This window comes from SAR86 cluster bacterium (assembly GCA_023703615.1).
Lineage (GTDB): Bacteria > Pseudomonadota > Gammaproteobacteria > Magnimaribacterales > D2472 > MED-G85.
Window position 1 is genome coordinate 346,029 of record CP097971.1, and the last position, 115,343, is coordinate 461,371.

The window sequence follows — 115,343 nt, forward strand, 5'->3', positions numbered from 1 at the left end:
TCAAACGAGCTATCGAAAAAGGTTCTGGTACAGGTGATACTGGTTCATTAGAAGAAATTATATTTGAAGGCTATGGACCTGGCGGTATCGCTATTCTTGTAGAAACAATGACAGATAATCGCAATAGAACTGTTTCAGATGTGCGACACGCATTTTCAAAATTTGGAGGGAACCTTGGAACAGATGGCTCTGTTTCATATTTATTTAAAAAACTTGGGCTGATACATATATCAAAAGAATATACAGATGAAAAAATAATGGAACTAGTAATTGAGTCTGGTGCAGTTGACTATACAGAAGAGGATGAATTTTTTGAAGTAATAACAGATGCAAATGATTTTAATAATGTTCTTGAAACTTTTAAGCAAAAAAGTGTCGGATACATAAATGCTCAGTTAACTTTAAGAGCTGAAACATACATAAATATTGATCAAGAAATGTCAGAAAAAGTTATAAATATTATGGAATTTATGGATAATCTTGATGATGTTCAGGAAGTTCATACTAATGCAGAATTTACAGAAAATTTTGAAACAAAAGGATAGATATTGTCAATCAACTCCAGAAATAAAGGCGCAGCTTTTGAAAGACAAATAGCCAATGCTTTAATTGACGATTTGAATCTTAAAAATCCTGTCAAAAGAATTTTAGAGCAAACTAGAACTAAAGAATTACCAGATTTGATGCTAGGAAAATGGTGTATTGAATGCAAAGCATATGGTTCTGGTGCTGAACCTAGACCAGATTGGTGGGAACAGGTTCTTGCATCCTCTAGAGCAAATGGTTTCAAACCTGCACTTGTTTATAAGTTTAACAATAGACCAATCAAGGTAAGAATTCTGGCATGTTCATTAAATAAACATATAAGCAATAATATGGTTACTGTAGATCTTTTGTGGCCAGATTTTATTCAAGTATTATTAGAGTTATTTCAAGAGGATATTCAGTTGCATGAGCAAAATTATCAAGTGTAATGATTTAAACATCAAAATTTATGTTGAAGATACTGATTTTCAAGGAGTGGTATATCACTCAAATTATTTAAAGTTTTTTGAAAGATCAAGATCAGAATTTTTAGAAAAAAATAATATTTCTCAAAAAAAACTTATAACTTCCGGTAATGCCTTTGTAGTCAAAAGTATTGAAGTTCAATATTTAGCTTCAGCAAAATTAGGCGATGAGGTTATTGTTGAGTCAAATGTCGAAAAAATTTCAAATGCTAGATTGCTTTTTCACCAAAAAGTTTTTGAAGCCGAGAAAAACAGTGATTTAGTAAATGGTAAGGTTGAAGTTTGTTTTGTAGATCTTTCTACAAAAAAACCACAAAAGTTCTCAGATGATTTATTATTAATTTTTAAATAGGTAATAATTATGGACGATATTTCTGTACTAAATCTTTTTATAGAAGCTGGATTGGTTGTTAAGTTAGTAATGATTATTTTATTAATAGCTTCTCTTTTAACCTGGATTGTAATCTTTGAAAGATATAATTTTTTTAGAGATTTAAAAAAAACTAATTCTGATTTTTTAAAAACTTTTTGGAGTGGTGGCGATTTAAATAAATTATATGCAAAAACAGAGAATTCCAAAAATGTAGAATTTGGAGTAACAAATGTTTTTAAAAATGCTTTTAAAGAATTTAATCAATTAAAATTAGATAGATCTATTAATGAATTTGATTTAGAAAGCATCAATAGAGCGATGAGAGTTTCTATAACAGCAGATGAAGAGGTTATGAGTAAACATTTATCATTTCTTGCAAATGTAGGGTCGGTGAGTCCCTATATTGGTCTACTTGGAACTGTTTGGGGAATAATGACTTCATTTCAGGGCCTTTCTGATGCAACTCAGGCTACAATTAATGCAGTTGCTCCTGGAATTTCAGAGGCTCTTGTTGCAACGGCTCTTGGATTATTTGCAGCTATTCCTGCTGTTCTTGCATTCAATAAATTTACTTCAGAGCTTGAAAATATAAGTCAATCAACAGTTATTTTTTCTGAAGAGCTCGCAAGCATTTTTTATAAAGAGACCCTTAGGAAAAAATGATTTATAGATTAGGTAAAAAAAGAAAGCTTCACGCAGAAATAAATGTAGTTCCCTACATTGATGTTATGTTGGTCTTGCTCATTATATTTATGATACTTTCACCTCTTTTAATACAAGGTATAGATGTAAATTTACCAAAAACTGATACGACTAAAATGACTGTTCAAAACGAACCTCTAGTTATTTCAATAAATAATGCTGGAGAATACTTCTTAAATATTGGAGAAGAAACATTACCCATTGATCTTGAGGAATTAAAAAGAAAATCATCTGTTATTTTTAAGGCAAATCCAAAAATAGAAGTTATTTTTCAAAGTGATAAAAACGTTAAATTTGATTATGTTGCTAAAGCAATGGCCTCTGTTCAAAGTACTGGAATTACAAAAATAGGAATAGTGACAACTGGATATGCAGATTAGAGAGGATTATTTTTTAGCATCTTTTTATTCATTTCTTCTTCATGGAATGATCATTTTGTATCTAATGAATTTTTTTTATTTTGAAAAAAATGAAAATAAGATATTGAGCTCGCCAGTAAATGTAAATCTTGTTTTTCAAGAGCAAGTAACAAAAAACCAAAAAACTCAACCAAATGAAATTCCGAAGATAGAGATTAAACAAGAAAATATAAACAAAATTGAGCTTTCGCAAACTTTAACAAATCAAATAACACCAATAATTCAGAGAACTGATATTAATAAATTATTAAAAGAGGATGAAGTAGCTTTAAAAAAATCTCAAGCAGAACAAATAAATATTTTTAGTAATTTAATTATTCAAACTATTCAATCTGCATGGATAAAACCTAAAAATATTCAAGATGGACTTGTTTGCGAACTGAGAATCTTTGTTAATCAAAATGGAAGAGTATTAAAAGCTGATTTGATTAAAAGCAGTGGAAACATAAGATTTGATAATTCAGCATTAATGGCAATAGACAGGTTAGAAACTTTTAATTTTTATAATCAAATACCGAACAATTTATTTAATAAAGAATTTAAAAATATTCTTATTACTTTTAATCCAAAATGAAGATAAAGATTTTACCGTTTTTTTTTATTTCTCTTTTTTGTTTTTCTGAACTAAATCTGGAGATCACCAAAGGTGCAAATAATCCATTCTCAATAGCAATAATCGGTTTTAATGAAAATCAAAGAATGGGCAAAGAAGTTCTAAAAGTTATAAAAAATGATTTATTAAGAACAGGTGAGTTTAATATATTTAATGAAAAGGATTTATTATCTTTTCCAAAAAAAGAAGAAGACATAAATTTTAAAGATTTTAAATTATTGAATATGGATTATTTAATTATTGGATCAATTCAAATTGAAGATCAATATAATATAGTAGCGACCTATGACGTATATAATGTAAAAAGATCTATTAAAATTAGAAACTCAAAAGTATTCGGTATCCCAAAGAGAATTAGACAATTATCACACTATATAAGTGATGGAATATATGAGGAAATTACAGGAATTAAAGGTGTTTCTTCAACTAAACTTTTATATGTAAGTCAAACAATCGGTAGAAAAAATGAAGAAGTTTATAAACTATTAGTTTCCGATGCTGATGGAGCTAATGAACAAATTCTCTTAAATAGCAATGAGCCAATAATATCTCCAACATGGTCGCCAGATTCTTCCAAAGTGGCTTATGTTTCGTTTGAAACTGGAGTTGCAAAAGTTTATATCCAAGAGTTAAGAACTGGAAAACGAGAGCTTGCATTAGAAAGCAAATACCAAATCAGCTCTCCATCTTGGTCACCAGATGGAAAATATCTTTCCTTGACTTTGTATCAAGATAAAAATGCTGAGATATATATTTTAAATCTAAAGAATAAAAATCTAACTAGACTTACAAATCATTATTCAATAGATACTGAATCGTCATGGTCATCGAAAGGCAGTAAAATTTTATTTACTTCAGGAAGATCTGGTTCACCTCAATTATACGAAATCAACCTTAGAAAATTTAATTCAAAGCCAAAACGGATTACCTTTGAAGGAAACTATAATGCTAAAGGATCTTACTTGCCAAATAATGAGGGCATAGTTTTTGTTCATAGATCTAACGGAAATTTCATAATAGCTTTAAAATACTTTGACGAAAACTTTATTAGACCTCTGACTGAGTCAAAATTAGATGAATCCCCTAGTATTTCTCCAAATGGTAATGTGATAATCTATGCAATAACAGAAGATAAAAAAAGTCTTTTAGCTGGATTGTCATTAAGCGGAACAAGGTTTAGGCTTCCTTTAAAAGATGGTGAAGTAAGAGAACCCTCATGGTCAGGATTCATAAGATAAAACTTAAGGAGATAATATGAACTTTTTAAACAAACAATATCTATACAATTTAAATTTATATATTGTACTAATTTTTATTTTAAGCTCATGTGCGAGCATGAATGTAACTCAAGAAAGCGTCTCTGATTCAGAAGTACAAACTGTAAAGGTTTCAAAATCAATAAGTGTTGAAGAACTTGATTATGAAACAAAAGCAATTTTTGCAAATGCAACAGTTTATTTTGAATTTGATAGATCAAATTTAACAAGTAAATCTATCCAAATTTTAAAAAGTGTTATTGACGCTATGAAAGAGAATTCTGCAGTTAAAATCACTATCTCAGGGCATGCTGATGAAAGAGGCACTAGAGAATATAATTTAGCATTAGGACAAAGAAGAGCTGCATCAGTTAAAGATTATTTTGTACTTAATGGAATAAATGCATCTAGAATTTCTGTAAAAAGCTTTGGTGAAGAAAAACTTTTATCAGATGGTATTGATGAAGCAAGTCACTCTAAAAACAGAAGAGCTGAGATAAACTAATTTAATGTTTCACTTAGCGTTAGCGCGAATAAATTTTTTTTGTTTTTTTATTTTTACTTTTTCTGCATCTTTAATTTTTTCACAGGATGCTGAATTAGATTCAACTCTATCTCAGGAATCATTTCAAGTTGATATTTTATTTCTAAAAATTCAAGAGCTCGAATCTCAAATAGAAAGATTGACAGACAAAGTTGAAGCTCAAGATTTTTTAATTGATAAGTTGATACAAGAATCATCACCTGATTTAGATAATAATGAATTAGATATAAATACTAATTCTTCTATTAGATTTAAGGGCCTAAATGATGCAAGAAGTCTTGAAGAGGTTTTTGATTCAGCAATTAACTCACTTGAAAATCAAGATTTCGTTTCTGCCAAGGATCTATTTAAATATTTTATTGATACATTTGAGGATGAAGAAAAATTACCTTTATCCTATTTTTGGATTGGGGAGATAGGGTTTATCAATGAGAATTATGAAGAATCAAAAAATTATTTTACACAAATGATTACTTTGTATCCAAATCACTATAGAATTCCTCTTGCGCACAAAAAAATAGGCGATATTTTTTTAAAGAACAACGAATTTGATAAAGCAAAAGAAAAATATAATTTTGTTGTTAGAGAATTTCCTGATAATACAGCTTCATCTTTAGCCTTGCAGTTATTGAAAAATATGGAATAATCTCTTTTTTTTATGCATAAAAATGGGTCGCTAGCTCAGCTGGTAGAGCAGTTGGCTTTTAACCAATTGGTCACAGGTTCGAATCCTGTGCGACCCACCATTAAACAGGCATAATATCTATATGAAATTTAAGGATATTTTTCTTTCAAGTTTTCTTTTTTTTCTTGTGCTATCGTCCTGGTATGTAATCAGATCGGTAAGAAATGAAATAGCAGTTGAAAATTATAGTGAAGATTTTTTATTAATTTTACTGTCTTCAACGGCAATCGTAATGATATTTGCAAATTCTGTTTATTCTTGGGTAGTTTCTAAATCAAATTTTATAAAAATAATCTCTTATTCATATTCTTTTTTAATATCTAATTTAATTCTATTTCTTATATATTCTAAGTTCCTAACAGAGTCTGATTCTATACAACTAATTTGGCTTGGAAGAATTTTTTATGTTTGGGCAAATGTATATTCTTTTTTTGTAGTAGCAATTTTTTGGGTGCTAATTATAAACATTTATAGAGATGTAAAATCCAGAAAATTTTATGGTTTTATTATGGCAGGAGGCTCATTGGGAGCAATTTTTGGATCAGAAATTTCAGTCAGGTTATCGGAAACATTTATAAGCACTAGAATTGAACTTTTTGTTTTATCATCTTCAATTTTATTATTTTTAGCAATGCTTTTGGCAATCTACATAGCAAAATCTAAGAAATCTTTTAATGTATCTGAGGTAGTTGGTGGTAAATGGTCTGATTCTTTTAATAATGTTGTATCATCAAATCAAATTAGATCAATAGCAATCTATTCTTGGCTTTTTACAGGCCTAATGACAATTCAATGGATAAGCGCAATACCTATTATTGAATCATATTCAGAATTATCTTCCGAAAGAATAGTTTTATTTGGAAGAATAGAACAATTAGTATCTCCAATCACTTTAATAACACAAATATTTTTTACATATATAGTAATTTCAATAATTGGAATAAAGCTAATCTTAATTTTTTATGGAATTTTATTTGCGCTTGTTTTTTTTACATATGGATTCTATCCATCTTTAGGGGCAGTAATCTTTGCACAACTTTTCTTAAGGGTCTTTGAATATGGATTTAATAAACCAAGCAGAGAAATTGTTTACAGTGAATTAGATAAAAATAATAGATATAAATCTTCAGTTTTTATTGATACTTTTGTATCTAGATTTGGAGATTTATCAGGAAGCATTTTTATGGGAATTGGTAAATTTTCTGGTATTGCTATAAGTTTTATGCCATTGATAGCACTTCCTGTTACATTTATTTTATCTTTGGTTGGTATGAAAATATCAAAAAATAAAAACTTTAAAAACCTCTAGAATTTTCAATAGATTCTTTAATTGTTACGATCTTATTCATGATACTCTCTGATGCTTGAAAGTTATTTTTAGTTAATTTTAATGCAAATTCTAATTGATTTAGCGCTTCTTCGTTTTGTCCAAGCAATATATAGTATTCTGCTCTGCTTTGATGATATCCAATAATATTTTTGCTTGACCTTTGTATTTCTGATAAAAACATCCACAGATCAGGATTATCATTTCTTCTAAGAAGTTGATCTCTTATTATTTCTTCAGATTCAAAATATTTTTTCATTGCTAATAAAATTTTGGATTTAATAAATGATAATGGATAGTTTTTTGGCGAAATTTCTAAATATTTATTTACATATAAAAGGGCATCTTGAAACCTTTCAGCTTGTAAAAGCACTTCAACATATGTAGTACTAAGCATTAAGTTTTTCGGATACTTTTGTATTAAATTCTCAATTATTTCTATACTTTTTGAAAAGTTTCCATTTCTAGCAAGAGCTAGTGCTAGACCATAAAATGAAGAATCACTTTCATCATTTTTTATTTTTGATTCAAATAATCTTAAAGCAGTAGACGGAAGTTTTTGATAGTAAACTAGAAGCCTTGATCGCACGAAGGAAAACTCTAGGCTATCTTTTTTAGTATTTTCCGTTGGTAAATTTTCTGCAGAATTAAAAGCATCAGATATTCTTGATGAGGTAATAGGGTGTGTAAGTAAGAATTCTGGTGGTAAATCTCCAGAGAGTCTTCTAAGATCATTCATGATTTCAAACATCTCACCCATTGCTTCTGGGTTATAACCAGCCCTTACTAAATTAGAAAATCCGACTCGGTCTGCTTCTTTTTCAAAAAGTCTACTATATCGTAAACTTTGTTGTTGCAATATTGATGGCCCTAATGCAATTGCATTTGGGTTATTGCTTATAAGAGCAATAGCAAGAGAAGATACCATAACTAATGCAGATGCAAGATTAGAATCCTGCGACTTCAAAACATTTCTGGCAAAGTGTCTTTGGCTCAAATGGGCAAGCTCGTGAGCAAGAACAGAAGCAAATTGAGCTTCATTTTCAGCTTTTAAAAAAAGACCGCCGTTAACTCCTATTATTCCACCTGGAGCTGCAAATGCGTTTAATGAGTCATCGTCTATTAAAAGAATTGTAAAATATCTATCAGAAACTTGACTATATTCTGATAGTCTATAAATCAATAGCTCTGTATATTCATGAATAAGAGGATCCTCAATTATAGGCGCCTGTGCATATATTTGTTTTAAAAAAGCTTTACCAATAGCTTTTTCCTGTGCAGTTGAGACTGCGGCTGAAACCCTATCTCCTAAAACTGGTAATTCTATTTCTTTTTTTTCTTGAGGGCTTACATACACTGATAAAAAAAGAAAAAAAGTGAATAAAACAAAGTGTTTATATTTTAAAACTAACATAAAAATACATTTTAGATTAATATGGTGCCTATAAGACAATTAAATTAGTATTAATTTCATAATATAAAGAATATTTAATGAAAATTAAAAAATAATTTATAGCAATGATTGAGCAAGTAAATAAATTTTTTAAGAAAATTTTTCCAAATGACGAAACTGTTGTTTTTGCATTTCTTATTTTTGCTGTGTTAATTATATTTAGTATTTTTAGCTCGATACTTCCGCCATTTATTATAAGCATAGTGACAGCATATCTTTTAGTTGGACTTCAAAAGAAAATACAATCTTTTGGGCTAGGCTTGCAATTATCATCTATTACAACATTTACAATTTTTATCATTGTAAGTACTGCATTATTATTTTGGCTTATGCCTATTCTATATAATCAGCTACAGTCTTTTGTTGTTGATATGCCGAGATTAATAAATGAATTTATTAATTTTGTTGCCACTATACCTGCAGCATATCCTGAACTTGTATCGTCTGATCAAATTTCATTGTTTTTTCAAGCAGTATCATCAGAATTAACTTCGATAACTCAAAATATTGTGAAAACATCAATTTCTGGTATTCAAAGCACTATAACTTTTTTAATTTATGTCATCTTATTCCCTATATTGGTATATTTTTTCTTCTTTGATAGAAAAAATATTACAAATGGATTTGTAAAAATTATTCCTGGAAAAAGAGATATGCTCCTTAAGGTATGGGAAGAGATGGATGTACAACTTAGTAACTATGTAAGAGGTAAGTCTCTTGAGATTGTTATCGTTGGTTTTTCAGCTGCAATTATATTTGCTTCACTTGGTTTAAAATACTCTGCTCTCTTATCAGTTCTAGTTGGACTATCTGTCATAATTCCCTATATAGGAGCTTTTTTAGTAACAATTCCAGTAGTATTGGTTGGCTTATTACAATTTGGAACAACTTTTGATTTTTGGTTATTAATAATATTGTATCTTTTGCTACAAGGTCTAGATGGTAACTTACTTGTTCCTATTATTTTTTCAGATGCAGTAAAACTTCATCCAGTAGCAATTATCGTTGCTGTTTTCGTTTTTGGTAGCATGTTTGGTTTTTGGGGAGTATTTTTTGCGATACCTATTGCTACATTTATAAAGGCAGTTTGGAACGCCTGGCCCAGCTATCAGGATCAGCAATAATCCTTTACGCTCTGTAAAACTTCTTTAACATGATCTTTAACTTTCACTGATCTCCATTCTTTAACGATTGTACCTTCTGCATTTACTAAAAATGTGCTTCTATCAACACCCATGTATTCTCGTCCATACATTGATTTTAATTGCATTACATCAAAAGATTTACAAACTTTTTCATCGGGATCTGATAACAATTCGAAAGGAAAAGATTGTTTAGATTTAAAATTTTCATGAGACTTAATACTATCTCTTGATACACCAAGAATCTCTGTATTAAGTTCTTTAAACTCCTCATAATTATCTCTAAAATCTTGTCCTTCAACTGTGCATCCGGGAGTACTATCTTTTGGATAAAAATATATAACAAGATTTTTATTTGCAAAAGTCTCATTGGTTAGATTTTTATCACTTGTTGCGTAAGCTTGAAATTTCGGGCATTTTTTTCCTTCTAGTTTTTTGACCATGGTATTTCCTTTTAAAATTGTGTTATAAAATAGTGTATAGTCATATTTTTTACTGATTTTTGAATTCATGCAAGTATTACAGGGAAGTTTAGTAGCATTAATTACGCCAATGCTTAAAAATGGCGATATAGATTATGTTGCTCTAGAAAGACTTATTGATTGGCACATTGATATGGGCACAAATGGAATTGTTTCTGTTGGCACAACCGGAGAATCCGCAACTCTGGATTTCGAAGAGCATTTTAATGTTATTTCCCATACGATTAATTATGTAAAAAAAAGAGTACCAGTTATTGCTGGTACTGGAGCAAATTCAACAAAGGAAGCAATTTATCTCACTGCAAAAGCTAAAGATGCTGGTGCAGATTATGCACTTCTTGTAACTCCTTATTATAATAAACCAAATCAAAATGGGCTTATTAAACATTACACAGAATTAGCAAACGAAGTTGATATTCCTCAAATTTTGTATAATGTACCATCAAGAACGGCATGTGATCTTTTACCAGAATCTGTAAAGCTTTTGTCAAAGCATCAAAATATTATAGGTATAAAAGAAGCAGTTGATGACCAACAAAGAATTGAAGAGCTTCTTGAAATTGCTAGAGATAGAAAAGACTTTTATATTTATTCAGGAGATGATCCAACTTTCTGTAAATCCTTGAAAATGGGGATCGATGGAGTTATATCTGTTGCTGCAAATGTAATACCAAATTTAATAACAGCAATATGCAAATACTCATTAAATAATGATTTTGAAAAAGCTCAGCAAATAGATGCAGATTGTAAAAATTTATATAAACTTTTATTTATAGAATCTAACCCCATACCTGTAAAATGGATGTTATACAGAATGAAAAAAGTGCATGATGCAATTAGATCACCTCTTATAACATTAGATGAAACTTTTCATGATGAAGTATTGTCAGAACTTCAAAGGTTGAAATTATTATGAAAACATACTTTATAAATATACCTATTTTATTTTTATTTTTTGGATGTTCTTCTATGTCGGGCCCTGATGGATTTTTTCCTGATACAAAATATGATTTTTTTGATGAGCAGGTTGCTGATGAAATTATACTTCCAGATCATCTGAATCAACCTAATAAAGAAAATCATTTTCCTGTAACTAATAACGTAATCATTGAAGAAGATATAGATGTTCCTAAACCAAGACAAATATTTGCCTCATCAGGTACTAGTGCTGTTCAATTGCGCAGATTAGGCGAACTAATGTGGGTTTATATAGAGACTCTTCCTTCTACCTCATGGCCTATTGCAAAAAATTATTGGGATACATCTATCTACTCTGTAATAAGTGCAAATCCAGAGAATGGTAAAATTAAAGTAGATTTTGACGATGAATCAATTCTTGAGATGCGAATTGAACATGGAATTAAAGAAGCTTCTACAGAAATATTTTTATATGTTGTTAACAAAAATAATAATGAAATACTCAGTAATCCAGAGTTTATTAGAAGTGAATTAGAAAAAATGGTTAATTATTTAGCTCAATCAGTTAATAATTTTTCAGGAACATCTTTAGCGGCTCAAAATTTAAATGAAAACAAGAAAGCTAAAATATTTTCTGAGAATGGGCAAACTGTCATATCTTTGGAGCTTTCATTTGACAGAGCTTGGTCATCAGTTAGTAAAGCATTGGATGCTGCTAATATTATAGCGAATGATAAGAACAGAAGCGCAGGGATTTTTTATGTAAGTTATCAACAAGAGGAAAGAAATGGATTTTTTTCATTTCTAGGTTTTGGTAAAGAAAGAAATAGCAGCACACTATCAAATGAATCTGATTTTGAAGTAACTATTACAGAAAAAAATAATAAGAGCTATGTTAGAGCAAGACCAACAAATGATAATATACAAGAAGCAGAAGAATTACTTTCAAAAATTAATGAAGCATTGAGTTAAATATGGAAAAAATTAAAGAATTAACAAAAGGTAAGGCAAAATCATTATTCACGACAAGCAATGATGATCATTTAATTATGCATTTCAGTGACGATACCTCAGCCTTTGATGGCAAAAAAAAGGAAGCTTTGTTAGGTAAAGGAACTATTAATAATCAATTTAATGCATTCATTATGGAGCATTTGAAAGAAAATAATGTTGAAACTCATCTGATTGATGTTCTTAACACTTCAGATTCATTAGTATATAAATTAAATATGTTTCCTATTGAATGTGTTATAAGAAATAGAGCTTCTGGATCAATTTGCAGAAGACTAGGAACTGAAGATGGTCTAATTTTTGAATCGCCACTATTTGAATTCTTCTTAAAAGATGACGACCTTGGCGACCCACTTATAAATGATGAACATATCATTTCTTTTGGTTGGGCATCAATAGATCAAATAAAAGAAATGAAATCTTTAACATATAAAATTAATACAATTTTATCAAAATTATTTTTAGATTCAGGCCTGATACTTGTTGATTTCAAGGTGGAGTTTGGAGTTTTTAAGGATTCTAAAATATTGTTAGCAGATGAGTTTACTCCTGATGGTTGTAGACTTTGGGATTCTAAAACTATGAAAAAAATGGATAAAGATAGATTTAGACAAGGTTTGGGTGATGTTGTTGAATCCTATCACCAAGTTGCAGATCGCTTAGGTATGAATATTAAACTTGACTAAATAAGTCAGGTATTTATAATTCATGCGTGAGGTTAACAACTAAAAGCAAATACGCTATAAATGCGCTTACAGAGATGTCTGCTCTTCAGTCAACTGGACCAGTTGCCTTGTCTGATATTTCAATAAATCAGAAAATAAAACTTCCTTATTTAGAGCAACTTTTCAGAAAATTAAGAATTGCAGGAATAGTGAAAAGCATTCGTGGAAGAAATGGAGGCTATCTTTACGCTAAACATCCTAAGTTTATTACTATAAAACAAATTATGGATGCGGTTGAAGAAGAGTTGGATGCAACAAATTGTAAGAACAATTCTCCTTGTAAAGATGGCAAGAAATGCAATACGCATAATTTATGGCACGAATTAAATAATGTTGTAAATAATTATTTGTCAGAAACAACACTCTCAAGTCTTGTAGACGCTGACAATAGCCCATATATAGATATAAGAGAGATTAATTAAATGAAAAAAAATAATACTATATATTTAGATTACGCTTCGACTACTCCAGTTGATCCAAGAGTTGCATCAAAAATGATGGAATTTTTAACAGTTGATGGTGAATTTGGTAATCCTGCGTCCAGATCACACAGATATGGTTGGAAAGCTGATGAAGCTGTTGAAGAAGCAAGATCTCATGTTTCTAATTTAGTCAATTGCGATCCAAGAGAAATAGTTTGGACTTCAGGTGCAACCGAAGCAGACAATCTTGCAATAAAAGGGGTTGCTAGATTCTATAAAAACAAAGGTAATCATATTATTACTTCAAAAATTGAACATAAGGCTGTTCTTGATCCATGCAGACAGCTTGAAAGAGAAGGTTTCGAAGTTACATATTTAGAACCAGATGATGGCGGTATTATTTCACCGGAAGACATAAAAAGTGCCCTCAAAGAAAATACTATTCTTGTTTCAATAATGCATATAAATAATGAATTAGGAACTATAAATAACATAAATGAGATAGGCAAAATTGTTAAAAATAAAGGAGCGTTTTTTCATGTTGACGCTGCACAAAGCACAGGTAAAGTTAACATTGATTTAAAAGATGCACCTATAGACTTAATGTCTTTTTCAGCTCATAAAACATATGGACCAAAAGGAATTGGAGCCCTTTATGTAAGAAGAAAACCTAGAGTAAGAATAGAGGCGTTGTTGCATGGAGGTGGTCATGAGAGAGGAATGCGCTCTGGGACATTAGCTACTCATCAAATAGTAGGAATGGGAGAAGCTTTCAGGCTTGCAAAGTTAGAAATGAAAAAAGATCACGAGAAAGTTAGTAAATTTCATAAAAAATTCTTAGATGATGTTGGTAAGATCGAACACGTTTACATTAATGGTGATGTAGAAAATAAAGTTCCTAACATTCTGAACGTTAGTTTTAATTTTGTTGAAGGAGAATCATTAATAATGGGACTTAAAGATATTGCAGTATCATCTGGATCGGCATGTACGTCAGCCAGTCTTGAACCATCTTATGTGTTAAGAGCTCTTGGAAGAAAAGATGAATTGGCTCATAGCTCTATAAGATTTTCTTTTGGAAGATTTACAAATGATGATGAAGTTCAAAGAACCTTACAACTATTAAATAATGTAGTTGAGAGATTAAGAGAACTCTCACCTCTATGGGAAATGCATTTAGATGGTATTGATTTGGATACTGTAGAGTGGACAGCACATTAATTTTGGAGGAATGTAATGGCATATAGTAAAAAAGTTGTAGATAAATTTGAAAATACTTTAAACAACCCTGAAGCATACAAGGTTGGAAGATTTGATCCAAAAGAATTAAATGTTGGCACAGGAATGGTTGGAGCACCGGCATGTGGTGACGTAATGAAACTTCAGATTAAATGCGAACCAAAAGGAAATTCACATATTATTAAAGATGTAAAATTCAAAACTTATGGATGTGGATCTGCAATTGCTTCGTCTAGTGAATTAGTTGAAATGCTAATTGGAAAAACTCTTGAAGAGGCAAAAGCAATTAAAAATATTGAAATAGTAGAGGCCTTAGAGTTACCTCCTATTAAGATACACTGTTCAGTACTCGCTGAAGATTCTATAAAACAAGCAATAGAAGATTACGAATCAAAACAATAATCCATGGAAAATTTTTCTTCAAAAAATATAAGTTTTTCAAAAACTGCTATTAAACATTTTACAAAGAGTCTTGAATTAAGAGGCTCAGGTATTGGTATTCAAATAGGTGTTAAAAAAGCTGGTTGTTCAGGATACGAATATTTTTTTGATTATATTGATGCTGAAAATGAAAGTTTTATTAGGTATGAAGAAGATGGATGTAAAATATTTATTGATCAAAAAAGTTTAGATTTTCTAAAAGGAAGTTTAATTGACTACACAGAAGATGGATTAAACAAAGGCATTAAATTTAAAAATCCTAATGTGAAAGCAACATGTGGTTGCGGCGAAAGTTTTACAATCTAATTAAATGACAAAAATAAAAATCTTACCTCATTCTGAGATATGTCCTAATGGCGTTGAAATAGAATCTTTAGAAGATGAAACTATTTGTGAGGCAGCTCTAAGAAATGGAGTTAAAATTGAACATGCGTGCGAGATGTCATGTGCTTGTACCACATGTCATTGTATTGTTAGAAAAGGTTTCGAGACACTTAATGATTCTAGTGAAATAGAAGAAGATTTGTTAGATAAAGCATGGGGGCTTGAACAGACATCAAGATTAAGCTGTCAAGCTATTCCAGGGGATGAAGATATTGAGATTGAATTACCCAAATATAATATAAATATGGTTTCAGAGGATCATTAATGAATGAACTTCAGTGGTTAAGTGTTGATGATATTGCTATAGAACTCTATGAAAAATTTCCAGATGTTGATCCTAAATGGATAAGTTTTCCTGATCTGCATGCAAAAATATGTGCTCTAGAGAATTTTAAAGGCGATCCTAAAAAATCTAATGAAAAAATTCTTGAAACTATTCAAATGTTATGGATAGAAGAATACGAATAAGTTTCATATAATACTTGCATCTTATTGAGGTGAATTATGACAGAAAAAACTTTATCAATTATAAAGCCTGATGCAGTATCAAAAAATATCATTGGTAAAATTATCTCCAGATTTGAAGATAATGGACTTGAGATTATTGCAGCAAAGTTAATTCGTTTATCTGATGATGAGGCCTCTGGTTTTTATGCAGAACATCAAGGCAAGCCTTTTTTTAATGCACTAAAAGACTTTATGACATCAGGTCCTGTTTTTATTCAAGTTCTTCAAGGTGAAAATGCAATTTCAAGAAATAGAGAATTAATGGGTGATACTGATCCCGCAAAGGCTAAAGTTGGATCAATAAGATCAGATTTTGCTTCAAGCATTGATGCAAATGCTGTTCATGGCTCTGACTCTAAAGAAAGTGCTGAAAGAGAAATAAATTATTTTTTTGTAGAAGAAGAAATTCTAAAATAATTATCTTGGAATCAAAAAAAAATCTTCTAGGGTATTCAATGATACCTTTAATTGATTTTTTTAAATCAATTAACGAGCCCAAATATAGAGCGCAACAATTATTAAAATGGATTCATCAAAAAGGAGTAACTAACTTCGATTTGATGACTGATTTTAATAAGCCATTACGAGAGAAATTGAAATCATTAGCTACTTTGGAACTACCAAAAGTTTCTAAAGTATTTAAATCACCTGAAGGTACAGAAAAATATTTAGTAGAATTAGCCTCAGGATCTATGATAGAGATGGTTGTTATTCCTGAAAAAAAAAGAACAACTCTTTGCATTTCATCTCAAGTTGGATGCGCTCTTCAATGTACATTCTGTGCAACAGGCGCACAAGGATTTGAAAAAAATCTTACTGCAGATGAGATTATTGGTCAGTTATGGCTTGCTAATTTTTATACTAAAAATAGTAATAATATATCTAATGTAGTTTTTATGGGTATGGGAGAACCTTTGCTTAACTTTGATCCAGTTATTGAGTCTGCCAAATTAATGAAGGATCAGTTTGCATATGGCTTATCTAGAAAAAGAATCACCTTGAGTACATCAGGAATAACACCAAAAATTAATAAATTCTTTAAAGAAATTGATGTTTCTTTAGCTATTTCTCTTCATGCGCCATATGACAAACTTCGTGATGAAATTGTGCCAATTAATAAAAAATATCCAATAAAAAAACTCATAGAGGCTTGTAAGAATTACTTAAAATATTATGAGGGAAAAAGAAACGTTACTATTGAATATATACTTATAGAAGGAGTAAATGATTCAAAAGATAATGCGATAAAACTTGCAAAACTGTTAAAAGATATCTCATGCAAGATCAATTTGATTCCTTTTAATCCTTTTGATGGAAATGACTATAAACGATCAAATAACAAAACTATTAAAATATTTAAGCAAGTTTTAATGGACTCAGGTTACATAACTACACTAAGAGTCACAAGGGGCGATGTAATTGACGGTGCATGTGGGCAATTAGTTGGTAAATTAAATAAACCTGTAAAAGGTAAAAACATAATAGATCATCAGTTTGTTTCATGAAAAGTAAAAATACAAAGGGTGATTCAGCAAGAATTGGACTTTTATTTTCAAAAAAAAGAGATAATTTAGGTTTATCAATAGAAGATATTGCTAAAAGTATTAAAGTTAATACATTTCATTTGGAAGCTATAGAGAATGGCGATTACTCAAAATTTCCTAGTGAAGGTTTTGCTAGGGCATATTTTATTAAGTATTCAAATTACTTATCATTAGATTACTCGTTTCCCTCCGATGCATATAAAAAAGACAGAGAAGATGAAATTATTGAAAGATCAGTTACATGGAAAAAACCATTTTATTTTTCCAAAAATTATATTTACTTGTCGTTAATTTTTTTAATAATTCTTATTTTACTTTTTTTGAGCTTTCTTCAATTTAATGTAAAACAAAAAAATATTTTAGAACCAAATTATGAGGCTATTTATAACTTAGTAGTAGCAAATAAAAAATCTTTTCAAATAAAATCGTCTAACACCCCAGAAAATGAACCTCAGACCAATAATAATTTGGTTTTAAGCTTTACTTCACAATGTTGGATTGAAATTTATTTTGATGAAAAATTAATAAAGAAACAGTTATTTTTTAAAGGAGAAAGCATTCAAGTGAAAGTTAAAAAACCATTTAAAGTAATAGTTGGTAATGCAGATGCTGTAATAGGGTCGTATAATAATGAGTTAATTGACTTTACTACTTATGCGAATAGATTAAGAGTAAGTAAGATTGAATTTAAAAATGAGTAACTGGATAACACGAAAGAAAACTAAATCAGTAAATGTTGGTGGTGTTTTAATTGGTGATGATAATCCTATTGCAGTTCAGTCAATGACTAATACAGACACCAATGATGTATTAGCTACTGTTAAACAAATCAATGATCTTCAAGCATCAGGTGCTGATATTGTAAGAGTTTCGGTTCCTAGTTTTGATGAGGCGGCAGCTTTTAAGGAAATTAAAAAAGCGGTCAATATTCCTTTAGTTGCAGATATTCATTTTGATTACAAAATTGCTCTCGAAATTGCAGATAGTGCAGATTGTCTTAGAATTAATCCAGGTAATATTGGCAAAGAAAAGAAAGTTCAAGAGGTTATTCAAGCAGCTATTCATAATAATGTTCCAATTAGAGTTGGCGTGAATGCTGGTTCTTTGGAAAAAGATTTACAAAAGAAGTATGGAGAACCTAATGCTGATGCTTTAGTTGAATCTGCGTTAAGGCATGTTGATATATTGGATAAATTTAATTTTGAAAATTATAAAGTGAGTTTGAAAGCCTCAAATATTGAGATGACTGTTGAAGCATATAGAAAAATTTCAAATCTTATAGATCAACCACTTCACCTAGGAATTACTGAAGCAGGTAGTTATAGGTCAGGGACTGTAAAATCTTCAATTGGTGTGGGCATGTTATTAAGTGAGGGCATTGGCGATACAATCCGTATTTCTCTTGCATCAGACCCAATTGATGAAATTAAAGTTGGTTGGGATATATTAAAAAGTCTCAATATAAGAAGTAGAGGAGTAAAAATTATTGCATGCCCAAGTTGTTCCAGACAAAATTTTAATGTCATTGAGGTCGTGAATGAATTAGAAAGTCGCCTAGAGGATGTATCAGAGGATATTGAAGTTGCAATAATAGGTTGTTATGTAAATGGTCCTGGTGAAAGCAAAGCTGTTGAAGTTGGATTAACTGGCGCAAGCCCAAATAATTTAATGTATGTTGATGGTTTGCCAAACAAAAAAATAAGCAGCGAGAAGATAGTTGATGAGATTGAAGATCAGGTTAGATCTAAAATTGCTAAAAAAAAACCAGTTGAAATAATTGCGAGGAATTAAATTGGATAAAATTAAATCATTAACTGGTATGCCTGATTATTATGAAGATTTTCAAGACGACAACTCAAAAAAAATTTTTTACATAGAAGATGAATTAAAAAAAATATTTAATTTATATAATTTGAAAGAATTTAGAACGCCTGCATTAGAAGATAGCTCTTTGTTTAGTCGCTCTGTTGGCGATATTTCAGATATTGTAAATAAAGAGATTTATTCTTTTGAAGATAAAAATAAAAAAAATATTTCTTTAAGACCAGAGGGCACAGCAGGGATCATTAGGTCAATAATTCAAAAAAAACTTGATATCTCGTCACACAAACTATGGTACATAGGACCAATGTGGAGATATGAAAGACCTCAAAAAGGAAGATTTAGACAATTTACACAAGCTGGTGTTGAGATTTTAGGGAATGAAGAAGGCACGTCTGAATTTGAAATGATTTCTATAGTTACTTCTATTGTTAATAAATTTAAGCTTAAAAACTATGTCATTAAAATAAACCATTTAGGTAACAAAAAAACCAAAGATTCGTATTGCACAGCATTAAAAAAATTCCTTGAAAATTTTAAAGATAATATTCATTCCAGTGATCTAGAAAAATTAGAAAAAAATCCATTAAGAATTCTTGATTCTAAAAGTCAAGAAACACAAACGATTCTTAAAAACGCACCCTCCATAAAAGATTTTTTAGATAAAGAATCTTATGACTTATTAAAAAAAATAAAAGATACTTTTTCTGACATTGAAATTGATTTCAAGCTAGTTAGAGGACTTGACTATTATTCTGGATTTGTTTTTGAAGCAAACTCATCTGATCTTGGTGCTCAAGATGCTATCCTTGGTGGTGGTAGATATGATAATTTATCAAAGGATCTTGGTGGCAAAGATTTGCCAGCAATCGGAATGGCAATTGGTATCGAAAGGCTTGCTAATCTAATAACAATACCCTTAAAAATTGAAAAGCGCGTATCTTTTATAATACTTACTAGCAATTTACGACAAAATGCATATAAAATAGCCAACCAATTAAGAGAGACTAATAATAGTGTTATTCTAGATATAAGTCTGTCTGATGCTAGCATAAAAGCTAAACTAAGGAGAGCTAATAAGGATAATTCATCGCATGCAATAATCATTGGGGAAGATGAGCTCAAAAACAATAAGGCTATAATAAAATCTTTAGAAAATGAAAAAAACGAGCAACAATCTGTCACTGTAGATGAATTATTAAAATTTTATAAATCCTTATAAATAAAACCTGAACAAACAATGAATAGAATAATTGAAAATAACAGCTTTAGGGCGATCTTATCTAATTTCATTAATAGGTATAAAAAAATACTTTTCACTTCTATTATTGTTCTTTGCTTAATTATTATTTTTATTTTGTTTAATTATTTTTATAACAAAACTCAAAATGAAGATGCAGCAAAAATATATTCACAGTGGACTAAACAAATTCAAGAATCAGAAACTAATGCTTTAGTTTTATATGAAGATCTTACAAGCACATATATAAAGACTGGTTATGCTCATTTAGCATTATTAAATTATGCTTCACTTGAGGCAAAAAAAGGCAACAACCAAAATGCTTTAGATGAATTTTTATTGCTTGTAGAGGCCACAAATGGATTTAGTGGCAACAATCTGCTTAATAAACTAGCCAGAATTAACTCAGCAAGACTTTTTCTTGAGCAAGGAGATCTTGATGATGCATTGAAAATGATCAAAAAATATATTGACTCTCCTTCGAATGCTTTAATTCATGAACTAGCTGGCGACATTTTTTTTAAAAAAAAGGAATTCAATAATGCAAAGCACCAATACATAATTGCTAAAGAAGAATACTCAAACGAAACATCAAAATTAATAATTGATATGAAAATTGCTAATTTGGAGATTTAAGATGATTTTTTTAAACAATAAATACATTATTAATTTATCGATTATATTAATATTTATATCATCTTGTTCATCATTATCTAATTTAAAGTTTTGGGAATCTGAAGAGGTTGAAGATGACGAGCCAAGGAAATTACAAAACTATAATGAAGTTTTTAAAATTGAAAATTCATGGAAAATTAGTTTTGATGGTGAAAATACTCTTGGCAACTTTAAACCATCTTTCTCGGGTAAAAATATTTATTTTGCTGATACAGAGGGAAATGTAAAGTCGATAGACATTTCAACTGGAATTGTTAATTGGAGCATTAAATTAGATAAACTTGCTTCGGGCATCTCATCTGGATTTGGTGTCTTAATAGTATCAAATACCACAGGTGAAGTAATATGTTTAGATCAGGAAAAAGGGTCGATACTTTGGTCTAGAGACGTAAAGGGAGAAGTGCTTTCAAATGCTGCAATTGATGCGAAAATAATTGTTATAAAAACTAGTTCAGGTGAGTTATTAGGTCTCAGTAAAGAATCAGGAACTACAAAGTGGTCATATAGATCTAAATTACCTACATTGACTATAAGGGGTAGTAGCAGTCCTATTATTGAAGAAAACAAAGTTTACGCAACATTTGATAGCGGTCGTCTCGGAGTATTTGAATTAGATTCTGGATTTCTTCTATGGGATTCTGCAATATCTTATGTTAGTGGAAACTCTGAATTAGAAAATATCATTGATTCTGATTCAAAACCTGTAATAGACGGTAATTTTATATATGCAACTAATTATCAGGGTAGTTTAAGTATTTTTGATAACGCACAAAGAAGACAGGTTTGGAATTCACCCATTTCATCTTTTTATGAACCTGTTGTATTAAAAGGAATAATTGCGGTAATAGAGGACGATTCTGATATAAAAACTTTTGCATCAAAAACATTAAATGAATCGTGGTCTTCAAATGAATATAAAAATAGAGAACTCTCAAATGCTATATCTCATAAAGGACAAATAATAATTGGAGATTTAGATGGATTTATTCACATAATTAACCCAGTGAATGGCCAGACAATTGGAAGAAAAAAAATATCACGAAAACCAATAATGACCTTATATAGCAGGAGTAATCAATTTTATGCAGTTGATAATAACTTCAATTTATTTTCATTAAGCATTTAAATGTTCAACAAAAATGTTTACTTCTGTTTCAATATTAGGCAAACCGAATGTAGGTAAGTCAACATTATTTAATAAACTCACCAGATCTCGCAAAGCTATTGTTTCTGATTTTTCAGGTTTAACAAAAGACAGAAATTACGGTTATATCAATTTTCAAGAAAATTATTGCTTGTTAATTGATACAGGCGGAATTCAAAAAGAAGCTGAATCTAACAACAAAGATATTTCAGAACAGGCATGGATTGCTGCAGAAGAATCAAATCTAGTAATCTTTTTATTAGATGGATCTCAAGATCTTTCTAGTGAGGATTTAGATATTTTAAGAAAAATCAGAAAATTAGATAAACCATTTATAACTGTCTTAAATAAACTAGATAAAAAAAGCAAAAATAATCTAAAAAATGATTTGAATGAAAAAGGTATCGATGATTTTTTTGAAATAAGTGCAGAACATTCAAAAAACTTACCACTATTAAAATCTTTTATACAAAAATTTCTTCCTTTAAAGGCTAAACCTGTTGAAGATGGAAAAAAAATAGCGGTGTTAGGAAGGCCAAACTCAGGAAAATCGACGTTTATTAATAAATTCATCAAAGAGGATAGATTAATAGTTTCAGAAATTGCAGGAACAACAATAGACTCTATAAGTATTCCATTTATTGCAGGTGGTAAAGAATTTATATTTATAGATACAGCAGGTATTAGAAAAAAATATAAAAAGAGTGGAAAAATTGAATATTTCTCATTTATAAGAGCAATGCATTCTGCAAGTGAATCTGACGTTGTTCTATTTATTTGCGATGCAAATGAGGGTCTTGTTGATCAGGACTTAAAAATAATTAATATGGTTTCAGAAATTGGGAAACCTATAGTAATAGCATTCAACAAAATTGATTTACTTTCAAAAAATAAAATAAAAGAGCTTTTAGATTCAAGAGAAGTTAAATCAAAATTAGTTGAAAATTATTTATGCCTCACAATGTCAGGAAAAAATAAAATAGGTTTTAAAAAACTCTTTTATTCAATAAATAGAGTGCTTATGAAGTCTCAAAAAAAATATTCAACATCTTTATTAAATAAGCTTTTAGAAAAGTTTATACATCTTAGTGCGCCACCATCTGTGAGTGGAAGACAATTAAAATTAAAACATGCTCATTTTGCAGGAATCAATCCTACAACAATTATTATAAGTTCAAATCAAGACAAAAAAATTCCACAAAACTATAAGAAATATATTAAAAATTCGTATAAAAGTTCACTTAATTTAGAAAGCGTTCAACTTAACGTAATTTTTAGAAAATCTGATAATCCATTTAAGAATAAATCAAATGAGCTTACAAAAAGACAAATTAAAAAAAGAACAAGATTAAAAAAATTTACTAATAAGAATAAAAAATAAGGTTTTATAATATGTATTGTAACTTTCTTTTAAATTTCTAAGTTATAATCTCAAATATAATTGCACCTACATATAGACATTTGTCACTTTAAATGAGCCAAAGACCAGTTTATATTGATTTAAGAAAGATTAACTTACCTATGTCGGCAGTATCATCTATCACGCATAGATTATCGGGTATGTATGTATTCTTTGTCACTTTGCCTTTGAGTTTATATTTACTTAACGAAACAACATACAGTAAAAGTGGTTTTGATTTTGTATTAAAAACATTTGATAATTTTACGTTTTTTTCTTTCTTCATCTTATTAAGTTTTTTAATATTTTGGTATCATATTTTAACAGGTGTAAGACATCTCATTATGGATTTCTTTCACATTGGTGAAACTTTAAATGGCTCATATTATTCTTCAATTACAGTATTTTTAATTTGGTTTTTATCTTCTGCAGCACTAATTTTAAGTATTTATTTATGAAAGGCTCATTAATCTGGAAAATTCAAAGATATAGTTCATTGATTACATTGTCTTATGTTATTTATTTGTCTTATTTTTTTATTTCTAGTAGCGATATTACTTTTTTTAGTTGGACGACCTTCATTCTGTCTTATCAAATGAGAGGGTTAACTACATTAGTCGCATTAATTTTGTTAGTTCATGCAGCAATAGGTCTTTGGACAGTGGGAACTGATTACCTTACAACACGAACACTGGGTTTTTTAAATAATACGTTGTCTAATAATGCTACTAATATAAGATATTCTTATTTTTTTACTATTGCATTGCTTTTAATATTTTATTTATTGGGAACTTTATATATTGTTTGGAAATAAATAATAATGATATATAATTATAAATATGACAAATAATCTACATTCGATTAATTTTAACGATATTAAAACAAAAGAATTTGACGCTCTCATTATTGGTGGCGGTGGCTCAGGTATGAGAGCATCACTAGAATTAGCAAAATCAGGACTTAAAACCGCAGTTGTTTCAAAAGTTTTCCCAACAAGATCTCATACTGTTTCTGCACAGGGAGGCATAACATGTGCTATTGCAAGTGCCGACCCAAATGACGATTGGAGATGGCATATGTATGATACTGTCAAAGGTGCAGACTTTATTGGCGATCAAGATGCTATAGAATATATGTGTTCAGAAGGCCCTAAGGCAGTTTTTGAGTTGGAGCATATGGGATTGCCTTTTTCTAGATTTGATAATGGTAGAATCTACCAAAGACCATTTGGTGGTCAATCAAAAGATTTTGGTAAAGGTGGTCAAGCAGCCAGAACTTGTGCTGCGGCGGACAGAACAGGCCATGCATTATTACATACTTTGTATCAAAATAATGTCAAAGAAGGTTCAAATTTTCTCAACGAATGGTTCGCAGTTGACCTTGTAAAAAATAATAAAGATGAAGTTACCGGAGTGATTGCTTTTTCAATAGAATCTGGAGAAGTAGCTTATTTAAAAGCGCAAGCAACAGTTCTTGCTACTGGAGGCGCTGGAAGAATATATGCTTCAACAACAAATGCTTTAATTAATACTGGAGATGGCTTAGCTATGGCATTAAGAGCTGGATTCCCAGCTCAAGATATGGAAATGTGGCAGTTTCATCCAACTGGAATTTTTGGCGCAGGATCATTAGTCACTGAGGGTTGCAGAGGAGAGGGTGGATATCTAGTTAACGGAGAAGGAGAAAGATTTATGGAGAGATATGCTCCAAATGTGAAAGATCTTGCAGGAAGAGATGTAGTTGCAAGATCAATGGTCCTTGAAATTCTTGAAGGTAGAGGATGTGGTGAAAATAAAGATCACATTCATTTAAAATTAGATCATTTAGGAGCTGACGTTTTAAATGCAAAATTACCTGGAATATGTGAATTATCAAGAACTTTTGCTCATGTTGATCCGATTTACGAGTCAATACCAGTTGTTCCTACATGTCACTATATGATGGGAGGAACTCCTACGAATGTCCATGGACAAGCCTTTAATAGAGTTAATGATCAAGATTATGTTATTCCTGGGCTTTTTTCTGCTGGAGAAGCTGCATGTGTATCTGTTCATGGCGCAAATAGACTTGGAGGAAATTCTTTGCTTGATTTAGTTGTCTTTGGTAGAGCAACTGGGAAACACATTCAAGAAGAAATCAAATCGGGTGGTGGAGTTGAATCAGCTACAAAAGAAAATATTTCTGAGTCTCTAGAAAGACTTAATAAATTAAACGAATCTTCAAAAGGTTATGAAACTTCACAGGTAAAAAAGGAATTACAAGACTGTATGCAAAATTATTTTGGAGTTTTTAGACGTGGTGAATTTATGGAGAAAGGGCTCACTGAGCTATCAGAAATAAAACATAAAGTAGAAAACTTACACTTAAAAGATAAAAGTTCTGCTTTTAATACTGGTCGAGTTGAGGCAATTGAATTGCAAAATTTATTTGAGGTAGCAGAGGCTACAGCAGTTTCTGCATATAAGCGAACTGAAAGTAGAGGAGCACATGCAAGAGACGATTATCCAGAACGAGATGATGAGAATTGGTTATGCCATTCACTTTATGATCCAAAATCTAAAAGTTTATTAAAAAGAGATGTCAATTTTAAACCAAACGAAGTTGAAGCTTTCCCTCCACAAGTCAGGACATATTAAAATATGAGTAACTTAGAAGTTAATTTATACAGATATAACCCTGAAGAGGATAAGTTTCCATATATGAAGCAATATCATATTGAAAAGCCCTCTAGAGATATTATGGTATTAGATTTGCTTCATCTTTTGAAAGAAGATGACCAAAGCATTTCATACAGAAGATCATGTCGAGAAGGTGTATGTGGTTCTGACGGGATGAATATTAATGGAAAGAATGGTTTAGCATGTATAACTCCCCTATCTTCGGTTATTAAGAAAAATAAAATCGAATTAAGACCATTACCAGGATTGCCAGTCATCAGAGACCTTGTTGTTGATATGTCAGAATTTTATGCGCAATATGAAAAAATTAAACCTTTTCTTCAGAACGAAACTACAGCACCAGAGCAAGAGAGATTACAGTCTCCTGAAGATAGAGAAAAATTAGATGGTCTTTATGAATGTATTCTATGCGCATGTTGCTCTACAAGTTGTCCATCATTCTGGTGGAATCCTGATAAATTTGTTGGACCTGCAGCTCTTCTTCAGGCTTACAGATTTTTAGCAGACACGAGAGATTTAAAAACAACTGAAAGACTTGCTGAGTTATCAGATCCTTACAGTGTCTATAGATGTCATGGAATTATGAATTGTGTAAGCGTTTGCCCAAAAGGATTAAATCCAAATAAAGCAATTGGAGAAATTAAATCTATGTTGCTTTCTAACAAAAACAAAAAAAATGAAGTTATCGCCACTGATGGAGTATTAAAATAAAATTAAAATGAGTCAATCTATGCATGAGCTCTGGGGGAGCTCTCATATATCATCTGGACATTCCAGTTATCTCGAATCACTTTACGAAATTTATCTAACAAATCCAGAAAATTTATCTAAAGAATGGATTACTTTTTTTTCTGATCTCGTAAAAAATAAAAAAGAAGTTTCCCACAAGCTTATTATCGAAGAATTTAAAAACCTATCCAGAAGTGGCACTGTTTTATCGGATGCTATTGATGAAAGACAAGGAAAGGTAATTCGATTAATACAATCATATAGAAATAGAGGACATCAACAAGCACATTTAGATCCTCTAGAGATGATGGAAAGGAATCCAATAGAAGATTTAGATATCGAATTTCATGGTTTAAAAAATACGGACTTAGATGATGAATTTTATACTGACACATTCTTGATGGGTGCAAAAAAAGCACCGTTAAGAGCTATTATAGATGAGTTAAAAAGAGCATATTGTGGTCATATTGGAATCGAATATAACTATATAATGGATTCTGTTGAAAGAAGATGGTTTCAAAAGATATTTGAATCAAAGGTAGGAAAATATAAGTTTTCTAACAAAGAAAAATTACACATATTTGAACGTTTAAATTCTGCAGAAGGTTTAGCAAAATATCTTGCTGCTCAATACCCTGGTATGAAAAGATTTGGTATTGATGGTGCTGAATCTCTTGTACCAATGATTGACGCAATAATACAAAACTGTGGAGAATTGGGTGCAAGTCAAGTTTGCTTTGGAATGGCTCATAGAGGCAGATTAAACCTTTTGGTTAATGTTCTTGGCAAACTTCCCTCAGATTTATTTTCGTCCTTTAATGAAGAGGGTGTGCTTGAAGGAGCAAATACTGGTGACGTGAAATATCATTTAGGTTTTTCTTCAAATTTCATAACACCTGGTGGTGAAGTTCATGTTTCTCTTAGCAATAATCCATCACATCTCGAAATAGTAGATCCAGTTGTACTTGGGTCAGTTAGAGCAAGACAAGATAGACTTCATGATAAAAAAAGAGAAAGTGTAATTCCTGTTTTACTTCATGGAGATGCATCTTTTTCAGGACAGGGTGTCGTTATGGAATCTCTTCAAATGTCTCAAACTAGAGGATTTTTTGTTGGAGGAACAATTCATGTCATTGTGAATAATCAAATAGGCTTTACAACAAGTAACAAAAGTGATGCAAGATCTACTGATTATTCAACAGATGTAGCTAAAATGATTCAAGCTCCAGTTATTCACGTAAATGGCGATCATCCGGAAATGGTAATAAATGCTGTCAAAGTAGCTACAAAGTATAGAAAAAAATTCAAAAAAGATATTGTAATAGACTTATTTTGTTACAGAAGAAGAGGTCATAACGAAGCCGACGATCCATCTGCAACTCAACCATTGATGTATGAAAAAATAAAACAACATCCATCAGTATTAAAACAATATCAAACTAAACTTATTAAAGAAAATATTCTTACTATTAAGGATGCTGAAAATATAAAAAATAATTATAGAAAATCACTTGATTCAGGTAAGACAGTAGCCAAAAATTTAGCAAAAAATCCGAATAATGATATGTGGTTTGATTGGAAGCCATATCTTGATGTTTTATGGTGGCCAAAAGTTGATACTACTTTTAATAAAAATAAACTCGAAGAATTAGGTATAGATGTTTCATCTACTCCAGATAATTTTAATTTAGGTATTCAAGCATCAAAAATTTTTCAAGATCGTATAAAGATGAACAACCAAGAAATTGAAGTTAATTGGGGTTATGCTGAAATTATGGCATATGCAACTCTTCTTTCTGAAGGATATCCAGTAAGAATTTCAGGACAAGATGTTAGAAGAGGTACTTTTTCTCATAGACACGCTTGTGTTTTTGATACAAATACTGGAAAAGGTTTTATTCCACTTTCTAAAGTTGCAAAAAAATATAATACCAGATTTGACATATATGATACTTTGCTGTCTGAAGAGGCAGTTCTAGCATTTGAATACGGATACTCTGCAACGTGGCCGTCAGGTCTAACGATATGGGAGGCGCAGTTTGGGGATTTTGCCAATGGAGCTCAGGTTGTAATAGACCAGTTTATTGTATCTGCTCAACATAAATGGGAAAGATTATCTGGTTTAGTAATGCTATTACCGCATGGCTATGAAGGACAAGGACCAGAACATAGTAGTGCAAGAATAGAAAGATTCTTGCAATTATGTGCATCAGAAAATATACAAGTATGCATTCCAAGCTCTCCATCACAGATGTTTCATTTGCTTCGAAGGCAGACCATAAGAAAAATGAGAACACCTCTGATTGTTATAACCCCAAAAAGTCTTTTAAGAAATCCTAAGGCAGTTTCATCTATAGAAGGATTATGTAATGGAAGTTTTAGGACTGTTATTGATGATAAAATTATTGATAAAGACAATGTCAATAATATAGTGCTTTGCTCTGGAAAAGTTTATTATGAACTTGAGCAAAGAAAAAAAGAAACGAAAATAGAAAACATGGCAATAATAAGAATTGAGCAGTTATATCCATTTCCCTATGATGATTTAGAAGAGTTATTAGTATCATATAAAAATGTTAATAAAGTTAAATGGTGCCAGGAAGAGCCATCCAATCAAGGTGCTTGGTTTAGTCATAGGCATAGATTACAAAGAGTTCTTGATAGGCTTAAAAATAAAAAAATTGAAATAACACTTGTTAGCAGGCCTCCTGCAGCAGCACCTGCAGTTGGAATGATGAAATTACATCAACAACAGCAAGATAAATTGATTAATGAAGCTTTAGAGATTAAATAATGAGTATTGAAATTAAATCACCTACCTTTCCAGAATCTGTTGCCGAGGGAACAGTTGCTAATTGGTTAAAGCATGAAGGTGAAAATGTTTCTCAAGATGAAGTTCTTGCTGAAATTGAAACTGATAAGGTTGTATTAGAGGTTTTGGCCCCTGAAAATGGTATTTTATCGAAAATCATTAAGAAAGAAGGAGAGGTTGTTCTAAGTGCTGAAAAAATTGCTGATTTTGAAGAAACATCAGAATTATCAGAAGTTCATGAAGAAGAAAAGGTCAGCAAAGTTGAAGAAAAATCGGTAGAAAGTAAATCTAAAATTTCTGAAGTTAAGATTAATAAAACAGGACCTGCAGCAAAAAAATTAATTAGTGAAAACAATATTATTGAAGAAGAAATTATAGCAACTGGTAAACACAATAGAATTACTAAATCTGATGTCGTCAATCATTTAGAAAGTCAATCAAGCTCAATAAATACATCAGAAAAAAAACATTCATCAGATATTACCAGTGGTAGAACAGAGAAACGAGTTGAAATGTCGAGATTAAGGGAAACAATCGCAAAAAGACTAGTTCAAGTAAAACAGGATACAGCAATGCTAACAACTTTTAATGAAGTTGATATGCAACCTATTAAAGATCTACGAAAAAAATATGGAGACGAATTTCAATCTCAACATGGAGTGAAACTTGGTTTTATGGGATTTTTCATTATCGCATCAGTACAAGCTTTAAAAAAATTTCCTCTAGTAAATGCTTCAATTGATAAAAAAGATATTGTATATCATGGTTTTCAAGATATAGGTGTTGCGGTATCAACTGAAAGAGGTTTAGTTGTCCCAGTAATAAAGGACGCAGATACAAAATCTTTATCAGATATTGAAAAAGATATTATTGAATATTCAGAAAAAGCAAGATTAGGAAAATTATCAATTGAAGAAATGCAAGGTGGAACCTTTACTATCTCGAATGGAGGCGTTTTTGGATCTCTCCTATCAACTCCTATTCTTAATGCGCCCCAAACAGCAATTCTTGGCATGCATTCAATTCAAGAGAGACCTGTTGCAATCAATGGTGAAGTTCTAATTAGACCAATGATGTACTTGGCTTTGAGCTATGATCATAGATTACTAGATGGAAAGGAAGCTGTAACATTTTTAGTTTCAATAAAAGAGCAGCTTGAATCACCAGAAAGATTATTATTAAATTTATAGAGGTATTTAGGTGTTCGATGTTATTGTAATTGGAAGTGGACCAGCAGGTTATGTGGCTGCAATAAGAGCGTCTCAATTAGGCCTAAAAACTGCATGTGTAGAAGAATTGACAGATACAGATGGCAGTGCAAATTTAGGAGGCACATGCTTAAATGTTGGATGCATACCATCTAAAACACTTTTAGATTCCTCTCATAGATATTACGAAGCAAAAAATAATTTAGGGTCTCATGGCATAAATCTTGAAAATTTATCATTAGACATTGAAACAATGATGAACAGAAAAGATAAGATCGTAAAGAAATTAACATCAGGAGTAAAAGCTTTATTTACTGCAAATAAGGTTGAATCAATTGTTGGAAGAGGTAAAGTTTTATCTGATGTTCTTGTCGAGGTAACTAAACCTGATGGATCAATAACACAAATTGAAGCTAAAAATATCATCATTGCTACAGGCTCAATCCCAATTGAAATTCAATCAGCAAAATTTAGCAAAAATATTGTTGATAGTACAGGCGCACTTTCTTTTAGTGATGTTCCTAAAAAATTAGGTATTATTGGCGCTGGCATAATAGGTCTTGAATTAGGAAGTGTTTGGTCAAGATTAGGTGCAAAAGTTACTGTAATTGAAGCACTTGATGAGTTTTTGCCAATGACTGATCATGAAATAGCAAAAGAATCTTTTAAGGAATTTAAAAAACAAGGCCTTGATTTCAAACTAAGCTCTAAACTAATTAATGCAAAAGATTTAAAAAATTCTGTAAAAATTAAATATCACACAAATAATAAAGAGCATGAATTAGAATTTGATAAATTAATAGTTGCAGTCGGCAGAAAACCAAATTTAAAAGATGTTATTAACAAAGATATAAATCTTAATTTAAATAATGGTTTCATCGAAGTTGACAACTTTTGTCAAACAAAAATACCAAGCATATGGGCAGTAGGTGACGTTGTGCGCGGACCAATGTTAGCCCACAAAGGAAGTGAAGAGGGTATTATGGTAGCCGAAAGAATTGCAAAAAATCATTTTGCAGTCAATTATTCACTTGTGCCATCTGTTATTTATACTCATCCAGAAATTGCATGGGTTGGAAAGAATGAAAAAGAGTTAAGAGAAGAAGGGATAAATTTTAAAGTAGGAAAATTTCCATTTTCTGCAAGTGGAAGAGCTCTTGCGGTCGATCAATCTTCAGGATTTGTAAAGGTTATTTCTGATTCAAAAACAGATACAATTTTAGGAGTTCATGTAATAGGTCCTGCTGCAGCTGAATTAGTGCAACAAGCACTTATATCTATGGAATTTGGTGCAAGCTCTGAAGATATTGGTTTAACAATGTTTAGTCATCCAACAGTTTCAGAAGCATTACATGAAGCAGCTTTATCATCAAATAACCAAGCTATTCACATGTGGAATAAAGTTAAGTGAACCTTCACGAATATCAAGGAAAGTTTTTATTTGCACAATATAATTTACCTGTTTCAAAAGGAAAAGTCATATCAAATGCAGACGAAGCTGCAAATGCTTGCAATGAGATTGGAGGTACAAAATGGGTTATAAAAGCACAGGTTCATGCAGGCGGAAGAGGAAAATCTGGAGGCGTTGAGCTTATAGATAGCCCTGAATCAGCCACCAAATTTGCTGAAAAATGGCTAGGACAAAGATTAGTCACTTATCAAACTGATAAAAATGGCCAGCCTGTTAATTCAATTTTAATTGAGAAGTGTACAAACATTACAAAAGAACTTTATCTTAGTATGGTAATTGATAGAGAATCTCAAAAGATTGTTGTCATAGGATCAAGTGAAGGAGGAGTAGATATTGAAAGTGTTGCAAAAAATCATCCTGAAAAAATAATATATGTAGGTTTTGATATCGATGATAATAATATAACTAATAAGGCAATAAAAATTGCCAATGTTTTAAACCTTAATGGTAAACAGATTAAACAATTCATTGAAATGATTAAAAATCTAACAAACTTGTTTATTGAAAAAGATTTAAGTCTTTTAGAAATCAATCCATTAGTAATAAATGATAAGGATGAATTGCATTGTTTAGATGCAAAATTAAATATAGATTCTAATGCGTTGTTTAGACAACCAGATCTTCTTGAGATGCATGACCAATCACAAGATGATCCTAGTGAAGCTGAAGCAGCAAAACATGACTTAAGTTATGTTTCTTTAGATGGAAATATTGGATGTATGGTAAATGGAGCTGGTTTAGCAATGGGCACAATGGATACGATTAAATTTTTTGGCGGTAATCCAGCAAATTTTTTAGATGTTGGCGGAACAGCAACGCAAGAAAGAGTTTCCAAAGCATTTAAAATTATTTTAAAAGATCCTAATGTAAAGGTTGTACTTGTTAATATTTTTGGTGGAATAGTTAGATGCGACCTTATAGCTGAAGGAATAATTGCTGCTGTAAATGAAATAGAAGTTAAAGTTCCAATAGTTGTTAGGCTTGAAGGCAACAATTCAAATGAAGGATCGAAAATTTTATCAGATTCAAATGTTAAAATTGAGAGTCTCAACAATTTATCAGAAGCAGCCCAAAAGGCAGTTGAGTTATCAAAATGAGCATATTAGTTGATAAAAACACAAGACTAATAGTTCAGGGCTTTACTGGCTCTCAAGGAACACTCCATTCAGAACAATCGTTAGAATATGGAACTAATATTGTTGGGGGAGTTACTCCTGGCAAAGGCGGGCAATCTCATTTAAATAAACCAGTATTCAATTCAGTGGCAGAAGCATGTAAAAAGGTAGAACCAAATGCATCAATAATTTTTGTGCCCGCACAGTTTTGTAAATCATCAATTCTTGAAGCTGCTGAGTCAGGTATTAAGTTAATTATATGTATAACTGAAGGTGTACCAACATTAGATATGCTAGAAGTAAAAAATCGAGTAGATGAGCTAGGAGTCAGATTAATTGGTCCAAATTGTCCAGGAGTGATAACACCTGGACAGGCTAAACTAGGTATAATGCCAGGAAATATACACAAGCCTGGCTCTATTGGAATTATCTCAAGATCAGGTACTTTAACTTATGAGGCTGTAAAACAAACTACTGACTTGGGTTTTGGTCAAAGCAGCTGCGTTGGAATTGGTGGTGATCCAATACCTGGCTCATCTTTTATAGATATTTTGAAGCTTTTTGAAAATGATTCTGAAACAGAAGCAATAGTTATGGTAGGTGAAATAGGCGGCAATGCAGAAGAGTTAGCCGCAGAATTTATAAAGGATAATATCACTAAACCAGTCATATCATATATAGCAGGTCAGACAGCACCAGCTGGAAAAAGAATGGGCCATGCTGGAGCGATAATTGCTGGCGGTAAAGGTACTGCAAAAGATAAAATTATTAAATTAGAAGAATGTGGTGTCCATATTGCGGACAATTTAGTTAATATTGGTCAAAAAGTTGCAAGTGTTCTTTTAGATAAATAATTTTTAATAATATTATTTAACCTATATATAGCTAAAATAGAGCAAACACACAAACCTATTGTCATCCCATACCACATACCATATGCACCTTTTGGATTACCGAATCCATAATTTGTTAGATAATAACCAATTGGCAATGCAACGAACCAATAAGATATCAAAATAAGAATCATAGGTATAAATGTATCTTTAAAACCTCTTAAACTTCCCAATGCTGCTATTTGTATTCCATCTGGAAGTTGAAATAACGCTGCGATAATTAATAAACTTATAGCCAGCTCGATCACTAAAAATTCCGAAGTATAAACACTTACTATATAACCTCTAAATATAATGATGATAAAAGTGTTAATAAATGCACCAATGATGCACATATATACTGTTGATAATGAAGCTATTTTGGCTTGGTAGAAATCTTCTTCTCCAATTAAATTACCAACTCTTGTTGCAGATGCCAAACCTACAGAAAGGTAAGTCATAAAGAACAAGCTAGCAATATTTATTGCTATTGCATGACTTGCCACGACTATCTCTCCAAGGCTTCCTAATATAATTGCTGCTCCGGAAAAAAGACTTAATTCAATAAAAATACCAAAGCCTATTGGTAAACCTAATCTAAAAACCTCTTTAGTGGTTTCAATTGATGGAAAATTAAATGATTGAAAAGGCTTTGTTTTTTGATAATGTTTAGATTTAAAAATGTAAATGAGCAATACCAACATCATAATTACTGAAACAATCGAAGTTGCAATTCCGCATCCAACACCACCAAGCTCTGGTGCGCCTAACCATCCATAAACAAATATTAGATCCAAGGGAATATTCAAAAGCATACCTGTAAATGCAATATAAAATATAGGTTTAGTTAATGTCATTCCTTCGCTATAACATCTCAGACAAGTAAAAATTGTTATACAGGCTACTCCTATTGAAATCGCTTTAAGGTAATCTATTGATATTTGAGTAATTGAATTCTTTATCGGAAGTAATTTTAAAATTATATCCATGTTAAAAAATATAAATGCCATTAAAATACCTAGAAAAAATGAAATCCATAAAATTTCTCTTAATTTTTTTCCAATTAATATAAATTTTTTTGCTCCATAAAGCTGAGCTACTATAGGAGTTACTGAAAAAATCACACCAGTAATAAACATCCAAATTGTATTTGCAAATGCAGTACCAATTGCTAATCCGGCTAAATCATTAGCACTAGCTCTTCCAGCTATTATTGTATCGGCAGTTCCCATTAATAAATATGACATTTGGGATCCAAAAATTGGAAAACCAATTACTGTTAATTTCTTAAATTCTTTTAAATATTTTTTCAATTAAATGGCCAATAATAATTTTTCGGTACTTTATCATATTAAAATATAAAGTTAAGGAGATTATTATTAGAAAAGACAATAGACCATATTGGTTAAAAAAGATTTCTCAAAAATTTGTAAAAATATATGTGAGACATTTTCTTGAACCTCAATTTTTGTATCTAGGAAAGGGGGGTGCTTTTTTTAAACCTAGACATATAAAAGTATTTGGTAATAACGTATTCATTGATGATTATCCAACATTGATTGGTGCAAAGGATGCAAATATACAATTTACTTCATGGAATATATCAGATCATAAAGGCGAAATTAAAATAGGAAAGTATTGTTTAATCACGCCTGGTGTTCGAATTATGGCTGCAGAAAAAATCCATATTGGAGATTCATGCATGATAGCACATGGTGCATATATATCTGATGCTGATTGGCATGGCATATATGATAGATCTAAGCCGGTAGGCAAAACCAAACCAGTAATTTTTGAGGATAATGTGTGGATAGGAGATACTGCAATTGTATGTAAGGGAGTAAAAATAGGTAAAAATAGCATCATTGGCGCGGGTTCTGTTGTTACAAAAGATGTTCCTCCAAATACGGTATTTGCTGGCAATCCTGCAAAAAAAGTTAAAGATCTAGATATTAAAAACTTTACTTCAAGAAAAGATTTTTTTAAGGATCCTATTAAGCTTGCGAATGACTTTGATGCTCTAGATAAATTCTCTCTTGGAGACAACTCGCTCTTTGGATGGATAAAAAGCTTATTATTTCCAAATAAAAACAATTAATGATAGTTGTTGTTGATAAAGACATTAAAAAATTTAAAGAAATAACTTCAATAGTAGAAGAATTTAGTGATATAGAATTTAATTATGTAGAAGACAAAGAGATCAATAATAAAAAAATAAAAAATGCTGATGTATTGTTTGTAAGATCAACAACAAACATTTCAGAAAATCTTTTAAAAGAATCAAAAATAAAGTTGGTTGGTTCTGCAACTTCTGGTATTGATCACTTAGATACAAATTACCTTGAAAGTAAAGGCATTAATTGGTTTTATTCTCCAGGCTGTAATTCAATATCTGTGATGAATTATGTATTAAGTTGTATAAATTTTTTATTTAAAGAAAAATACTTGAGAAGAAATGACAGTATTGGAATAATTGGCTGTGGAAATATAGGCAATTTAGTGAGACTTGCACTCAATAAATTTAAAATAAGTGTCAAAGTATTTGATCCATACATCACCAATGAGCATTCAGCTGAATATAAAGATTTAATTAAATGTAAGTTACTTACTTTTCATGTTCCATTAACAATGAATCATTTACATGCTACATATAAGATGATTAATAAAGAATTCATTTCTAAAATGAAGCCTTCAATAATTATTAATACCTCAAGAGGAGAGATTGCTAAAGAAAAAGATATCATTGATAGCAACTTAATATATTTATCAGATGTTTGGGTAAATGAACCGGAGCCCTCAATTGATATTTTAAACAGAAGTATCATATCAACTCCTCATGTGGCTGGTCACAGCATGAGAGGTAAATTGAATGGCACATTAAAATTAATATTTGAATTAATGCGCTTTTTGAAAATTGACATTAATAAAACGAATGAGTATGAAAAAAAAATCATCAGCTTAATAAACTTTGAAGAATCTAAAATTATTTCATCAATAGAACAAATTGATACATTATATGATGTAGAAAAAGAATCATCTTCTTTTAAAAAAAAGCTAATAGGCAGTAATCATAGAATAAAGAAAAAAACTTTTAATTTAATCAGATCGCAACACAAAGAAAGGCAAGAATATATTCTTTAAAATATCTTTTTTTATATATAGAAACCTTCTTTACTCAATATATATATATAATTTATACACATTGGCATAGATTTTGCTTTATATATAGATATGTATAGCGCCAAAGTTTATGAATATTATTAAAAACGAAGATATAATTAGTGCTAAATTATTTATTAAAAATATTTTATCTCAGACTATTGAGAACCCAAACAATCCAGACTCACTAAGTTTCTTTCAGTCTGATACCTATAGGTTCTATTTTTTAATATGTTTTATGTTGGAATATTTTGAAAACAATGAAATATCTCAAGAATATGCTATTTCTCTAGTTCCAAAAAAATATGCTTCACGTATAAAAAGATTGCAAGTTCTTAAAAGCGCGGTTCAACTTGGTTTTATTACTGAAACGCAATCGAGTCATGATAAAAGAAGAAGGATATATCAGCCCTCAAATATATTGTTAAATGATTTTCTTGATTACACAAAATCAGTATTGAATCCATAAATTAAATTTTTTCATTTTTCTATTATTTAATATAAATCTACCTATATGGATTGTTGTTTATTACAATTGTAATATGTCAAAGATATATAAATCTGAAGAAGAATGGCGAACTTTCTTAAATGAAGAATCTTTTCGAGTAACAAGAAAATCAGGGACTGAAAAACCATTTACAGGAAAATACTGGAATTTTGATAAAGAAGGTATTTATAGATGTGTTTGTTGTGGCCAAGAATTATTTTTATCTAAAGCAAAATTTGATTCAGGATGTGGTTGGCCTAGCTTTTTTGTGCCTTCAAGCAATCAAGTAATTGATGAGCATGTTGACTCTTCTTTTGGCATGGTAAGAACAGAAGTAAAATGTTCAAAATGTGATGCACATTTAGGCCATGTCTTTAATGATGGCCCAAATCCAACAGGCTTAAGATATTGTATAAATTCAGCTTCTTTGGACTTTAAAAATTATGACGAAAAAAAATAAACCTTTCGTTTTCTATAATGCTTTAAAAAAAGTCATAGGGCTTACAGGTTTATCTAGAATTTTCGGACTTGTAAGAGATATTGCTACAACCAACTTACTTGGTGCCTCTATTTTCCATGATATTTTTGTAGTTGTTTTAAAAATTCCAAATTTGTTTAGGCGATTTTTTGCCGAAGGTGCATTCAATCAAGCTTTTATTCCAATATATAGTGATTTTGAAAAAGAGAATCAAAAAGATGCTACAGATGAGTTTTTAAATTCTCTTGCAGGAATTTTAATAAGTTCTTTATTTATCTTCACTATATTAGTCTTAATTTTTGCACCCGTTTTTATCTTTATTTTTGCTCCCGGTTTTTACTTAGATCCAATGAAGAAAGATATATCTATTAATGTTTTAAGAATAATGTTTCCTTATTTAGCTTTAATTTCTCTTGTGGCGTTTGCAGGAGGCATACAAAATACCCATAAAAAATTTTCTATTCCTGCATTTACCCCAGTAGTTTTTAATATATGTCTTATTATTGCTGCCATATTGGTTGCCCCAATGTTTGAGATGCCAGTGTATGTTCTTGCGTGGGGAGTTTTGTTATCAGGGGTACTTCAACTTCTTATCCAAATTCTACCTCTATGGAGAATAAATAGACTCCCAATTCCAAAACTAAACATAAACAATCCTGGATTAAATAAATTTTTTAGGCTTATTTTCCCTGCTATTCTTGCTGGTGGAATAATTCAAATCAACTTACTTATCGATACAATTTTCGCATCTTTCTTAGAAACAGGAAGCCCAACATGGCTTTATGTATCCGATAGATTGGTTCAATTTCCGATGGGTATCTTTGCTATTGCAATTGGTACAATACTTCTACCAACACTTTCAAAATATGATTTAAATTTTGAAAGAGAACAATTTATTTTAAGCATTCAAAAAGGACAAAGATTTGTTTTATTTATAGGTGTTCCATCATTAATAGGTTTATTTTTTTGTTCAGAGGATTTGATTAGTACTATTTTTTATAGAGGTGCCTTTACAGCATCAGATGTTATTAATTCATCATATAGTCTTATGGCGCTCTCATTTGGCTTACCATTCTTTATGTTAATGAAAGTATTAACACCTGCTTTTTTTGCAAGAAAAGATACTAAGACACCCATGTATGTCGCATTAATATCTTTAATTATAAATGCAGTTTTAAACTATTATTTAGCATTTATTTTAAATTATGGGCACGTTGGAATTGCAGTTGGAAGCTCAATAGCAGCAATTGTTAGTGTTTGCATTTTAGAAATAGTTTTATATAGAGATGGGTTTATCAAAATTAAAAATATATTTAATAAATTTAACTTAAACATAGTAATTTCAAGTTTATTTGTAATTGTTTTTTTATATTTCTGTACATCCAAAATAAATTTTATTGAGATATCGCAGTCTGAAAGAATAGTATTTCTTTTAATTAAAGTTATAGTTTCAATTATTATTTATTTTGCTATTTCAAGATTAATATTAAAAAAGCCAATAAGATTTTTATTTGATTAAAATGTATTTAATAAGAGGACAGCATAATCTAAAACTTTTTAAATTAAGATATCCTGAAATTCCTTTATGCGGAACAATTGGAAATTTTGATGGATTACATTTAGGCCATCAAGCAATTTTGAAAAAAATTCAAAATAATGCAAAAAAATATAATTCAAAAACAATTGTTTTCTTTACTGAGCCGCATGCTGCAGAATATTTTTCAAAAATAGCAAGCAAGAACCAAAATCCTCCACCGCGAATATGTCCATGGCGAGAAAAAGTAAAACTTCTCAAAAATAGCGGAATAGATTTTGCGTGTTTTTTAAAATTCAATAATGATTTAAGAACAATGTTACCTCAAGAATTTATATCTCAAATATTAGAATCAATAAATCTTAAGAGCTTTACAGTTGGTGATGACTTTAGGTTTGGTGCCGATAGGAAAGGCGACACGGATCTCTTAAAAGTCTGGGGGAAAAAAAATGGAGTGTTTGTAGAAAATACAGAAACTATTTTTTATGGGAATGAACGAGTAAGCAGCTCAAGAATAAGAAATGAACTTTTAGATAATAATTTTGAACTTGCAGCAAAACTTTTAGGCAGACCTTATACTTTTTCAGGTAAAGTAGTGCACGGTCAACATCTTGGAAGAACTATTGAGGCCCCAACTGCAAATATATGGCTACCAAACCAAAGACTGCCAATTGAGGGTGTATACGCAGTTAAATGTATGTTAAATAATACAAAACATAAGGGTATTGCAAATATGGGTGTTAGGCCAACTGTCGGTGGTGAAAAGCCAGTTCTAGAAGTGCATTTATTTGATTTTAATCAAAATATTTACTCAAAAAGGCTTACCGTCAAATTTATTAAAAAAATAAGAGATGAAAAGAAATTTGATAATTTAGACATGTTAAAATTACAGATCCAAAAGGATATATCAAAAGCAAAAAATATTTTAGACTCTTCTAATGACTAATTACAGAGATACATTAAATCTTCCAGAGACTGAATTCTCAATGAAAGCAGGATTGCCTAAAAAAGAACCAGAGATGTTAAACTTTTGGTCAAATAACGATCTTTACAACAAAATAAGAAATAAATATAAAGATAACAAATTATTTTTATTACATGATGGCCCACCATACGCAAATGGAGATATACATTTAGGGCATTCAGTAAACAAAATCCTAAAGGATATTACTGTCAAATTTAAAACCCTTCAAGGTTTTAACGCTCCATATGTGCCTGGTTGGGATTGTCATGGTCTTCCAATTGAGCTTAATGTTGAAAAAAAACATGGAAAAAATAGCGAACTTGTAAAAAATAAAGAGAGCTTTCAAAAAGCATGTAAAGAATATGCTGAAAGCCAAATAAAAAAACAATTAAATGATTTTAAAAGACTGGGCGTGCTTGGTGATTGGGAGCATTCATACAAATCATTAGATCCAAAATTTGAAGCAGACATCGTTAGGTCTTTGGGTATTATCTATAAAAAAGGTTACCTAGAAAAAGGTGAAAAACCCGTTCATTGGTGCCATGAAAGTGGATCATCCCTAGCAGAGGCAGAAGTTGAATATATTGATAAAACATCTAAAGCAATTGATGTCGCATTTAAAGTTGATGCTTCATCTTTAAAAAATGTAAAAGATTTATTTAATGCTGAAGATTCAGCTGAAATATCGTTCGTTATTTGGACCACAACACCATGGACAATACCCTCAAATGTAGCAGTATGTATCAATCCTAAATACAAATACTCACTTATTAAAATGAATGATAAATTTTATGTAATTGCATTTGAGATGATTGATCAATGTTCCAAAAGATGGAACCAAAAATTCGATGTTATATCGACAATACATGGTAAAAAATTACGTGATATTGATCTTATTCATCCATTTTTAGATAGAAAATCAGTTCTTTTGCATGCAAATCATGTTACAACTGAAACAGGAACAGGTTGTGTTCATACTGCTCCGGCTCATGGTATGGATGATTATTTAATATGTAAGAAAAATAGTATTGATACTATTCATTCTTTAAATAATAAAGCCTTTTTTAAAGATGAATTGGATTTTATTGCAGGACTTCCTGCTATGAAAGCAGATCCGCTTATTATTGAAAAATTACAAGAGCACAATGCACTCATTAATATAGAAGATTATCATCATTCTTATCCTCACTGTTGGAGACGCAAAACACCTCTAATTTTTACATCAACGCCTCAGTGGTTTATTTCAATGAAAAAAAATAATCTCATCAATGATGCCCTAAAACATATCAAAAGTGTTAATTGGGAACCCTCATGGGGTCTTCAAAGAATTGAATCCATGCTTATTGATAGACCAGATTGGTGTATCTCTAGACAAAGAAATTGGGGTGTCCCAATAACTTTAGTTGTTCATAAAGATACTGGAGAAATCCATCCCAATCAAAACGACCTATTTGAAAAATTTGCACAAGTTATCGAAAAAGAAGGAATTTCAGCTTGGGATAAATTGAATTTGAAAGATTATATTGATGATCATGAAGAATATGTTAAAACTTCTGATTCTCTTGATGTTTGGTTTGATTCTGGAGTAACACACTATGCAGTTTCCACAGAAAGATTTGGTAGTAATGTCGTTGCAGATCTTTACTTAGAAGGCTCAGATCAACATAGGGGATGGTTCCAATCTTCATTATTAACAAGTATAGCCATGAAAGACTCTGCGCCGTATAAAACAGTTCTGACACATGGATTTGTTGTGGACGAACAAGGAAGAAAACAATCAAAATCACTTGGAAATGTTGTCTCACCTCAGAAAGTGTGGGATAACTTAGGAGCAGACATTTTAAGGCTTTGGGTTGCTTCAACTGATTTTAGAAGTGAAATGGTGGCATCTGATGAAATATTAAAAAGAACCTCGGATCAATACAGACGTATTAGGAATACATTCAGATATATATTAGGTAATTTAAGTGATTTTAGTGATAAAAATAAAGTTAAATTTGAAAATCAAATTGAATTAGATAAATGGATTATTAATGAAACAAAAATCCTGCAAAAAGAAGTCACAAGTTTATATGAATCCTACTCTTATCATAAGGCAATTCAAAAAATACATAACTTTTGTGTTAACGAATTAGGAGGAATATATCTTGATATAGTCAAAGATAGGCTCTATACCTGCAAAAATGATTCTTTGGCAAGAAGATCATGTCAAACAAGCCTTGATTTAATTTTGAATGTATTGGTTAGGTTAATTGCTCCTATCCTTTCTTATACGGCAGAAGAAATATGGCAATCAAGTAACAGATTGAATAGTCAGGAAGATTCTGTTTTTCTCTCAAATTTTGATATTTCTGAAATAAATTTTGAATCAAATATCAATCAATCTGAATGGAAAAGAATTTTTGAAGTTAAAGATGCTGTCAATCAATCAATAGAAGAAATGAGAAATGATAATAAAATTAAAGGATCACTTGATTCGGTAGTTACTATTCAAGCTAATTCAAATGATCTAAATGTTCTAAAAAAGTTAGGCGAGGAACTTCACTTTTTATTTATTTCTTCAGAAGCAATAGTTAACGAAGGAAAAAGTTTTAAAATCAAAGTCAATTTTTCAAAAAACACAAAATGTGTTAGATGTTGGCATAGATGTTCATCAGTTGGATCTTCTAATAAACATCCTGAATTATGTAATAGATGCATTAAAAATATAGATAATGAAGGTGAGCAAAGAAACTTTGTATAAATTACATTATCTAACATTAATCATTGTTCTTTTTGTATTAGATTTGGTTTCAAAAAATTATGCTGAAAATAATATTTCATTTGGACAATCTTATACAACTTTCTTGCCATTTATAGATTTCTTCCTAATTTATAATTCTGGCATTGCATTTGGTTTGTTTGATGGTTATGGAGATTTAGCCTCTAACATTTTATTAATTATTACTGTTATTATTCTTGCATATCTCATAAGAATGCTTATCCAAGAAAAGGTTCAAATTGCTAAATTAGCATTGTCATTAATTATTGCTGGTGCGCTGGGAAATATTGTCGATAGAATAGTTGATGGTAGAGTTACAGATTTTCTTCATCTAGAGATCGCTAACTTTTCTTTTTTTATTTTTAATCTCGCGGATGCATTTATAACTCTTGGAGCTATTTTAATTATATACTTTGAATTAATTTATAAAGCAAAAAAATGACTAAAGAGATTAAATTAGCAAATCCTCGTGGTTTCTGTGCTGGTGTTGACAGGGCTATTGATATTGTAAATAGGGCTCTAGATAAATATGGAGCACCAGTTTATGTAAAACATGAAGTTGTTCATAACAAAGTTGTTGTAGATAATTTAAGAGATAGGGGTGCAGTTTTTGTTGAAGAAATTGATGAAATACCAGATGATTCGCTTGTCATTTTTAGCGCACACGGTGTTTCAAGTGCTGTTGAAGACGAAACAAAAGCAAGAAATTTAAATTTTTTTGATGCTACTTGCCCACTTGTCACAAAAGTTCATATGGAGGTGAAAAGACATGCAAATGCTAATAGAGATATTATTTTAGTTGGTCATGAAGGCCATCCAGAGGTTGAAGGTACAATGGGAAGACACATAAACAAAGATAATAGCTCAATATATTTGGTTCAAGATGAACAAGATGCTAAAAATATAGAAATTAAAAATACAAATAATTTGGCTCTCGTAACACAAACTACTCTTAGCGTTGATGAAACTAAGTCTATTATTGCAATTTTAAAAACAAGATTCCCGTTAATTAATATTCCAAAAAAAGATGATATTTGTTACGCAACTCAAAATAGACAAGATGCTGTTAAGCAACTTGCTCTTGAATCTGATTTTCTAATAGTTGTTGGATCAAGTAATAGCTCTAATTCAAACAGATTAAAAGAATTGTCAGAAAAATGTGGTTGCAAATCTGTTTTGATAGATGAATTTTCGGATTTAGACCTTGATGATCTTAAAAACTATTTAAAGATCTCTATTACTGCAGGTGCATCTGCACCAGAATCGAAGGTCATAGAAATAGCGAAATCTATAGAAACATTTACAGATGCAAAAATTATAGAATTTGGAGAAGATAATGAAGATATTTATTTTAAGTTACCACCTGAATTAAGATAAATGCTTATAAAAGACCATCTATTAAAAGATCACATTTTTTTGAAATCACCAAATTTCAATGATAGGCCTAACTTAGTTCATCCAACTTTAATAGTTATCCATTGCATAAGTTTGCCTGAGGGTAGTTATGATAATCAAAACGTTGAAGACTTTTTTCTCAATAAACTAGATTTTAATTTAAATCAAAGCTTTAACGACATTAAAGATATGAAAGTTTCATCACATATTTATATTAAAAGATGTGGAAAAATTATTCAGTTTGTTCCATTTAATAAAAGAGCTTGGCATGCTGGTATTTCTTGCTTTAATGGTATTGAAAATTGCAATGATTATTCAATTGGAATTGAACTTCAAGGCACTGATCAAGAACCTTATGAAGATAAACAATACATTTCTCTGATATCTATTACATCGCTGTTATTAAAACATTATGATTCTTTGAATAAGAAAAATATAGTTGGTCATTCAGATATTGCTCCAAATAGAAAATCAGATCCCGGCAAACAATTTGATTGGAACAGATATATAAAAAATGTTTGATTTAAGAAAAATGCTGGTGATTAGTTCATTTGGATTCGCATCAGGTCTTCCATATATTCTTATTTTTTCTACTCTTTCAGCATGGTTGAGGGATGTAGGTATAAATTTGAGTATTATTGGATTTTTTTCCTGGATTGTTTTGACATACTCTCTAAAATTTTTATGGGCACCTGCGATAGATAGATTTTCTATACCGATTCTGAACAAATTTGGTAAAAGAAAAAGTTGGATAATATTCTCACAACTCATCATTATTTTTTCATTATTGATTCTTTCAACAATTAATCCTACTGAAAAAATATTAGCGTTTGTAGTGATTGCTTTTTTTGTCGCTTTTTTTGGTTCTATTCAAGATATTGCTATAGATGCATTTAGAATTGAATATGCAAACTTATCTGATCAAGGAAATTTAGCGGCAGCCTATCAATTTGGATACAGACTTGCGATTTTAGTGGCAACATCTGCAGCCTTAATAATTGCAGATGTTTATGATTGGTCCTTTGCCTACCTATTAATGAGCAGCTTGATGTTAATTGGACTTGCAGCAGCCATTTTTTCAAAAAAAGAAAAAACAAATAATGATCTAAAAGTATTAAATTTTTCAGAGGCCTTTATAAATCCTCTCAAAGATTTTTCAAAAAGATACGGTCTTACTCTAGCCTCAATGATTTTATTAGTTGTTGCAACTTACAGACTTACTGACATAGTTATGGGCCCAATGGCAAATCCATTTTACATAGATATGGGTTATACCCTTACTCAAATTGGAAGTGTAATTAAAGTAGTAGCGTTAATAGCTTCAATATGTGGTGTTTTTATAGGAGGAATATTAATCAAAAACTTTGGCCTATATTACTCTTTACTAGCCGGAGCATTTCTTGTGATGTTCACTAACTTATTTTTTTCATATGTAGCAGTAACTCAAGATGTTTTTTTAAATATCGCTAATTTAGAGATACCTTTAAATCTCAGCATTGTTGTTAGTTTGGATAGTATAGCTGCAGGCATAGTCGGGACTGTGAATATTACATTTTTAACAAGCTTGGTTTCTAAAAAATATACAGCAGTTCAATATGCGCTACTAACTTCTTTTATGATGTTACCAGGCAAATTTTTTGGTGGCTTTTCTGGATTAATAGCAAATTATTTTCAAACTATTTCTAACTTAAATTTTGGTTGGATGTTTTTTTATATTTTCACTTCACTGCTTTCAATTTTGCCTTTATATTTAATATACTTAAATAAAGACTTTTTGAGAAATAATGAAAAATATATTTAAAGCTATATTTTTTATATCTCTTTTTCTTATTTTTATTTTTAGCATACTTTCAGCATCCCAAATTTCTAATTTAGCTAAATTGAGTTTTTTTTCAGATAAATTAATACATTTTTTAATTTATTTTTATTTAACGTACATTGGATTAATATCATATTTTCACATCAATAGACTGTTTTTAATATTTCTAATTTTTATTTATGGGTTCTGCATAGAAATTATTCATTTTTATCATCCAAACAGACTATTTGAAATATTTGATTTATTAAGCAATCTTCTCGGAATAGTAGCAGGCTCGTTATTGTTTAACTTAAAATTTTTTTTTGAAAAGTATTGATTTCTTGATTTTAGGCCCTAACTACTATTTAAATTAAACAAACTAGAATAAAATTCATTATTAATTTTTTTGAACGGGAGATATAAATGAAATTAAGACCATTACATGACAAAGTTTTAGTCAAAAGAACTGAAGAAGAAGAAACCTCATCTGGAGGTATTATTCTTTCTGGATCAGCAAAAGAGAAACCGTCCCAAGGCACAGTTGTTTCTGTTGGTCCGGGTAAAAAGAATGAATCAGGCGAAATTAGCCCATTAAATGTCAAAGAAGGAGATACAGTTGTGTTTGGGCAATATGGTGGGAATGAAATTAAACTTGATGGTGAAGAGCTTCTCATTTTAAGTGAGAGTGACATCTTCGGAGTCATAGAATAAAAATTATAAATTATTGGGAGAAATTAAATGTCAGCTAAAGATGTAAAATTTGGAGATAACGCAAGAAGTCAGATGCTCGATGGTGTCAATACACTTGCAGACGCAGTCAAAGTAACTTTAGGTCCAAAAGGGCGAAATGTAGTACTGGATAAATCTTTTGGAGCACCTACTGTTACTAAAGATGGTGTTTCAGTTGCTAAAGAAATAGAGCTTGAGAATAAATTTGAAAACATGGGCGCTCAGATGATAAAGCAGGTTGCTTCTCAGACTAATGATGAAGCAGGAGATGGAACAACTACTGCTACAGTGTTAGCCCAATCAATTGTCAATGAAGGTAATAAAGCAGTTGCAGCAGGTATGAATCCAATGGATCTAAAACGTGGAATTGACAAAGCTGTATTAGCTGCTGTTGAGCATGTTAAAACATTAAGTGTTCCTTGTACTGATGATAAGGCAATTTCACAAGTTGGAACCATATCAGCAAATGGTGATGATGCAGTTGGACAAATTATTGCAGAAGCAATGGAAAAAGTTGGCAAAGAAGGAGTCATTACTGTTGAAGAAGGAAGTGGTATTGAAAACGAGCTTGATGTTGTTGAAGGCATGCAGTTTGATAGAGGCTATCTATCTCCATATTTCATAACTAATCAAGACAACATGACTGTAGAGCTAGAGAACCCGTTGATTCTTTTGTTTGACAAAAAGATATCAAATATTAGAGATCTACTTCAACTTTTAGAAGCTGTAGCAAAAGCTGGTAGACCAATGTTAATAATAGCTGAAGATATTGAAGGCGAGGCATTGGCAACTTTAGTTGTTAATAATTTAAGAGGAATCGTTAAGGCTGCAGCATGTAAAGCTCCTGGTTTCGGAGATAGAAGAAAAGCTATGCTTGAAGATATAGCAATTTTGACAGGTGGCACAGTTATCTCTGAAGAAGTAGGTCTTTCTCTGGAGGGCGCTACCATTGAAGACTTGGGAACATCTAAAAGAGTTACTCTTAACAAAGATAATGCAACCATTATAGACGGTGCAGGTGATGAAAAGTCAATTGCAGCAAGAGTTAATCAAATAAGAGCTCAAATTGAGGAAACAACCTCAGATTATGATAAAGAGAAACTGCAAGAAAGAGTGGCAAAACTTGCTGGCGGAGTTGCAGTCATTAAAGTTGGTGCTGGTTCTGAAGTTGAAATGAAAGAAAAGAAAGCAAGAGTTGAAGATGCCCTTCATTCTACTCGAGCAGCAGTTGAAGAAGGTGTTGTTCCTGGAGGAGGGTCCGCACTAATAAGATGCTTAGAGGCCGTAGAAAAAGTTACTGGCGATAATGAAGACCAAAATGTTGGTATCAACATTGCTAGAAAGGCTTTTGAAGCTCCACTGAGACAAATTGTATCAAATGCTGGTGAAGAGTCTTCTGTAATTTTAGCAAATGTCAAAGACGGTAAGGATTCTTATGGATTCAACGCATCAACTGGTGAATATGGTGACATGATAGAGATGGGTATTCTTGATCCAGCTAAAGTAACCAGGACTGCAATTCAAGCAGCAGGCTCGGTTGCAGGTATGATGATTACCACTGAAGCTATGGTAACTGATGTTCCTAAAGACGACACTCCAATGCCTCCAATGCCAGATATGGGCGGCATGGGTGGCATGGGTGGAATGATGTAATCTCTTTGTGTATTGATTTAAAAGAACGGGGAATTTTCCCCGTTTTTTTATTAGATTTAAAATAAAAATTACTTTAAGATATAGCTACACATTTTAGAGGATTATCTATGGAACTTTTAAGCGACCAAGCATTTTTTAGATCTTTTCATATTCTTTTTGGGATAGCATGGATAGGCTTATTATATTATTTTAATTTTGTTCAAACTGAATATGTAAAAGTTGCAGATCCAGATGCAAAAGCAGATGTCATGAAAAAACTTGCTCCAAATGCATTGTGGTGGTTTAGATGGGCTGCTTTTTTTACTTTTTTAACTGGTTTGATTTTAATTCATCAAATAACAGCAAGACTTGGTACTGAAATAATTCTTGGTATCACCATGGGAACATTAATGATGTTAAATGTATGGGGTATTATATGGAGAAATCAAAAAATTGTTTTAGGAATGAAAGATGGAGACGTAGCAGTTGCTGCAGCAAAAGCAGGACTTGCTTCAAGAACAAATACATTATTTTCTGTTCCAATGCTCATGTACATGGTTTATTCTGCTCATGCTCCAGGTTCTTATTTAGTGCTGGATGATTGGAATCCAACTAGCTTAATTATTGGTTTGGCAATCATATTTTTAATTGAAGCAAATGCGATTTGGGGCAAAATGCTTCCAATGATTGCAAGCGTAAGAGGTGTTATTACATCGTCATTTGTATTGACTGTTATTTTTAAAGTATTAACTGATTTTTTATAAAATATAAATATTAATTAATTTTTTTTATTTTTATTTTCGTGATTATGTTGTCTTCTATTTGTATTACTTCAAATCTATAGTTGTCAATTTGAACGCAAAGACTTGATTGAGGAATTTGATCAAGATACTCAGTTATTAAACCATTTATTGTTTTAGAACTATCTTCAGGAACACTCCAATTAACAAAATTATTTAAATCTCTTATCCTTGAATTACCATCTGTAATAATTGAGCCATCTTTCTTTATATCAAATTCCTTTTTGAGTTCTTCTCTGGCATTACCAAATTTGCCAACAATCTCCTCCAAAATATCCTCTAATGTTACAAGACCTTGAATCTCACCATATTCATCAACCACCAGCGCCATATTTCTATCAAGCTTCTGAAATTCTCGCAACTGCTTCATTAATTCAGTTGATTGAGAAACAAAATATGTTTCAAGTAAAAAATCTTTTATTTCTGCTTCTACTTCAAAATTATCTAAAAAGGAATGAGAATCTTTTAGATGTAGAATTCCAATCACATTATCAATATTTTCTTGATAAACAGGAAGTTTTGAATAGGATGATGACTCAACAATACTTCTTGCATTTTCATTGTTTGCATTAATATCTATTCCTATAATTTCAGAGGTTGGAATCATAATATCTTCAACTATAAGTTCTTCCATACCGAGCACAGAAGATAATATTCCTCTATATTGTTTTGGAATTAGCTCTCCAGATTCTTCAAGAAGAGTTTTAAGTTCTTTAGTATTTAGATTATCATTTTCAGCCAAGTCAATTGAACTTATGTTAAATAAACTTAAAATTTTTGAACTTATAATATTTATTAAATAAATTAATGGATTAAAAATTTTTAGAAGTATTTTAAGAATTATTGATGAATTTGTAGCGAAGCTTTCTGGTTTGATTGCGGCAATAGTTTTGGGTGTAATTTCTGAAAATATTAAAATAACTATTGTTAGTATTACCGAACCTAATAAAACGTTTCCGCCAAAATAATTTATCATAATTATTGTTACGATTGCAGATGCTAAAATATTTGCAAAATTATTACCTATTAGAATAGTTGATAAAAGCTTATCCGGCCTTTTCAAAAGTTTTAATGCCCTTTTTGCGCCTCTGTCTGGTTTTTTTGCTAGGTTCTTTAACTTAATTTTGTTTGCAGCCATCATTCCAGTTTCTGAGCCTGAAAAAAAACCACTTAAAATTAATAAAGAAATTAAGACTAGTATTAAAAAAAGAAATGAGGGATCTTCTTGCATTAAATTAATTATAAACTATGTAAGAATTTCCAATATAAGCTATTAAAACAGCGATCATTGAAACGAGCATGCCTCTAGTAGCAAATTTAATAGATAAATTAAAATAACGCATTATTATTAATGATAATAAATAAACTACCCAAGCAATAACAGTAAAAACACTTTTTAATAATAAATTCGAAGAAATATTAGACTGTATACTGAAACCTGAAACTAAAGCTATAGTTAGAAACGAAAGCCCAATTCCTAATAAATAAAATACAATTCTATAGTTTTTTTCAATTGAAAATTCATTTATATCAATCAAATTTCCAGTTTTAATTTTTTTTATATTTCTCTCGAGTATTACTATTTCACAATAAGCAATAAATAAAAACAATAAACATAAACCAGCTGCAATAAAATGAACTGTTGGTAAAAATTTAATGTAATCATAAATGTACAAATATGCACCAATATAAATTCCAGATGAAATAATTGCTGACAGATAAAGAGAATTTTCTCCCTTTACAGAAAATCTTATAATAAAATAAGTCACAATTGAGATTGTAACTTGGGTGATAAAACTCATAAATTAACCTGAAATATAAACACTTTATATATTAACACTATCAATATTATCAAGGTTAACCTAAAATACATTTCTTTTTTACATTTAACGATATAAATATGGTAATTATTAGACTAGCTAGAAGCGGAGCAAAGAAGAATCCATACTATTTCATCACTGTTGCTGATGAAAGAAAACCTCGTGATGGATCATTCATTGAAAGACTTGGATTTTTTAATCCAAGTGCGCATGGACAAGAGGAAAGACTAAGAGTTGATCTTGAAAAATTAGAGGAATGGATCAAAAAAGGTGCTCAGGTTAGCAACAGAGTTAAATCACTTGTTAAAGAAGCAAATATGACTCCAGAAGAATTTCAAGCAAAGTTTGATGCAAAAAAAGCTAAATCTGAAGCAAAAAAAGTAGCTATTGCAGAAAAGTTAGCAAAAGAAGCAGAAGTAGCAGCTGAGGAAGAAGCTCCAGCAGAGGAAGCACCAGCTGAGGAAGAAGCTCCAGCTAAGGAAGAAGCTCCAGCAGAGGAAGCTCCAGCTGAGGAAGAAGCTCCAGCTGAAGAAGAAGCTCCAGCTGAAGAAGAATCTTCAGATGATAAAAAAAATTAACATTGAAAATTTAATTTGCATTGGATCAATTGGTAAGCCCAAGGGCTTAAGTGGAGAGTTTTTTTTAAATTCCTACTCTTATCCTAAAGAAAATATTCTTAATTATTCAAATTTTATTTTTGAAAATGATTCACTTATTGATTTTAATATTTCATATGTAAAAAAGATAAACTCCAAATTTGTTGCTAAAATCGAGCAGATAAATAACAGGGAAGATATAAAAAAATATACCAATGTTCTTATATATATTTTAAAAGCAGACTTACCGGAATTAGATGATAATAATTTTTATTGGCATGAACTAATAGGGATGACTATTGTTAATGAGACCAAAAATGAAAATCTTGGTATTGTTGACGATATTGCCAACTTTGGTTCAAATGACTGTTTAGTTGTAAAATGCACAAGTGAGTCTATCGATAATCAAAATAGATTAATACCTTTTATAAGAGACATATATATAAAAGAGATTGTTTCTAAAGAAATGTTAATTTTAGTTGACTGGGAAAAAAATTATTAGTCATGCGTTTCAATATTATTACAATTTTTCCAAAAATATTTAATGCCTTAGATGATGGAGTTGCTGCAAAATCTATTAAAGTTGATATCTATAACCTCAGAGAAAAAGCATTAAACAAACATGGTCAAATAGATGCTAAACCCTATGGTGGTGGTGAAGGTATGGTTCTAATGCCAGAACCATTAAAAGATACACTCTTAAGAATTCCAAAAAAAAATAAAGGAAAAGTAATTTACTTGTCACCACAAGGAAATAAAATTGATCAAAAAAAAGTAATTGAATTAACTAAAAATAATGCATTAACTTTCATATGTGGAAGATATGAAGGTATTGATCAGAGATTTATTAATAAATATGTTGATGAAGAGATCTCTCTAGGAGATTTTGTCTTAACTGGTGGAGAATTAGCAGCAATGTGCATAATTGATGCAATTTCAAGAAATTTATCAGGAACTCTTGGAAACAAAAACTCACTAGTTAACGATACTTTCTACAAAGGTATGCTGAAAGGTCCAACTTATACAAGACCAGAAATATTTGAAAATGAAAACATACCAAAAGTTCTTCTTTCAGGGAATCATAAAAAAATACAAGAATGGAGAGAAAAACAGTCTCTTATTCAAACATATAAAAGAAGGCCTGATTTATTAGATAAATTAGAATTAACAAAAAAACAAAAAAAAGTCTTGGAAGAATTGCATTCTAAGGATATCCTATAGCACTTTTCAGGCATGATTTATGAGTAATAACGACGATAATAAAAAAAAGGGCTTTTTTTCAAGATTATTCGGAGGAATTAGCTCTGTATCTGATAAAAAGACTGAAGAGGAAATTAAAAACGTAGCCTCTGAACTTCCTTCATTGACTTCATTGAATAAATTGAAAAAAGCAGATATTGTGGAAACTGCTAAGAATTTTGGTCTTGATTTAGATATAAGTCTCACAAAAGTAAAACTACTAGAATCTTGGAAAACACATTTTAATTTAGAGGATAATTCAGCAGAAAAAGTTCCTGCAGAAGAAGTAAAAGCAGAAGCTCTAGCTGAAGAAGTTCCAGCTGAGGAAGAAGCTCCAGCAGAAGAAGTTCCAGCAGAAGAAGCTCCAGCAGAAGAAGTAAAAGTAGAAGCTCCAGCAGAGGAAGCACCAGCTGAGGAAGAAGCTCCAGCAGAGGAAGCTCCAGCAGAAGAGGCACCAGCTGAAGAAGTAAAAGCAGCTGCTGAAGAATCACAAGAGGAAGCTCAAGCAGAAGAAGTTTCAGCTGAAGAAGTAAAAGCAGAAGCTCCAGCTGAAGAAGAGACTGCTAACAAAGTGGAAGTTTCATTAGATGAAAAATCTCCCGCTCAAATAATTTCAGAATTTGAAAATAAACAAAAAAAATCAGATATACCAACCTTTAGACCTGGAGACACTGTAAGTGTCTCAGTAAAAGTAAAAGAAGGTGATAGAACTCGATTGCAAGCTTTTGAAGGGATTGTTATGGGTATCAAAAATCGAGGCCTAAATTCATCATTTATTGTTAGAAAGATTTCAAGTGGTATTGGTGTTGAAAGAACATTTCAATTACATAGTCCTCTAATAGACACAATTCAAATTAAAAGAAAAGGTGATGTAAGACAATCTAAATTATTTTATCTAAGAGAAAGATCAGGAAAATCTGCTAGAATTAAAGAAAGACTTGATTAGATAAATGAAAAATGTACATAAAAAGGATCAAATTCTTAGTTCCTTTTTAGACTTTCTATATATACAAAAAGGTCTATCTAATAATACGGCCTATTCATATCGAAATGATTTATTAGATTATTATCAATGGTGCTTTGATACCTATAAAACTCACCCTAAAACTAGTAAATTAATTAATGCAAATGATTATGTATCATATTTATTTAATAATGGTTTGAAAAGCTCGTCTGTTAATAGAAAAATTTCGTCAATTAAAACGTTTTATAAATATCTAATAAAAAAAAAGGTAATACAATTTTCACCATTTGATGATTTAATTATGCCAAAAAAGCCAAATTATTTACCAATCTCTATGTCTGAGAGGGATGTAGAAATTTTGTTAAATAGTCCAAAGAAGGATGTGCTTATTGAAATGAGAGATAAAGCTATGATAGAAATGTTATATGCCACCGGAATGCGAATTAGTGAATTGGTTAATTTAAAGATAACAGATATTGATCTAAAAAGATGTGTGGTTAAAGTTTTTGGTAAAGGTTCAAAAGAAAGATTAATACCATTCGGAGAAATAGCAGCGGAATTCATTTATTTGTATTTAAATACAAGAAAAAATGATAAGTCTAAGGCAGTTTTTCTCAGCAATAGGGGATCTGCAATCACAAGAGGAGCATTTTGGCAAAGAATAAAGATATACCTTAATAGAGAGGGATTAAAATCATCAATTTCACCCCATACCTTAAGACATGCTTTTGCTACACACTTATTAAATCGAGGCGCAGATCTTAGATCGGTACAAATTTTACTTGGCCATAGTGACTTATCAACAACCCAAATATATACTCATATTGCAAAAAAACGGTTAGGTGAAATTTTAAAGAAGCATCACCCTAGAGGTTAATATGTTAAAAAAAACAAAACTATCTTTATTATTATTATTTTTTATGAATCTTGAGTCAGATCAGGAATTAATTAAATCAAAAATTGCTTCCATTTTACCTTCAGATGTAACGATAGAAAAAATTGAACAAAGTTCAATTGACGGTCTTTTTAAAGTTTTTTATGGTGATATTCAGCCAATATATGTGACAGCAAATGGTAGCCATTTTATTTATGGAGATATGTTTCAAATAAATAAAGATGGTATTACAAACATTACAGAAATTGATATTAATAAAAAAAGAGCGCAAGTTTTAAGCCAAATCCCTAAAAGAGAGCTTATTTCATTTGTATCTAAAAATGAAAAATTTTCAGTACTAGTTTTTACTGATGTTGATTGCGGTTATTGTCGCAAGCTTCATAGTCAAATAGAAGACTACAATAAATTAGGTATTTCAATTAATTACCTAGCATTTCCAAGATCAGGACTTGGCACAGAGTCATTTTCTAAAATGGTTGGAGCTTGGTGCTCAAAAAACAAAAGAGATAGTATTTCTAAATTAAAAAATGATGAAAACATTGAAATCAATTTCTGTGATAGTCAACCTGTTTCAAATCATTTTGTAATTGGTCAAAAAATTGGTGTGGATGGAACACCGGCGATAATTATGCCAAATGGAAAACTTTTACCTGGATACCTCTCACCTTCAGAACTTTTTGAGAGATTAAAAGGATAAAATTATGCCAGATCAAGAATTTAAGAACGCTGGCAAACTGCCTCCATATATTTTTGCGGAAATTAATTCACTTAAATCAAAAGCCAGATCTAATGGAGAAGACATAATAGATTTTGGTATGGGTAATCCAGATCAGTCAACACCCAATCCAGTAGTAGATAAGTTGATAGAAACTGTTAAAAATCCAGCAACTCACAGATACTCTCAATCTGCAGGATTACCTAAATTAAGAGCTGCTATGAGAGATTGGTACATTAGAAGATATGAAGTAGATCTTGATATTGATTCTGAAATTGTTACATGTATGGGCTCTAAAGAGGGTATTGCCCATCTAGCGCTTGCTACATTGTCAAATGATGATAATGTTTTAGTGCAATCTCCTACATATCCAATACATTCATATGGTGTTGTCATAGCTGGTGCAAATCTTCACTCAATTAGTTTAAAAAATAACGAAGATGCTTTTATAGAGGACATAGAAAAAAAAATTATAAGTCTAAAAAGCAAACCAAAAATGATAATTATTAATTTTCCTTCTAATCCTACAACCGAGGCTGTGTCAATAAACTTTTTTGAAAAAATTGTTGAGATTGGAAAAAAATATGATATTTGGATAATTCATGATCTGGCTTATGCTGATATTGTATTTGATGGTTATAAGGCGCCGTCAATACTCCAAGTTACTGGAGCAAAAGATATAGCAGTTGAATTTTTTACTCTATCAAAATCCTATAATATGCCTGGATGGAGAGTAGGATTTTGTTGTGGCAATAAAGAATTGGTTGGCGCATTGATAAAAATTAAGTCATATATGGATTATGGAACATTTACACCAATTCAAGTTGCAGCTATCAAAGCAATTAATGAATGTGATAATGAGGTGAATCAAATTAGACAAATATATGAAAATAGAAGAAATGAATTATGCGATGGATTAAATAGAATAGGGTGGGATGTCACTAAACCTCTTGCAACAATGTTTGTTTGGGCTAAGATACCGAAAAAATTTAATGACTTAGGATCATTGGAGTTTAGTAAATTATTAATTAAACATGCAAAGGTTGCTGTTTCACCAGGAGCAGGGTTTGGCGAAGATGGAGATGACTATGTTAGATTTTCACTTATTGAAAACGAGCACAGGACGCGACAAGCAGTTAGAGGAATTAGAAATTTTTTCAATGGTTAGTAAATGAAAAATATAAAAATTGGAATTTGTGGTTGGGGCAATGTAGCTACCGGTCTTTTTAGTGCTTTAAATACTAATAAAGATATTTTAGAAAAGAATTCTGGTGCATCATTTTCAATAAAGGTTATTGGCGCAAGAAGAGACAATCCAAAATGTGATCCTGGAAATACTTGCATTGAAAGGGATATTTTCGAAGTTGTAAATCATGATGTTGATGTTTTAGTTGAGCTTATTGGTGGTGTTGAAACTGCAAGAGAGTTAATTCTTCATGCAATTAGAAATAAAAAACATGTTATTACTGCAAATAAAGCAGTGATTTACAGTCATGGTAATGAAATTTTTGCTGAAGCTAAAAAATATGGTGTTCATATACTTTTTGAATCCGCAGTGTGCGCAGGAACACCAATCATCAAGTTATTCAAAGAAGAGTTAGCAGGTAATAATATTTCAAAGATATCTGGAATGTTAAATGGAACCTCTAATTTTATTCTATCAAAAATGGAGGATGGAGGTGATTTTGAACCAACCCTAAAAAATGCTCAAGAAGAAGGTTATGCAGAGCCTGATCCCACTTTTGATATTGAAGGAACAGATGCTGCTCATAAAATTGGTATACTTGCATCTTTAGCATATGGATTATCATTACCGCCCAAAAATTTTCATATCGAAGGAATAACAAAGATTGAAAAAAATGATTTTCGTTATGCTGCTGAGCTTGGTTATACAATCAAGCATCTTGCTGTAGCAAAACTCAATGACGATAATTTAGAGTTACGAGCACATCCAGCTTTATTAGACTTAAATTCACATTTAGCAAATCTCAAAGGAGTTAGAAATGGGATCGAGGTTGATACAGACTTAATTGGTAAAATACATATTGCTGGATCAGGCGCAGGACAAGAATCTACAGCTTCTGGGCTAATATCTGATTTAGTTTATTTATCAAATTCTTTAGAAAATATGCAAAAACTAAACGAATCAAATAAAAATGATCAAATTCCAATTCTCGAATTCACTGATTTAATTTTTCAATACTATTTCTACATTGAAGCAGAGGATATTCCGGGTGTAATGGCTTCAATTAGTTCTTTAATGGCAAAAAATAACATTGGTATAGATAGCATTATTCAAAAAGATAAACTTGATAAAAATCATGTACCAATAATTCTAGTAACCAATCCATTTCAAGAAAAGGAACATGAAGCCCTTTTAAATGAACTCTCTCAGATTGAATCAATTAAAATAGTAAGATCTATAAGAATTGAAAAATAAAACATAATGTTATTTCATAGTACTCGAGGCAAAGATTCAAATAAAAGTTTTGAAGAGGTATTAATGCAAGGTCTTGCATCTGATGGAGGGTTGTTTATGCCAAATGAATGGCCTCAAGTAGATATTTCGAAACTAAAAGAAATGAATTCTTTCATAGAAATTGCAAAATATATTGTACCTTTATATACAAAATCGTCATTTACCGATGAGCAAGTTCAAAAAATACTTGATAATACTTGGCATAGTTTTTCTGATTCAAATTTGGCAAAAATAAAAGAGCTTGATGACTCAAAAATCATTCTTGAGCTTTTTCATGGACCCACTGCAGCATTTAAGGATTTTGGATTACAACTTGCTGCAAGTTTTTTTAATGAGAGCTTAATTAGATCAAATAAAACTGCAATTGTTTTAGGAGCCACATCAGGAGATACAGGCTCAGCAGCAATTGACTCTTGCAAAAGATTTGATTCAATAAAAAGTTTTATCCTTCTGCCTGAGGGAAATATGTCTGAAGTACAGAGAAGACAAATGACTACTGTCAATTCAGATAATGTATTTGTTTTAAAAGTAAATGGTACATTTGATGATTGTCAAAATATTGTTAAAGAGGGATTTAAAGTAAGATCATTTCTGAAAAATGATCAATATTTGTTAGCTGTAAATTCTATTAATTGGGTAAGAATAATAGGTCAAATATGTTATTACTTTTATGCATCGTTAAAAATTAGTAAATTTAAAGAAAAACTAAGTTTTTCTGTCCCAACTGGGAATTTTGGAAATGTTTTTGCTTGCTACTCGGCATTTAAAATGGGTATGCCTCTCAATAAAATAATTGTTGCAGTTAATAACAATAATATATTACATAGATTTTTTGAGAATAATGACTATTCAAAAAATGTAGTTAAAGAAACAATTTCACCAAGCATGGATATAAGTATAGCGAGTAATTTTGAAAGACTTATTTATGATTTTTATGCGAATAGAGATTCAAATTTATGCTCAGAATTATATTCAAATTTTCCGGAGTATCCTATTAGTGTTGAAAAAGAGTTATGGAAAAAATCTAAAGAGTTATTTGCAAGCTATACGGTTGACGATACCTCAACTGTAACTGCAATGAGAGATGTTTATAAATCATATGATTACTTGATGGATCCTCATACCGCTGTTGCACTTGAATCATCAGAGAAGCTCAAAGGTTTATATACTGGTAAAAATATTATTCTTGCAACCGCTCATCCAGCAAAATTTCCTAAAATTCTTGAAGAAGCAAGCTTAAAAATATCAAGCGTACCAGAAAGACTATCTTTGATATTTAACAAAGAAGAGCGATTTTTCGATCTACCTGCTTCCAAGGAGAAGATATTTAATTTTATTTCAGATCATAATAAATAGTCATGGATACAATTGAACTAAAATCTTCCTTAAAGGATCTTGAAATACGTTTAATAGAAATTAGAGATGGAGTATTCAATCTTATTGCAAAAGAAGATAGATTAAAGGAAATTGAAAATGATCTTACTAAAGAGGAAGTATGGTCTGACTTAGATTTATCACAAAAAATAAACAAAGAAAAAACTTCAATAGAAAAAAATATCAACTTATTTAAATCTGTCTTTGAAAAAGTTTCAGATAATATTGTTCTTTTGGAAATCGCAATTGATGAATCAGATCAACAATCAGTTATAGAAATTTCAAAAGAATATCCAAATCTTCAAAAACAAGTCGATGATTTAGAGTTAAGCAAAATGTTCACAAAAAAAATGGATTCTTCATCTGCCTATATTGAAATTCAGTCAGGCTCAGGAGGAACCGAAGCGCAAGACTGGGCAGAGATGTTATTAAGAATGTATTCTAAATGGGCAGAAAGTAGAGATTTTTCAATAGAGGTAACTGACATATCTTACGGAGAAGTTGCAGGAATTAAATCAGCTACAATTCATGTAACAGGCGATCACTCATATGGATGGTTGAGAACCGAGACAGGAGTTCATAGACTTGTAAGAAAATCTCCCTTCGATTCAGGTAACAGAAGACATACGTCTTTTGCATCAGTTTTTATTTCACCCGAAGTAGATGATTCAATAGAAATTACCATTAATAATTCTGATATAAGGGTAGACACCTACAGAGCATCTGGTGCAGGAGGTCAACATGTCAATAAAACTGATTCTGCTGTAAGGCTAACACATGTTCCAACAGGAACTGTTGCTCAGTGTCAAAGTGGAAGGTCACAACATAAAAATAAAGAAAGTGCATTAAAACAATTAAAATCTAAGCTTTACGAGTTAGAATTACATAAGCAAAATGAAGAAAAAAGGGAGCTAGAAGAAAGTAAATCAGACATAGGGTGGGGTAATCAAATTCGTTCCTATGTTTTAGATCAGTCTCGAATTAAAGATTTAAGAACAGGATACGAATCAGGAAATACAAATGCAGTTCTTAATGGGGATTTAGACGAATTTATGAAAACAAGTTTAAAAGCAGGAGTATAAATGTCAGAGGAAAATATTGGTGGAGAAGATTCAATTATTGATGAACGTAGAAAAAAATTAGAGATTCTTCGAAAAAATAATAAAGCGTATATAAATGATTTTCAAAAAAATCATTACGCTGATGACCTTCATACAAACAATGATTCTTTTTCAAAAGAAGAATTAGCCAAAAAAGATATCAATAATATTTCAATAGCAGGAAGAATTATCCTGAAGCGAGTTATGGGGAATGCAAGCTTTGCTACGATTAGAGATAAAAGTGGAGATATTCAAATATATGTAAGTAAAAATACCATTCCTGAGGAAGCTTATGAAGATTTTAAAACATGGGACCTTGGAGATATTGCTGGTGTAACTGGAAAATTGTTCAAAACAAAAACCAATGAACTAACAATTGAAGCAGACGACGTTGTTTTATTAACTAAAGCCATAAGACCAATGCCAGACAAATTCAAAGGACTGGCGGATATTGAAACAAAATATAGACAAAGATATCTTGATATCATGAGTAACGAAGATTCTAAGAATGTTTTTTTGAGTAGAACGAAAATCATTGAATCTCTAAGATCTTCTCTTATAAATAGAGACTTCATAGAAGTTGAAACTCCAATGATGCATCCAATTCCAGGTGGAGCGGTTGCAAGACCTTTTATAACAAAGCATAACGCGCTTGATAGAGATTTATTCTTAAGAGTAGCTCCAGAGCTATATCTAAAGAGATTGCTTGTTGGTGGTTTTGAAAGAGTATTTGAAATAAATAGAAGTTTTAGAAATGAGGGTCTGTCAACAAAACACAATCCTGAATTTACAATGCTCGAATATTATGAAGCATATTCAACTTTAGAAAAAACTATAGAATTTACAGCTAAGATGATTGCTGAGGCTGCTGAACTAGTTGCTGGAACAAAAAAATTAGTTTGGGGAGAGGATGAAATAGATTTATCAAAAATAAAAAAAGCAAATTTAATCGACTTAGTTATTGAGAATAATTCTAAAATTTCAAAAAATGAAATAAAAAAAATGAACGGTAAACAATTACTAAATCTTTTTGAGGAAACAGTTGAAAAGAATTTAATAGAACCTACATTTGTAATTGGCTACCCAACGTCAGTATCACCCTTATCAAGAAAAAATAACGAAAATCCAGATATTGCCGATAGATTTGAACTATTTATAGGCGGCAAAGAAATAGCTAATGGTTTTTGTGAACTTAATGATCCTGATGATCAGGCTGAAAGATTTAAAGATCAAGTTAAAGCAAAAGAATCAGGAGATAAAGAGGCGATGTCATTCGATGAAGACTACATAATAGCTCTTGAGCATGGTATGCCACCAGCTGTTGGCGTTGGTATTGGTTTGGATAGGTTGGTGATGTTAATTACTAACAAAACATCAATAAGAGACGTTATATTATTTCCACAACTTAAATCTTAGATCACCATCTAAACTTGTCAAAATTTTCTGGATTTGCCCAACCCTCTGGATTATTCCATGATCTTTTATTGTTATACGTTTTTAAGTTGTATGAAAAACACTCAAGATTATTGTTTGCGTCTTTGAATTCCTGTTGAAATCCAAGCTTAGTCATCTTCATATCGTTATTAGCTTCTAAAGAACCAAATATTACAATTTTTTGACTTAAAAGATTTTTTATCATGCCAATTTCATCTTCAGAAAGCATAATATCTTCAAACACTACAAACAAATTATCATCACTGGTGTTTGTAGGTGAAATTATTGGCTCAATAACTAGATTTTTTATTTTTGTTTTTTCCAAACGCTTTGCAATTTTAGAAACATCTTGCTTAGTAATTAAAGATAAATTAATACATTCTTCATCCTCAATTATATTAAATAGGAAGGCATTTCTAGTTTTTTCTTTTGTATTCATTTTAAAAGATGTTCGACATCTTTCCTTTCTGACTCAAGTTCATCTAAAGAGATTTTAAATTTTTCTTTTGCTAACTCAGATAATGTTAGATCTCTTTTAATGTCAATTTCACCATTAGGTAGACATATTAAAGGAAAACCACAAATCAATCCTTCTGGAGCTCCATATGAACCGTCACTTGCTATAGCTGCACTAAAAGAGTCACCATCACTTGTAGGAGTTTCGCATGCAATTATTGTATCTAAGGCCGCCTTTGCAGCAGATGTTGCAGAAGAAGCACCTCTTGCTTCAATTACTGCTTTGCCTCTTTGCTGAACAACAGGTAGAAAATCATTTTCAATCCACTCTTTGTCATTGATAATTTCAGAAGCAGACTTTCCCTTAATATAAGCATTCTCACAATCAGGGTACATTGTTGGACTATGATTGCCCCAAATAACCATATTCTTAATATCTGAAATGTTAAAATTTGTTTTTTTTGCAATAACTGATTTTGCTCTATTAGAATCAAGCATTGTCATAGCCATCCACAATTGAGATTTTTTTCCAGCAGAATTCATTCCAATTAAAGCATTTGTGTTTGCTGGATTTCCAACAACTAAAATTTTTGCATTATCCTTCCCAAATTCACCAATACATTTGCCCTGATCAACAAAAATACCACCATTTATTTTTAGTAGATCTGATCTTTCTTCTATTTTTTTTCCTTCGTAAACAATTCCTCTCGGAATACTTCCAACTAATAAAAACCAATCTGCATCAATTGCTGCTTCAGCAAAATTGTCAGTGAAAGTAACATTACCCATATTTGGAAAATATGAATCTTCTAATTCCATAACCAGACCCTCAAGCTTATTAACAACTTGTGGAATTTCCACTAAACAAAGATCAACAATTTTATCGCCAAATGTTCGCCCGTCCACTAATCGAGGTATTAGAGAATAAGCTATTTGTCCTGCAGCACCAGTTACAACTACTTTTACTTTTGAATTCATTTTTATTTTATAGATTTATTACATGTTAATTATAATAGGAAATAAACTCTGCATAGTAAAAATTTAATATATTGATTAGAATAATCGATCTGAGTTTCATAATTTTCATTGTTTAGGAGAAATATAATGAGCATAAGGTTTGATAACAAGGTTGCAATAGTAACTGGCGCTGGTGGAGGTATCGGCAAAGAGCATGCTTTAGAGCTTGCTAAAAGAGGCGCTAAGGTGGTTGTTAATGATCTTGGAGGAACCGTCGATGGGAGTGGTGCTAGTGATGCAGCCAATGAAGTTGTTGAACTGATCAAATCAAATGGGGGAGATGCATTTGCTAATGGAGCAAGTGTTACAGATTTAAACGCAGTGAAAGCTATGGTTGATCAAACAATGGATCAATGGGGCAGAATTGATATCTTGGTAAATAATGCTGGAATACTGCGTGACAAAAGCTTTCATAAAGTAACAATGGAAGATTTTAATTTAGTTATGGATGTTCATTTTCAAGGAAGTTTAAATTGTACTCATACAATTTTTCCTATTATGAGAGAGCAAGAATATGGAAGAATAATTTTTACAAGCTCTTCAAGCGGAGTTTTTGGTAATTTTGGGCAAACAAATTATGGTTCAGCAAAAATGGCAATGGTTGGACTTATGAATACTCTGAAACTTGAAGGACAAAATAAAAATGTTTATTCCAATGCAATAACGCCTGTTGCTTATACCAGAATGACTGAAGGATTAATCCCTGAAGATTTTGGAAAAAATTTACAACCAGAATATATAACACCAGCTATGATTTATCTAGCTAGTGAAAATGCACCTAATGGAGCAATTGTTGCTGCAGGAGCAGGTGTATTTTCTAGAATTTTCATTCATGAAACAATGGGAGTATCTTTAGGTATGGGTGAGGATATGACTCCAGAAAATATTGATGCAAATTGGGACAAAATTTCTGATATGACAGATGCTAGAGCTCTCCAAAATGGAGGAGAACAGACGTTAAAGTTCTTTGAATTGATTAATAAAGAATAGTTTAAATTGAAAAACTTGGACGGCTTGATATTTTTTTCACATATCTATCTAAATTTTGAAAATCCTCAAGAGCGAGCTTGTTTAGCCTTATAATGAATTGAAGTGAAGTAACCATCTGCAGATCTGCATATGTGAGCTTGTTACATGTTATGTAATTCTTACCTTCTAAATGTTTTTCGTAATATTCTAGTGATTCCTTTCCAACTTCTCTTTGAGCTAAGCCAAAATCTTTATTTTGATTTTCCATTTCACTCATAGCAGGATGAGTATGTCTAAATCCATGACCTAATGGGATCACTAATTCAAACGTAACTCTTGAATACCACATTTCTATCAAAGCTATTTCTGAGGGATTTTCACCAAACATATTTGGTTGTGGATATAAACATTCTAAGTATCTGCAGATAGCAGTTGTTTCAAGAATTACTTCATCGTTATCAAGCTGAAGAGCAGGTACTCTAGAATTAGGAGCAATTGCTTTGTATGCCTGCTTTTTATGTTCTAATTTTCCAAGATCAAGATTTATTATCTCAATATCAGTTATATTTTTTTCAGCAAGATAAATTAATACTTTTCTTGGATTAGGAGCACTTTTGCTTGAATATAGTTTCAATAATTATTCCCAATTTAAAGCTCCACCTACCTGATATTCAGTTACACGGGTTTCAAAAAAGTTTTTTTCCTTTCTTAGGTCAATGATTTCTGACATCCAAGGAAATGGGTTGCTTACCCCAATAAACTCTTCATCTAGGCCAAGCTGAGTAAGTCTTCTGTTAGCAATAAACTTGAGATATTCCTCCATCATTGATGCATTCATGCCAAGAACACCCCTGGGCATTGTATCCCTTGCATACTGAATTTCTAGCTCTGTACCCTCAAGAATCATCTGAGCAGCTTCAGCTTTCATTGCATCATCCCATAGATGTGGGTTTTCAATTTTAATTTGATTAATCACATCAATTCCAAAATTCACATGCATAGATTCATCTCTTAATATGTATTGGAATTGCTCAGCAGTTCCAGTCATTTTGTTTCTTCTGCCCATTGATAATATTTGAGTAAATCCACAATAGAAAAATATACCCTCTAGAACACAGTAAAAAGCGATTAAATTTTTAAGCAACTGCTTATCTGTTTCAACTGTTCCAGTTTTGAAGTCTGGATCAGATATCTCTTGAGTATATTTTAATCCCCATGATGCTTTACGAGCGACACAAGGTACTTCTCTATACATATTAAAGATTTCACCCTCATCCATACCAAGAGACTCAATACAATATTGATAAGCATGAGTATGAATAGCTTCCTCTAAGCTTTGCCTTAAAATATATTGTCTACACTCTGGGTTTGTAATTAATCTATAGATCGCAAGAACTAAGTTATTAGCAACTAATGAATCAGCAGTTGAGAAGAAACCAAGATTTCTCTTAACGATTATTCTTTCGTCTTCAGTTAATCCATCTTCAGATTTCCATAGCACTATGTCATTTGTCATATTAATTTCTTGAGGCATCCAATGATTTGCACTACCGTCAAGATATTTTTGCCATGCCCATTCATATTTGAAAGGAACAAGTTGATTAAGGTCAGCTTTGCAGTTGATCATCATTTTCTGATCAACCTCGACTCTTCCATTAGCCATCATTTCATCCAGCTCTTCAATACCGGCTGTTTCATCTAAATTATTAATTGCTTCTCTTGCTGCTTCTGCCCTTGTGCCTTCTTCAATTTCTGATTCAGGTACTTTTGCAATAGGTTCTTCAGCTTTTTTAACAACCTGTGGCTGATTTTTTTCTTTTACAACTTTTGCAGCAACTTCTTGTTGCAAAGGGCTTGTTGTTTCTTCTTTTCCGTATTCATCCCAATTTAACATAATATTTCTCCTTTAATTTATTGACACGCTTCACAATCTGGATCATCGAGAGAGCATGCATCTGGAATTGGTGCAGCAGCTCCTAATTCTTGTGTATCTTTTTGATTTTCGTTTGAACTAACAGCATTTAACTTGCCTTGTTGTACTGTTGATTTTTCAGTTGATGTAGCAGCTATGGATCGTAAATAATAAGTAGTTTTTAATCCAGAATACCAGGCCATTCTGTATGTTATATCTAATTTTTTACCGTCGGCATTACCAATATAAAGATTTAATGATTGCGCCTGGTCAATCCATTTTTGTCTTCTGCTTGCAGATTCAACTATATATCTTGGTTCTACTTCAAAGGCTGTTGAAAAAAGTTTTTTTATATCATCTGGAATTCTTGAAATTTCTGATAGGCTACCCTCAAAATACTTCAGATCATTAATCATCACATCATCCCAAAGATCAAGTCCTTTTAATTTTTTGACCAAGTGTGGATTAACAATTGTAAATTCACCAGACAAATTAGATTTTACATATAAGTTTTGGTAAGTTGGTTCAATTGACTGCGTTACGCCAGTTATATTTGATATCGTTGCCGTTGGTGCTATCGCCATCACATTTGAATTTCTCATTCCATCTTGTTTAACTTTTTTTCTTAACTTGTCCCATTCCAATGTTTCAGACCTATCAACTTTTATGTATTCCTTTCCTCTATGTTCTTCTAAGACTTCAATTGAATCCTTTGGAAGTATTCCTTTGCTCCATAGAGATCCCTCGAATGACTCGTATGCTCCTCTTTCCTTTGCAAGTTCTGTAGATGCATATATTGCGTTATAGCTTATTAGTTCCATGCTTCTGTCTGCAAACTCAACAGCATCTTTACTGCAGTAAGGAATGTCTTGCATGTAAAGAGCATCCTGGAATCCCATTAAACCAAGCCCTATTGGCCTATGCCTATAATTTGAGTTTTTTGCGGTATCTACAGAGTAATAATTTATGTTAATAACGTTGTCGAGCATCCTAATTGCTGTAGACACAGTTTTCTTTACTTTTTCTTCATCAAGTTTTCCATCTTTCATATGATTCGCTAGATTAACCGAACCTAAATTACAAACAGCTATTTCTTTATCAGCACTTGTATTCAAAGTAATTTCTGTGCACAAATTAGAAGAATGAATAACACCAGCATGTTGCTGCGGTGATCTTAAGTTGCATGAGTCTTTGAATGTTATCCATGGATGACCAGTTTCAAATAACATGGTTAACATTTTTCTCCAAAGCTCTTTTGCAGGAACTGATTTATGTTGATTCATCTCACCAGTTTTCGCTTTTTCCTCGTATTCTTCATATCTTTTCTCAAACATCTTTCCAGTCAAGTCATGTAAGTCTGGTGTTTCGCCTGGTGAAAATAAGGTCCAATTCTTATCTTGTTCTACTCTTTTCATGAATAAGTCAGGTACCCAATTTGCTGTATTCATGTCATGTGTTCTTCTTCGTTCATCCCCTGTGTTTTTTCTTAATTCTAAAAATTCTTCAATATCTAAATGCCAAGTCTCAAGGTAACCACACATTGCTCCTTTTCTTTTTCCGCCTTGGTTGACTGCAACTGCTGTATCGTTTGCAACTTTAAGAAAGGGTACCACTCCCTGACTTTTTCCATTTGTTCCTTTTATGTATGAGTTCATAGCTCTCACAGGAGTCCAATCATTTCCTAACCCGCCAGCCCATTTGGATAACAATGCGTTATCTTTCATAGCTGAAAAAATACCATCTAAATTATCAGGAATAGTAGTTAAGTAGCAGGATGATAATTGAGGTCGTTTTGTACCAGAGTTAAAAAGAGTTGGAGTAGAGCTCATATAATCGAAACTTGATAGTAATCTATAAAACTCAATTGCTCTTTCTTCTCTTTTTTCTTCTTCTATTGCTAAACCCATAGCAACTCTCATGAAAAACACTTGAGGTAATTCGTATCGGGTATCATCACAATGAATAAAATATCTATCGTATAAAGTTTGCAATCCTAAATAAGTAAATTGATTGTCTCTTGAGTATTCAATAGCATTTCCAAGCATATTTAAATCATAAGTTTTCAGCTCTGGATCTAATATATCTAATTCAATACCTTTATCTATATAGGCTTTAAATGCTTCAGGATAATACTTTTCCATTTCTTGATAAGTAGACTCTTCTGCTACTCCGAGAAAACTTAGGGCTTCATTTCTTATTTGATCCATCAATATTCTTGCAGTCACAAATGAATAATTTGGTTCTTTTTCAACTTTTGTTCTTGCTGACATGACTAAGCTTGTTCTCATATCTGAGATAGACACACCGTCGTATAAATTTTTTAAAGCTTCCTCTAGCACCTCATTCATTGAGACATGCTCAAGCCCTTCACATGCATCATTAATTAAACCTGCCAACCTTTCAACATCAAGAGGCACTATTGATCCATCACTTTTTGTTATATTAATTGCTGGTGTGTCTGGAATATCGAAGTCAGGTGTTTCTATTTTTCTTTGTTGTGTTCTGTCTGCCCTGTAAAGAATATAACTTTTTGCTACTTTTAATTCCTCAGCTCTCATCAATTGGAGTTCCACTTGATCTTGTATCTCTTCAATATGCAGTGTTCCACCAGATGGCATCCTTCTTTCAAAAACTTCTATGACGTCAGATGTTATATCATCAACTTTTTTATGAATCCTTTCACTGGCTGCTGCATTTCCAGATTCAACTGATAAAAAAGCTTTTGTTATAGCAACTTTAATTTTATCTTCTTCAAAACTGACCACTTTTCCATTTCTTTTTATGACTCTTAGTTTTCCTGGTGCAGTTATTTCAATTTCTGTCAATGGTGTGTTTTGTTGATTCTGTATTTTTGTTTCTTGTTGTCTTTCCATATTTTTTGTCTTTCCCTATCTTTTTTACCGCATTAATCCATCTCTGTTATGTAAGAGTTTTAAGATTCGCTTTGTATGAAGTCTAGCGTGTCTGCAATTACACCAACTTTTTTTCCACTCTTGCTAATATTACACACGATCGGGGTAAAGAATCAAGTAAAAAACACTATATATTGTGATATTTTTATATTTTATTACCATATAGTGTATATAAAGTGTTTTTTTGCTGTTGGTAACAAGTGTACAAATTGTGGATAATTAAATATTAAAGGAACAAATTATGACAAACTTTCTATCAATTGATCAGGGTACAACAAGCTCAAGGGCTGTAATATACAATGAAGATGATATTGCAATTTATGACTCTCAAAAAGAATATAGCTTAGATTTTCCAAATGATGGTTGGGTTGAAGCGGACCCAAGCACATTATTGCAAACAGTGAATCAATGTTTAGATGATGTGCTTCGAGAGAGAAATATAGATATTATTTCCTGCGGCATTACAAATCAAAGAGAAACAACTATTGTATGGTCAAAGGATTCGGGTATTCCAATTTACCCAGCAATTGTTTGGCAAGATAGGAGAACAAATGATCTCTGTGAAAGCATGAGATCTATTAAAATAGATAATTTGATTAAAGAAAAAACTGGATTGATCTTAGATCCTTATTTTTCAGCTACAAAAATTAAATGGATTCTTGATAATGTAGATGGCGCAAGAAAAAAAGCAGAGAATGGCGAATTATTATTTGGAACTGTAGACACATTTCTAATTTATAACTTAACTTCAGAAAAGAATCACTTTACTGATATTACAAATGCATCAAGAACAATGCTTTTTAATATAGTAGAAAAAAAATGGGATGAAGAATTATTAGAACTCTTTGATATACCGATTTCTATGATGCCTAAAGTCAAATCTTGTGACGCCTACTATGGAACGATCAAAAAAAATGATAAAAAAATTCCCATTAATGGTGTAATTGGCGATCAACAGAGCGCATTAGTTGGTCAAGGATGTTTTCAAAAAGGAGATATAAAATCCACTTATGGCACTGGCTGTTTTTTAATAGTAAATACTGGTGATGAAGTAATAAATGTAAAAGAAGGATTATTAACAACTATTGGATATGAGTTAAATAATGAGGTTTGTTATGCACTTGAAGGCAGTATTTATTCTTGTGGGACTCTTGTGAAATGGCTAAGAGATAAAATGAAATTATTTAATAATGCTTCTGAAAGTGAAAATTTCATGAATAAAAATTGGAACTCTAATAATGTTTTGTTTCTTCCTGCATTAAATGGTTTGGGTGCCCCATATTGGAACTCAGAAATTAGAGGTGGTTTTTATGGAATAACACAAAGTTCTTCAAAAAATGATTTAATAACAGCGGTATTTAAATCAATTTGTTTCCAAACCTTAGATATTGTAAAAATTTTTAAAAAATATGATATTTCTATCAATCAGTTAGCAATAGATGGAGGTATGGTAAACAATAAAAGCTTCTGTCAAATGCTTTCAGACATAATACAAACAGATGTTTTTAGGCCAACAAACTCAGAATCTACTGCACTAGGGGCATGTAAGGTAGCTAAAATAGGTTCTGGTTTAAATTTCAAAGACGAAATTATAGATGGCACAAAATATTGTCCGAATAAATCTTTAAAATCAATCCAGAATGAAGATTTTTCTAAATGGGTTAACTATATAGATCGCAGTATTAAAAGCATAAAATAACCTATTATTTTTATATATTTAAGGATTAACTAAATTTAAAAATATCATATACAATAACTGCTTTTTTAGGTTAAGGCTTTTATGTATAAATATAAAATTTTTAATAATATCGCACAAGAGGGCATAGATATTCTTAATGAGAATAACATTCTTATAGATGAACTTGAGCCAGACGCATTATTTTTAAGAAGTCATATTTTAAAAAATTCAGATTTTAATAAATCGCTTAAATGTATTGGTCGAGCAGGTGCTGGAACTAATAATATTCCAGTAGACTTTGCAACGAACAATGGGATAGTTGTTTTTAATACTCCTGGCGCGAATTCTAACGCCGTTAAAGAATTAGTAATCTGTGGGATGATATTAGCTTCAAGAGGAATTATACAGGGCAATACTTATACAAAGAGTTTATCTAATGAAACAAGTGAAAGTATAAACACTTCAATAGAATCACAAAAGAAAAATTTTAAGGGTAACGAACTAAAAGGAAAAACTTTAGGAATAATTGGATTAGGCGCGATTGGATCACTTCTTGCTCGAACAGCTGAAGTTATGGGTATGAAAATAATTGGGTATGATCCGCATATATCCATAGATTCTGCATGGAGGTTGCCAAAGGATGTTCAAAAAGCGGATTCACTTGAAGATTTGTTATCAAATTCAGACTATGCATCGCTTCACATTCCATTGAACAAACAAACCAAAAACATGATATGCAGTAAAACAATTTCTTCATGTAAAGATGGATTAAAACTTATAAATTTATCGCGGGGAGGTATTGTAAATAATGATGATGTTATAGAAGGATTAAATAACAATAAACTCTCAAAATTTGTGACTGATTTTCCAACCTTAGAATTAATTGAACGAGCAAGCACAAAAAATGATGTAATACTGTTGCCACATATAGGTGCCAGTACGCAAGAAGCTGAAATTAATTGTGCAGAAATGGCTGCAGAACAAATTAGTAACTTTTTAAAAAATGGAATCATAAATAATTCAGTCAATTTTCCAACCATTAGACTTAGTCGAAGTACTAAATATCGTTTAGTTGTAATAAATTTAAATGAACCAGGAATGATAGGAATGATAACTGATGAAATTGGAGCTTTAAATATTAATATTGCCGATATGACCCACAAGACAAGAGATAAAATTGGTATTAGTCTTATAGATTTAGAGACCGAACCTAATAATTTACTGATTAATAATATTCAAAATTTAGAAAATGTAATAAGTATTAGAGTTTGTAAACAGTAGTATTTCTACTCAAGATAAAGAAAAGATATAGTTAAATATATAGAATTTTGATTGTATATAAAAATTGAATAAATAAACACTTGTCAACAGTTGCAAACAATGATAATAGAGGGTACAGAGGATAAGGCCTTGATAGTGTAAATTTTGACCAGTATTTACATAAGTTACTAATATAAGGTTATATTTTAATATCTGTATAAATTTTGTACAAGTTTACAAAAACCTTTATATAATAGGGTTTTATGTGCTATAAATAAAGTTATCCATAACTTTATCCACAGTTTCTGTGGATAAAAAATGAGATGTTTTTTATATGGTTATGACTGAAACTGAACTACCAAAAAATTGGCAAAATATACTTGATATAGACATTAATATTAGTTGCATCAATAAATGTATAGAAATAATTAATGAAAAAAGATCTAAAGGAATTGAAATTTATCCAACAAACAAAAATATTTTTAGAGCCTTTAAAAAATGTGGATATCAACAAACAAAAGTTGTAATTTTTGGACAAGATCCTTATCACCAATTTGGTATTGCTGATGGTCTTGCATTTTCTAGCGGTATCGAAAGTAAAGTACCAGCATCACTTCAAAATATATTTAAAGAAATAAAAAATGATATTGGATTTATTCATAATACAAAATCAAATTTAGATTCATGGGCAAAACAAGGAGTTCTTCTTCTTAATACATCATTGAGCGTTGAGCATGGAAAACCTAATTCTCATAGAAATATTGGCTGGTCAAATTTAATCAATGCTGTAATAAAATCTTTAAGCGATAAGGGAAAAGTTGTTTTTATGTTATGGGGTAATGAAGCAGCAAAAATTGAAGCTTTAATTGATTGCAAGAAAAATTATGTACTTCGGTCATCTCATCCTTCACCTTTGTCGGCTCACGTAAGTTTTTTTGGTTGCAAACACTTTTCAATGGCAAACAAATATCTAAAAGCTAACAATATTAATACTATTAATTGGTGACTTTTAAGATTAAATTGTTTTTTGTTAATTCTTCTTCAAAGCTTGTTTTAATCATGGCATGAAAAACTTTTTTGTTATTAATAAAAATTGGTTTACCAATTAAACCTATTTCTTTCTCATTTATATATTTATCATCTGCAATTACTGTTATAAATTTTCTTCTACTAACACCAAGATATTTCATTCTGGCAATAATTTCTTGACCTCTGAAGCAACCTTTTTCAAAAGATACTCTCAAATTGTCATAATTCAACTCAAAGGGTCTAAATTTTCCAAGATCCTCTGCGAGCATGCTATAGTTGTTCAATATTGCATTTGCAATATTCCAGTTATAATTAGAAATTTTAGATTCATCAATTTTTGATGCATGCAAGGAAATATAAAGCTTAATTTCTTTATTTTCGAGCGTTTTCATCATTCCGGTTTTGGTCTTATCTTTTTTAAATGTTATGTGCCCAAATACATACTCACTAGATTCAACAAATTCGCAATTATAAAATTTAATAAAAGGCTTAAGTTCTTCAATAAAGATATTTTTTTGATCTTTAGAAATGACAATTTTAAAAGTATCTTTTTGTTTAACAATGTAAAAATCTGACATTACAAAACCTTTTTGGTTACAAATTGCTGATAATTGAACAGCATTATCTTGAAGTTTTTCTATATCAGACGTAACCTGACCCTGAAGAAATTCGAAAGCTTTTTTACTATCTCCTGAAATTTTTATAACAGACAGACTAGGAAGATGTATTGTTCCATATTCTAATATTTTTTTTTCTATATCGATTTTTCTTGTAAAATAATTTTTTATATTCATATTTTAACCAATGAACAAAGAAATAAACAGAATTGCTTGGAAATGTAGAAGAGGCATGAGAGAAATCGATCTACTATTAAGAGAGTTTTCAAAAGAGCATTTAAGCAATCTTGATATTAAAAATATTGAATTACTTGATTTAATTTTAGAAAGAGATGACCAGTCCTTATATGATTATATTTTTAAAAATATCTCTTTAGGCAACAGCGAGCAAGAAAAATTCATTGATACGTATTTAAAAAAATTTACAAAACAAGGAAACTTTTAATATTTTTTACTGTCTTAAAAACAAGGAATCTGTGATTGATGAATAATCTTGTTAACAAGGATGATAATTTGATCATTGAAAAAGCCAAAAAAGGCAGTGAGGAAGCTATAACGTATCTAATGAACAAATATTATCCAAGGGTGTATTCATCTTTGTACTCCTTTACAAAATCTCATCAAGATTCTGAGGATTTAGCTCAACAAACATTCATCAAAGTGTGGAGCCAAATTGATAAATTTAGAGGCGAAAGTGCTTTTTTTACTTGGGTATATAGGATTGCAATAAATTTAGCAAAAAATTATGTTTCAAGTGCAGGTTATAAGAAATCAAGATTAAATATTTCTTCAGATGATTTTGATCTTGAATTTAATTCAGTATCAAATCCAGAACTTGATTTAATCCATAGTGAGGCTCTTGAACTAATTAGTAACTTTATTAAAACTTTACCAGAGTTATTGAAAACATCATTTCTGCTTAGAGAGGAAGATGGTAAATCTTATGAAGAAATATCTACAATTACCAACACACCCATTGGTACAGTAAGATCAAGAATATTTAGAGCAAGAGAATTAATATTAAATTTTATTTCTGAGGAGATCAGCGGTGAATGAAATAGATAATAATGATGAAAAGTTATCAGCTTTTTACGATGGTGAGATAGCCGACAATGAAATTAATGATATATTATCAAAGGTTTCTGATGATAAAACTATACAAAATAAGATTTTTAGATACGGACTTATAAGTGCTGCTATATCTCGCGATAGTAAAATCGTTAAATTACAAAATAAAAAAACTCTTCATATAAATCCTTGGATATCTAATGCGGCAACAGCTGCAGCATCAGTTTTATTGACATTGTTTTTTATAAATCAATCAGATTTATTAAGATATGGAACCGATCAATCGGCTAACAAAGAAATTGCTTTAGCTATTCAAAGCGAAGAGGCAAAATTAATTGCTGATAGAGATAATAGTGTTCTAGTTGACCATGTAATGAACATAATAAATAACCCAGAATACATGAACAATCAAAATAACTTTGATTTAACAAATGTTGGATTCTCTTCTCAAAAAGGATCTGGCTATAAATTTTATACAAACGGAAGCCAAAATTTTTTAATGCGTATTGAAAAAAATAAATTTGGTATCACTAAAGTTAAGTACTGGAAGCATGGAAACAAATCTATATTTGTAATACCCTTAAATAACGAGCAAACTATGACTTTATACGGTAATATTACTGCTGATAATGCCATTAAAATTGCAAACTCAATCAAATAAAAACTATGAAAAACTTAATCAATTACTGTATATTCTTTTTTGCACTATTTGTTATAACAGGCTTCAGCGAGGCTAACTTACCGAGCAATATATCTGACTTAGTAAAGGATTCAGCGCCTGCAGTTGTAAATATTACATCAAAAAAAGAATCTACCCAAAGCAATCAATATGGATATGGAATTCCAGATGAATTGCTGGAAAGGTTTGGCATACCAAGACAGTATAGGCAAATGCCTGAGCAAAAAAGAGAGTCTATTTCTTATGGATCTGGCTTTATTTTTAAAGAAAACTATATTCTCACGAATTATCATGTTGTTGAAAATGCTACAGAAGTAACAGTATCTTTGTCTGATAGAAGAGAATATTTAGCAGAAGTTATAGGAGTAGACAGATTATCTGATCTTGCAGTGCTTCAAGTTGAGGGAAAAGATCTACCAAAAGTTAATATAGGCAATAGCGATAATTTATTAGTTGGAGATTGGGTTGTCGCTATAGGTTCACCTTTTAGTTTTGATTTTTCAGTAACAGCTGGGATTATTAGTGCTAAGGGCAGAAGCATTCAAAATAACAACATTGGTAACTATGTTCCTTTTTTGCAAACTGACGTTGCTATTAATCCAGGGAACTCCGGAGGCCCACTTTTTAATCTCGATGGTGGAGTTGTAGGTATAAATTCACAAATTTATTCTCGCAGTGGTGGATATCAAGGTTTGGCTTTTGCAATACCTATAAATGTTGCAGTTGATGTTGCTGAACAAATAATAAATACCGGTAAAGTTGCTAGAGGCTACCTTGGGGTAAGAATGAGTGAGGTAGATAGTGATCTTGCCGATGCTTTAGGCATGAAAAAACCATATGGCGCACTAATTAATGATGTTGAAGCAGGCGAATCAGCCGACAGGGCAGGATTAATGCCAGGAGACGTCATAATTGAATTTGATAAAAAGGAAATAAAATTTAGTAGTGATCTTCCACATGTTGTTGGACAGATAAGACCAGATACAGATGCTTATGCAAAGGTTATTAGAGATGGTGAAGAAATCAAACTTAAGTTTCTCCTTGGAGAATTACCAGTTAATAAAGAATCATTCATTCCAGCAAAAGCTCAATCTTCATCAGATCCTGTGGGTATAAAAGTAGCTGACATAGATAGAGATAATCCATCCATGGAAAATCTTCAAGATGGTGCTATTGTCACCCGCGTTGATCCTGGTTCTTCAGCATCTGGCAAAATAACAAGAGGCGATGTTATCACAATGATTCAATACAAAGGCAAGAAATATGACGTTTATGATAAAGATTCTTATGTCAGCTCAATAGAGAATTTTTCAAGTGGCAATAAAGTAGCTTTTCATATTATTAGAAATGGCACCAGACTCATAAGATCGATAACAATTAAATAATCTGTCATTAATTCCAATAATATAGTCATTGGCTGTAAAATAGCTGCAAATGATGAAGAACATAAGAAATTTTTCCGTTATTGCTCATATTGATCATGGTAAATCTACTTTATCAGATAGATTAATTGAGTATTGTGGTGGATTATCCTCAAGAGAAATGGCAGATCAAATTCTCGATTCAATGGATATTGAAAGAGAAAGAGGCATAACTATAAAGGCTCAAGCTGTTTCACTTACTTACAAAAAAAATGATGAAGAATATCTGTTAAATTTTATTGATACACCAGGCCATGTTGATTTTTCGTATGAGGTTTCTAGATCATTGTCTGCATGTGAAGGCGCACTGCTTGTAGTTGATGGCTCTCAGGGAGTTGAGGCTCAAACCCTAGCAAATTGTTATACAGCAGTTGAGGAAGGGTTAGAGGTGTTACCTGTAATTAACAAAATTGATTTACCACAAGCAGAACCAGATAGAGTAAAACTTGAAATTGAAGAAATGGTAGGCATTAATGCAAACGAAGCTCCGCTTGTAAGTGCAAAAACTGGGGATGGTATTAATAATTTACTTGATCAACTAATCTCCAATATCCCAAGCCCAAAAGGAAATCCTAATGCAAAGCTTCAAGCATTAATTATAGACTCATGGTTTGATTCTTATTTAGGTGTTGTGTCTTTAATAAGAATAAAAAATGGAACGATAAAAACTGGTCAAAAATTTCAAATACATTCTAATGGTCAAACACATACCGTTGATGATGTTGGTATTTTTTCACCAAAGAAAATATCAAAACATCAACTAGCAGCAGGTGAGGTTGGTTATTTAGTTGCAGGTATTAAAGATATTAAAGGAGCTCCTGTTGGAGATACTGTTGTTGAACCAAATGATGAATTAGCTGAAGCCTTATCTGGTTTTAAAAAAGTTAATCCAAAAGTTTTTGCATCAATTTTTACGCTTAACTCTGATGATTATGAAAAATTTAGAGATGCGCTATCTAAACTGGTTCTCAATGACTCCTCTTTAGTATATGAACCAGAGGTTTCTGATGCTTTAGGATTTGGATTTAGATGTGGCTTTCTAGGAACGTTACACATGGAGGTAGTTAGAGAAAGATTAGAAAGAGAATATGACTTAGATCTAATATCTACAGCACCATCTGTAGAGTATGAAGTTCTAAAGACTGATGGAGAGATAATAAAGTGTGACAATCCCTCGCAATTGCCACTACCAAATGAAATTGATGAAATAAGAGAACCTATCGTAAACACGACTGTTATTTCACCAAATGAGTATGTAGGAAACATTATTACTCTATGTACTGCAAAGAGGGGCGTTCAAAAAGATATGAAATACTTCGGTAATCAGGTTTCAATTATGTTTGAAATGCCATTATCATCTGTCATTATTGATTTCTTTGATCAAATAAAATCATCAACTAAAGGTTTTGCTTCAATTGAGTACGCTTTGATTGGTTTTCAAAAATCAGATTTAACCAAAATAGATGTTCTTATAAACAATAATAAAATTGATGCATTATCTATGATTGTACATAAATCTTTTTCTACATCAAAAGCAAGAGAAATTGCAAAAAATTTGCAGAAATTAATACCAAGACAAATGTTTGATGTTCCAATACAGGTTGCACTTGGTGCTAAAATTATTTCTAGAGAAACCGTGAAAGCTTATAGAAAAAATGTTACCGCGAAACTTTATGGTGGTGATGTAACTAGAAAAATGAAATTATTAGAAAAACAAAAACAGGGCAAAAAGAAAATGAAACAGCTTGGGAAAGTTTCAATACCGCAAGATGCATTCTTAAATTATTTTAGCTCAGGAGAAAATTAATGATTTATGATCCTATGTTTATTTTGTCTTTAATAGGAATGTTTGCTTGTCTTACCTTTTGGGTAAGAAATTCAATTAAAGAATCTGACGATTTTGCATTTATTATCAAAAACCTTTCAACAATAAGCACAGCTTTTGGGTTATTGATGCTTTATAGCATTTTTATAAATGCTGGTGATCTTGGTATTGTTTTATTAATCGGCTCAATAGTATCTTTAATTGTATTGCTCCTCGGAATATATTTAAAAAATAAGACAATTGTTTCTTCTAGTCGAGGATATTTCATTCCAATTTTCCTAATTTTTGTATTAAGAACTTTTTTATATGAACCATATCAAATTCCTTCTGGATCGATGATGCCAGGTCTTAAGGTTGGTGATTTTGTTTTAGTTAATAAGTATTCTTATGGGCTCAAAATTAATAGAACTAATAAATCATTCATCAAATTTAATGAGCCTGATTATGGTGAGGTTGTTGTTTTTGTTCCGCCATACAATCCAGTTCCCTATGTAAAAAGGTTAATTGGTAAACCAGGCGATACAATTAGAATTATCAATAAACAAGTTTATGTAAATAATAAACCATTAGAAAAAACTTTAATTTCATCTAACAATGAGTTTATTACAAAAAGAATTCTAGACAGCACAGGACAAATTAAAAAAGTACAGCAAGAAGCAAAAGTCGATATATTTTCTGAAAAAAATATTAATAATTCATATATGACTAGAAACATAAAAGGATCAAATATTCAGTATCCTCAGGAATGGACTGTGCCAAATGGTTTTTATTTTGTGATGGGTGACAATAGAGATAATTCCAACGATAGTACTAAGGATGTGGGTTTTGTTCCAAGGGATCATTTTTTTGGAAAAGCAGAGTATCTTTGGATGTCATGGGAATGTTGGACATGTATACCTAACTTTAGCCGTGTAGGAAAAATAAATTGATGGAAATCAAGCTCGAAGATAAATTAGGCTATTCTTTCAATAATAAAGGTTTATTAGGCTTGGCATTTATACATAAAAGTTTTAACAATATAGAAAATAATGAACGATTAGAATTTTTAGGCGATGCAATACTAAATGCAGTAATCTCTGAGTATCTTTATTTAAGATTTGATTCCGAAAATGAAGGCCTTCTAACAAGGATGAGATCTTATTTTGTAAAAGCAGAGATGTTAACGAATAAAGCCGAGGAATTAGGTTTAACTGAATATATAAAAATGTCTAAAGGGACTGCAAATTTAGATAAAAAAAGAAAAAATTCAATTCTTGAAGGCGTATTTGAAGCCGTATTAGGATCAGTTTTTTTAGATGGTGGATGGGAAAAAGTAAAGAATTTAATATTAGATGTTTTTGATGATGAATTTAATTCTATTTCTGCAGACATGGAATTTAGAGATTCAAAGTCTGAGTTGCAAGAATTATTTCAATCTATGAAGGTATCTCCTCCAGAATATAGTTTGAAAAATACTAAAAATGGGTTCGAATGCACTCTTAATTTTGATAATAAAGAATTTATCTCTGTGGGTAGATCAAAACAAATTTCTGAATCGAGAGTTGCAGAAGCAGTTCTTCAATATGTTAAAGCTTCTAATGATTAAATCGTATTGTGGATACATTTCTATTTTAGGAAAACCTAATGTTGGGAAATCTACAATTATTAACCATCTATTAAAAAAGAAAGTTTCAATTACATCAAGAAAATCTCAAACAACTAGAAATAATATTTTGGGTGTTAAGACTGATAAAAACAAACAAATGATTTTTGTAGACAGTCCCGGAATGCACTCTAAATCCCCAAAAATAATGAACAAAATATTAAACAAAACAGCTTCTGGGCTAATAGAAGAATCAGATCTGGTTTTATTTGTTATGCAAAGATTGCAGTTTACAAAAGAAGATTACTTTATTTTAGATAAACTTAAGAGCACTCAGGCTAAAGTAATATGTGTTATCAATAAAATAGATCAAGTGGATGATAAAAATAAACTTTTACCTTTATTAGATCAACTTTCAAATAATTATAACTTTTTACAAATAATACCTATTTCTGCTATTAACGATAACGGAATCCAAGAGCTTGAAGATATCATAAAAGTTAATTTGCCAGAAAACCCGCACTTGTATGGTAAAAACTTTTCAAATGAAGAAAATAATGATCATTTTATGATTTCAGAACTAATTAGAGAAAAAATTATACGGATCCTAGGTGATGAGTTGCCTCATGATACGTTTGTCAAACTAGATTTTTTAGAAAAAGAAGACTCAATTATTAAAATCCATGCCTCAATATTTGTAGTTAGAGAAAGCCAGAAGCAAATAGTCATAGGAAGTGGCGGGTCTGTATTAAAAAAAATTGGAGAACAAGCTAGAAAAGATCTAGAAAAGTATTTTGAAAAAAAAATTTTTTTAAAGACGTGGGTTAAAGTCAAAAAAAATTGGAATACCGACTTAAATTATATTCAAAGTTTAGGAGTAGGTAGTAATCATGAATCAAACTGATTGGGATGAATGCTTTTTATTACATCAACGAACTTATGGCGAAACAAGCTTAATAGTTGATTTATTTAGCAAGATGAATGGAAAAATTTCTTTGATTGCAAGAGGCGCGAAGAAACCAAAATCTAAATTTTTTGGTTATCTTGTTCCCTTTATAAAAATAAAGGTTACCTATAGTGGACGCTCTGAATTAAAAACGTTAACTAATATAGATACTGATTTATCAAATATTGCTAATAGCATGTCAAAAAAAAGCTATAGCCTGTTATATATCAACGAGTTATTGATAAAGCTTTTACCAAAAAATGCTACTCATGAAGAATTATTTTTATTATATGAAGAATTTATTAAAAAATTTTTTACACTAGATGATGTTGAAATTACTTTAAGACATTTTGAATTAGATTTACTGGACCTTTTAGGTTATGGATTTGATTACAGCTCTGAATTTGATAACAATGAACCAATAAGCAAAGAAAAAGATTACAAATTTATTCCAGAGAGAGGTTTTAGAGAATTATCTGGCGCCCCTTTTTCTGGCATAGATATTACTAATATTAAGAATAGAGAACTTTCAAAAGTATCAAAAAAATACTTAAAAGAATTAACTCAAAGCGCAATTCATTTTTGCCTTGATGGAAGGGATCTAAATAGCAGAAACATATTTAAAAAGATTAGGTCATGATATTTGGTATTGGAACAGACATAGTAGATACCAATAGAATTTTACAATTAAAGTCTTTAAAGAAGTTTGCTGAAAAAATTCTTTCTCCAGATGAGTTAGATAATTTTGATAAATTGAATTCTCAATTAGCTTCGGCTTATATTGCAAAACAATTTGCCGCAAAAGAAGCTTTTTCTAAAGCTTTAGGTAATGGGATATCTGGAAATGTTAAATTTTCTGATATTGAAATTATGAGAGATTTAAAAGGAAAGCCCTATATAAATCTTCAAAACAAACTAAAAAAAATTGTAACTAATTTGGGAATTACTAAATCACATGTTAGTCTTGCAGACGAAAAAAAATACGCAATAGCTTTTGTTATATTAGAAAAATGAAAAATATTATTTTATTAGGTCCTCCCGGTGCTGGTAAAGGAACACAAGCTGATTTGATCTGTAACTTATTAGAAATTCCAAAAATTAGTACTGGAGATATGCTAAGAGAAGCCGTTGCATCAGGAAGTGAACTGGGAGCCAAAGTTAGTGATATTTTAGATTCAGGCGCATTAGTTTCAGACGAGATAATAGGATCTCTTATCAACGCAAGGTTATCTATGCCAGATTGCCAAAAAGGCTCATTATTTGATGGCGTTCCAAGAACACTTGGACAAGCATCAATTTTAAATGAGATGAACATAAACTTTTCGGATGTAATTGAAATTAGTGTTGATGATTCCATAATAGTAGAGAGAATGTCGGGCAGAAGGGTACATCCAGCTTCTGGCAGAAATTATCATATTAAATACAATCCTCCTAAAATAGATAATGTTGATAACGATACTGGAGAACCACTAATACAAAGAGAGGATGATAAACCGGATACTGTGTTAAAAAGACTAAACGTTTACCACGACCAAACAAAACCCCTCACAGATTTTTATAAATCTCTTAAAGACAAGGGGCTACTCAACTACATAAAAGTTGATGGATCTAATAATGTTCAGGAAGTTTTTAATGAAATTTCAAAACAGCTATAACTTATGAATGTTTTAGCTATTTCTAGTTCAGGCAGCATTACTTCTAGTTGTTTAATATTCGGTGATGACGTAATTTCTTTAAGCATAAGTCATCAAAGAAAATCCAGGCCTGATTGGGATTTTCTAATAGAAAATGTCGGAGTAAATTCAATTATTTCAATTGAAGAAATCGATATATTTGCTTTTGGTAATAATACAGATTCCTATACAGCAACAAGATCTGTTGCAAGTTATCTAAAAGGAGTAACAATTGCTTTAAATAAAGCGTTAGTAGAAATTCCTAATCCTGACGATAAAAGTTCTGATGCAATCGCTAAAAAAGCACTTCAATTATTCAAAAATTCTAAGGACAAATCTAATTTTTTGCCAGAAAACGCAAATCCAAAATATTTAAATGATTTAAATTTTAAAAAAATAAATGATTGATATTTTATTAATTTTTTTTCTTGCATTTGTTCAAGGTATTACAGAATTCTTACCTATATCGAGTTCAGCACACTTACTTTTACCATCTTTATTATTCAACGTTACTGACCAGGGCTTAGCATTTGATATTGCAGTTCATGCTGGAACTTTGATGGCTGTTATTTTTTATTTCAAAAATGATTTAAAAAAAATAACTTTAAGCTTCATATCTAAAAATCATGATAATGATAAAAAATTTGGAATTCTACTTATCATTGCAACTATTCCAATTGTCATTGTGGGTCTTTTTATGTCAGGTTTTTTAGAGTCTAGAGTTTTTGGTATAAAAACTATTGCCTATGCAAATATTTCATTTGCAATTTTATTATTTTTATCTTTTAGGTTCGCAAAACAAAATAAATCTCTAGCGAATCTCACAATACTAGGAGCTTTATTTATTGGACTTATTCAAACTTTTGCTCTTATACCAGGAGCTTCGCGATCAGGAACTGCAATAACTGCTGCTTTAATTCTTGGATTAAGTCTAAAAGAGGCATCAAAATTTTCATTTATGCTTGCAATACCTACAATTTTTGGTGCTTTAACATTGATGTTATTAAGTTTGTATTCTTCTGAAGTAACTATTTCAGTTACGCCTCTATTAATTGGTTTTTTTACTTCTATAATATTTGCTTTTTACACCATAAAGTATTTTCTTATATTTGTAGAAAAAGTTGGCATGTATCCTTTCGTAATTTATCGGATATTTCTTGGGATTATGTTATTAGCATTATGACCATTAAGGTATACAACATTTTAAATAAAAACTTTAAAAAAGCTAAAGAGCTCTCTCTATTTTTAGATTGTGATCTCGTTAGTAAAAAACCTAGTGTTGATAGTTATATAGAAGTTTCAGAAGAGGGTTTGATCTTTGTTTCAAATACAAACAAAACCAAAAAATATTTACATATAGATTTCACAAAAGGAAGTATGGCCTGGAGGTTAAGCAGATCCGAACACGAAACTCTCTTAAAAAAAGCTCTAGGAAGAAATAAAGATCAAATCAAAATATTTGATGCCACAGCAGGGCTATTGCAAGATTCTTTAGTTTTTTTATCTTTAGGACATAAGGTGGTAGCATGCGAACAAAGTAAAATACTCTATTCATTATTAACCGATGCTTGTGAAAGGGCGCGATCAAAAATTAAAACTCTTAAGAATCTAACGCTGATAAATGGTGAGGCATCTGAAGTATTTAAGACTTTTGCAGATTTTACAGTTATTTATTTAGATCCTATGTATCCTGATAAGAAAAAAAGTGCACTTAGATCAGGATCTATTTCAATCATAAAAGAAATATTATTACTTGAAAATATTAAAGACCAGGGCAATCACTTATTTAATTTTTTCAAAAAAACAAGATCAAGAAAAATAATATTAAAGAGACCTATCAAATCTGAAAAACTTTGTAATAATATAAATTATCAAGTTGCTGGCAAATCAACGAGATTCGATATTTACATATAGTTAAATTTTGGAGTAAATTATGAACCCCTTTACATTTATGAAAGATGCAAAAAACATTGAAAAAATTATGAAGCCTGCATTAGAAAAATTTATGAATGAAGCAGGTTTTGTTAAAAACGAAGAATTCACAAAATTAGAAAAAAAAATTTTAGAGCTTGAAGAAAAAATAAAAAAACTATCTGGATAATAATGGAACAAGACATTTCAAGAATAATAGAAATGGCATGGGAAGATAGAACGCCTTTCGAAGCCATTGAGAAAAATTATGGACTAAATCAAAATCAAGTTGAAAAATTGATGAGAGAAAATTTAAAGAAAAATAGTTTTGCTCTTTGGAAAAAAAGAATAAGAGGAAGAAAAACAAAACATGTTGCTCTAAGAGGGTTTGACGTTGGAAGACATCACTCATATGACCAAAACAAACATAAACAAAGATAAAATCAAATTTATAAATTTACATAAATCATTCTTTACAGAATTAAATACCTCATGTTCAGTATCAGATAAAAAAATTTCAATTACTGATTTATCTAATGAAGACAACGACCCCGCATGTATAGAGCTATATTTTGATAATGATAAGTACTCTATAACATTTTGGGACGGATATTCATTAGCTGAAATAATTGATACCGACTCGTATAAAGATGCTCTAATTCAATTTAAAAAATATGCTAAAAAATTAGCAAAAAATCTAAGAAGATTTTAATATCCAGTTCCACCACTTCCGCCACCCGATCCACTACCTGTTGCTGAGGTTGCATAATGTGATTTAGTTTTAAAGTTGGTAATAGTAGCAGTGTCCATACTTGCACCATGATATCCTTGATCGGCAGGCATATAGAATGTTAAACCAGGATATTCATTAAATTGATGAGTATGTTGATCTGATCCAGCATCTGCAGTCCTTAAATACACAGTTCTAGTGTATCCAGAGGCCCCTTTGTATGGCCCAACAGAAACAGTACCTTTAACTTCAATAGCCCCAGAAGCAGACGTTATATCAATTAAGTTTTGATTAAATGTATCTACAATTTGAATGCTACCATTAGTGTACATACCAGAATGAACGCCACAATGTGGATAAATAGTAGTTGGTGTTGAACTCGTAACTGTTAATGTATAAGAAGATTGATCCCAACCCTCATTAGCGCCTATATTATTTGTACCGCTTGTATCATTTGCACTTGAAGATAATTCAAATGGGTGAACACTAAAAACACTTGAAGAGGAGGGCTCAAATACAATTGTATCTCCAACTCTTGCATAAATAATTAAAGGAGTAGAGTCAGCATTAATACCATCAACGGTGTAGTAAGCAGACCCACTATTACCTACTTCATATGAAGTTGTTCGAAGAGCCGATTCTGGGTTTGCAAATGTACCTGTATATGCTGTTGCACTGCTGTTAACCCATGTAAGTGTATCAAAAATAATACTATTCAAAGTTGTAGCATCAGCCGAACCAGTAGTTATATTTTTAAGAACAGGAGTAAGGTTATTTTCAGCAACTGAAGCAAAATATGAATGCGCATTAGATGTATCTGCTGTTACAACCTGAAGAAAAGAAGAAAGCGATGCAGATAGATTTTCAAGCATTTCATTAGTTAAGGTAAAACTGCTAAAGTTCCAATTTTGTAGCATATCTCTTATAAAAGTTGTGTCACCTAACGATGTCTCGGTTCCCGTTCTAGAACTTAAAGCACTTAAGAATTTATATTCAGCAGAATCATTACCGCCTGTATATGTATCTAACTGTTCCATAGTTTCAAAAATAATAGAGACTTGAACGTATTTAGCAGCAATATCTGAAGATGCAGCATTAGATAAATTTGAAAAAGGATCATCGAACCTAAGCATATGAGTACTTGGAATATTTAATGCCGTTTTTAATGACGAATAATTTAAACCTGAAAATATATCAAGTGATGTTGTTAGAGGTGAAATTATAATATTTTGATCTTTAACTGGTTCGCCTAAGCTATAGTTTAGATTTGCTTGATCATTAGTAACGGGATCAAAGCCGTTTTCTGCAATAAGAGAACCTGATATATTACTTGGAAGTGTGATTGAGAATGTTCCATCAGCTGCAGTTGTTGTACTGTAAGTTGCGCCAGTACATGTATTGTTGACAGGTATACACACATCAGCACTTTGAACGTAACCAGATTGGACAACAGTTCCGTCATAAGATGTACTCGTAACGTCATCGCTAGTATCGTTTATTACTGTTACTAAAAAGCTTTCTGTATCATTTGCAGAGGAAGTATCAGTAACCATTGCAGATAACTGATATACATTATTTGTATCACTATCTGATGGATTTTCAAAATCAGGAGCAGTGTTGAAAGTGACAACCCCAGAGCTTGAAACAGAAAATAAGGATGCATCTGTGCCTGAAATTGTGTAAGTTAAAGAGTCATTATCAGCATCTGTTGCAGTGATAGTAAATGCAGAAGTTTGATTTTCTGCTACAGAAATACTAGTTGATGTATTAGTAATTACCGGTGCGCTGTTAACTGGTGTTGTTGAACCACCTGTATCTCCATATGTGTTATCAGACATCCCACCACCGCCACCGCCACCACATGAGGTGATTAATATTGTTGATAAAATGTATATATATAATTTATTCTTTTTCATATTCTTTATTTTTTTAAAAATTAACTAGGTTACAGAATTGCCACAAATAGGTAGCAAACGCTTTTAATTAAAGTAGCAAAAAAAGATGTAATCAAAAATTACTGCTTAATTATGCTCCAACTAATAGGATTTAGAGCTGGGCGTTCATATTGTGTGCAAATTTAAAAATGCCTTTAAAAATTCAACAATCTGACAAAGCAGCAATTCTGTAATATATATATAATATAAAATGTATTTTTTTTGTCAAATATATTTTATTTGTTGTATTAAAAGGAGTATTTAGTTATTTATTTTGAAGCTAGACTACAAATTTAAGAAATTATGGTCTAATGTGTCCGTCACCATTAACAAGATATTTAAAACTTGTTAATTGATCTACACCTACAGGACCTCTTGCATGAAACTTACCAGTTGCTATGCCAATTTCACCACCTAATCCAAATTCACCACCATCAGCAAATTGAGTTGATGCGTTATGCATAACTATTGCGCTATCAAGACTCTTTTGAAATATTGATGCATGGTTAAGATTCTCAGTAATAATTGATTCAGTATGACCAGTTGAAAAATCTTCAATATGTTGAATTGCTTCTTCAATGTCTTTAACAATTTTTATACTCACTATTGGAAGAAGATATTCTGTGCTCCAGTCCTCTTCGTTTGCTGCAACTACAATTGTTGATATTTTTTGTGTATTTGAGCATCCTCTAATTTCACATGCTTGAGCTGATAATGCATTGCATAAAGTTGGAACAAATTCAGATGCGATACTTTGATGAATAAGAATTGTTTCCACGGCCCCACATATACCTGGTCTTCGCATTTTTGCATTAAGGCATACGTTTAATGCTTTTTCACTATTAGCTTCTTCATCTACATATATATGACATATCCCCTCTAAATGTCCAAACACAGGAACTTTTGCTTCTGTTTCAACCATTGATACTAAACTTTTACCACCTCTAGGAACAATTACATCTATTGATTTATCTAATCCATTAAGCATTAATTTAACCACTTCTCTGTCTGTATTGCTTACAATTTGAATAGCATGCTCAGAAATACCTGCGTCTTTGAGTCCTAAAACCAAACATTCATGGATAGCTAAACTTGAGTAAAAACTATCAGTACCGCCTCTTAGAATCGAAGCATTACCAGATTTTAAACAAAGGGCACCTGCATCTGCCGTTACGTTAGGTCTGCTTTCATAGATTATTCCAATAACACCAAGAGGTGTAGAAACTCTAGATATTTGCAAACCATTAGGCCTACTCCATGAATCTAAAATTTTACCAACTGGGTCTTTAAAAGATGCAATTTCTTTTAGGGTATTAATTATTCCATCAATTCTTTCACTGTCTAATTTAAGTCTATCAATAAATGAATCTGATAAACCTTTTTTTGATCCATTTTCTATATCTGTATTATTTGCATCTAAAATACTTTGTTTATTGTTTTTGATATGTTCAGCCATAGATAATAAAGCTTTATTTTTGGTATCTGTTGAAGTTTTTGCTAGTAGTTTTGCAGCATCTTTTGCTTGTTGACCAATTTGTAAAATTTTACTTGTTATATCATTCATTATTTTTTTGGATGAAAATATGTAGACTTATTGTTTTTGTTCATAAGATTTTTAATAGGAGTATCTTTTAATCCTGAGGTAATGATAACCGAGCATTTTGATTTAGTGCATATTTCTGCAGCTTCAATTTTAGAAATCATTCCTCCTTTACCATGCTTTGATGCAACTCCAGCCATATCTTTAATTTTTTTTGATATAACTTTTACATCTTTTATTAAATTGGATTCCAACTTATCTTTTGGAGATGACTCGTAAAGGCCATCCACATTTGATAACAGAATAAGACTTTCTGCTTTAATAAGTTTTGCTATTTTTGCAGCAAGGATATCATTATCTCCAAATTTAATTTCATCTGTTGATGTTGTATCATTTTCATTAATTATAGGAACACAATTTAGATCCCATAAAGTATTTATTGTATTTTGAGCATTTTTAGATGATTTTCTATTCAAGGTATCTTGTGGAGATAATAAAATTTGAGCTACATGAATTTTATGTTTTTTGAATTCGTTTTGCCAAGATGTCATTAATTCAATTTGACCTCTTGCTGCAACAGCTTGAGATTCATTTAATGACAAGTTTTTACTAATTGATAATTTACCTCTTCCAATTGCAATAGCGCCAGATGAAACAATAATTATTTGTTTTTTATTTTTTACTAGCCATGCAATATCTTTAACAATATTTGAAAGAATAGATTTTCTTACCCCACCGTTAGTGTTTGTCAGAAGAGAGGAGCCAACTTTAATTATTATTTTTTGGCTTAAATCAAGTACTTTTAAATTTTTCACATTGGCAATTATAAAGATGGAAAGAACATTAACAACTATTTGATTGAAATGGTGCCCCATATCTGAGTCGAACAGATACTCCCGAAGGAACGCGATTTTGAATCGCGCGCGTCTACCAATTCCGCCAATGGGGCTAGCATGGCATTGTAGCCAAGTATTATCTATTTTAAAATCAGCATCTCATGAAAACTGCTGACTTTGATTATTTTTTACCAGAAGAGCTTATTGCTAAGTATCCTTTAGAAAAAAGAAGAGACAGTAAGCTTTTGATTTTTGATCAAAATATTGAACATAATCACTTCTCAAATATTACAAACTACTTCAACAATGGCGATCTATTAGTGCTTAATAATACTTCTGTCATACCAGCAAGAATATTTGGAAAAAAAGAATCAGGTGGTTCAATTGAAGTTATGTTGGAGAGGATTCTCGAAAATAATAGAGCAATGGTGCAAATACGTTCTGGAAGAGCTCCAAAAATTGGTTCTAAACTAATTTTAGGTAAGTTTTTAGTAGAATGCATCGAAAGAAAAGATAATTTTTTTATACTTCAATTTAATCAAGCCCCATTGAATGTTTTTAATAGCATTGGCCATGTACCTTTGCCACCATATATAAAGCGACCTGATAAAAGTATCGATAAAGAAAGATATGGAACCGTATACCAAGACAAAAATCAACAAAATTCAGTAGCAGCTCCAACAGCTGGACTACATTTTGATAAAAATTTACTAGATGCAATTAAAGAATTGGGAGTCAACATCGTAAATGTTAATTTAAGTGTTGGAGCAGGTACATTTCAACCAGTTAAAGCTCAAAATATCAAGGACCATATAATACATAATGAATATATGGAAGTTTCATCTGAAGTGATTGAGATGATATTAAAAACAAAAAAAAATGGTCATAAGGTTTTTGCTGTAGGAACGACAGCAGCAAGATCAATTGAAACAGTGTTTCAACAAAATAATGTAAAGGGATATAAAGGCTATACAAGTTTGTTTATATATCCAGGATATAAGTTCAAGGTTGTCGACATGCTAATAACTAATTTTCATTTACCAAAATCATCTTTGTTAATGCTTGTAGCTGCTTTTATAGGATTTAAAAACATGAAAAATATTTACAAGATAGGAGTAGAAAAAAAATATCGATTCTTATCTTACGGCGATGCTATGCTTTTAAAATATTATGAAATTTAAAATAGATTATCAGGCTGAATTTGCCCGAAAAGGAGAGCTTCAATTTCCTAAAGGTAAGGTTCAAACTCCAGCATTTATGCCAGTTGGCACTAATGGAACAGTAAAAGGTTTGACAGTTGACGATCTGAAATCAACTGGTTCTGAGATAATTTTAGGAAATACATATCATTTAATGTTGAGACCTGGCGATGAAATTATAAAAGATTTAGGCGGCCTGCATAAATTTTCAAATTGGGACAGACCTATTTTAACCGATTCTGGTGGATTTCAAGTTTGGAGCCTCGGAGATTTAGCAAAAATTTCTGAAGAGGGCGTTAAATTTAGTTCACCATATGATGGAAAAAAAATATTTATGCGACCTGAGGATTCAATTCAAATACAGGAAAATTTAGGCTCTGATATTATAATGGTATTTGATGAATGCACCGATTATCCCTCAACATTTGATCAAGCTAAAAAATCCATGGAATTATCAATGAGATGGGCAAAACGATGCAAAGATTATCATTCCTCTAATTCTGCACTATTTGGAATTGTTCAAGGAGGAGTTTATGAGGAACTGAGAGAACAATCTTTATCTAAGATAATAGAAATTGATTTTGATGGAATTGCATTAGGTGGTTTAAGTGTTGGAGAGACAAAAGAAGAAAAAAATAAAATTCTATCTTTTTTAGCAGATAAACTTCCAACAAACAAACCTAGATACTTAATGGGTGTTGGTAAACCAGAAGATATTGTTGAAGCCGTTCGATATGGCATAGACATGTTTGATTGCGTTTTGCCAACAAGAAATGCAAGAAATGGACAATTAATAACTTCAACAGGTGTTGTAAACATTAAAAATGCTGCATACATCAAAAGCGACGATCCTATCGATGAAAATTGTGATTGCAAAGTCAGTAAAAATTATTCTAGAGCATATTTAAATCATCTTTTTAGAACAAACGAGATGCTTGGAGGCATGTTAGCTAGTTATCACAATATTTTTTACTATCAATCTCTTATGAATGATATAAGAACATCGATTATTAATAATAAATTCGCGAACTTCCTAAAAGACTTTTATAATAAGCGAAATTTAAAAATGCCTGATGGGCCAATTTAAGGATTAATTATGGATACAACGCAACCATCAATGTTCGGACCTTTAATTATATTTGCTGGATTTTTTATCTTTATGTATTTTCTAATGATAAGACCCCAAAACAAGCGTAATAAAGCTCTTGCAGAAATGCTATCAAAAGTAGAAAGAGGATCAGAGGTAATAGCAGCAAGTGGTATCCTAGGAAAAGTGACAGATGTTAAGGGTGACTATGTTTCAATAGAAGTTGGACAAAATATTACTTTAAGGCTTCAAAAATCTGCAATTTCAAATATCCTGCCAAAAGGAACTATTGATTCGATAAAATAAAATATCGTGAATAGATTTTCTATATATCAATATCTCTTAATTCTAGTGGTGCTAGTTATAGGTTGCTTATACGCATTACCAAATCTTTATCCCACACAACCATCTATTCAAGTAGCTTATACAGATTCTGGAAAATCTGCTGATCAGTTATTGTTAGATGAATTGCAAACTATTTTTGATGATACAAACTCAAAATATGAGGAAATTTTTCTAAGAGAAAATAAAATAGTTATTAAGTTTTCCTCTCTTGAGGAACAGTTAAATAGTAAGACTATTATTCAAAACTCACTACTTGATAAAGTTATTGTTGCACTTAATTTAGAGCCGACGACACCAGATTGGTTAAAAAATATTGGAGGTAAACCTGTTAAATTAGGTCTGGATCTCTCTGGGGGCGTTCATTTTTTGTTAGAAGTAGATATTGAATCAGCACAAGAAGGACGTTTAGAGTTGCTCTTAGATACATATAGAAAAACTTTTCAAGAAGAAAGAATTAATTTTTCAAGCTCATCGATTGAAGAACTTTCTCTATTTTTTCAATTTCCAAATAAAGAAAACTACAACAAAGCTTTAAATTTATATAAAAAAGACAGTATTGGGGCTAGCGGAGTTCAATATGAGATTACTGAAAAACCTAGTCAAAATGTTATTTTGCTTGCTTTTTCAGATATTGCATTAAGAGAAATAAGGGATTATGCAGTAGGACAGAATTTAATGACTCTTCGTAATAGAGTAAATGAGCTCGGTGTTTCAGAGCCGGTCGTTCAAAGACAAGGCGCTAATAGAATAGTTGTTGAATTGCCTGGTGTTCAAGATCCAACTGCTGCTAAAAAAATAATTGGTAAGACAGCAAATCTTGAATTTAGACTTGAGGCTAATGCTAGAACATCCCCGTTAAGAAAAGAAGAATTTGGCTTTAAGGACAATCAATTTGCAACTGCTTTTTTAGAGAGAGCAGTTGTTGTTAGCGGCGATAGAGTTACAAATGCAAGCACTGGTTTTGATGAGAGTGGTTTTCCTCAAGTGAATATAACCCTTGATATGGAAGGTGGCAGAGCAATGCAGAAAGCAACTTCAGGAAATATTGGAAGAAAACTTGCAGTGTTATTTGTTGAACAAAAAAATAAGTCTAAGCTTGTAAGAGATGAATCAGGTAGGGATGTAATAGAACAGACGTCATACATTGAAAAGAATATTATTAGCTTGGCAACTGTTCAAGCTGTCTTAGGAACTAGTTTTAGAATTACCGGAGTTGGTAATCCTCAAGAAGCCAGTGAATTAGCTCTTTTGTTGAGAGCAGGAGCTTTAGCAGCTCCAATGAAGTTTGTCGAAGAAAGAACTGTAGGACCAAGTCTTGGTAAAGAGAATATTGAACTAGGCATGAAATCGATCCTAATTGGATTTAGTTTAGTTGTCTTATTTATGATTTTTTATTACAGAGTTTTTGGTCTCGCAGCTAATATTTCATTAGTTATTAATTTAATTTTAATAACAGGGATCATGTCACTTCTTGGAGCAACCCTAACTTTGCCTGGTATTGCTGGTATTGTTTTAACTGTTGGCATGGCCGTTGATGCTAATGTACTTATATTCTCACGAATAAGAGAAGAGCTAAAAGAGAAGGATCCACAAACTGCTATAAGGGATGGTTTTTCCAGAGCCTTTGTAACAATTTTTGATGCCAATGTTACAACATTAATAGCAGCACTAATTTTGTATGTTATTGGTACAGGCCCCATTAAAGGTTTTGCAATAACACTTTCAATTGGTATTTTAACCTCAATGTTCACTGCAATAATGTGCACAAGAGGAATGGTTAATTTAATTTATGGTAATAAAAATATTAAGGCTTTAAAAATATAATGAACACAAAAATTAAATTTATGAAATATAGAAAGATTGCAGGAATCATGTCTATAACGATATTTTTATTGTCCATTTTATCACTGGGAATAAGAGGACTCAGTTTAGGTTTAGATTTTAGTGGGGGTACTCTTATCGAAGTTACATACAAAACACCTGTTGAACTTGAGTCAATTAGAAATACGCTTATTGAAAATAATTATGCAGAGTCCCAAGTTGTAAATTTTGGAACAAATTTAGATGTTCTTATAAAAGTTGCTGATCAAAATGGAAACAGTAGTATTGGCGATGAAATATTCAAACTGCTCAATGATAAAGGGTTTAAGGGAGAGCTGAAAAGAGTTGAATTTGTTGGACCTCAAGTTGGAGCTGAATTAAGAGATCAGGGTGGATTGGGAATGATTGTAGCCTTATTCATGATATTGCTTTATGTTGCTTTTAGATTCCAATACAAATTTGCTCTTGGCGCAGTTTCAGCATTAGGTCATGATGTTGTTATTATTTTGGGTATATTTTCATTTTTTAAATGGGATTTTGATCTCACGGTACTTGCTGCTTTATTAGCTGTTATAGGCTACTCACTTAATGACACGATAGTGGTCTCAGACAGAATTAGAGAAAACTTTAGGTCACAAAGAGATCTTAAGCCAAATGAAATGATAGATCTTTCTTTGAACCAAACTTTAGGTAGAACCCTTGTAACTTCTTTTACAACCTTACTCGTTTTGTTTGCATTATTTATATTTGGAGGAGAGCTTATAAAAGGTTTTAGCTTAGCATTAATAATTGGTGTTTTAGTTGGAACTTATTCATCAATATATGTTGTAGCTAATATGCTAATGTCACTCTCAATATCACAAGAAGATATGGCTTTACCAGAAGTTGAAGGTGCTGATATTGATGAGATGCCCTAATCTTTGAAATGAGGCTTTATAGATTTAAGAATTGATTTATAGCATTTAGGTGTAGAACAAATGCAATGATTTGCATTTAAGTATTTAGGGTTGCCACTAAAGTCACTAATTAAGGCTCCAGACTCTTGAGCTACTAAAGTTCCAGCAGCAATATCTATTTGATTTACACCATTCATCCAAATTCCATCAAGCCTGCCTGTAGCGACATAACATAAATCCAAAGCAGCGGATCCAGTATGTCTCATAAATACGTCTTGATTTTTAAGTTCGTCAAAAGTTTTATCAAATTGATAGTTATTTGATTGATCTGTTTTTGAAGAATTATGATATGAAAGTATTGCTTGTGATATTGAGCTTTTATTGCTAACTCTTATTTTATTATTATTTAAATTAGATCCCGATCCTTTTGAGGCACTAAATTCTTCACGTCTTATGGGGTCAATAATCACAGCTGTCGTGGGTATTTCGTCAATTAATGAGCAAACCGAAACGGCAAAGTGAGGAAATCCACTAATAAAATTTACTTCACCATCAATAGCATTTATTAACCATGTAATATTTGAGTTATTAATTTCAGATCCAATTTCTGAACCTAAAAAATTATCCTCAGGATAAAACTTTTTTATTTCTTCTATAGCCAATGATTCAACTCTTTTTCTAATTGCATCAAGATACCCAGAGGCACCGCCTTTAGCAGGATGTAAGCTATGCACTTTTTTTACAGCAAATTCTAATTCGGCAGCAGCCTTGCGTGCAGAAAGTTGATTAATATTTAATAATGCAGAAATTGACATGTCGCTATTGTAATGGAAATAGGGATAATAGTTATATGAGTTTTAGTAATTTAATAAACATAGTTTTAATAGAAACATCACATCCTGGGAATATAGGGTCTGTTGCAAGAGCAATGAAAACTATGGGATTAAAAAATTTATTACTTATAAATCCTCGTAAATTTCCATCAGGTGATGCTAATGCGCTGTCAGGAAATGCCATTGATATCTTAGAAAAAGCAAAAGTTTATAAAAACCTAAAGGATGCAATTAAAGACTCAACATTTGTATATGCTACTTCTGCAAGAGTAAGAACAATCCAATGGCCTACCAAAAATGCGCAAGATGCAGCCGAAGAAATTGTTAAGCAAGTTTCTGCAAATAAAAAAATATCTATTATTTTTGGTAGAGAGGATAGGGGTCTAACTAATGAAGAATTGCAAATAGCGAATACTCATATCGAAATACCGGCAAATCCAGAATATCCTGTTCTAAATATTGCTATGTCAGCGCAAATAATTTCCTATGAAATTTTAAAAGCATCTATAGATACAACTGCAAGAGACTGGCACGATTATCCAGAAGTAGATTCTGAAAATTTACAAATGCTTATCGATCATTTTATTGAAACTGCAACCGATATTGATGTCATCAATCCAGACAATCCTAAAAAAATAATTTCTAGAATAAAACGTATGTTCACAAGACTTCATCCAGATGAAATGGAAACAAGTTTCTTGAGAGGATTTTTATCCAGTATAAAAAAGAAAATAAAATAGTTTTAGCACTTTTCTAATTATCTTGAATTCCATATAATACGATTCGCATCACGTCCCGTTCGTCTAGAGGCCTAGGACACCGGGTTTTCATCTCGGCAACAGGGGTTCGACTCCCCTACGGGATGCCAATTTATTAAGAAGCCCACACTAGTGGGCTTTTTTTATGGGATATGTTTCCATAGTGTTTCCATGCACCACCTTGATAGATTAAGCATTTCTATAAAACATATGTTTCCACAAATGTTTCCATACATTATAAAAATGTGTCCACGGGGCAGGAGCACCAGCCGGGTGGGGTGGGTATATATCTAGTGGTTGAATATTTTGAGAGGTTTTGGGGTGTTAACTAGTTACAAACTCCATCAAGTTTGTTCACAATACTTATCCTGTATAGCCCCTAAAAGCTTTCTAAGATGTTTCATCTCATTGAGGTTCTTACGGGCTCTTATCTTTTCAGATTCATCCCAAAACAATTCTAATACTCTTTCTTTTTCTGCCATTGTCTCAGAGCTCTCTATTCGTTTGTAAAGGAAGTCAATTGCATTAGTTACTTTATACATATTAGTATGTGGGTGGTTCATCACCTTCTTTTTTAAAAATACCAAATAATTTTAACCTTAAGTAAATGAGCAAAACAGGCGACAGCACAAATCCAATCACGTATAAGCCACCAAACTTATCATTAACTATAAAACCGACATAAGTTGCGAGGATACCTACAAGAAAACAAACCCAAAATTGCCATTTAGACCATATACCTGTAGGCACTAAACTCTGTAAACCATCATGCCTTTCTTCTCTATCAAGAAACCAAAATATTTTTTCTAGCCCAAAAACTCCAAACATCAATAAGCCAAAGGCTCCACATAAAAATACATATAAAAGAAGAAGTGCAATAAATGCAGGAAATAAAATAATGTATCCAAACAATTCCATGTCACATCTCTATTTGTTCCAATGTCTTATGACATTAAATTAATATGTTGGCCATCTATCATCATCTTTTATTTTATCTATGCAATGATAATCTTCTGCGAACCTACCATTTTCAATTGTTCTACATCTATAAGTCCAATTATTATAAGGGTCGTAAAAACCATCCCAATCGTAAGTATATGTTTGATAAGTATTTGACAATGAATCTGAAAAGGCTTCTATTGCTTCTGGTGAAGCATCCTCTAATACATCTCCAGCTAGAGCAACAGCACCTACGACAAGTGCAGCTTTAAATGTAAATTCAAGAATATTACCGAGCATATTACCTGTTTTTTCCGCAGCCTCTCTTCTCGCAATTGTTCGTTCTTTTCTTAATTTTTCTTTTTCTTTTTGTTTTTCAGCTTTAAGTAATGCAAGTTGAAATTGTTCCTCCTCTCTGAGTAGCTTTGTGACTTTTTTAATATCTTCATCTATATAATCCTCAGCAATAAAATATAGAAGTGGTGGTCCAGTAAGCCAGGACTCTGATGGTTTTTGTTTCTTGTTTTTTTTAGATTGATTTTTAGCAAGTTTAAGAATGCCAAGTTGTTTTTCATAATCGGAGGAGTATGAAGAAGACGCAAGATTGTATTGATGTATTAGATAACATCCGTATTATCATTGTTAAAATGTGAGTTATGATGATAATAAGTGATTAAATATTGCAATCATGAATAAAGAATTTTTAATTTCTGAAATACTTGCTTCTGCTGTTAGCCCAGTTTTTCTCTTAGCTGGTGTTGGAGCTTTATTGAATGTAATGACAGGAAGGCTTGGAAGAATTGTTGATAGGTTGAGATACCTCCAAGGGTATATTGACAAAGCTAATGCAGAAGATAAAAAAACTTTCTTGCTAAACCGCAAACAATCAGTTTTTAGAATGAGATTAATTTATGCTTCAATCTTTTTCTGCACACTTAGTGGTTTAATGGTTTGTATAGTAATCGGAGCATTATTTATTGGGGAACTAAATACCTACTCAATTGACGCATTTATTTCAATCTTATTTATTCTATGCATGGCATCATTAATCCTAGCCTTTATCTTGTTAGCAGCAGAAATATTTATAGCTACCAGAACAATCAATAGAAACTTAATTAAGACCGAATCAATTATTTCTAAATATCGCTAGAAACGCCAGAATATAAAAAAGCCATGTCACAAAAGTTGACTGGTGTTACTTTTTTTATGGGCTATATGTCCATGAGTTAAATTTATTTTGACTAACTGTTATGGCATTATTATGTATATGTTTTTTCTTAAGATACTAGAGAAATTAGGACGAAAAAGAGTTGTGATGGACAGAGGTCTTTCACACCCAGAATACCACTTAGCTAAACCATGGACTGACAGGTATTATTTAGTATTTAGAAAAAGACCAAAATGGTTTCCTTTCAATATATTTATTAATCATATTATAGATAATGACCATGGTATTGGATTGCATAATCATCCCTTTCCATATATTACAGTTATTTTAAGTGGTGGTTACTGGGAGACAAACATTAAAAAAGAAAGAAAATGGCGTGGCAAATTTTATATAGGTTTTAGAAGTGCTGACAATTTACACCGAGTTGACCTGGAACCAGGCATTAAGCCAATCACAATTTATTTTGCTGGTCCTTACGGACTGAGAAAAAAAGGAAGAAGTAAATACGGGACTTGGAAATAATTATATTTGTATATTGGCAATTACTAGTTTTAATAGCGGTTCTTTTACTGCCATTCTTAGTTATCTGAATTTAGAAGTGGATTCATACCCCACTTATTTTCATGTTCTTTGGCAGGCAGCATAAGCATTATTAAAATTGGGATTACGCCTATAATTGTTAAAATCCATAATTGATTCCAGCCACTATGGCCTCTGTCATGAAGCCTTCTTGCAGCAACTGACAAACTTGGAAGTATAGTAATAATTGAAAATATTATTGATAGTGGACCCTCGGAATCAATAGAGTCAATCATACCAGTAGAAATTTCCACAAATGCAATCAATATGGCTATTAATCCAACGGCCAGCACAAAATACCAATACTCACTTCTTGAAGCTCTTCCCTTGAAATCAGCATACTTTATAAAACCTGATTTAGCTGCATCTATAAAACTCATTATTTCAAGTTATCATAATTAAATTTGCGTTATTAAAAAATAGTATATAAATTTAAAAGGTATTTTTATTTTGTAAAACTATTGTTAGCTGTATGCCAGCTTTACAACATAAGCAAATATGCCTATTGCTAAACATCCATAGATAACCCAATTTACCCAATTATTCATATGACTCCAGTAAAACAAAATTAAGCACTCATACTTTTTGTATCTTTATTATACAAACATCTTAGTGACAATATCTAATGCTCTGTCTTCAAAAAAACATATTATTTATTTGTTGAGACTCTAATTGATAACTGGCATTATATTTTTTTAAATATCAATAATTAAAAGGAGAGTTTATGAGTGGTTTTTCAAATGTTGTGCGATTTGTGGTGAAAGAGGGAAGTGAGAATGATTTCTTAGAAGTCTTTAAGACTTTTTCAAAAGAGGAAGGCGAAATTTACTCTTTTCTTGTTCAAACTGGGGATAGAGAATATGTTGCAGTAGGAACTTGGGAATCTGAAGATGCATTAGTAAATGCAAGACCTTCATTGATTGGTAATCTTGATAAGATGAGAGACTTTCTTGAAGAAATTTCTCCAGACTTAGGAGTTACTGATCCAAGATCTGGAAACATTATTATGGAATGGAACTAGAATTTGTATAATTTTTGTGTCCACTTTTTGTAGGCTTTTTTTGGCATTTAGATTGCTCATATAAAGTATGAATATTAAATCAGAATTTAAATATGTCATTAATAAAAATTATATTGATATTAATGGTCATTTTATGGAAGCTGGATATTATTACTATGCTGTTCAAAGCGTTTGGGATTTTAATCATCATCATGGAATTATGGATGTAATAAAAAAAACCAATATTGGCCCTATTACATTCAAATCTGGTATGACATTTTATAAAGAAGTCTTTGAAGGAGAAGAAATTCTTGTTAAACCTAGATTATATAAAAACGAAGATGATGATAGATATTGGAGTCTTAAGATAAAAATTATTAATAAAGATAATAAATTATCAGCAGAGTATGAAAGTCTTGGATCTTTTATGGATTTGAAAAAAAGAAAAATTACTTCAGTACCTATAGAATTATCATTTGTTGATGATATATGGAAAGAAATTTTTAGAGCTGATGATTCTTCGAAGAAATAAGATTAATTTAATTACAACCACATGCGGACTTTTTTCTTATATTCCTTAAATTCATCACCAAATAATTTATCCATGGTTTGTTCTTCAGGTTTTATTTGGAATGCTGTTATGAATAGCATAAATAAAAGTGTGAAAATGATGCCACCAATTAAATTAAATTTAAACGATAATCCAATTAAAACAAATAGCATTCCTAAATACATTGGATTTCTTGAATACTGAAATATTCCAGCAACAACAAGAGATGATGCTTTTTCAATTTTGATAGGGTTCACCGTAGTATTTTGTTTATTAAATAAACGTACAGCTAAAAAAAAGGATAGTTATTCCAAATAATATAGAAATTAAACTAAGCACATTTAAAATCTGATAATTAAAATCTGGAAAATAGGATTTTGAAAAGAAAATGCACAATCCAAAGAATAAAGTAACTATTGGTGGAGGTATCTTATTGTTCATAGATATATACTAATCAAAGTATTTATTTTTGACAAACTACCCTTGCTTAAAACTCATATTATAAATAATATTGATATTTAATTATAAATATGCATAATAAAACTACATTTTTGGAGTAGCTATGAAACAATTTTTATTTTTAATTTGCTTGACGTTTATTACACAAGTTGATCTTTTTGCTGCCAATCATACTGTGAAGATGCTTAATCAAGGCGCTGCTGGAGTTATGATTTTTGAACCTGCTTTTTTAAAAATTAATAAAGGTGACTCTGTTACTTTTGAGGCAACAGATGCTGCACATAATTCAGCCTCTATACCTGGAATGATTCCAAGTGGTGGTCCTTCATGGAATAGTGCGCTTAGTAAAGATATTACTGTAACTTTTGATACTCCAGGTATATATGGATATCAATGTACTCCTCATTCAATGATGGCAATGGTTGGAGTAATTCAAGTTGGAAATGATGCATCAAATCTTGATGCTGCAACCAAAGCAGCAAATTCATTTAAATCAGTTTTTGTTATGAACCAAAATAGATTAGATGATTTACTTGCAGAGCTATAATATTTTTAAACTTCTTTTGCTTTTGTCATAAAGCCTTTCCAGAACTTGTGAAGGAAATAAAACCAGAAACCATTAATCACAGGTTCAATTAAGGCATCCATTGCAGCAAGATCTAATGTTGTTCCTGTAATGATAAGTGTGCATGCCATTGCAATACAGATATGACCTACTGTGTAAATAAGTGCGAGAGTAATACTGTCGTACTTTAGAAGTTTTCTTGTAATTGTTGCTTTTACCATAGTAATTAATCCTTTATTGTTTCTAACATTTCCATCATTTTTTCTTTAACAACTTGAACAGCTTTATATGGTCTAATCATGACTTTAAAATCTATAATTTTTCCATCTTTATTCCACTCAATCATATCAACACCATTAACTGAAATACCATTAATTAAAGTTTCAAATTCTAGAATTGAATTATGTTCATCATGTACTTCACGAGTATACCTAAAATTTGACATGTTAAAAGCTTTACCAGCAGCAAAAAGGTACATTTTTGTAATACTTTTCCCCTCTAATGGACTAAAAACAACAGGTGAAGAAAAAACAACATTATCGTCTAAAATATTATCGAGTAATTCTAATTTTTGATTAACGATAATTTGGTGCCATTCTTCAATAAATTTTTTTGTTTTTTGCATGAAAAGTTATTATTAAAAGTATTATGATTAATTAATATACATAAAATTTTTCATTGATCAAATACAAAAAAAGAATATTATAAAATTACAAACGGGAGAGAATTATGATTAATAAAATTAAACTAAATTTAGCTGTTTTTTCTGCTTTGGTTTTTGTAGCAGGTTGCGCCATGCAAGATGAAGTAGCTGAAGAATCAGGAACAGTTTATGAAGAATTCATGGCATGCCAAGCTGGCCCTGATTACACATCAGACAATATGACAAATATGATTGCAGAATGGCAAATGCTAATAAAAGAAGTCGAAGCTTTAACTGGTGCATGGGGATATGTTCCTGCAGCGGAAACAAATTCTAGTGGTGATACTATATGGTGGGAATTACAATGGTCGTCTCAGGATGCAGCCGATGCAGCTTGGGCCCAGTGGAGCTCAAATGATGATGCTGCCAAATGGGAAAATAAATATTCATCTGTTTTAGATTGTGATGGAGAAGCAAGAGGGTCATTTGATGTGGCTTACACAAATTCAGCTACCTTTGGAGAACTTGGTGATAATGGTTATTTTTATTCTGAAGTATATCAATGTTCATATAATGAAGGATCAGCAAAAGATAGCGCTATGGATTTCTTGCCTTTATATGAAGGAGCTTTAGATGAAGGTTATGCCGGTACAGCTTTTCAAGCAGGCAATTACTATCAACAGGGTAATGAAGATGGTTTTTTGTGGGTAAATTTCACTAATAGCAAAGATTCAATGGATAAAGCGAGTGCTGCTTTTGCTGCAACAACTCGTGACAAAATGTTTCCAATCTTTAGTGAGTTTGCAACATGCGAAGAAAGTCCAGATCTATATCATGGTTGGACGCTATATTGGAGTGATACTAAAGACTTCATGCCAACATTTCCGTCAAGCTAAGCAATATTATTTGGATTTATGATTGATATTTAACACCTAAAGAAATTTAGGTGTTATTTATTTTACGTTTTATATAATTTAAATATATAACTCCAAAAATCAACGTAAGAACATAAGCTTTAAGTTTTCCATGTGGAGAAGCGTGAATAGTTTTTTTGTAGAAAATACATTCGATAATGTGCACGATAAATAAAATCAATATAACTGTTTTAAAAATTTCCATATCTATTATTCTCCGCCTCCGCCTCCATCACCGCCTCCAGCGACAACACCTTCGCTACCAGAAGAGCTTGCGGCATGCTCTATGTTTGAAAAGAGGGCAGTCTGATCAACACCATTACCAAGAGCAACTGATACATCATGCTTAGTAAATTTATTAAGTTCTTTAATTTCTAACGGCTCTCCGGTTTCTATATTTATTAAAAAGGTTTTCTTCTTTGAGATAAGATAAAGCCTATTTTCAATAATAGCAATCTTAAAAAGATGTCGACTAAAAATACTTGCAACTCTTATTGAAAAAAGCAGTTCGCCTGTATCACCATCTATTTTACATATTTCTCTTTTATGATTAAAAAAGTATATATCTCCCTTAAGATAATGAGGCGTTATAAAACCATATACGCTATTTGTCTCCCAAACTGTTTGTCCATTTTCTTGTTTAACAAGCATGTGAGTATAGGAAACCCATGTTTGAATTTGAATTAAAAGCATATCTTTCCAGGTTGAAAGAATTAAGGGCGTGCCTTTTATTTCCTTCGTCCATATGGGCTTATTTTCATTCAAATCGTACTTTGCTATTGAATTCTTTTGACCTAGAAATACCTGACTTGAGTTAGTTGTGCTTTGCATATTATGTAATCATAATATTCTATCGTTATGACTCATGTAAAGTAAACTTTACATTAATTTTAATTCTAGTAATAAAATAATTTTTTTATTAAACTATTTTTATGGAAAAAGTATTAGTCACTGGCGCCACCGGATATATAGGCCTTCATTGTGTCCATCAGCTTTTAAATGAAGGGTATGCCGTAAACGGAACGCTAAGATCACCATCAAGAAAGCAAGAAATAATTGATGCACTTGAAAAAGCTAACACTTCCACTGAAAACTTAAATCTTTTTGTACTAGATCTTACTAGCGATGAAGGTTGGGATGAAAGTATGAAAGGTTGTGATTATGTTTTGCACGTTGCTTCTCCATTATCTATTGGTAAAACAGATGAAGATTTTTTTATTAAACCAGCGGTGGGTGGGGTTAATAGGGCAATGCATTATGCAAAGAAACATCAAGTCAAAAAAGTTGTACTTACATCTTCGGTTGCTGCTGTATTTGATTCATTAGATGAAAAAAAATATTACGATGAAAATGATTGGTCTGATCCAGATAATCCTGATATTACCCCATACAACAAAAGTAAAACTCTTGCAGAAAAAGCGGCCTGGGAATTTGTTGAAAAAAATAACAATCCTTTTCCATTAACCGTTATAAATCCTTTCCTAGTAATTGGTCCATCTTTAACCGATGACTTGGGTGAATCAAACATTGCGATTAAATTGTTGGTTACTGGAAAAGTTCCATTTATTATTCCATTGCAATTTGGTTTTGTAGATGTAAGAGATGTTGCTAGTGCTCATTTGCTTGCTTTAAAAAATTCAAACACTGATGGAGAAAGATTTATTTTGTCTGAAAGTGATTTATGGTACAGAGATGTTGCAAAAATTTTAAGAAGCGGCAATTATAAAAAAATTCCCAAAATTGAACTTCCTGTCTTTTTTGTAAAACTGTTAGCACCTTTTAATAAGATGTTAGGCAGGATTGTAAAAGCGATTGGCAGAGTAAGAAGTGTCGATAAAACAACCAAAGCAATTGACATACTCCAGTGGAAACCAAGACCAATAAAAGAATCTATTTTAGAGACTGCAAAACAAATAAAAGATTTGGGTTTAATTAAATAATACCAGGTATTATTGCTTTTCTGTTCTTGGGGTAATCGTCAAATTTTTCTTTATACCAATTATGATTCGCAATTGCTCGTGGAAATAAATTTGCAATAACCCAGAGTACAAAGACAACACCAGAAATACTCCAAGTAAGAATTGCCCATCCTATCCACTCAATAATTTCGCCAAAATAATTTGGTGCAGATATATACTTATACAAAAAATTATTAGGTATGTGATATCCAGGACCTTTCTTTTTCTTAAGCATCATAATTGAATAATCAGACCTGATATTAATATACATACCTATAGCAAAAACCATAAGTCCAAAAATAAAAGTATTGGTTGAAAGCCAATTTTCCGAATACTCAGTAAAATAAAATATTCCAAAAGCTTGAATACTTACATTGACTAAATTAAAACAAAATGCAGATACCGCAATACTTACCGGCATATGAGGGTTGGTTAAATTTATTACAAAGGGATAAACAAATGTTCTATGGACATAATGAGATAACCAAATAAACAAAAATACAAAATGAATAGTATTTAATTCTTCTCTAACTAAAAAAGCATAGATTATCATTAAAATTACACATGGAGATTCCATTAGAACCCATCCAGTCAGCGCTGGTATCTTATATCCCCAACCTTCTCGTATGTGACGACCATAGGGAGCAGATGTTGAAAATAAATAATAAAAGGTAAAGCAACCAATCAAAACCCAAATAGTGATAAAAATAAAAAAGACATTCATAATTGATTTATTTTTTTTAAGAAATTAAGTTTACACATCATTACCTTAATCTTAAACTATGTGTTGATTTAGGGGTAGAAATGAATAAATATGATTTTATAATTTTAGGTGGCGGTTCTGCTGGATGTGTACTTGCTAATAGGCTAAGTGCTAATTCAAATTTCAAAGTATGTTTAGTTGAGGCTGGCTCCAAAGATAAAGATGTTCGTATTCATGTCCCAATGGGCTTTCCTTTTCTTGGCGAAAACAGTAAATACAATTGGGCATATAAGACAGAGCCTCAAAAAGGTTTTGAAAAAGTTAAGGTTCTTGAACCAAAAACATCTCTAGTGGATTCTGCAGGAGGTGTTCATGAATTCCAAAATGAAGTAGAAGAAAATAGACGGGGTTATCAACCAAGAGGTAAAACATTAGGTGGCTCAAGTTCAATAAATGCAATGTTGTATGTAAGAGGGCATGAAAATGATTATGATCAATGGGCTAGCCTAGGCAATAGTGGTTGGTCATATGACGAAGTCTTACCATACTTTAAAAAAGCTGAGCACAATGAAGAATTTGATAATGATTGTCATGGCCAAAATGGACCATTGAATGTAAGCAAAATAAGGCATGAGAATATTTTTACTAAAGATTTTGTAAAAGCCGGATCTAAGTTACATAAATTTAATGAGGATTTTAATGGTGAGGACCAAGAGGGCGTAGGCTTTTATCAGACAACGCAAAAAAAAGGCAAAAGATGTAGCGCAGCAAAAGCTTATCTGCATCCTGCAAAGCATAGAAAAAATTTAACAATTCTCACTGACACCCAAGTAGATAAAATTATTATGGAAAATAATGTAGCGAAGGGCGTTTTATGTTTTGACAATGAACGAAAAGAGTTTGAAATACATGCTACAAAAGAAGTAATACTATGTTCAGGTGCATTTGGTTCGCCTCAAATACTTTTAAGATCAGGTATAGGGGCTAAAAATGATGTTGAAAATCATGGCATAGATTCAATTGTTGATTTGCCAGGAGTCGGTCAAAACCTTCAAGATCACATAGATTACATAACTTGTCATAAATACAATAATATGAATGCAATAGGCTTTTCATTTAAATCACTTTTTTATAAGCTACCGCTTGAATTCCTCAAATATTTGTTTTTTAAACGAGGCCAATTTACGACAACAATTGCGGAAGCTGGTGGATTTATAAAAAGTTTGCCAGAAGAAGACATACCAGACATTCAATTACATTTTGCAGTATCAATGGTTATAGATCATGGAAGAACATTTGTTTGGGGTCATGGAATCAGTTGTCACTCCTGTTTGTTGAGACCCAAATCAAGAGGAACTGTAAAACTAAAATCTAAAGATCCGTTTGACGACCCATTGATAGATCCCAATTTCTTTGCCGAGAGAGAAGACATGGATTCAATGATTAATGGCTATAAGCGAATGATGGAGATTCTCAATACTGAACCTATGAGCAAATACACCAGTAAGCATGTCATGAGACCGGTTGATTTGGACGATGATAAAGATATAGAAAAAGCTTTAAGAGAGTCATCAGATACTTGCTATCATCCAGTTGGTACTTGCAAGATGGGAAATGATGCAATGAGCGTTGTAAATTCAGAATTAAAAGTTCATCAGACATCGAATTTGCGTGTAGTTGATGCTTCTATAATGCCAACAATTGTGGGTGGCAATACAAATGCTCCAACAATTATGATAGGCGAAAAAGCATCGGATTTGATTATCAAAGATTGGATATAAGTGTTTAGATTTTTATTAATTCTTATTGTTTCAGGTTTTATAATGGGAGAACAAGCTGTAATTGTTGATGTTAGAACTCAAGATGAGTGGAATCAGGGCCATCTTGAAACTGCCCTCCATATCGAATTAGATAAAATTGAAACTATAAATGATAATTATGATTTTAAAGATCATAAAATTTATCTTTACTGTAGATCTGGCAAAAGATCGGGGATTGCTCTAGAAATTTTAAAAAATCTTGGTTACAAAGATCTAGTAAATGCTGGAGGAATAAAAGAAGCCAGCAGCCTTTTAAAAAAAGAAATCATTAAATAGCATCAATTGGCATTGATCTTGCATTACTTATAGTTAAATCGTATGTTGACACTGCATACATATAGCGTAAAATGATTTTATACTATGTATGCACTGCAAACATATAATAATAATTTTTTAACTTATAGGTAAAACATGATTAAAATTTCCCCCTTAGCTTTTTTATTAGTTTTTGCATTGCAGCCTTTGTCAGCTGCAACTTTGGATTTTGAAACCAAAGAAAATATTGCTCTGTCAGGCAAAATTGCAACAGTCAAAACATCAAAAAAATATTCTAATCCGCAAAAATGTGCCGCATTTTGTGCCTCACGAGAATCTTGTGTTGCTTTTACTTTGGATACCAAAAGAGGCTCTTGCACTTTACTAAAAAATGTATCATCTGAAAAAGATAGTTCAGAATCTTACTCAGGCTTTAAAGCTTAAAAATATAAAAACTTTTTTGGAAAGGTCTATTAATTTAGACCTTTTTTTTGTATTACAATTTGATAATGAATAGCCTGTTAAACTTTTTTAAAAAGGATAGTTCTTCTAAAAATATAACCAGAAGAATATTATCTTTTGATGGTGGTGGAGTCAGAGCAATTGCTGGAATTGTTTTTTTAAAGAAATTTGAGTTGGAGACAGGGTATAAAGTTTGTGATTCATTTGATATGTTTGTTGGAACTTCAGCAGGAGCATTTAATGCTGCATGTTTTGCTCATGAACATATGAGCGCCTCCGATGTAAAAAAATTTTGGAATAGTGAATACTTGGACAGAACTATGCAGACTTCTTTTTTTTGGGATAAAGCTTCTTTAGTTCAAGCTAGACCAAGATATGAATCAGAAGGAAGGATAAAACTTTTGAATGAAATATTTCGAGACAAAAAAATTGGAGAATCAAACAAACCTCTGTTAACACTAAGCTATGACATTGAGAAAAGAGAGCATGTTTTTCATAATACATTTTCTACACCTGAAGTTAGTTTTGTAGATGCTATATGCGCCTCAAGTGCTGCGCCAATGTACTTTCCTACATATCAAATGGACTCTGGTTCATGGATGATTGATGGAGGAATAGTTACAAATAATCCAACTCTTGTTGGTTATGCGCAAGCCAAAAAAGTTTTTCCAAATGATAATATTAAGGTTTTAAGCATAGGTTCTGGTTTAAACAAACATAAGATATCAGGTTCAGCCTCATCAAGATGGGGTGGAGTTGGTTGGTTAAGAAATGACATTATGGGAATGATGTTAGATTCTGAGGTGCATGATGATATTGCAAAAGACCTCATTGGTGAATCCTATTTAAGAATTAATTCGCCTCTTGGAAGAATCAATAAGATGCTTGATGATGACTCAGATGAGAACCTTGAAAAAATACATCTTATGGGGATGGAGTGGTGGTCAAAATTTGGGGAAACAACAAAAAAATTCATTGAAGATTAAAAAACTTCACTAAATTGTAAAAAACTATTGTAAGATACTATTTTTTTATTTACGGACAATTATGAATATATACGTTGGAAACATTTCTTGGGGCATGAGCGATCAAGATTTAGAGAACCTTTTTGCTGAACATGGAACAGTTACTTCAGCTAAAATCATAATGGATAGAATGACAAATCGTTCTAGAGGTTTTGGTTTTGTTGAAATGAGTGATGGTGCAGAGGAAGCTATTCAAGCTTTAAATGATACTGAAGTTGAAGGAAGAAAATTAGTAGTCAACGAATCTCGACCTAGAGAAAAATAAACCTAATTTAATTTGTAACTTTTAATATAGATTTATACAGTAAATCTAGATAATTTTTATGTATTTAAAAAATATCTAGATATTAGCTATTTTCTTGACAGATTTTATTCAAAAAGGTTAAATGAGCCAATGAAATAAAACTATAACAGCTACTTTGGGTGTTGCTGTTAACTTTGGGGGATTTCCTGTGAATAAATATTTATTATCACTTTTACTATTGTTACCAATTACTTTTCTTTTTGCACAAGATGCGAATGAAGAAGAAGCCGAAGATGTCGAAGAAGTTATTGTTACTGGCATTAGACAAAGTCTTAAAGATGCAATCGACATTAAAAGATCTAAAGTAGGAATAGTTGATGCAATAACTGCTGAAGATTTTGGTCAATTCCCAGATGGTAACTTAGCTGAATCACTCGCTAGAGTTGTTGGTGTTGCAGTAGACAGAAGCAACGTTGAAGGTCAACAAGTCGCAGTAAGAGGATTTGGGCCTGAATTTAACCTCGTAACATTAAATGGTCGTCAAATGCCAACTATTCCCGGACAATATGAAGGCGGTCGTTCTTTTAATTTTGGTGATATTTCCTCTCATGGGATATCAGCTGTGGAAATATATAAGTCAACAGACTTGAGTTTACCTACTGGTGGTATTGGTTCTACTATAAATATGGTTACTACTAGGCCGCTTGATGTTAATGGCAGAATTTCCTCTGTAAGCGTAGCAGGTGTTTATGACACAACTGCAGAAGGAGGCATTAACAACCCAGTTGAAATTGATTTTGTTACAGCTTCTAATAATGGTGATTGGGGCTGGGCTCTTTCAGGCTCACTTCAAGAGAGATCAAATAGAGAAGAAGGAACTCAAGAAAGTAACTGGCAAACAACACTTCCATATGATGAAGCAGCAACTGGATTAGCCGACGCAGGTAACTCATATCAAGAAGCAAGAAGACGTCTTGATAACGCTGTGATTAGAGGTATTAATGGAAGAATTGATAACGCAATATTTGTGCCTGAAAGACATGGTTATCAAATAAAAGACAACAACAGAATTAGACAAAATCTTCAAGCAACTGTCCAAAGACAGATGGGAGAAAATGTAAGAGCTACTCTTGACTATACGTATTCAGAAGTTAAATTCTCTACAGAGGGTACAAGATTTGGTCAATGGCTTGCAGGATGGAATTCTTCTATTGCAGAAATTTCAACAAACGGAGCTATTACCGGCCTCGAAACAAATATGGCTGATTATGGTCACGAAGCCTCATGGGGTAAAACAAGAAATCATAATAACTCATTAGGCTTTAATTTAGCATGGGATGTTAACGATGACTTAGAATTACAGATTGATTATCACGAATCAACAGCAGCTGTAACTGGGCCAACTTTAGATAACAGTGTAATGTTATCAACCGGCTTAACCTCTACAATTAATGCAAATTGGCTTGGCAGTGAAGGTATTAATACATACGCATATGGAAGAGACTATGCTGCAAGTGAATATGCTATTGATAGCGCTACTATTCGTGATAGAGATTCTATTAATGATATGACTCAATATAGAGTATTTGGTGAATGGACTAACTCTAATGGAAGATTTAGAGATTCTTTGACATCTATAGAATTTGGATTTTCAAACATAAAACAAGATTTTAGAGATAGAAGAGCAGAAGAAAATTATAATCTTTCTCTATCAACTGCAGCAGATTTAAATGATTCAAATTTAACAAGAACTTCTCTTGGCGGATTTATGGATGGATTTGGATCAGGTTTTAATCCAAAAAATAATTATTACTTTGGATTAAACGTACCTGGAATAATTGCAGATGCTAGAGACTATTTAGGTGGTCAAATGACTCCTGGTCTTACAGATACAAATTCAAGAGTAAGCGAAGAACTTGAATCAATGTATGTTCAGTTAAACTTCGAGAGTACTTTTAGAGATAGACCGCTTAATACTGTTGTTGCTTTGAGATATGAAGATGCAACAAATAGTTCAGTGGGCCTATCACCAATGCCAAATCAGATCATTTGGGACTTCCCAGGATTTAGTTTTGGTTCAAATGGAGCTGTTACTGTTCAAAATAATCAACATGATGGTATGGCTGTTACTTCAGCAGGAAGCGCTTTGTTAACTGATGTCTCAGATTCTACAACTCACGACCTGTTATTGCCAGCAGTTTCAATGTCATGGGAAATGTCTGAAAATGAAGTTGTTCGATTTGGACTATCTCAATCGATAGCAAGACCGGCACTGAGAGACTTAAGCTCAGTTTACAGCTTAGGAGTTGAAGCAAGAACTAACCTTACTGCAAGCGTAGGTAATCCTCAACTAGAACCTATGAAGTCAACAAATATAGATATTGCTTATGAAAATTATTACGCAGAGGGTAGTTATTTTGCTGTAAACGTTTTCCATAAGGAACTTGAGGATTTTATAACAACAAGCGAAGCTATAGAAAATGTTAATGGCATTAGAGACCCATCTATGTCAGCAAATGGTATAAGAGCACAAGAAACAGTAAATAATTTCTTTGATCTAGTATTAGCTAGACAATCTGCTTGTGGTCTTTCCTCAGGTGCATGGGATTATGGTGAAGATTGTCAACAATATAGCGCAACTTCTCCATTTGCTCTAACAGATGTCTATTGGCAACAACTATTAAATTACGATACATTCTTCGCGGGAAGAGAAGTAATGTACGCTTGGTACACATGGTTTTATAACATGGGTGGACCAGGTAATTTCCCATGGGGAGATTGTTGTTTTGTGAATTCAGCAGGTCAATATATTGGACCATGGAGAGCTCCATGGGACTATGACAATTATGGTACACCTGGTGCTGATGGAACAGATTTAGATGGCACTTTTGTTGTTGGCTCTGCATTCCCAATTGTATCCAGCTCAACAGATCCACTTGCAATGTTTAGAGTTTCTAAGCCTGTTAATCTTAAAGAAGGTGGAGTTGATGGTGTTGAGGTGGCATGGCAGCATTTGATGGACAATGGCTACGGTGTTCAGTTTAACTATACTGCTGTTACTGGTGGTGATGTAGAACCTGATTTAGACAACTTATATAGCCAAGACGCTTTGGATGGTTTTGGTGATTCAGGAAACTTTTCTGTATTTTATGAAAATGAAACTATTACAGCAAGGTTAGCATTTAATCACAGAGGCGAGACTTATGCGGGTATGGGTAATTACTTCCAACCTTTATATGTTGAAGCTAGAACACATGTTGATGTTGCTGTTTCATATAGAGTCAACGATAACCTAGGATTTTTTGTAGATGCAATGAACGTAACAGATCAACCTACACGTTTATTTGCAAGATATAGTGAAATGTTATTCTTATCTCAAGATCATGGACCGGTGTACAAAGCAGGTTTTAGGTATAAGTTTTAATCATAAAAAATTAAACAAAAAAAGAGAGCAGATGCTCTCTTTTTTTATATATAATATGTATAAAATCTTATGAAAAAATTATCTTTATTTGTGTTAACTATTGTTTTGTTATCCTCTTGTGGTGGAGGTGGCGGTGGAGGTTCGTCTTCAGATGCTGGCTCAACCAATAACGGTAACAATTCTGGATCAAACACTGGTTCAGGTGGAGATAGTTCGGGTGGAAGCTCTGATGGGGGTGGGACCTCAACTGCACCATTTTCAATAACAATTGATTATGGCCCTATTGAAACTCAAGAGGATGTAATTTTTTCAGGTCAGTTTACTGTTGAGCCCTCTCAACAAACAACAATTAATTTCACAACCACTCAGCCTTCACAGGGAGCAATTGTTCTTGGTAATAATGGTAATTTTCAATATAGACCACCGGAAAACTGGAATGGAAATACAGATTTTGTTTTGACTGCAACTGCGCCTCAACAGGACAATTACAGTAAAAGTGAAACTGTCAATGTTGTTGTATCTGCTGTTAACGATGCACCAACTTTAACCGCAATAAGCTCTATAGATTATGATAAATCAACAATGATTCTTGATGAGACTTTATCCTTTCTAGTCTCTTATTCCGATGTTGACTCATCTGAAGAGCAGATGACTTTTTCTATGACAGTTGGCAATGAATCATTACCAATAACAAGTCAATTTATTCCTGATACCAGTAATGTTAATTTATCAGTGGATACATCTTCTTTAATAAATGGTGGATTCAAACAAGCATTGATTACAATTTCTGACGGAATGTTGTCGACTTCATTAAATTTTAGAACCTGGTTTGGAGTTGGTAAGACGCCTATTACAATAGCTCAAGATGACGATCCAGAAGATGGTGTTAATGAAGGCTCTTCCACTCAAGTCACTTATGATAGATATTTCTTAGTCGGTAGTGAAACTTCTAATGCAAGAACGTTATATTTATTTGTAGCAGATGCA

At 31.4% G+C, this 115,343-nt stretch carries 127 protein-coding genes and 3 tRNA genes (2 of these 130 cut by a window edge); 105 read left to right on the forward strand and 25 right to left on the reverse strand.

What is annotated here, in order from left to right:
• From M9C80_01855 to M9C80_01905, 11 genes are all read left to right on the forward strand, one after another.
• A protein-coding gene (locus M9C80_01855; GenBank protein ID URQ69922.1) for a YebC/PmpR family DNA-binding transcriptional regulator crosses the window boundary here: on the forward strand, positions 1-545 show its 3' portion. The gene continues 193 nt to the left of window position 1, outside the view; only the last 545 of its 738 coding nucleotides appear in the window; its start codon lies off the left edge, out of view; it ends in the stop codon at positions 543-545.
• Positions 546-548: 3 nt separating this feature from the next.
• Positions 549-974: a hypothetical protein gene (locus M9C80_01860; GenBank protein URQ69923.1), complete on the forward strand. Its 426-nt coding sequence runs from the start codon at positions 549-551 to the stop codon at positions 972-974.
• Positions 952-1,362: a YbgC/FadM family acyl-CoA thioesterase gene (locus M9C80_01865; GenBank protein URQ69924.1), complete on the forward strand. Its 411-nt coding sequence runs from the start codon at positions 952-954 to the stop codon at positions 1,360-1,362. The genes M9C80_01860 and M9C80_01865 overlap by 23 nt, the downstream gene beginning before the upstream one ends.
• A gap of 9 nt (positions 1,363-1,371) precedes the next feature.
• The gene (tolQ, locus tag M9C80_01870; protein URQ69925.1) at positions 1,372-2,046 is read left to right on the forward strand and encodes a protein TolQ; all 675 of its coding nucleotides are present in this window, start codon (positions 1,372-1,374) and stop codon (positions 2,044-2,046) included.
• A complete protein-coding gene (locus M9C80_01875) occupies positions 2,043-2,465 on the forward strand; it encodes an ExbD/TolR family protein (protein ID URQ69926.1) in 423 nt (140 codons plus the stop codon). The genes tolQ and M9C80_01875 overlap by 4 nt, the downstream gene beginning before the upstream one ends.
• The gene (locus M9C80_01880) at positions 2,455-3,078 is read left to right on the forward strand and encodes a TonB C-terminal domain-containing protein (protein ID URQ69927.1); all 624 of its coding nucleotides are present in this window, start codon (positions 2,455-2,457) and stop codon (positions 3,076-3,078) included. The genes M9C80_01875 and M9C80_01880 overlap by 11 nt, the downstream gene beginning before the upstream one ends.
• Complete coding sequence (tolB, locus tag M9C80_01885; GenBank protein ID URQ69928.1) at positions 3,075-4,355, forward strand: Tol-Pal system beta propeller repeat protein TolB; 1,281 nt, start codon at positions 3,075-3,077, stop codon at positions 4,353-4,355. The genes M9C80_01880 and tolB overlap by 4 nt, the downstream gene beginning before the upstream one ends.
• Positions 4,356-4,371: 16 nt before the next feature.
• Complete coding sequence (locus M9C80_01890) at positions 4,372-4,878, forward strand: OmpA family protein (protein URQ69929.1); 507 nt, start codon at positions 4,372-4,374, stop codon at positions 4,876-4,878.
• 4 nt (positions 4,879-4,882) lie between these two features.
• Positions 4,883-5,563: a tetratricopeptide repeat protein gene (locus M9C80_01895; protein URQ69930.1), complete on the forward strand. Its 681-nt coding sequence runs from the start codon at positions 4,883-4,885 to the stop codon at positions 5,561-5,563.
• A 24-nt stretch (positions 5,564-5,587) separates the two neighbouring features.
• A tRNA-Lys gene (locus tag M9C80_01900) sits at positions 5,588-5,663 on the forward strand.
• 21 nt (positions 5,664-5,684) lie between these two features.
• Entirely contained in the window at positions 5,685-6,911 is a 1,227-nt protein-coding gene (locus tag M9C80_01905) for a hypothetical protein (protein ID URQ69931.1), read from the forward strand.
• On the opposite strand, the gene M9C80_01910 is transcribed toward M9C80_01905, so the two are convergent.
• The gene (locus tag M9C80_01910) at positions 6,898-8,343 is read right to left on the reverse strand and encodes a M48 family metalloprotease (protein ID URQ69932.1); all 1,446 of its coding nucleotides are present in this window, start codon (positions 8,341-8,343) and stop codon (positions 6,898-6,900) included. The genes M9C80_01905 and M9C80_01910 overlap by 14 nt on opposite strands.
• 104 nt (positions 8,344-8,447) lie before the next feature.
• On the opposite strand from M9C80_01910, the gene M9C80_01915 reads away from it, so the two are divergent.
• On the forward strand, positions 8,448-9,506 hold the full coding sequence (locus M9C80_01915) for an AI-2E family transporter (GenBank protein ID URQ69933.1): 1,059 nt from the start codon (positions 8,448-8,450) through the stop codon (positions 9,504-9,506).
• Here M9C80_01915 and M9C80_01920 read toward each other — a convergent pair.
• On the reverse strand, positions 9,497-9,967 hold the full coding sequence (locus M9C80_01920; protein ID URQ69934.1) for a peroxiredoxin: 471 nt from the start codon (positions 9,965-9,967) through the stop codon (positions 9,497-9,499). The two genes, M9C80_01915 and M9C80_01920, sit on opposite strands and share 10 nt — an antisense overlap.
• Before the next feature lie 67 nt (positions 9,968-10,034).
• Between M9C80_01920 and dapA the strand changes: the two genes are divergently transcribed.
• From dapA to sucD, 26 genes are all read left to right on the forward strand, one after another.
• A complete protein-coding gene (gene dapA, locus M9C80_01925; GenBank protein URQ69935.1) occupies positions 10,035-10,922 on the forward strand; it encodes a 4-hydroxy-tetrahydrodipicolinate synthase in 888 nt (295 codons plus the stop codon).
• Complete coding sequence (gene bamC, locus M9C80_01930) at positions 10,919-11,896, forward strand: outer membrane protein assembly factor BamC (GenBank protein ID URQ69936.1); 978 nt, start codon at positions 10,919-10,921, stop codon at positions 11,894-11,896. Before dapA ends, bamC begins: the two co-directional genes overlap by 4 nt.
• 2 nt (positions 11,897-11,898) lie before the next feature.
• A complete protein-coding gene (locus M9C80_01935) occupies positions 11,899-12,621 on the forward strand; it encodes a phosphoribosylaminoimidazolesuccinocarboxamide synthase (protein ID URQ69937.1) in 723 nt (240 codons plus the stop codon).
• 26 nt (positions 12,622-12,647) lie between these two features.
• Complete coding sequence (locus M9C80_01940) at positions 12,648-13,082, forward strand: RrF2 family transcriptional regulator (GenBank protein URQ69938.1); 435 nt, start codon at positions 12,648-12,650, stop codon at positions 13,080-13,082.
• A complete protein-coding gene (locus tag M9C80_01945) occupies positions 13,083-14,303 on the forward strand; it encodes an IscS subfamily cysteine desulfurase (GenBank protein ID URQ69939.1) in 1,221 nt (406 codons plus the stop codon). It begins immediately after the preceding gene.
• A gap of 15 nt (positions 14,304-14,318) precedes the next feature.
• Positions 14,319-14,723: an iron-sulfur cluster assembly scaffold protein gene (locus tag M9C80_01950; GenBank protein ID URQ69940.1), complete on the forward strand. Its 405-nt coding sequence runs from the start codon at positions 14,319-14,321 to the stop codon at positions 14,721-14,723.
• Between the two features lie 3 nt (positions 14,724-14,726).
• A complete protein-coding gene (locus M9C80_01955; GenBank protein URQ69941.1) occupies positions 14,727-15,068 on the forward strand; it encodes an iron-sulfur cluster assembly accessory protein in 342 nt (113 codons plus the stop codon).
• A gap of 4 nt (positions 15,069-15,072) precedes the next feature.
• Positions 15,073-15,411 carry an ISC system 2Fe-2S type ferredoxin gene (gene fdx, locus M9C80_01960; GenBank protein URQ69942.1) on the forward strand — a complete coding sequence of 113 codons (339 nt, stop codon included), beginning with the start codon at positions 15,073-15,075 and terminating at the stop codon, positions 15,409-15,411.
• Positions 15,411-15,614: a Fe-S cluster assembly protein IscX gene (gene iscX / locus M9C80_01965; protein ID URQ69943.1), complete on the forward strand. Its 204-nt coding sequence runs from the start codon at positions 15,411-15,413 to the stop codon at positions 15,612-15,614. The genes fdx and iscX overlap by 1 nt, the downstream gene beginning before the upstream one ends.
• A 33-nt stretch (positions 15,615-15,647) precedes the next feature.
• Positions 15,648-16,070: a nucleoside-diphosphate kinase gene (ndk, locus tag M9C80_01970; protein URQ70190.1), complete on the forward strand. Its 423-nt coding sequence runs from the start codon at positions 15,648-15,650 to the stop codon at positions 16,068-16,070.
• A 5-nt stretch (positions 16,071-16,075) separates the two neighbouring features.
• Positions 16,076-17,158: a 23S rRNA (adenine(2503)-C(2))-methyltransferase RlmN gene (rlmN, locus tag M9C80_01975; GenBank protein URQ69944.1), complete on the forward strand. Its 1,083-nt coding sequence runs from the start codon at positions 16,076-16,078 to the stop codon at positions 17,156-17,158.
• A complete protein-coding gene (locus tag M9C80_01980) occupies positions 17,155-17,898 on the forward strand; it encodes a helix-turn-helix domain-containing protein (protein URQ69945.1) in 744 nt (247 codons plus the stop codon). Before rlmN ends, M9C80_01980 begins: the two co-directional genes overlap by 4 nt.
• Positions 17,891-18,988: a flavodoxin-dependent (E)-4-hydroxy-3-methylbut-2-enyl-diphosphate synthase gene (gene ispG / locus M9C80_01985; GenBank protein ID URQ69946.1), complete on the forward strand. Its 1,098-nt coding sequence runs from the start codon at positions 17,891-17,893 to the stop codon at positions 18,986-18,988. The genes M9C80_01980 and ispG overlap by 8 nt, the downstream gene beginning before the upstream one ends.
• 1 nt (position 18,989) lies before the next feature.
• On the forward strand, positions 18,990-20,240 hold the full coding sequence (gene hisS / locus M9C80_01990) for a histidine--tRNA ligase (GenBank protein URQ69947.1): 1,251 nt from the start codon (positions 18,990-18,992) through the stop codon (positions 20,238-20,240).
• 18 nt (positions 20,241-20,258) lie between these two features.
• On the forward strand, positions 20,259-20,894 hold the full coding sequence (locus M9C80_01995) for a tetratricopeptide repeat protein (protein ID URQ69948.1): 636 nt from the start codon (positions 20,259-20,261) through the stop codon (positions 20,892-20,894).
• Between the two features lies 1 nt (position 20,895).
• Entirely contained in the window at positions 20,896-22,059 is a 1,164-nt protein-coding gene (gene bamB / locus M9C80_02000) for an outer membrane protein assembly factor BamB (protein URQ69949.1), read from the forward strand.
• 13 nt (positions 22,060-22,072) lie between these two features.
• On the forward strand, positions 22,073-23,458 hold the full coding sequence (gene der / locus M9C80_02005; GenBank protein ID URQ69950.1) for a ribosome biogenesis GTPase Der: 1,386 nt from the start codon (positions 22,073-22,075) through the stop codon (positions 23,456-23,458).
• Between the two features lie 92 nt (positions 23,459-23,550).
• The gene (gene sdhC, locus M9C80_02010) at positions 23,551-23,934 is read left to right on the forward strand and encodes a succinate dehydrogenase, cytochrome b556 subunit (protein ID URQ69951.1); all 384 of its coding nucleotides are present in this window, start codon (positions 23,551-23,553) and stop codon (positions 23,932-23,934) included.
• On the forward strand, positions 23,931-24,290 hold the full coding sequence (gene sdhD / locus M9C80_02015) for a succinate dehydrogenase, hydrophobic membrane anchor protein (GenBank protein ID URQ69952.1): 360 nt from the start codon (positions 23,931-23,933) through the stop codon (positions 24,288-24,290). The genes sdhC and sdhD overlap by 4 nt, the downstream gene beginning before the upstream one ends.
• A gap of 25 nt (positions 24,291-24,315) precedes the next feature.
• Complete coding sequence (sdhA, locus tag M9C80_02020; protein URQ69953.1) at positions 24,316-26,112, forward strand: succinate dehydrogenase flavoprotein subunit; 1,797 nt, start codon at positions 24,316-24,318, stop codon at positions 26,110-26,112.
• 3 nt (positions 26,113-26,115) lie between these two features.
• Positions 26,116-26,865, forward strand: a complete 750-nt coding sequence (locus M9C80_02025; protein ID URQ69954.1) for a succinate dehydrogenase iron-sulfur subunit — start codon at positions 26,116-26,118, stop codon at positions 26,863-26,865.
• 7 nt (positions 26,866-26,872) lie between these two features.
• Complete coding sequence (locus tag M9C80_02030) at positions 26,873-29,677, forward strand: 2-oxoglutarate dehydrogenase E1 component (protein URQ69955.1); 2,805 nt, start codon at positions 26,873-26,875, stop codon at positions 29,675-29,677.
• On the forward strand, positions 29,677-30,885 hold the full coding sequence (odhB, locus tag M9C80_02035) for a 2-oxoglutarate dehydrogenase complex dihydrolipoyllysine-residue succinyltransferase (protein ID URQ69956.1): 1,209 nt from the start codon (positions 29,677-29,679) through the stop codon (positions 30,883-30,885). The genes M9C80_02030 and odhB overlap by 1 nt, the downstream gene beginning before the upstream one ends.
• A 10-nt stretch (positions 30,886-30,895) precedes the next feature.
• Positions 30,896-32,314: a dihydrolipoyl dehydrogenase gene (lpdA, locus tag M9C80_02040; protein URQ69957.1), complete on the forward strand. Its 1,419-nt coding sequence runs from the start codon at positions 30,896-30,898 to the stop codon at positions 32,312-32,314.
• Positions 32,311-33,471, forward strand: a complete 1,161-nt coding sequence (sucC, locus tag M9C80_02045) for an ADP-forming succinate--CoA ligase subunit beta (GenBank protein URQ69958.1) — start codon at positions 32,311-32,313, stop codon at positions 33,469-33,471. Before lpdA ends, sucC begins: the two co-directional genes overlap by 4 nt.
• Complete coding sequence (gene sucD / locus M9C80_02050; GenBank protein URQ69959.1) at positions 33,468-34,343, forward strand: succinate--CoA ligase subunit alpha; 876 nt, start codon at positions 33,468-33,470, stop codon at positions 34,341-34,343. Before sucC ends, sucD begins: the two co-directional genes overlap by 4 nt.
• On the opposite strand, the gene M9C80_02055 is transcribed toward sucD, so the two are convergent.
• Positions 34,310-35,674, reverse strand: coding sequence for an MATE family efflux transporter (locus M9C80_02055; GenBank protein URQ69960.1), 1,365 nt, complete (start codon positions 35,672-35,674; stop codon positions 34,310-34,312). The two genes, sucD and M9C80_02055, sit on opposite strands and share 34 nt — an antisense overlap.
• A gap of 128 nt (positions 35,675-35,802) precedes the next feature.
• Here M9C80_02055 and M9C80_02060 point away from each other — a divergent pair, with 128 nt between their 5' ends.
• From M9C80_02060 to M9C80_02125, 14 genes are all read left to right on the forward strand, one after another.
• The gene (locus tag M9C80_02060; GenBank protein ID URQ69961.1) at positions 35,803-36,459 is read left to right on the forward strand and encodes an acyltransferase; all 657 of its coding nucleotides are present in this window, start codon (positions 35,803-35,805) and stop codon (positions 36,457-36,459) included.
• A complete protein-coding gene (locus M9C80_02065; GenBank protein ID URQ69962.1) occupies positions 36,459-37,502 on the forward strand; it encodes an erythronate-4-phosphate dehydrogenase in 1,044 nt (347 codons plus the stop codon). Before M9C80_02060 ends, M9C80_02065 begins: the two co-directional genes overlap by 1 nt.
• 109 nt (positions 37,503-37,611) lie before the next feature.
• Positions 37,612-37,989 (forward strand): hypothetical protein, encoded by a 378-nt coding sequence (locus tag M9C80_02070; protein ID URQ69963.1) that lies wholly within the window; start codon positions 37,612-37,614, stop codon positions 37,987-37,989.
• A 73-nt stretch (positions 37,990-38,062) separates the two neighbouring features.
• On the forward strand, positions 38,063-38,467 hold the full coding sequence (gene msrB, locus M9C80_02075) for a peptide-methionine (R)-S-oxide reductase MsrB (protein ID URQ69964.1): 405 nt from the start codon (positions 38,063-38,065) through the stop codon (positions 38,465-38,467).
• Positions 38,451-40,004 (forward strand): murein biosynthesis integral membrane protein MurJ, encoded by a 1,554-nt coding sequence (gene murJ / locus M9C80_02080; GenBank protein ID URQ69965.1) that lies wholly within the window; start codon positions 38,451-38,453, stop codon positions 40,002-40,004. The genes msrB and murJ overlap by 17 nt, the downstream gene beginning before the upstream one ends.
• A gap of 1 nt (position 40,005) precedes the next feature.
• Positions 40,006-40,965 carry a bifunctional riboflavin kinase/FAD synthetase gene (gene ribF, locus M9C80_02085; GenBank protein ID URQ69966.1) on the forward strand — a complete coding sequence of 320 codons (960 nt, stop codon included), beginning with the start codon at positions 40,006-40,008 and terminating at the stop codon, positions 40,963-40,965.
• A complete protein-coding gene (gene ileS / locus M9C80_02090) occupies positions 40,958-43,726 on the forward strand; it encodes an isoleucine--tRNA ligase (GenBank protein ID URQ69967.1) in 2,769 nt (922 codons plus the stop codon). Before ribF ends, ileS begins: the two co-directional genes overlap by 8 nt.
• Entirely contained in the window at positions 43,704-44,186 is a 483-nt protein-coding gene (gene lspA / locus M9C80_02095; GenBank protein ID URQ69968.1) for a signal peptidase II, read from the forward strand. The genes ileS and lspA overlap by 23 nt, the downstream gene beginning before the upstream one ends.
• Positions 44,183-45,121, forward strand: coding sequence for a 4-hydroxy-3-methylbut-2-enyl diphosphate reductase (gene ispH / locus M9C80_02100; GenBank protein URQ69969.1), 939 nt, complete (start codon positions 44,183-44,185; stop codon positions 45,119-45,121). The genes lspA and ispH overlap by 4 nt, the downstream gene beginning before the upstream one ends.
• Positions 45,122-45,661, forward strand: a complete 540-nt coding sequence (gene ampD, locus M9C80_02105; protein URQ69970.1) for a 1,6-anhydro-N-acetylmuramyl-L-alanine amidase AmpD — start codon at positions 45,122-45,124, stop codon at positions 45,659-45,661.
• On the forward strand, positions 45,654-46,940 hold the full coding sequence (locus tag M9C80_02110) for an MFS transporter (GenBank protein ID URQ69971.1): 1,287 nt from the start codon (positions 45,654-45,656) through the stop codon (positions 46,938-46,940). The genes ampD and M9C80_02110 overlap by 8 nt, the downstream gene beginning before the upstream one ends.
• Before the next feature lie 420 nt (positions 46,941-47,360).
• Complete coding sequence (locus M9C80_02115; GenBank protein URQ69972.1) at positions 47,361-47,648, forward strand: co-chaperone GroES; 288 nt, start codon at positions 47,361-47,363, stop codon at positions 47,646-47,648.
• Positions 47,649-47,675: 27 nt separating this feature from the next.
• Positions 47,676-49,319: a chaperonin GroEL gene (groL, locus tag M9C80_02120; GenBank protein URQ69973.1), complete on the forward strand. Its 1,644-nt coding sequence runs from the start codon at positions 47,676-47,678 to the stop codon at positions 49,317-49,319.
• A gap of 107 nt (positions 49,320-49,426) precedes the next feature.
• A complete protein-coding gene (locus tag M9C80_02125; GenBank protein URQ69974.1) occupies positions 49,427-50,062 on the forward strand; it encodes an antitermination protein NusG in 636 nt (211 codons plus the stop codon).
• Positions 50,063-50,072: 10 nt separating this feature from the next.
• On the opposite strand, the gene M9C80_02130 is transcribed toward M9C80_02125, so the two are convergent.
• Both M9C80_02130 and M9C80_02135 read right to left on the reverse strand, forming a co-directional pair.
• The gene (locus M9C80_02130) at positions 50,073-51,329 is read right to left on the reverse strand and encodes a CNNM domain-containing protein (GenBank protein URQ69975.1); all 1,257 of its coding nucleotides are present in this window, start codon (positions 51,327-51,329) and stop codon (positions 50,073-50,075) included.
• Between the two features lie 4 nt (positions 51,330-51,333).
• On the reverse strand, positions 51,334-51,900 hold the full coding sequence (locus tag M9C80_02135; protein ID URQ69976.1) for a hypothetical protein: 567 nt from the start codon (positions 51,898-51,900) through the stop codon (positions 51,334-51,336).
• Positions 51,901-51,998: 98 nt separating this feature from the next.
• Here M9C80_02135 and rpsP point away from each other — a divergent pair, with 98 nt between their 5' ends.
• The 11 genes from rpsP to lysS all read left to right on the forward strand — a co-directional run bounded on the left by rpsP (position 51,999) and on the right by lysS (position 62,696).
• Positions 51,999-52,496 (forward strand): 30S ribosomal protein S16, encoded by a 498-nt coding sequence (gene rpsP, locus M9C80_02140; protein ID URQ69977.1) that lies wholly within the window; start codon positions 51,999-52,001, stop codon positions 52,494-52,496.
• Positions 52,480-53,016, forward strand: a complete 537-nt coding sequence (rimM, locus tag M9C80_02145) for a ribosome maturation factor RimM (protein ID URQ69978.1) — start codon at positions 52,480-52,482, stop codon at positions 53,014-53,016. Before rpsP ends, rimM begins: the two co-directional genes overlap by 17 nt.
• A gap of 2 nt (positions 53,017-53,018) precedes the next feature.
• On the forward strand, positions 53,019-53,735 hold the full coding sequence (trmD, locus tag M9C80_02150; GenBank protein ID URQ69979.1) for a tRNA (guanosine(37)-N1)-methyltransferase TrmD: 717 nt from the start codon (positions 53,019-53,021) through the stop codon (positions 53,733-53,735).
• Positions 53,736-54,324: 589 nt separating this feature from the next.
• Entirely contained in the window at positions 54,325-54,699 is a 375-nt protein-coding gene (gene rplS, locus M9C80_02155) for a 50S ribosomal protein L19 (protein URQ70191.1), read from the forward strand.
• 4 nt (positions 54,700-54,703) lie between these two features.
• Entirely contained in the window at positions 54,704-55,594 is an 891-nt protein-coding gene (gene xerD, locus M9C80_02160) for a site-specific tyrosine recombinase XerD (GenBank protein URQ69980.1), read from the forward strand.
• 1 nt (position 55,595) lies between these two features.
• Positions 55,596-56,309, forward strand: coding sequence for a thioredoxin fold domain-containing protein (locus tag M9C80_02165; protein ID URQ69981.1), 714 nt, complete (start codon positions 55,596-55,598; stop codon positions 56,307-56,309).
• Positions 56,310-56,313: 4 nt separating this feature from the next.
• Complete coding sequence (locus M9C80_02170) at positions 56,314-57,495, forward strand: aminotransferase class I/II-fold pyridoxal phosphate-dependent enzyme (GenBank protein URQ69982.1); 1,182 nt, start codon at positions 56,314-56,316, stop codon at positions 57,493-57,495.
• A gap of 3 nt (positions 57,496-57,498) precedes the next feature.
• Positions 57,499-58,767, forward strand: coding sequence for a homoserine dehydrogenase (locus M9C80_02175; protein URQ69983.1), 1,269 nt, complete (start codon positions 57,499-57,501; stop codon positions 58,765-58,767).
• Positions 58,768-58,773: 6 nt separating this feature from the next.
• A complete protein-coding gene (gene thrC / locus M9C80_02180) occupies positions 58,774-60,162 on the forward strand; it encodes a threonine synthase (GenBank protein ID URQ69984.1) in 1,389 nt (462 codons plus the stop codon).
• A 2-nt stretch (positions 60,163-60,164) separates the two neighbouring features.
• Entirely contained in the window at positions 60,165-61,262 is a 1,098-nt protein-coding gene (gene prfB / locus M9C80_02185; protein ID URQ69985.1) for a peptide chain release factor 2, read from the forward strand.
• Positions 61,263-62,696 (forward strand): lysine--tRNA ligase, encoded by a 1,434-nt coding sequence (lysS, locus tag M9C80_02190; GenBank protein URQ69986.1) that lies wholly within the window; start codon positions 61,263-61,265, stop codon positions 62,694-62,696.
• Between the two features lies 1 nt (position 62,697).
• Here lysS and M9C80_02195 read toward each other — a convergent pair whose 3' ends face one another.
• Both M9C80_02195 and M9C80_02200 read right to left on the reverse strand, forming a co-directional pair.
• Complete coding sequence (locus tag M9C80_02195; GenBank protein URQ69987.1) at positions 62,698-63,153, reverse strand: DUF6231 family protein; 456 nt, start codon at positions 63,151-63,153, stop codon at positions 62,698-62,700.
• Positions 63,150-64,148: a malate dehydrogenase gene (locus M9C80_02200; protein ID URQ69988.1), complete on the reverse strand. Its 999-nt coding sequence runs from the start codon at positions 64,146-64,148 to the stop codon at positions 63,150-63,152. Before M9C80_02200 ends, M9C80_02195 begins: the two co-directional genes overlap by 4 nt.
• 126 nt (positions 64,149-64,274) lie before the next feature.
• Between M9C80_02200 and M9C80_02205 the strand changes: the two genes are divergently transcribed.
• Positions 64,275-65,177 carry an SDR family NAD(P)-dependent oxidoreductase gene (locus tag M9C80_02205; protein URQ69989.1) on the forward strand — a complete coding sequence of 301 codons (903 nt, stop codon included), beginning with the start codon at positions 64,275-64,277 and terminating at the stop codon, positions 65,175-65,177.
• Position 65,178: 1 nt separating this feature from the next.
• Here M9C80_02205 and M9C80_02210 read toward each other — a convergent pair whose 3' ends face one another.
• Genes M9C80_02210 through M9C80_02220 form a run of 3 tightly spaced genes read right to left on the reverse strand, consistent with a single transcriptional unit; the run spans position 65,179 to position 69,941 of the window.
• A complete protein-coding gene (locus M9C80_02210) occupies positions 65,179-65,790 on the reverse strand; it encodes a glutathione S-transferase family protein (protein ID URQ69990.1) in 612 nt (203 codons plus the stop codon).
• 3 nt (positions 65,791-65,793) lie between these two features.
• On the reverse strand, positions 65,794-67,050 hold the full coding sequence (locus tag M9C80_02215; protein ID URQ69991.1) for a ribonucleotide-diphosphate reductase subunit beta: 1,257 nt from the start codon (positions 67,048-67,050) through the stop codon (positions 65,794-65,796).
• 17 nt (positions 67,051-67,067) lie between these two features.
• Positions 67,068-69,941, reverse strand: a complete 2,874-nt coding sequence (locus M9C80_02220) for a ribonucleoside-diphosphate reductase subunit alpha (GenBank protein URQ69992.1) — start codon at positions 69,939-69,941, stop codon at positions 67,068-67,070.
• Between the two features lie 280 nt (positions 69,942-70,221).
• Here M9C80_02220 and glpK point away from each other — a divergent pair, with 280 nt between their 5' ends.
• The 3 genes from glpK to M9C80_02235 all read left to right on the forward strand — a co-directional run bounded on the left by glpK (position 70,222) and on the right by M9C80_02235 (position 73,924).
• A complete protein-coding gene (glpK, locus tag M9C80_02225) occupies positions 70,222-71,679 on the forward strand; it encodes a glycerol kinase GlpK (protein ID URQ69993.1) in 1,458 nt (485 codons plus the stop codon).
• An 81-nt stretch (positions 71,680-71,760) separates the two neighbouring features.
• Entirely contained in the window at positions 71,761-72,939 is a 1,179-nt protein-coding gene (locus M9C80_02230) for a 3-phosphoglycerate dehydrogenase family protein (protein URQ69994.1), read from the forward strand.
• Between the two features lie 319 nt (positions 72,940-73,258).
• Positions 73,259-73,924, forward strand: a complete 666-nt coding sequence (locus M9C80_02235) for a uracil-DNA glycosylase (protein URQ69995.1) — start codon at positions 73,259-73,261, stop codon at positions 73,922-73,924.
• Here the strand turns inward: M9C80_02235 and M9C80_02240 are convergent.
• Complete coding sequence (locus tag M9C80_02240; GenBank protein URQ69996.1) at positions 73,914-74,741, reverse strand: hypothetical protein; 828 nt, start codon at positions 74,739-74,741, stop codon at positions 73,914-73,916. The two genes, M9C80_02235 and M9C80_02240, sit on opposite strands and share 11 nt — an antisense overlap.
• A 10-nt stretch (positions 74,742-74,751) precedes the next feature.
• Here M9C80_02240 and M9C80_02245 point away from each other — a divergent pair, with 10 nt between their 5' ends.
• The 17 genes from M9C80_02245 to M9C80_02325 are packed head-to-tail and all read left to right on the forward strand — an operon-like array spanning position 74,752 to position 86,381.
• Positions 74,752-75,009 (forward strand): succinate dehydrogenase assembly factor 2, encoded by a 258-nt coding sequence (locus M9C80_02245; protein URQ69997.1) that lies wholly within the window; start codon positions 74,752-74,754, stop codon positions 75,007-75,009.
• A gap of 38 nt (positions 75,010-75,047) precedes the next feature.
• On the forward strand, positions 75,048-75,620 hold the full coding sequence (locus M9C80_02250; GenBank protein URQ69998.1) for a sigma-70 family RNA polymerase sigma factor: 573 nt from the start codon (positions 75,048-75,050) through the stop codon (positions 75,618-75,620).
• Positions 75,613-76,293, forward strand: coding sequence for an RseA family anti-sigma factor (locus M9C80_02255; GenBank protein URQ69999.1), 681 nt, complete (start codon positions 75,613-75,615; stop codon positions 76,291-76,293). The genes M9C80_02250 and M9C80_02255 overlap by 8 nt, the downstream gene beginning before the upstream one ends.
• A 5-nt stretch (positions 76,294-76,298) precedes the next feature.
• The gene (locus M9C80_02260; protein URQ70000.1) at positions 76,299-77,696 is read left to right on the forward strand and encodes a Do family serine endopeptidase; all 1,398 of its coding nucleotides are present in this window, start codon (positions 76,299-76,301) and stop codon (positions 77,694-77,696) included.
• 52 nt (positions 77,697-77,748) lie between these two features.
• Positions 77,749-79,539, forward strand: a complete 1,791-nt coding sequence (lepA, locus tag M9C80_02265) for a translation elongation factor 4 (GenBank protein ID URQ70192.1) — start codon at positions 77,749-77,751, stop codon at positions 79,537-79,539.
• Positions 79,539-80,486 carry a signal peptidase I gene (gene lepB, locus M9C80_02270; protein URQ70001.1) on the forward strand — a complete coding sequence of 316 codons (948 nt, stop codon included), beginning with the start codon at positions 79,539-79,541 and terminating at the stop codon, positions 80,484-80,486. Before lepA ends, lepB begins: the two co-directional genes overlap by 1 nt.
• On the forward strand, positions 80,486-81,142 hold the full coding sequence (gene rnc, locus M9C80_02275; GenBank protein URQ70002.1) for a ribonuclease III: 657 nt from the start codon (positions 80,486-80,488) through the stop codon (positions 81,140-81,142). Before lepB ends, rnc begins: the two co-directional genes overlap by 1 nt.
• The gene (gene era / locus M9C80_02280) at positions 81,120-82,043 is read left to right on the forward strand and encodes a GTPase Era (GenBank protein URQ70003.1); all 924 of its coding nucleotides are present in this window, start codon (positions 81,120-81,122) and stop codon (positions 82,041-82,043) included. The genes rnc and era overlap by 23 nt, the downstream gene beginning before the upstream one ends.
• Positions 82,030-82,725 carry a DNA repair protein RecO gene (recO, locus tag M9C80_02285; protein ID URQ70004.1) on the forward strand — a complete coding sequence of 232 codons (696 nt, stop codon included), beginning with the start codon at positions 82,030-82,032 and terminating at the stop codon, positions 82,723-82,725. Before era ends, recO begins: the two co-directional genes overlap by 14 nt.
• On the forward strand, positions 82,722-83,099 hold the full coding sequence (gene acpS / locus M9C80_02290; protein ID URQ70005.1) for a holo-ACP synthase: 378 nt from the start codon (positions 82,722-82,724) through the stop codon (positions 83,097-83,099). Before recO ends, acpS begins: the two co-directional genes overlap by 4 nt.
• Positions 83,096-83,740 (forward strand): adenylate kinase, encoded by a 645-nt coding sequence (gene adk / locus M9C80_02295; protein URQ70006.1) that lies wholly within the window; start codon positions 83,096-83,098, stop codon positions 83,738-83,740. The genes acpS and adk overlap by 4 nt, the downstream gene beginning before the upstream one ends.
• Before the next feature lie 3 nt (positions 83,741-83,743).
• On the forward strand, positions 83,744-84,166 hold the full coding sequence (locus tag M9C80_02300; protein ID URQ70007.1) for a hypothetical protein: 423 nt from the start codon (positions 83,744-83,746) through the stop codon (positions 84,164-84,166).
• Positions 84,159-84,941: an undecaprenyl-diphosphate phosphatase gene (locus M9C80_02305; protein ID URQ70008.1), complete on the forward strand. Its 783-nt coding sequence runs from the start codon at positions 84,159-84,161 to the stop codon at positions 84,939-84,941. Before M9C80_02300 ends, M9C80_02305 begins: the two co-directional genes overlap by 8 nt.
• Complete coding sequence (locus M9C80_02310) at positions 84,938-85,672, forward strand: class I SAM-dependent methyltransferase (GenBank protein ID URQ70009.1); 735 nt, start codon at positions 84,938-84,940, stop codon at positions 85,670-85,672. Before M9C80_02305 ends, M9C80_02310 begins: the two co-directional genes overlap by 4 nt.
• A 19-nt stretch (positions 85,673-85,691) precedes the next feature.
• Positions 85,692-85,859: a hypothetical protein gene (locus tag M9C80_02315; protein URQ70010.1), complete on the forward strand. Its 168-nt coding sequence runs from the start codon at positions 85,692-85,694 to the stop codon at positions 85,857-85,859.
• Complete coding sequence (locus tag M9C80_02320; protein URQ70193.1) at positions 85,850-86,110, forward strand: TIGR03643 family protein; 261 nt, start codon at positions 85,850-85,852, stop codon at positions 86,108-86,110. The genes M9C80_02315 and M9C80_02320 overlap by 10 nt, the downstream gene beginning before the upstream one ends.
• Entirely contained in the window at positions 86,082-86,381 is a 300-nt protein-coding gene (locus M9C80_02325; GenBank protein URQ70011.1) for a hypothetical protein, read from the forward strand. Before M9C80_02320 ends, M9C80_02325 begins: the two co-directional genes overlap by 29 nt.
• On the opposite strand, the gene M9C80_02330 is transcribed toward M9C80_02325, so the two are convergent.
• The 4 genes from M9C80_02330 to M9C80_02345 all read right to left on the reverse strand — a co-directional run bounded on the left by M9C80_02330 (position 86,378) and on the right by M9C80_02345 (position 90,822).
• Positions 86,378-88,315, reverse strand: coding sequence for a hypothetical protein (locus M9C80_02330; GenBank protein URQ70012.1), 1,938 nt, complete (start codon positions 88,313-88,315; stop codon positions 86,378-86,380). The genes M9C80_02325 and M9C80_02330 overlap by 4 nt on opposite strands.
• Before the next feature lie 319 nt (positions 88,316-88,634).
• Positions 88,635-89,897: a glutamate-5-semialdehyde dehydrogenase gene (locus M9C80_02335; GenBank protein ID URQ70013.1), complete on the reverse strand. Its 1,263-nt coding sequence runs from the start codon at positions 89,895-89,897 to the stop codon at positions 88,635-88,637.
• On the reverse strand, positions 89,897-90,688 hold the full coding sequence (proB, locus tag M9C80_02340; protein ID URQ70014.1) for a glutamate 5-kinase: 792 nt from the start codon (positions 90,686-90,688) through the stop codon (positions 89,897-89,899). Before proB ends, M9C80_02335 begins: the two co-directional genes overlap by 1 nt.
• A 49-nt stretch (positions 90,689-90,737) precedes the next feature.
• Positions 90,738-90,822: transfer RNA gene (locus M9C80_02345), tRNA-Leu, on the reverse strand.
• 48 nt (positions 90,823-90,870) lie between these two features.
• Between M9C80_02345 and queA the strand changes: the two genes are divergently transcribed.
• The 5 genes from queA to secF are packed head-to-tail and all read left to right on the forward strand — an operon-like array spanning position 90,871 to position 96,078.
• Positions 90,871-91,890 (forward strand): tRNA preQ1(34) S-adenosylmethionine ribosyltransferase-isomerase QueA, encoded by a 1,020-nt coding sequence (gene queA, locus M9C80_02350; GenBank protein ID URQ70015.1) that lies wholly within the window; start codon positions 90,871-90,873, stop codon positions 91,888-91,890.
• Positions 91,880-92,995 (forward strand): tRNA guanosine(34) transglycosylase Tgt, encoded by a 1,116-nt coding sequence (gene tgt / locus M9C80_02355; GenBank protein ID URQ70016.1) that lies wholly within the window; start codon positions 91,880-91,882, stop codon positions 92,993-92,995. The genes queA and tgt overlap by 11 nt, the downstream gene beginning before the upstream one ends.
• Before the next feature lie 9 nt (positions 92,996-93,004).
• Positions 93,005-93,301 (forward strand): preprotein translocase subunit YajC, encoded by a 297-nt coding sequence (gene yajC / locus M9C80_02360; GenBank protein ID URQ70017.1) that lies wholly within the window; start codon positions 93,005-93,007, stop codon positions 93,299-93,301.
• Positions 93,302-93,307: 6 nt separating this feature from the next.
• On the forward strand, positions 93,308-95,164 hold the full coding sequence (secD, locus tag M9C80_02365) for a protein translocase subunit SecD (protein ID URQ70018.1): 1,857 nt from the start codon (positions 93,308-93,310) through the stop codon (positions 95,162-95,164).
• The gene (gene secF, locus M9C80_02370) at positions 95,164-96,078 is read left to right on the forward strand and encodes a protein translocase subunit SecF (GenBank protein ID URQ70019.1); all 915 of its coding nucleotides are present in this window, start codon (positions 95,164-95,166) and stop codon (positions 96,076-96,078) included. Before secD ends, secF begins: the two co-directional genes overlap by 1 nt.
• On the opposite strand, the gene M9C80_02375 is transcribed toward secF, so the two are convergent.
• Positions 96,075-96,872, reverse strand: coding sequence for an inositol monophosphatase (locus M9C80_02375; protein ID URQ70020.1), 798 nt, complete (start codon positions 96,870-96,872; stop codon positions 96,075-96,077). The two genes, secF and M9C80_02375, sit on opposite strands and share 4 nt — an antisense overlap.
• A 35-nt stretch (positions 96,873-96,907) precedes the next feature.
• Here M9C80_02375 and M9C80_02380 point away from each other — a divergent pair, with 35 nt between their 5' ends.
• Positions 96,908-97,630, forward strand: coding sequence for an RNA methyltransferase (locus M9C80_02380; GenBank protein ID URQ70021.1), 723 nt, complete (start codon positions 96,908-96,910; stop codon positions 97,628-97,630).
• Positions 97,631-97,682: 52 nt separating this feature from the next.
• Positions 97,683-97,758: transfer RNA gene (locus M9C80_02385), tRNA-Glu, on the forward strand.
• Positions 97,759-97,992: 234 nt separating this feature from the next.
• Here M9C80_02385 and M9C80_02390 read toward each other — a convergent pair.
• Genes M9C80_02390 through M9C80_02400 form a run of 3 tightly spaced genes read right to left on the reverse strand, consistent with a single transcriptional unit; the run spans position 97,993 to position 98,887 of the window.
• Positions 97,993-98,190, reverse strand: coding sequence for a hypothetical protein (locus M9C80_02390; protein ID URQ70022.1), 198 nt, complete (start codon positions 98,188-98,190; stop codon positions 97,993-97,995).
• Between the two features lies 1 nt (position 98,191).
• Positions 98,192-98,566: a hypothetical protein gene (locus M9C80_02395; GenBank protein ID URQ70023.1), complete on the reverse strand. Its 375-nt coding sequence runs from the start codon at positions 98,564-98,566 to the stop codon at positions 98,192-98,194.
• Between the two features lie 39 nt (positions 98,567-98,605).
• Positions 98,606-98,887 (reverse strand): hypothetical protein, encoded by a 282-nt coding sequence (locus M9C80_02400; protein ID URQ70024.1) that lies wholly within the window; start codon positions 98,885-98,887, stop codon positions 98,606-98,608.
• 388 nt (positions 98,888-99,275) lie between these two features.
• Between M9C80_02400 and M9C80_02405 the strand changes: the two genes are divergently transcribed.
• Positions 99,276-99,737 (forward strand): DUF2721 domain-containing protein, encoded by a 462-nt coding sequence (locus tag M9C80_02405; protein ID URQ70025.1) that lies wholly within the window; start codon positions 99,276-99,278, stop codon positions 99,735-99,737.
• Between the two features lie 117 nt (positions 99,738-99,854).
• Positions 99,855-100,277 carry a hypothetical protein gene (locus tag M9C80_02410; protein URQ70026.1) on the forward strand — a complete coding sequence of 141 codons (423 nt, stop codon included), beginning with the start codon at positions 99,855-99,857 and terminating at the stop codon, positions 100,275-100,277.
• 56 nt (positions 100,278-100,333) lie between these two features.
• Here M9C80_02410 and M9C80_02415 read toward each other — a convergent pair whose 3' ends face one another.
• Positions 100,334-100,714 carry a DUF805 domain-containing protein gene (locus M9C80_02415; protein URQ70027.1) on the reverse strand — a complete coding sequence of 127 codons (381 nt, stop codon included), beginning with the start codon at positions 100,712-100,714 and terminating at the stop codon, positions 100,334-100,336.
• Positions 100,715-101,058: 344 nt separating this feature from the next.
• On the opposite strand from M9C80_02415, the gene M9C80_02420 reads away from it, so the two are divergent.
• Positions 101,059-101,355 carry an antibiotic biosynthesis monooxygenase gene (locus M9C80_02420; protein ID URQ70028.1) on the forward strand — a complete coding sequence of 99 codons (297 nt, stop codon included), beginning with the start codon at positions 101,059-101,061 and terminating at the stop codon, positions 101,353-101,355.
• 67 nt (positions 101,356-101,422) lie between these two features.
• Positions 101,423-101,866 carry a thioesterase family protein gene (locus tag M9C80_02425; protein ID URQ70029.1) on the forward strand — a complete coding sequence of 148 codons (444 nt, stop codon included), beginning with the start codon at positions 101,423-101,425 and terminating at the stop codon, positions 101,864-101,866.
• A gap of 11 nt (positions 101,867-101,877) precedes the next feature.
• Here M9C80_02425 and M9C80_02430 read toward each other — a convergent pair whose 3' ends face one another.
• Positions 101,878-102,141 (reverse strand): isoprenylcysteine carboxylmethyltransferase family protein, encoded by a 264-nt coding sequence (locus tag M9C80_02430; protein ID URQ70030.1) that lies wholly within the window; start codon positions 102,139-102,141, stop codon positions 101,878-101,880.
• Between the two features lie 305 nt (positions 102,142-102,446).
• Between M9C80_02430 and M9C80_02435 the strand changes: the two genes are divergently transcribed.
• Entirely contained in the window at positions 102,447-102,890 is a 444-nt protein-coding gene (locus tag M9C80_02435; protein URQ70031.1) for a pseudoazurin, read from the forward strand.
• 5 nt (positions 102,891-102,895) lie between these two features.
• On the opposite strand, the gene M9C80_02440 is transcribed toward M9C80_02435, so the two are convergent.
• A complete protein-coding gene (locus M9C80_02440; GenBank protein URQ70032.1) occupies positions 102,896-103,129 on the reverse strand; it encodes a DUF2061 domain-containing protein in 234 nt (77 codons plus the stop codon).
• A 5-nt stretch (positions 103,130-103,134) separates the two neighbouring features.
• Positions 103,135-103,533, reverse strand: coding sequence for a nuclear transport factor 2 family protein (locus M9C80_02445; GenBank protein ID URQ70033.1), 399 nt, complete (start codon positions 103,531-103,533; stop codon positions 103,135-103,137).
• Positions 103,534-103,637: 104 nt separating this feature from the next.
• Between M9C80_02445 and M9C80_02450 the strand changes: the two genes are divergently transcribed.
• The gene (locus tag M9C80_02450; GenBank protein URQ70034.1) at positions 103,638-104,447 is read left to right on the forward strand and encodes a hypothetical protein; all 810 of its coding nucleotides are present in this window, start codon (positions 103,638-103,640) and stop codon (positions 104,445-104,447) included.
• Between the two features lie 228 nt (positions 104,448-104,675).
• Here the strand turns inward: M9C80_02450 and M9C80_02455 are convergent, their stop codons facing one another.
• Positions 104,676-105,296 carry a hypothetical protein gene (locus M9C80_02455; protein ID URQ70035.1) on the reverse strand — a complete coding sequence of 207 codons (621 nt, stop codon included), beginning with the start codon at positions 105,294-105,296 and terminating at the stop codon, positions 104,676-104,678.
• Between the two features lie 101 nt (positions 105,297-105,397).
• Between M9C80_02455 and M9C80_02460 the strand changes: the two genes are divergently transcribed.
• Entirely contained in the window at positions 105,398-106,405 is a 1,008-nt protein-coding gene (locus tag M9C80_02460; protein URQ70036.1) for an aldehyde reductase, read from the forward strand.
• Here the strand turns inward: M9C80_02460 and M9C80_02465 are convergent.
• Positions 106,398-107,147 carry a DUF1295 domain-containing protein gene (locus tag M9C80_02465; GenBank protein URQ70037.1) on the reverse strand — a complete coding sequence of 250 codons (750 nt, stop codon included), beginning with the start codon at positions 107,145-107,147 and terminating at the stop codon, positions 106,398-106,400. The two genes, M9C80_02460 and M9C80_02465, sit on opposite strands and share 8 nt — an antisense overlap.
• Positions 107,148-107,227: 80 nt before the next feature.
• Between M9C80_02465 and M9C80_02470 the strand changes: the two genes are divergently transcribed.
• The 7 genes from M9C80_02470 to M9C80_02500 form a co-directional block, all read left to right on the forward strand.
• Entirely contained in the window at positions 107,228-108,907 is a 1,680-nt protein-coding gene (locus M9C80_02470; GenBank protein URQ70038.1) for a GMC family oxidoreductase N-terminal domain-containing protein, read from the forward strand.
• Positions 108,908-109,222, forward strand: coding sequence for a rhodanese-like domain-containing protein (locus M9C80_02475; GenBank protein URQ70039.1), 315 nt, complete (start codon positions 108,908-108,910; stop codon positions 109,220-109,222).
• Between the two features lie 135 nt (positions 109,223-109,357).
• Positions 109,358-109,645, forward strand: a complete 288-nt coding sequence (locus M9C80_02480; protein URQ70040.1) for a PAN domain-containing protein — start codon at positions 109,358-109,360, stop codon at positions 109,643-109,645.
• Between the two features lie 65 nt (positions 109,646-109,710).
• Positions 109,711-110,649, forward strand: a complete 939-nt coding sequence (locus M9C80_02485; protein ID URQ70041.1) for a patatin-like phospholipase family protein — start codon at positions 109,711-109,713, stop codon at positions 110,647-110,649.
• A 61-nt stretch (positions 110,650-110,710) separates the two neighbouring features.
• A complete protein-coding gene (locus tag M9C80_02490) occupies positions 110,711-110,953 on the forward strand; it encodes an RNA-binding protein (protein URQ70042.1) in 243 nt (80 codons plus the stop codon).
• 187 nt (positions 110,954-111,140) lie between these two features.
• Positions 111,141-114,356 (forward strand): TonB-dependent receptor, encoded by a 3,216-nt coding sequence (locus M9C80_02495; GenBank protein ID URQ70043.1) that lies wholly within the window; start codon positions 111,141-111,143, stop codon positions 114,354-114,356.
• Positions 114,357-114,425: 69 nt separating this feature from the next.
• Positions 114,426-115,343, forward strand: the 5' end (the start) of a protein-coding gene (locus M9C80_02500; protein ID URQ70044.1) for a M64 family metallo-endopeptidase. 1,293 nt of this gene lie beyond the right edge of the window; 918 of the gene's 2,211 nt are visible here — the first part of the coding sequence; it begins with the start codon at positions 114,426-114,428; the stop codon falls past the right edge of the window.

What these genes read in the sequence shown, in the direction of transcription:
- der (URQ69950.1), top strand. Translation starts at nt 22,073, where the DNA reads ATGTTTACTTCTGTTTCAATATTAGGCAAACCGAATGTAGGTAAGTCA.
- M9C80_01865 (URQ69924.1), top strand. Translation starts at nt 952, where the DNA reads ATGAGCAAAATTATCAAGTGTAATGATTTAAACATCAAAATTTATGTT.
- prfB (URQ69985.1), top strand. Translation starts at nt 60,165, where the DNA reads ATGGATACAATTGAACTAAAATCTTCCTTAAAGGATCTTGAAATACGT.
- M9C80_01945 (URQ69939.1), top strand. Translation starts at nt 13,083, where the DNA reads ATGAAAAAAAATAATACTATATATTTAGATTACGCTTCGACTACTCCA.
- M9C80_02130 (URQ69975.1), bottom strand. Translation starts at nt 51,329, where the DNA reads ATGCAAGAAGATCCCTCATTTCTTTTTTTAATACTAGTCTTAATTTCT.
- era (URQ70003.1), top strand. Translation starts at nt 81,120, where the DNA reads ATGTTAAAGCTTCTAATGATTAAATCGTATTGTGGATACATTTCTATT.
- recO (URQ70004.1), top strand. Translation starts at nt 82,030, where the DNA reads ATGAATCAAACTGATTGGGATGAATGCTTTTTATTACATCAACGAACT.
- iscX (URQ69943.1), top strand. Translation starts at nt 15,411, where the DNA reads ATGAATGAACTTCAGTGGTTAAGTGTTGATGATATTGCTATAGAACTC.
- M9C80_02380 (URQ70021.1), top strand. Translation starts at nt 96,908, where the DNA reads ATGAGTTTTAGTAATTTAATAAACATAGTTTTAATAGAAACATCACAT.
- M9C80_02165 (URQ69981.1), top strand. Translation starts at nt 55,596, where the DNA reads ATGTTAAAAAAAACAAAACTATCTTTATTATTATTATTTTTTATGAAT.
- ispH (URQ69969.1), top strand. Translation starts at nt 44,183, where the DNA reads ATGACTAAAGAGATTAAATTAGCAAATCCTCGTGGTTTCTGTGCTGGT.
- M9C80_02315 (URQ70010.1), top strand. Translation starts at nt 85,692, where the DNA reads ATGAACCCCTTTACATTTATGAAAGATGCAAAAAACATTGAAAAAATT.
- rnc (URQ70002.1), top strand. Translation starts at nt 80,486, where the DNA reads ATGGAAATCAAGCTCGAAGATAAATTAGGCTATTCTTTCAATAATAAA.
- M9C80_02070 (URQ69963.1), top strand. Translation starts at nt 37,612, where the DNA reads ATGAATATTATTAAAAACGAAGATATAATTAGTGCTAAATTATTTATT.
- bamB (URQ69949.1), top strand. Translation starts at nt 20,896, where the DNA reads ATGATTTTTTTAAACAATAAATACATTATTAATTTATCGATTATATTA.
- M9C80_02305 (URQ70008.1), top strand. Translation starts at nt 84,159, where the DNA reads ATGATTGATATTTTATTAATTTTTTTTCTTGCATTTGTTCAAGGTATT.
- yajC (URQ70017.1), top strand. Translation starts at nt 93,005, where the DNA reads ATGGATACAACGCAACCATCAATGTTCGGACCTTTAATTATATTTGCT.
- M9C80_02450 (URQ70034.1), top strand. Translation starts at nt 103,638, where the DNA reads ATGATTAATAAAATTAAACTAAATTTAGCTGTTTTTTCTGCTTTGGTT.
- glpK (URQ69993.1), top strand. Translation starts at nt 70,222, where the DNA reads ATGACAAACTTTCTATCAATTGATCAGGGTACAACAAGCTCAAGGGCT.
- M9C80_02195 (URQ69987.1), bottom strand. Translation starts at nt 63,153, where the DNA reads ATGAATACAAAAGAAAAAACTAGAAATGCCTTCCTATTTAATATAATT.
- M9C80_02220 (URQ69992.1), bottom strand. Translation starts at nt 69,941, where the DNA reads ATGGAAAGACAACAAGAAACAAAAATACAGAATCAACAAAACACACCA.
- M9C80_02425 (URQ70029.1), top strand. Translation starts at nt 101,423, where the DNA reads ATGAATATTAAATCAGAATTTAAATATGTCATTAATAAAAATTATATT.
- M9C80_02170 (URQ69982.1), top strand. Translation starts at nt 56,314, where the DNA reads ATGCCAGATCAAGAATTTAAGAACGCTGGCAAACTGCCTCCATATATT.
- M9C80_01950 (URQ69940.1), top strand. Translation starts at nt 14,319, where the DNA reads ATGGCATATAGTAAAAAAGTTGTAGATAAATTTGAAAATACTTTAAAC.
- queA (URQ70015.1), top strand. Translation starts at nt 90,871, where the DNA reads ATGAAAACTGCTGACTTTGATTATTTTTTACCAGAAGAGCTTATTGCT.
- M9C80_01880 (URQ69927.1), top strand. Translation starts at nt 2,455, where the DNA reads ATGCAGATTAGAGAGGATTATTTTTTAGCATCTTTTTATTCATTTCTT.
- ispG (URQ69946.1), top strand. Translation starts at nt 17,891, where the DNA reads ATGAGTAACTGGATAACACGAAAGAAAACTAAATCAGTAAATGTTGGT.
- M9C80_02440 (URQ70032.1), bottom strand. Translation starts at nt 103,129, where the DNA reads ATGGTAAAAGCAACAATTACAAGAAAACTTCTAAAGTACGACAGTATT.
- trmD (URQ69979.1), top strand. Translation starts at nt 53,019, where the DNA reads ATGCGTTTCAATATTATTACAATTTTTCCAAAAATATTTAATGCCTTA.
- murJ (URQ69965.1), top strand. Translation starts at nt 38,451, where the DNA reads ATGACGAAAAAAAATAAACCTTTCGTTTTCTATAATGCTTTAAAAAAA.
- M9C80_02435 (URQ70031.1), top strand. Translation starts at nt 102,447, where the DNA reads ATGAAACAATTTTTATTTTTAATTTGCTTGACGTTTATTACACAAGTT.
- xerD (URQ69980.1), top strand. Translation starts at nt 54,704, where the DNA reads ATGAAAAATGTACATAAAAAGGATCAAATTCTTAGTTCCTTTTTAGAC.
- M9C80_02445 (URQ70033.1), bottom strand. Translation starts at nt 103,533, where the DNA reads ATGCAAAAAACAAAAAAATTTATTGAAGAATGGCACCAAATTATCGTT.
- sdhA (URQ69953.1), top strand. Translation starts at nt 24,316, where the DNA reads ATGACAAATAATCTACATTCGATTAATTTTAACGATATTAAAACAAAA.
- ileS (URQ69967.1), top strand. Translation starts at nt 40,958, where the DNA reads ATGACTAATTACAGAGATACATTAAATCTTCCAGAGACTGAATTCTCA.
- M9C80_02125 (URQ69974.1), top strand. Translation starts at nt 49,427, where the DNA reads ATGGAACTTTTAAGCGACCAAGCATTTTTTAGATCTTTTCATATTCTT.
- sdhC (URQ69951.1), top strand. Translation starts at nt 23,551, where the DNA reads ATGAGCCAAAGACCAGTTTATATTGATTTAAGAAAGATTAACTTACCT.
- M9C80_02260 (URQ70000.1), top strand. Translation starts at nt 76,299, where the DNA reads ATGAAAAACTTAATCAATTACTGTATATTCTTTTTTGCACTATTTGTT.
- M9C80_02230 (URQ69994.1), top strand. Translation starts at nt 71,761, where the DNA reads ATGTATAAATATAAAATTTTTAATAATATCGCACAAGAGGGCATAGAT.
- M9C80_02415 (URQ70027.1), bottom strand. Translation starts at nt 100,714, where the DNA reads ATGAGTTTTATAGATGCAGCTAAATCAGGTTTTATAAAGTATGCTGAT.
- M9C80_01905 (URQ69931.1), top strand. Translation starts at nt 5,685, where the DNA reads ATGAAATTTAAGGATATTTTTCTTTCAAGTTTTCTTTTTTTTCTTGTG.
- M9C80_02335 (URQ70013.1), bottom strand. Translation starts at nt 89,897, where the DNA reads ATGAATGATATAACAAGTAAAATTTTACAAATTGGTCAACAAGCAAAA.
- M9C80_02065 (URQ69962.1), top strand. Translation starts at nt 36,459, where the DNA reads ATGATAGTTGTTGTTGATAAAGACATTAAAAAATTTAAAGAAATAACT.
- M9C80_01915 (URQ69933.1), top strand. Translation starts at nt 8,448, where the DNA reads ATGATTGAGCAAGTAAATAAATTTTTTAAGAAAATTTTTCCAAATGAC.
- M9C80_02310 (URQ70009.1), top strand. Translation starts at nt 84,938, where the DNA reads ATGACCATTAAGGTATACAACATTTTAAATAAAAACTTTAAAAAAGCT.
- M9C80_02465 (URQ70037.1), bottom strand. Translation starts at nt 107,147, where the DNA reads ATGAATGTCTTTTTTATTTTTATCACTATTTGGGTTTTGATTGGTTGC.
- M9C80_01935 (URQ69937.1), top strand. Translation starts at nt 11,899, where the DNA reads ATGGAAAAAATTAAAGAATTAACAAAAGGTAAGGCAAAATCATTATTC.
- odhB (URQ69956.1), top strand. Translation starts at nt 29,677, where the DNA reads ATGAGTATTGAAATTAAATCACCTACCTTTCCAGAATCTGTTGCCGAG.
- M9C80_02455 (URQ70035.1), bottom strand. Translation starts at nt 105,296, where the DNA reads ATGCAAAGCACAACTAACTCAAGTCAGGTATTTCTAGGTCAAAAGAAT.
- tolB (URQ69928.1), top strand. Translation starts at nt 3,075, where the DNA reads ATGAAGATAAAGATTTTACCGTTTTTTTTTATTTCTCTTTTTTGTTTT.
- M9C80_02200 (URQ69988.1), bottom strand. Translation starts at nt 64,148, where the DNA reads ATGAATTCAAAAGTAAAAGTAGTTGTAACTGGTGCTGCAGGACAAATA.
- M9C80_02235 (URQ69995.1), top strand. Translation starts at nt 73,259, where the DNA reads ATGACTGAAACTGAACTACCAAAAAATTGGCAAAATATACTTGATATA.
- groL (URQ69973.1), top strand. Translation starts at nt 47,676, where the DNA reads ATGTCAGCTAAAGATGTAAAATTTGGAGATAACGCAAGAAGTCAGATG.
- M9C80_02245 (URQ69997.1), top strand. Translation starts at nt 74,752, where the DNA reads ATGAACAAAGAAATAAACAGAATTGCTTGGAAATGTAGAAGAGGCATG.
- M9C80_02400 (URQ70024.1), bottom strand. Translation starts at nt 98,887, where the DNA reads ATGCTCGGTAATATTCTTGAATTTACATTTAAAGCTGCACTTGTCGTA.
- secF (URQ70019.1), top strand. Translation starts at nt 95,164, where the DNA reads ATGAACACAAAAATTAAATTTATGAAATATAGAAAGATTGCAGGAATC.
- bamC (URQ69936.1), top strand. Translation starts at nt 10,919, where the DNA reads ATGAAAACATACTTTATAAATATACCTATTTTATTTTTATTTTTTGGA.
- ampD (URQ69970.1), top strand. Translation starts at nt 45,122, where the DNA reads ATGCTTATAAAAGACCATCTATTAAAAGATCACATTTTTTTGAAATCA.
- rimM (URQ69978.1), top strand. Translation starts at nt 52,480, where the DNA reads ATGATAAAAAAAATTAACATTGAAAATTTAATTTGCATTGGATCAATT.
- M9C80_01890 (URQ69929.1), top strand. Translation starts at nt 4,372, where the DNA reads ATGAACTTTTTAAACAAACAATATCTATACAATTTAAATTTATATATT.
- M9C80_02250 (URQ69998.1), top strand. Translation starts at nt 75,048, where the DNA reads ATGAATAATCTTGTTAACAAGGATGATAATTTGATCATTGAAAAAGCC.
- M9C80_02110 (URQ69971.1), top strand. Translation starts at nt 45,654, where the DNA reads ATGTTTGATTTAAGAAAAATGCTGGTGATTAGTTCATTTGGATTCGCA.
- thrC (URQ69984.1), top strand. Translation starts at nt 58,774, where the DNA reads ATGTTATTTCATAGTACTCGAGGCAAAGATTCAAATAAAAGTTTTGAA.
- M9C80_01955 (URQ69941.1), top strand. Translation starts at nt 14,727, where the DNA reads ATGGAAAATTTTTCTTCAAAAAATATAAGTTTTTCAAAAACTGCTATT.
- M9C80_02175 (URQ69983.1), top strand. Translation starts at nt 57,499, where the DNA reads ATGAAAAATATAAAAATTGGAATTTGTGGTTGGGGCAATGTAGCTACC.
- rpsP (URQ69977.1), top strand. Translation starts at nt 51,999, where the DNA reads ATGGTAATTATTAGACTAGCTAGAAGCGGAGCAAAGAAGAATCCATAC.
- M9C80_01895 (URQ69930.1), top strand. Translation starts at nt 4,883, where the DNA reads ATGTTTCACTTAGCGTTAGCGCGAATAAATTTTTTTTGTTTTTTTATT.
- M9C80_02390 (URQ70022.1), bottom strand. Translation starts at nt 98,190, where the DNA reads ATGTATAAAGTAACTAATGCAATTGACTTCCTTTACAAACGAATAGAG.
- M9C80_02490 (URQ70042.1), top strand. Translation starts at nt 110,711, where the DNA reads ATGAATATATACGTTGGAAACATTTCTTGGGGCATGAGCGATCAAGAT.
- acpS (URQ70005.1), top strand. Translation starts at nt 82,722, where the DNA reads ATGATATTTGGTATTGGAACAGACATAGTAGATACCAATAGAATTTTA.
- M9C80_02420 (URQ70028.1), top strand. Translation starts at nt 101,059, where the DNA reads ATGAGTGGTTTTTCAAATGTTGTGCGATTTGTGGTGAAAGAGGGAAGT.
- M9C80_02215 (URQ69991.1), bottom strand. Translation starts at nt 67,050, where the DNA reads ATGTTAAATTGGGATGAATACGGAAAAGAAGAAACAACAAGCCCTTTG.
- msrB (URQ69964.1), top strand. Translation starts at nt 38,063, where the DNA reads ATGTCAAAGATATATAAATCTGAAGAAGAATGGCGAACTTTCTTAAAT.
- M9C80_01980 (URQ69945.1), top strand. Translation starts at nt 17,155, where the DNA reads ATGAAAAGTAAAAATACAAAGGGTGATTCAGCAAGAATTGGACTTTTA.
- M9C80_02485 (URQ70041.1), top strand. Translation starts at nt 109,711, where the DNA reads ATGAATAGCCTGTTAAACTTTTTTAAAAAGGATAGTTCTTCTAAAAAT.
- lysS (URQ69986.1), top strand. Translation starts at nt 61,263, where the DNA reads ATGTCAGAGGAAAATATTGGTGGAGAAGATTCAATTATTGATGAACGT.
- tgt (URQ70016.1), top strand. Translation starts at nt 91,880, where the DNA reads ATGAAATTTAAAATAGATTATCAGGCTGAATTTGCCCGAAAAGGAGAG.
- M9C80_02405 (URQ70025.1), top strand. Translation starts at nt 99,276, where the DNA reads ATGAATAAAGAATTTTTAATTTCTGAAATACTTGCTTCTGCTGTTAGC.
- M9C80_02115 (URQ69972.1), top strand. Translation starts at nt 47,361, where the DNA reads ATGAAATTAAGACCATTACATGACAAAGTTTTAGTCAAAAGAACTGAA.
- M9C80_02240 (URQ69996.1), bottom strand. Translation starts at nt 74,741, where the DNA reads ATGAATATAAAAAATTATTTTACAAGAAAAATCGATATAGAAAAAAAA.
- lepB (URQ70001.1), top strand. Translation starts at nt 79,539, where the DNA reads ATGATTTATGATCCTATGTTTATTTTGTCTTTAATAGGAATGTTTGCT.
- M9C80_02300 (URQ70007.1), top strand. Translation starts at nt 83,744, where the DNA reads ATGAATGTTTTAGCTATTTCTAGTTCAGGCAGCATTACTTCTAGTTGT.
- ribF (URQ69966.1), top strand. Translation starts at nt 40,006, where the DNA reads ATGTATTTAATAAGAGGACAGCATAATCTAAAACTTTTTAAATTAAGA.
- sdhD (URQ69952.1), top strand. Translation starts at nt 23,931, where the DNA reads ATGAAAGGCTCATTAATCTGGAAAATTCAAAGATATAGTTCATTGATT.
- adk (URQ70006.1), top strand. Translation starts at nt 83,096, where the DNA reads ATGAAAAATATTATTTTATTAGGTCCTCCCGGTGCTGGTAAAGGAACA.
- M9C80_02135 (URQ69976.1), bottom strand. Translation starts at nt 51,900, where the DNA reads ATGAGTTTTATCACCCAAGTTACAATCTCAATTGTGACTTATTTTATT.
- M9C80_02410 (URQ70026.1), top strand. Translation starts at nt 99,855, where the DNA reads ATGTTTTTTCTTAAGATACTAGAGAAATTAGGACGAAAAAGAGTTGTG.
- M9C80_02395 (URQ70023.1), bottom strand. Translation starts at nt 98,566, where the DNA reads ATGGAATTGTTTGGATACATTATTTTATTTCCTGCATTTATTGCACTT.
- tolQ (URQ69925.1), top strand. Translation starts at nt 1,372, where the DNA reads ATGGACGATATTTCTGTACTAAATCTTTTTATAGAAGCTGGATTGGTT.
- lepA (URQ70192.1), top strand. Translation starts at nt 77,749, where the DNA reads ATGAAGAACATAAGAAATTTTTCCGTTATTGCTCATATTGATCATGGT.
- sucD (URQ69959.1), top strand. Translation starts at nt 33,468, where the DNA reads ATGAGCATATTAGTTGATAAAAACACAAGACTAATAGTTCAGGGCTTT.
- M9C80_01920 (URQ69934.1), bottom strand. Translation starts at nt 9,967, where the DNA reads ATGGTCAAAAAACTAGAAGGAAAAAAATGCCCGAAATTTCAAGCTTAC.
- M9C80_02480 (URQ70040.1), top strand. Translation starts at nt 109,358, where the DNA reads ATGATTAAAATTTCCCCCTTAGCTTTTTTATTAGTTTTTGCATTGCAG.
- M9C80_02030 (URQ69955.1), top strand. Translation starts at nt 26,873, where the DNA reads ATGAGTCAATCTATGCATGAGCTCTGGGGGAGCTCTCATATATCATCT.
- dapA (URQ69935.1), top strand. Translation starts at nt 10,035, where the DNA reads ATGCAAGTATTACAGGGAAGTTTAGTAGCATTAATTACGCCAATGCTT.
- M9C80_02460 (URQ70036.1), top strand. Translation starts at nt 105,398, where the DNA reads ATGGAAAAAGTATTAGTCACTGGCGCCACCGGATATATAGGCCTTCAT.
- M9C80_02025 (URQ69954.1), top strand. Translation starts at nt 26,116, where the DNA reads ATGAGTAACTTAGAAGTTAATTTATACAGATATAACCCTGAAGAGGAT.
- M9C80_02325 (URQ70011.1), top strand. Translation starts at nt 86,082, where the DNA reads ATGACCAAAACAAACATAAACAAAGATAAAATCAAATTTATAAATTTA.
- M9C80_02330 (URQ70012.1), bottom strand. Translation starts at nt 88,315, where the DNA reads ATGAAAAAGAATAAATTATATATATACATTTTATCAACAATATTAATC.
- M9C80_02375 (URQ70020.1), bottom strand. Translation starts at nt 96,872, where the DNA reads ATGTCAATTTCTGCATTATTAAATATTAATCAACTTTCTGCACGCAAG.
- M9C80_02205 (URQ69989.1), top strand. Translation starts at nt 64,275, where the DNA reads ATGAGCATAAGGTTTGATAACAAGGTTGCAATAGTAACTGGCGCTGGT.
- M9C80_01910 (URQ69932.1), bottom strand. Translation starts at nt 8,343, where the DNA reads ATGTTAGTTTTAAAATATAAACACTTTGTTTTATTCACTTTTTTTCTT.
- fdx (URQ69942.1), top strand. Translation starts at nt 15,073, where the DNA reads ATGACAAAAATAAAAATCTTACCTCATTCTGAGATATGTCCTAATGGC.
- M9C80_01875 (URQ69926.1), top strand. Translation starts at nt 2,043, where the DNA reads ATGATTTATAGATTAGGTAAAAAAAGAAAGCTTCACGCAGAAATAAAT.
- M9C80_02470 (URQ70038.1), top strand. Translation starts at nt 107,228, where the DNA reads ATGAATAAATATGATTTTATAATTTTAGGTGGCGGTTCTGCTGGATGT.
- M9C80_01995 (URQ69948.1), top strand. Translation starts at nt 20,259, where the DNA reads ATGAATAGAATAATTGAAAATAACAGCTTTAGGGCGATCTTATCTAAT.